93 protein-coding genes and 4 pseudogenes (1 of these 97 only partly in view) are annotated in these 107,534 nt (G+C 72.5%); 54 read left to right on the top strand and 43 right to left on the bottom strand.

What is annotated here, in order from left to right; genetic code table 11:
- Positions 1–22 precede the first annotated feature (22 nt).
- The 3 genes from B042_RS0107100 to B042_RS24285 form a co-directional block, all read right to left on the bottom strand.
- Positions 23–658: an ABC transporter ATP-binding protein gene (locus B042_RS0107100; protein WP_028647700.1), complete on the bottom strand. Its 636-nt coding sequence runs from the start codon at positions 656–658 to the stop codon at positions 23–25.
- 12 nt (positions 659–670) lie between these two features.
- Complete coding sequence (locus B042_RS0107095) at positions 671–2,722, bottom strand: hypothetical protein (RefSeq protein ID WP_028647699.1); 2,052 nt, start codon at positions 2,720–2,722, stop codon at positions 671–673.
- Between the two features lie 83 nt (positions 2,723–2,805).
- Positions 2,806–3,135, bottom strand: a complete 330-nt coding sequence (locus tag B042_RS24285; protein WP_051415519.1) for a lactococcin 972 family bacteriocin — start codon at positions 3,133–3,135, stop codon at positions 2,806–2,808.
- Positions 3,136–3,698: 563 nt separating this feature from the next.
- Between B042_RS24285 and B042_RS0107085 the strand changes: the two genes are divergently transcribed.
- The 4 genes from B042_RS0107085 (at position 3,699) to B042_RS0107070 (ending at position 7,802) form a co-directional block, all read left to right on the top strand.
- Positions 3,699–4,550, top strand: a complete 852-nt coding sequence (locus B042_RS0107085; protein WP_028647698.1) for an alpha/beta fold hydrolase — start codon at positions 3,699–3,701, stop codon at positions 4,548–4,550.
- Positions 4,551–4,716: 166 nt separating this feature from the next.
- The gene (locus B042_RS0107080; protein ID WP_028647697.1) at positions 4,717–5,853 is read left to right on the top strand and encodes a hypothetical protein; all 1,137 of its coding nucleotides are present in this window, start codon (positions 4,717–4,719) and stop codon (positions 5,851–5,853) included.
- Between the two features lie 118 nt (positions 5,854–5,971).
- On the top strand, positions 5,972–6,922 hold the full coding sequence (locus tag B042_RS0107075) for an NAD(P)/FAD-dependent oxidoreductase (protein ID WP_028647696.1): 951 nt from the start codon (positions 5,972–5,974) through the stop codon (positions 6,920–6,922).
- A gap of 229 nt (positions 6,923–7,151) precedes the next feature.
- The gene (locus B042_RS0107070) at positions 7,152–7,802 is read left to right on the top strand and encodes a TetR/AcrR family transcriptional regulator (protein WP_028647695.1); all 651 of its coding nucleotides are present in this window, start codon (positions 7,152–7,154) and stop codon (positions 7,800–7,802) included.
- Between the two features lie 13 nt (positions 7,803–7,815).
- Here the strand turns inward: B042_RS0107070 and B042_RS0107065 are convergent, their stop codons facing one another.
- Positions 7,816–8,775, bottom strand: a complete 960-nt coding sequence (locus B042_RS0107065) for an exonuclease domain-containing protein (protein ID WP_028647694.1) — start codon at positions 8,773–8,775, stop codon at positions 7,816–7,818.
- Between the two features lie 126 nt (positions 8,776–8,901).
- On the opposite strand from B042_RS0107065, the gene B042_RS0107060 reads away from it, so the two are divergent.
- The 4 genes from B042_RS0107060 (at position 8,902) to B042_RS22225 (ending at position 12,387) form a co-directional block, all read left to right on the top strand.
- Complete coding sequence (locus B042_RS0107060; protein WP_028647693.1) at positions 8,902–9,834, top strand: metal ABC transporter substrate-binding protein; 933 nt, start codon at positions 8,902–8,904, stop codon at positions 9,832–9,834.
- Between the two features lie 13 nt (positions 9,835–9,847).
- Positions 9,848–10,582: a metal ABC transporter ATP-binding protein gene (locus tag B042_RS0107055; RefSeq protein WP_028647692.1), complete on the top strand. Its 735-nt coding sequence runs from the start codon at positions 9,848–9,850 to the stop codon at positions 10,580–10,582.
- Positions 10,582–11,451: a metal ABC transporter permease gene (locus B042_RS0107050; RefSeq protein WP_028647691.1), complete on the top strand. Its 870-nt coding sequence runs from the start codon at positions 10,582–10,584 to the stop codon at positions 11,449–11,451. Before B042_RS0107055 ends, B042_RS0107050 begins: the two co-directional genes overlap by 1 nt.
- Positions 11,452–11,565: 114 nt before the next feature.
- Entirely contained in the window at positions 11,566–12,387 is an 822-nt protein-coding gene (locus B042_RS22225) for an ADP-ribosylglycohydrolase family protein (RefSeq protein WP_036554181.1), read from the top strand.
- A 38-nt stretch (positions 12,388–12,425) separates the two neighbouring features.
- On the opposite strand, the gene B042_RS0107040 is transcribed toward B042_RS22225, so the two are convergent.
- Positions 12,426–13,235, bottom strand: a complete 810-nt coding sequence (locus tag B042_RS0107040) for a thioesterase family protein (protein ID WP_028647690.1) — start codon at positions 13,233–13,235, stop codon at positions 12,426–12,428.
- Between the two features lie 140 nt (positions 13,236–13,375).
- Here B042_RS0107040 and B042_RS0107035 point away from each other — a divergent pair, with 140 nt between their 5' ends.
- The 4 genes from B042_RS0107035 to B042_RS0107020 all read left to right on the top strand — a co-directional run bounded on the left by B042_RS0107035 (position 13,376) and on the right by B042_RS0107020 (position 17,549).
- Entirely contained in the window at positions 13,376–14,035 is a 660-nt protein-coding gene (locus B042_RS0107035; protein ID WP_028647689.1) for a TipAS antibiotic-recognition domain-containing protein, read from the top strand.
- A 108-nt stretch (positions 14,036–14,143) separates the two neighbouring features.
- Entirely contained in the window at positions 14,144–14,473 is a 330-nt protein-coding gene (locus tag B042_RS0107030) for a helix-turn-helix transcriptional regulator (protein ID WP_028647688.1), read from the top strand.
- Positions 14,473–15,159, top strand: a complete 687-nt coding sequence (locus tag B042_RS0107025) for a cation transporter (protein WP_028647687.1) — start codon at positions 14,473–14,475, stop codon at positions 15,157–15,159. The genes B042_RS0107030 and B042_RS0107025 overlap by 1 nt, the downstream gene beginning before the upstream one ends.
- A gap of 299 nt (positions 15,160–15,458) precedes the next feature.
- Positions 15,459–17,549 carry a catalase gene (locus tag B042_RS0107020; protein ID WP_028647686.1) on the top strand — a complete coding sequence of 697 codons (2,091 nt, stop codon included), beginning with the start codon at positions 15,459–15,461 and terminating at the stop codon, positions 17,547–17,549.
- Positions 17,550–17,620: 71 nt separating this feature from the next.
- On the opposite strand, the pseudogene B042_RS22220 reads toward B042_RS0107020, so the two are convergent.
- Positions 17,621–18,476: pseudogene (locus B042_RS22220) on the bottom strand (SDR family oxidoreductase).
- A complete protein-coding gene (locus B042_RS22215; protein WP_051415518.1) occupies positions 18,469–19,368 on the bottom strand; it encodes a Rieske 2Fe-2S domain-containing protein in 900 nt (299 codons plus the stop codon). Before B042_RS22215 ends, B042_RS22220 begins: the two are co-directional and overlap by 8 nt.
- A 345-nt stretch (positions 19,369–19,713) precedes the next feature.
- On the opposite strand from B042_RS22215, the gene B042_RS0107005 reads away from it, so the two are divergent.
- From B042_RS0107005 to B042_RS0106995, 3 genes are all read left to right on the top strand, one after another.
- Positions 19,714–21,093, top strand: a complete 1,380-nt coding sequence (locus B042_RS0107005; RefSeq protein WP_028647685.1) for an MFS transporter — start codon at positions 19,714–19,716, stop codon at positions 21,091–21,093.
- Complete coding sequence (locus tag B042_RS0107000; RefSeq protein ID WP_028647684.1) at positions 21,090–23,183, top strand: molybdopterin oxidoreductase family protein; 2,094 nt, start codon at positions 21,090–21,092, stop codon at positions 23,181–23,183. Before B042_RS0107005 ends, B042_RS0107000 begins: the two co-directional genes overlap by 4 nt.
- A gap of 80 nt (positions 23,184–23,263) precedes the next feature.
- Complete coding sequence (locus B042_RS0106995) at positions 23,264–24,712, top strand: FAD-dependent oxidoreductase (RefSeq protein WP_369797679.1); 1,449 nt, start codon at positions 23,264–23,266, stop codon at positions 24,710–24,712.
- A gap of 98 nt (positions 24,713–24,810) precedes the next feature.
- On the opposite strand, the gene B042_RS22210 is transcribed toward B042_RS0106995, so the two are convergent.
- Positions 24,811–25,953: a calcium/sodium antiporter gene (locus B042_RS22210; protein WP_231493858.1), complete on the bottom strand. Its 1,143-nt coding sequence runs from the start codon at positions 25,951–25,953 to the stop codon at positions 24,811–24,813.
- A 160-nt stretch (positions 25,954–26,113) separates the two neighbouring features.
- Positions 26,114–26,407 (bottom strand): helix-turn-helix domain-containing protein, encoded by a 294-nt coding sequence (locus B042_RS22205; protein ID WP_051415517.1) that lies wholly within the window; start codon positions 26,405–26,407, stop codon positions 26,114–26,116.
- A 122-nt stretch (positions 26,408–26,529) separates the two neighbouring features.
- Here B042_RS22205 and nirB point away from each other — a divergent pair, with 122 nt between their 5' ends.
- The 10 genes from nirB to B042_RS0106935 all read left to right on the top strand — a co-directional run bounded on the left by nirB (position 26,530) and on the right by B042_RS0106935 (position 39,457).
- Positions 26,530–29,037, top strand: a complete 2,508-nt coding sequence (gene nirB, locus B042_RS0106980; RefSeq protein WP_028647682.1) for a nitrite reductase large subunit NirB — start codon at positions 26,530–26,532, stop codon at positions 29,035–29,037.
- The gene (gene nirD / locus B042_RS0106975) at positions 29,034–29,402 is read left to right on the top strand and encodes a nitrite reductase small subunit NirD (protein ID WP_028647681.1); all 369 of its coding nucleotides are present in this window, start codon (positions 29,034–29,036) and stop codon (positions 29,400–29,402) included. The genes nirB and nirD overlap by 4 nt, the downstream gene beginning before the upstream one ends.
- The gene (locus tag B042_RS0106970; protein WP_028647680.1) at positions 29,399–30,547 is read left to right on the top strand and encodes a uroporphyrinogen-III synthase; all 1,149 of its coding nucleotides are present in this window, start codon (positions 29,399–29,401) and stop codon (positions 30,545–30,547) included. The genes nirD and B042_RS0106970 overlap by 4 nt, the downstream gene beginning before the upstream one ends.
- Positions 30,544–31,236, top strand: a complete 693-nt coding sequence (locus tag B042_RS0106965; RefSeq protein ID WP_028647679.1) for a sirohydrochlorin chelatase — start codon at positions 30,544–30,546, stop codon at positions 31,234–31,236. Before B042_RS0106970 ends, B042_RS0106965 begins: the two co-directional genes overlap by 4 nt.
- A gap of 271 nt (positions 31,237–31,507) precedes the next feature.
- Positions 31,508–32,200 carry a septal ring lytic transglycosylase RlpA family protein gene (locus tag B042_RS26925; RefSeq protein WP_028647678.1) on the top strand — a complete coding sequence of 231 codons (693 nt, stop codon included), beginning with the start codon at positions 31,508–31,510 and terminating at the stop codon, positions 32,198–32,200.
- 137 nt (positions 32,201–32,337) lie between these two features.
- Positions 32,338–35,922 carry a TM0106 family RecB-like putative nuclease gene (locus tag B042_RS0106955; RefSeq protein ID WP_028647677.1) on the top strand — a complete coding sequence of 1,195 codons (3,585 nt, stop codon included), beginning with the start codon at positions 32,338–32,340 and terminating at the stop codon, positions 35,920–35,922.
- Between the two features lie 128 nt (positions 35,923–36,050).
- Positions 36,051–36,374, top strand: coding sequence for a hypothetical protein (locus B042_RS0106950; RefSeq protein WP_028647676.1), 324 nt, complete (start codon positions 36,051–36,053; stop codon positions 36,372–36,374).
- Positions 36,375–36,410: 36 nt separating this feature from the next.
- Positions 36,411–36,821, top strand: a complete 411-nt coding sequence (locus tag B042_RS22200) for a hypothetical protein (RefSeq protein ID WP_051415516.1) — start codon at positions 36,411–36,413, stop codon at positions 36,819–36,821.
- 4 nt (positions 36,822–36,825) lie between these two features.
- On the top strand, positions 36,826–37,995 hold the full coding sequence (locus tag B042_RS0106940; RefSeq protein ID WP_028647675.1) for a site-specific integrase: 1,170 nt from the start codon (positions 36,826–36,828) through the stop codon (positions 37,993–37,995).
- 154 nt (positions 37,996–38,149) lie between these two features.
- Complete coding sequence (locus B042_RS0106935; RefSeq protein WP_028647674.1) at positions 38,150–39,457, top strand: hypothetical protein; 1,308 nt, start codon at positions 38,150–38,152, stop codon at positions 39,455–39,457.
- A gap of 70 nt (positions 39,458–39,527) precedes the next feature.
- Here the strand turns inward: B042_RS0106935 and B042_RS0106930 are convergent, their stop codons facing one another.
- Positions 39,528–40,052 carry a hypothetical protein gene (locus tag B042_RS0106930; RefSeq protein WP_028647673.1) on the bottom strand — a complete coding sequence of 175 codons (525 nt, stop codon included), beginning with the start codon at positions 40,050–40,052 and terminating at the stop codon, positions 39,528–39,530.
- 244 nt (positions 40,053–40,296) lie between these two features.
- Here B042_RS0106930 and B042_RS0106925 point away from each other — a divergent pair, with 244 nt between their 5' ends.
- Positions 40,297–41,043: a class I SAM-dependent methyltransferase gene (locus B042_RS0106925; protein ID WP_028647672.1), complete on the top strand. Its 747-nt coding sequence runs from the start codon at positions 40,297–40,299 to the stop codon at positions 41,041–41,043.
- A 58-nt stretch (positions 41,044–41,101) separates the two neighbouring features.
- Here B042_RS0106925 and B042_RS0106920 read toward each other — a convergent pair whose 3' ends face one another.
- The 4 genes from B042_RS0106920 to B042_RS0106905 all read right to left on the bottom strand — a co-directional run bounded on the left by B042_RS0106920 (position 41,102) and on the right by B042_RS0106905 (position 44,407).
- The gene (locus tag B042_RS0106920; protein WP_028647671.1) at positions 41,102–41,869 is read right to left on the bottom strand and encodes an alpha/beta fold hydrolase; all 768 of its coding nucleotides are present in this window, start codon (positions 41,867–41,869) and stop codon (positions 41,102–41,104) included.
- Between the two features lie 10 nt (positions 41,870–41,879).
- Positions 41,880–42,692 (bottom strand): exodeoxyribonuclease III, encoded by an 813-nt coding sequence (locus B042_RS0106915; protein WP_231493857.1) that lies wholly within the window; start codon positions 42,690–42,692, stop codon positions 41,880–41,882.
- Positions 42,693–42,701: 9 nt separating this feature from the next.
- Positions 42,702–43,709, bottom strand: coding sequence for a tyrosine-type recombinase/integrase (locus B042_RS0106910; RefSeq protein WP_028647669.1), 1,008 nt, complete (start codon positions 43,707–43,709; stop codon positions 42,702–42,704).
- Between the two features lie 80 nt (positions 43,710–43,789).
- Positions 43,790–44,407 carry a TetR/AcrR family transcriptional regulator gene (locus B042_RS0106905; protein ID WP_028647668.1) on the bottom strand — a complete coding sequence of 206 codons (618 nt, stop codon included), beginning with the start codon at positions 44,405–44,407 and terminating at the stop codon, positions 43,790–43,792.
- A 238-nt stretch (positions 44,408–44,645) separates the two neighbouring features.
- Here B042_RS0106905 and B042_RS0106900 point away from each other — a divergent pair, with 238 nt between their 5' ends.
- Complete coding sequence (locus B042_RS0106900; RefSeq protein ID WP_028647667.1) at positions 44,646–45,296, top strand: peroxiredoxin-like family protein; 651 nt, start codon at positions 44,646–44,648, stop codon at positions 45,294–45,296.
- Positions 45,297–45,473: 177 nt separating this feature from the next.
- Here the strand turns inward: B042_RS0106900 and B042_RS0106895 are convergent, their stop codons facing one another.
- The 3 genes from B042_RS0106895 to B042_RS0106885 form a co-directional block, all read right to left on the bottom strand.
- Positions 45,474–46,544 carry an acetate/propionate family kinase gene (locus B042_RS0106895; protein WP_028647666.1) on the bottom strand — a complete coding sequence of 357 codons (1,071 nt, stop codon included), beginning with the start codon at positions 46,542–46,544 and terminating at the stop codon, positions 45,474–45,476.
- Positions 46,544–48,892 (bottom strand): phosphoketolase, encoded by a 2,349-nt coding sequence (locus B042_RS0106890; protein ID WP_028647665.1) that lies wholly within the window; start codon positions 48,890–48,892, stop codon positions 46,544–46,546. The genes B042_RS0106895 and B042_RS0106890 overlap by 1 nt, the downstream gene beginning before the upstream one ends.
- A 413-nt stretch (positions 48,893–49,305) precedes the next feature.
- Positions 49,306–49,944 carry a hypothetical protein gene (locus tag B042_RS0106885; RefSeq protein WP_051415515.1) on the bottom strand — a complete coding sequence of 213 codons (639 nt, stop codon included), beginning with the start codon at positions 49,942–49,944 and terminating at the stop codon, positions 49,306–49,308.
- 879 nt (positions 49,945–50,823) lie between these two features.
- Here B042_RS0106885 and urtA point away from each other — a divergent pair.
- From urtA to B042_RS0106855, 5 genes are all read left to right on the top strand, one after another.
- On the top strand, positions 50,824–52,038 hold the full coding sequence (gene urtA, locus B042_RS0106875; protein WP_028647663.1) for an urea ABC transporter substrate-binding protein: 1,215 nt from the start codon (positions 50,824–50,826) through the stop codon (positions 52,036–52,038).
- Positions 52,039–52,103: 65 nt separating this feature from the next.
- Positions 52,104–52,991 (top strand): urea ABC transporter permease subunit UrtB, encoded by an 888-nt coding sequence (gene urtB, locus B042_RS0106870; protein ID WP_028647662.1) that lies wholly within the window; start codon positions 52,104–52,106, stop codon positions 52,989–52,991.
- Positions 52,988–54,112, top strand: a complete 1,125-nt coding sequence (gene urtC / locus B042_RS0106865; RefSeq protein WP_028647661.1) for an urea ABC transporter permease subunit UrtC — start codon at positions 52,988–52,990, stop codon at positions 54,110–54,112. The genes urtB and urtC overlap by 4 nt, the downstream gene beginning before the upstream one ends.
- Positions 54,109–54,855, top strand: coding sequence for an urea ABC transporter ATP-binding protein UrtD (gene urtD / locus B042_RS0106860; protein ID WP_028647660.1), 747 nt, complete (start codon positions 54,109–54,111; stop codon positions 54,853–54,855). The genes urtC and urtD overlap by 4 nt, the downstream gene beginning before the upstream one ends.
- Positions 54,852–55,556, top strand: a complete 705-nt coding sequence (locus B042_RS0106855; RefSeq protein ID WP_028647659.1) for an ATP-binding cassette domain-containing protein — start codon at positions 54,852–54,854, stop codon at positions 55,554–55,556. The genes urtD and B042_RS0106855 overlap by 4 nt, the downstream gene beginning before the upstream one ends.
- Before the next feature lie 5 nt (positions 55,557–55,561).
- Here B042_RS0106855 and B042_RS0106850 read toward each other — a convergent pair whose 3' ends face one another.
- Entirely contained in the window at positions 55,562–56,572 is a 1,011-nt protein-coding gene (locus B042_RS0106850) for an acyltransferase domain-containing protein (protein ID WP_028647658.1), read from the bottom strand.
- 112 nt (positions 56,573–56,684) lie between these two features.
- Between B042_RS0106850 and B042_RS0106845 the strand changes: the two genes are divergently transcribed.
- On the top strand, positions 56,685–58,298 hold the full coding sequence (locus B042_RS0106845) for an AMP-binding protein (protein ID WP_028647657.1): 1,614 nt from the start codon (positions 56,685–56,687) through the stop codon (positions 58,296–58,298).
- A gap of 1 nt (position 58,299) precedes the next feature.
- Here B042_RS0106845 and B042_RS0106840 read toward each other — a convergent pair whose 3' ends face one another.
- Entirely contained in the window at positions 58,300–58,590 is a 291-nt protein-coding gene (locus B042_RS0106840; protein ID WP_028647656.1) for a 4a-hydroxytetrahydrobiopterin dehydratase, read from the bottom strand.
- A 530-nt stretch (positions 58,591–59,120) separates the two neighbouring features.
- Here B042_RS0106840 and B042_RS24790 point away from each other — a divergent pair.
- Positions 59,121–59,502 (top strand): annotated as a pseudogene (locus tag B042_RS24790) (ATP/GTP-binding protein); the annotation flags it as partial.
- 36 nt (positions 59,503–59,538) lie between these two features.
- Here B042_RS24790 and B042_RS0106835 read toward each other — a convergent pair.
- The 6 genes from B042_RS0106835 to B042_RS0106810 all read right to left on the bottom strand — a co-directional run bounded on the left by B042_RS0106835 (position 59,539) and on the right by B042_RS0106810 (position 65,062).
- Positions 59,539–60,312 carry a TSUP family transporter gene (locus tag B042_RS0106835; RefSeq protein WP_028647655.1) on the bottom strand — a complete coding sequence of 258 codons (774 nt, stop codon included), beginning with the start codon at positions 60,310–60,312 and terminating at the stop codon, positions 59,539–59,541.
- 97 nt (positions 60,313–60,409) lie between these two features.
- Positions 60,410–61,369, bottom strand: coding sequence for a ring-cleaving dioxygenase (locus B042_RS0106830; RefSeq protein ID WP_028647654.1), 960 nt, complete (start codon positions 61,367–61,369; stop codon positions 60,410–60,412).
- 143 nt (positions 61,370–61,512) lie between these two features.
- Positions 61,513–62,301, bottom strand: a complete 789-nt coding sequence (locus B042_RS22195) for an ABC transporter ATP-binding protein (RefSeq protein ID WP_036554172.1) — start codon at positions 62,299–62,301, stop codon at positions 61,513–61,515.
- A gap of 28 nt (positions 62,302–62,329) precedes the next feature.
- Entirely contained in the window at positions 62,330–63,115 is a 786-nt protein-coding gene (locus tag B042_RS0106820; protein ID WP_028647653.1) for an ABC transporter permease, read from the bottom strand.
- Between the two features lie 71 nt (positions 63,116–63,186).
- Complete coding sequence (locus tag B042_RS0106815) at positions 63,187–64,029, bottom strand: ABC transporter permease (RefSeq protein WP_028647652.1); 843 nt, start codon at positions 64,027–64,029, stop codon at positions 63,187–63,189.
- Between the two features lie 67 nt (positions 64,030–64,096).
- The gene (locus B042_RS0106810) at positions 64,097–65,062 is read right to left on the bottom strand and encodes an ABC transporter substrate-binding protein (RefSeq protein ID WP_028647651.1); all 966 of its coding nucleotides are present in this window, start codon (positions 65,060–65,062) and stop codon (positions 64,097–64,099) included.
- Positions 65,063–65,489: 427 nt separating this feature from the next.
- Between B042_RS0106810 and B042_RS22190 the strand changes: the two genes are divergently transcribed.
- The gene (locus tag B042_RS22190) at positions 65,490–66,464 is read left to right on the top strand and encodes a sucrase ferredoxin (protein ID WP_051415514.1); all 975 of its coding nucleotides are present in this window, start codon (positions 65,490–65,492) and stop codon (positions 66,462–66,464) included.
- Here B042_RS22190 and B042_RS25575 read toward each other — a convergent pair.
- The 3 genes from B042_RS25575 to B042_RS0106790 all read right to left on the bottom strand — a co-directional run bounded on the left by B042_RS25575 (position 66,443) and on the right by B042_RS0106790 (position 69,662).
- Positions 66,443–67,252 (bottom strand): MerR family transcriptional regulator, encoded by an 810-nt coding sequence (locus tag B042_RS25575; protein ID WP_155988921.1) that lies wholly within the window; start codon positions 67,250–67,252, stop codon positions 66,443–66,445. The two genes, B042_RS22190 and B042_RS25575, sit on opposite strands and share 22 nt — an antisense overlap.
- Positions 67,249–67,740, bottom strand: coding sequence for a GyrI-like domain-containing protein (locus B042_RS25570; protein ID WP_028647649.1), 492 nt, complete (start codon positions 67,738–67,740; stop codon positions 67,249–67,251). Before B042_RS25570 ends, B042_RS25575 begins: the two co-directional genes overlap by 4 nt.
- Positions 67,741–67,838: 98 nt before the next feature.
- Complete coding sequence (locus B042_RS0106790; RefSeq protein WP_231493856.1) at positions 67,839–69,662, bottom strand: serine/threonine-protein kinase; 1,824 nt, start codon at positions 69,660–69,662, stop codon at positions 67,839–67,841.
- 200 nt (positions 69,663–69,862) lie between these two features.
- On the opposite strand from B042_RS0106790, the gene B042_RS22185 reads away from it, so the two are divergent.
- Together B042_RS22185 and B042_RS0106780 are read left to right on the top strand one after the other, a co-directional pair.
- On the top strand, positions 69,863–70,990 hold the full coding sequence (locus tag B042_RS22185) for an endo-1,4-beta-xylanase (RefSeq protein WP_036554169.1): 1,128 nt from the start codon (positions 69,863–69,865) through the stop codon (positions 70,988–70,990).
- Between the two features lie 111 nt (positions 70,991–71,101).
- On the top strand, positions 71,102–71,971 hold the full coding sequence (locus B042_RS0106780; RefSeq protein WP_369797678.1) for an aminoglycoside phosphotransferase family protein: 870 nt from the start codon (positions 71,102–71,104) through the stop codon (positions 71,969–71,971).
- Here B042_RS0106780 and B042_RS0106775 read toward each other — a convergent pair.
- Positions 71,961–72,641: a pentapeptide repeat-containing protein gene (locus B042_RS0106775; protein WP_028647646.1), complete on the bottom strand. Its 681-nt coding sequence runs from the start codon at positions 72,639–72,641 to the stop codon at positions 71,961–71,963. The two genes, B042_RS0106780 and B042_RS0106775, sit on opposite strands and share 11 nt — an antisense overlap.
- A 49-nt stretch (positions 72,642–72,690) precedes the next feature.
- Positions 72,691–74,238 carry a PucR family transcriptional regulator gene (locus B042_RS0106770; protein WP_028647645.1) on the bottom strand — a complete coding sequence of 516 codons (1,548 nt, stop codon included), beginning with the start codon at positions 74,236–74,238 and terminating at the stop codon, positions 72,691–72,693.
- A gap of 238 nt (positions 74,239–74,476) precedes the next feature.
- Between B042_RS0106770 and B042_RS0106765 the strand changes: the two genes are divergently transcribed.
- From B042_RS0106765 to B042_RS0106740, 6 genes are all read left to right on the top strand, one after another.
- Positions 74,477–75,337 (top strand): xanthine dehydrogenase family protein subunit M, encoded by an 861-nt coding sequence (locus B042_RS0106765; protein ID WP_028647644.1) that lies wholly within the window; start codon positions 74,477–74,479, stop codon positions 75,335–75,337.
- The gene (locus tag B042_RS0106760; protein ID WP_028647643.1) at positions 75,337–75,852 is read left to right on the top strand and encodes a (2Fe-2S)-binding protein; all 516 of its coding nucleotides are present in this window, start codon (positions 75,337–75,339) and stop codon (positions 75,850–75,852) included. Before B042_RS0106765 ends, B042_RS0106760 begins: the two co-directional genes overlap by 1 nt.
- The gene (locus B042_RS0106755; RefSeq protein WP_028647642.1) at positions 75,849–77,204 is read left to right on the top strand and encodes an 8-oxoguanine deaminase; all 1,356 of its coding nucleotides are present in this window, start codon (positions 75,849–75,851) and stop codon (positions 77,202–77,204) included. Before B042_RS0106760 ends, B042_RS0106755 begins: the two co-directional genes overlap by 4 nt.
- Positions 77,201–79,615: a xanthine dehydrogenase family protein molybdopterin-binding subunit gene (locus tag B042_RS0106750; protein WP_028647641.1), complete on the top strand. Its 2,415-nt coding sequence runs from the start codon at positions 77,201–77,203 to the stop codon at positions 79,613–79,615. Before B042_RS0106755 ends, B042_RS0106750 begins: the two co-directional genes overlap by 4 nt.
- A 178-nt stretch (positions 79,616–79,793) precedes the next feature.
- Positions 79,794–81,509 (top strand): serine/threonine-protein kinase, encoded by a 1,716-nt coding sequence (locus B042_RS24280; protein ID WP_051415513.1) that lies wholly within the window; start codon positions 79,794–79,796, stop codon positions 81,507–81,509.
- 257 nt (positions 81,510–81,766) lie between these two features.
- The gene (locus tag B042_RS0106740; RefSeq protein WP_028647640.1) at positions 81,767–82,300 is read left to right on the top strand and encodes an NUDIX domain-containing protein; all 534 of its coding nucleotides are present in this window, start codon (positions 81,767–81,769) and stop codon (positions 82,298–82,300) included.
- Positions 82,301–82,469: 169 nt separating this feature from the next.
- On the opposite strand, the gene B042_RS0106735 is transcribed toward B042_RS0106740, so the two are convergent.
- The 3 genes from B042_RS0106735 to B042_RS0106725 form a co-directional block, all read right to left on the bottom strand.
- Positions 82,470–82,811: a DUF5713 family protein gene (locus B042_RS0106735; RefSeq protein ID WP_028647639.1), complete on the bottom strand. Its 342-nt coding sequence runs from the start codon at positions 82,809–82,811 to the stop codon at positions 82,470–82,472.
- A 178-nt stretch (positions 82,812–82,989) separates the two neighbouring features.
- Positions 82,990–83,181 (bottom strand): hypothetical protein, encoded by a 192-nt coding sequence (locus B042_RS0106730; RefSeq protein WP_028647638.1) that lies wholly within the window; start codon positions 83,179–83,181, stop codon positions 82,990–82,992.
- 142 nt (positions 83,182–83,323) lie between these two features.
- Positions 83,324–84,937, bottom strand: coding sequence for an MFS transporter (locus tag B042_RS0106725; RefSeq protein WP_028647637.1), 1,614 nt, complete (start codon positions 84,935–84,937; stop codon positions 83,324–83,326).
- 433 nt (positions 84,938–85,370) lie between these two features.
- On the opposite strand from B042_RS0106725, the gene B042_RS0106720 reads away from it, so the two are divergent.
- The 5 genes from B042_RS0106720 to B042_RS0106700 all read left to right on the top strand — a co-directional run bounded on the left by B042_RS0106720 (position 85,371) and on the right by B042_RS0106700 (position 92,690).
- A complete protein-coding gene (locus B042_RS0106720) occupies positions 85,371–85,967 on the top strand; it encodes a helix-turn-helix transcriptional regulator (RefSeq protein ID WP_028647636.1) in 597 nt (198 codons plus the stop codon).
- Between the two features lie 126 nt (positions 85,968–86,093).
- Complete coding sequence (locus tag B042_RS0106715) at positions 86,094–86,960, top strand: trans-aconitate 2-methyltransferase (RefSeq protein WP_028647635.1); 867 nt, start codon at positions 86,094–86,096, stop codon at positions 86,958–86,960.
- Between the two features lie 879 nt (positions 86,961–87,839).
- Positions 87,840–88,979, top strand: coding sequence for a hypothetical protein (locus B042_RS22175; protein WP_155988919.1), 1,140 nt, complete (start codon positions 87,840–87,842; stop codon positions 88,977–88,979).
- A 94-nt stretch (positions 88,980–89,073) separates the two neighbouring features.
- A complete protein-coding gene (locus tag B042_RS0106705; protein WP_028647634.1) occupies positions 89,074–91,704 on the top strand; it encodes a molybdopterin-dependent oxidoreductase in 2,631 nt (876 codons plus the stop codon).
- Positions 91,701–92,690: a xanthine dehydrogenase family protein subunit M gene (locus tag B042_RS0106700; RefSeq protein ID WP_028647633.1), complete on the top strand. Its 990-nt coding sequence runs from the start codon at positions 91,701–91,703 to the stop codon at positions 92,688–92,690. Before B042_RS0106705 ends, B042_RS0106700 begins: the two co-directional genes overlap by 4 nt.
- A 52-nt stretch (positions 92,691–92,742) precedes the next feature.
- On the opposite strand, the gene B042_RS26410 is transcribed toward B042_RS0106700, so the two are convergent.
- The 6 genes from B042_RS26410 to ddaH all read right to left on the bottom strand — a co-directional run bounded on the left by B042_RS26410 (position 92,743) and on the right by ddaH (position 99,333).
- Positions 92,743–92,946, bottom strand: a complete 204-nt coding sequence (locus B042_RS26410) for a hypothetical protein (RefSeq protein WP_028647632.1) — start codon at positions 92,944–92,946, stop codon at positions 92,743–92,745.
- A 214-nt stretch (positions 92,947–93,160) separates the two neighbouring features.
- Positions 93,161–94,144: a D-alanine--D-alanine ligase gene (locus B042_RS0106690; protein WP_231493855.1), complete on the bottom strand. Its 984-nt coding sequence runs from the start codon at positions 94,142–94,144 to the stop codon at positions 93,161–93,163.
- 28 nt (positions 94,145–94,172) lie between these two features.
- Positions 94,173–95,495: a PLP-dependent aminotransferase family protein gene (locus B042_RS0106685; protein ID WP_028647630.1), complete on the bottom strand. Its 1,323-nt coding sequence runs from the start codon at positions 95,493–95,495 to the stop codon at positions 94,173–94,175.
- A gap of 643 nt (positions 95,496–96,138) precedes the next feature.
- On the bottom strand, positions 96,139–97,464 hold the full coding sequence (locus B042_RS0106680; RefSeq protein WP_028647629.1) for a GAF domain-containing protein: 1,326 nt from the start codon (positions 97,462–97,464) through the stop codon (positions 96,139–96,141).
- A gap of 229 nt (positions 97,465–97,693) precedes the next feature.
- Positions 97,694–98,329, bottom strand: coding sequence for a TetR/AcrR family transcriptional regulator (locus B042_RS0106675; protein ID WP_197024190.1), 636 nt, complete (start codon positions 98,327–98,329; stop codon positions 97,694–97,696).
- A gap of 188 nt (positions 98,330–98,517) precedes the next feature.
- On the bottom strand, positions 98,518–99,333 hold the full coding sequence (gene ddaH, locus B042_RS0106670) for a dimethylargininase (RefSeq protein ID WP_028647627.1): 816 nt from the start codon (positions 99,331–99,333) through the stop codon (positions 98,518–98,520).
- A 195-nt stretch (positions 99,334–99,528) separates the two neighbouring features.
- On the opposite strand from ddaH, the pseudogene B042_RS22170 reads away from it, so the two are divergent.
- Positions 99,529–100,278, top strand: a pseudogene (locus tag B042_RS22170) (alcohol dehydrogenase catalytic domain-containing protein).
- Positions 100,279–100,283: 5 nt separating this feature from the next.
- On the opposite strand, the gene B042_RS0106655 reads toward B042_RS22170, so the two are convergent.
- Positions 100,284–100,517 (bottom strand): hypothetical protein, encoded by a 234-nt coding sequence (locus tag B042_RS0106655; protein WP_028647625.1) that lies wholly within the window; start codon positions 100,515–100,517, stop codon positions 100,284–100,286.
- A 664-nt stretch (positions 100,518–101,181) separates the two neighbouring features.
- Here B042_RS0106655 and B042_RS0106650 point away from each other — a divergent pair.
- Together B042_RS0106650 and B042_RS27015 are read left to right on the top strand one after the other, a co-directional pair.
- Positions 101,182–102,846 carry an FAD-binding dehydrogenase gene (locus B042_RS0106650; protein ID WP_028647624.1) on the top strand — a complete coding sequence of 555 codons (1,665 nt, stop codon included), beginning with the start codon at positions 101,182–101,184 and terminating at the stop codon, positions 102,844–102,846.
- A 72-nt stretch (positions 102,847–102,918) separates the two neighbouring features.
- Positions 102,919–102,966: pseudogene (locus tag B042_RS27015) on the top strand (hypothetical protein); the annotation flags it as partial.
- A gap of 197 nt (positions 102,967–103,163) precedes the next feature.
- On the opposite strand, the gene B042_RS26400 reads toward B042_RS27015, so the two are convergent.
- Positions 103,164–103,385 carry a hypothetical protein gene (locus B042_RS26400; RefSeq protein WP_028647623.1) on the bottom strand — a complete coding sequence of 74 codons (222 nt, stop codon included), beginning with the start codon at positions 103,383–103,385 and terminating at the stop codon, positions 103,164–103,166.
- 7 nt (positions 103,386–103,392) lie between these two features.
- Positions 103,393–104,274 (bottom strand): SPFH domain-containing protein, encoded by an 882-nt coding sequence (locus tag B042_RS0106640; RefSeq protein ID WP_028647622.1) that lies wholly within the window; start codon positions 104,272–104,274, stop codon positions 103,393–103,395.
- A 108-nt stretch (positions 104,275–104,382) separates the two neighbouring features.
- Between B042_RS0106640 and B042_RS0106635 the strand changes: the two genes are divergently transcribed.
- On the top strand, positions 104,383–104,880 hold the full coding sequence (locus B042_RS0106635) for a PH domain-containing protein (protein ID WP_028647621.1): 498 nt from the start codon (positions 104,383–104,385) through the stop codon (positions 104,878–104,880).
- Complete coding sequence (locus tag B042_RS22165) at positions 104,877–106,619, top strand: PH domain-containing protein (RefSeq protein ID WP_036554162.1); 1,743 nt, start codon at positions 104,877–104,879, stop codon at positions 106,617–106,619. Before B042_RS0106635 ends, B042_RS22165 begins: the two co-directional genes overlap by 4 nt.
- A gap of 11 nt (positions 106,620–106,630) precedes the next feature.
- On the opposite strand, the gene B042_RS0106625 is transcribed toward B042_RS22165, so the two are convergent.
- A complete protein-coding gene (locus B042_RS0106625; RefSeq protein ID WP_028647620.1) occupies positions 106,631–106,978 on the bottom strand; it encodes an STAS domain-containing protein in 348 nt (115 codons plus the stop codon).
- 356 nt (positions 106,979–107,334) lie between these two features.
- Here B042_RS0106625 and B042_RS0106620 point away from each other — a divergent pair, with 356 nt between their 5' ends.
- On the top strand, positions 107,335–107,534 hold the start of the coding sequence (locus tag B042_RS0106620) for an NUDIX hydrolase family protein (protein WP_028647619.1). It continues 337 nt past the right edge of the window; only the first 200 of its 537 coding nucleotides appear in the window; the start codon lies at positions 107,335–107,337; the stop codon falls past the right edge of the window.

The following is a 107,534-nucleotide window of genomic DNA, read 5'->3' as shown; positions in this document are numbered from 1 at the left end:
CCGGGCAGGGTCCCGCCCGGGGTCAGGCCCGTTCGGTGGCCGGTTGCCGGGTGGAGACGTCGAGGACGGTGTCGCAGGCCTCGCGCACGGCGCTGTTGTGGGTGGCGATGACCACCGAACACCCTTCGGCGGCCATGGCGCGCAGGGTGTCGACCACCATCTGGCCGTTGCCCTCGTCCAGGGCGCCGGTGGGCTCGTCGGCCAGCACCAGGGACGGTTGCTTGACCAGCAGGCGGGCCAGGGCCACCCGCTGCTGTTCGCCGCCCGAGAGGTGGTGCACCCGCTCACGGGAGCGGCCGGCCAGCCCCACCCGCTCCAGGGCCTCGGCCTGGGCGGGCCGGTCGCGGCGGGCCACGTCCAGGTTCTCGCGCACCGTGGCGTTCTCCATCAGCGCGTAGTTCTGGAAGAGGTAGCCCAGGTGGTCGCGGCGGAAGCGGCGCCGCCCGCCGGCCCGCAGGCGGGTGAGGTCGCGTCCGCCGTGGCTGATGCTGCCGCCGGTGGGGGCCTCCAGCAGGCCCAGGCAGTTGAGCAGGGTGGTCTTGCCCGCCCCGGAGGGGCCGGTCAGGGCGAGCATCCGCCCGGGGGGCAGGTCGAGGTCCAGGCCCCGCCACAGGGTGCGGGCGCCGAAGGACTTGGACAGGTCGCGGACGGTGATCACGGCAGATCCCTTTCAGGCCTGGGCGGCGCCCTCACGGACGATACGGCGGTGGAAGTGTGCGAGTACGACGGTGACGATGACGGCCATGGCCGCAGCGATGCTACAGGAGACCGCCAGGGCCCTGTAGGCCCCCAGCACGTCGAACCCGAACACCGCTCCGGCGGGGTCGGCGAACGCGTGCAGGGTGGCGGCCAGGTCCGCGGCCGCCCAGCCGACGAGCACGCTCGCCAGCGCCGCCTCCACCGAGAGCATCAGCCGGTGCGTGGCCGCGAACGACCATCCGCTGATGTGGCGGGCGAAGACGTGCTGGGAGCGCGCACGCGCGTAGACCAGGCACGCGGCGGTGCTGGTCATGACGAGGACGGCTGCGGCCACGGCCAGGGTGACCGCGTTGATGCGCAGTTCCGTGGTGGCCTGCCGGTTGGCGGTGGCCATCGAGGTGGAGACGGATTCGACGGCGGTGACGTGGAACGACAGGCCGCGTTCGGCGACGGCGTGTTCGGCGACGCGGCGGTCCAGGAACAGCAGGCCCCCGCTCCTGGCGCTGATGGCGTACCACTCCTCCTCCAGCAGGCCGTTGGGGACGGCCAGGACGACCGGATCCTCCACGGTCGGGCGCAGGTTCGCGGTCAGGGGGTCGTAGGTGCCGTAGGTGAAGAAGGTGCGGCCCGGCGGGTAGCCGATGACGGGAACCCGTTCCGGCGCCGGGTCCGGGGAACGGAACCCGACCCAGGCGGTGGCCCCCTCGGCCAGTTCCCGTGCGGTGTGTGTGCTGGGGGAGGGGGTGAACACCCTCGGTACCCCGCCGCGGCCGTCGACGTCGGCGAGGACGCCTTCGCGTTCCAGGTAGGTCTCGTTGACGACCAGCACCGCCGAGCGGGCGCTGTGCCGGCCTTCGGGGAGGAGGGTCTCCAGGGGCTCCTGGAGCACTAGGACGGTGCGGCCCTGTGCGTCGGCCCGGCGCAGCCAGGGGCCGAGGAGGTCGCGGTCGGTCTCCACGAGTGCTCCGTAGTCGCCGGTGCCGCCGATGTAGAGCCGGGCCGCTCCCTGGACGCGGGTGATGTCGTCGGCGCCCACGGTATGGGCGTGCACCCTCTCCAGGGCGGTGACGGTGGCCGTGGCCGCGGCCACGGCCAGGACCAGCGCGCTCAGGCGCACGGTGTACACGGCGGCGGCCACGCCGCGGATCGGCATGTGTCCTTTGAGTGCGGTGGTCAGCGGGCTCCGGTGCAGGAGTCCCAGGGCCAGAGCGTGAGCGGCCAGGGCCACCAGGGCCAGCGCCGCCAGGATCCACGCTGACACCGCGGCCAGGCGCTGGTACTGGGCGAGCCCGTTGTAGAGCAGCAGGGCGAGAGCCGCGCAGGCGGTGAGGCAGGGCAGCAGCAGGGCCCACCACCGGCCGATCGCCGCCAGGTCCTTGCCGAGGATCCGCGGGTAGGAGTGGCCCGCCAGGCGTGCGACCGCGTAGGAGCGGGCGTTGAGCAGGACTCCGGCGCCGGCCGAGGTGGCCACCAGAACCGCGGTGACCGCGGCCGTCAGTGCGGTCTCGCCCCGCAACAGGTGGTCTGTCCACGGGAGCGGGGCGGGTGCCCTGCCGGCGGCGGTCTCCAGGCCCAGCTCCCTGAGTGCCTGTTGTACGTGTTCGGCCTCCTGGGGCGAGCCCATTCCGGCGAAACCGGTACGCAGGTCCTCGGTCTGCCATTCCTGCCAGGGGCGGACCTCGATGAGGGGTTGCGCGCTGAATCCGGGGTAGCCTTCGAGCAGCCATGTGTGTAGTGGGTGGGAGGGATCGAACGAGGTGGCGTAATAGGTGCGGCGCCCGTTGATGTCGTCTCTGTCGATCTCCACCGCCGCGATCGAAAGGCTGTTTTCCCTGGCGGTTTCCTCCAGCGCTTGGGATACCTCGACCCAACTCACGGAATTGCTGTCGTGTTCGATTCTGACGTAATGGCTTCCCATGGGTGGGGTGTCGAACCTCTGGTGCATGGCGAACACCACGAGGAACCCCAGCAGGAGCGCCATGGTGATGGCGGTGGCGTGGGCGAAGACGATGATCCTGTGCATGGTCCCGGAGAAGGTGGCGGAGGGCCCTGCCGGGCACGGCCCTCCTGGCTGTGTTCAGGCGGACCTCGCGGGAGGCGTGGGCCTCAGCACGAGGCCTCGTCGTTCCAGTAGGCCTGTTCGAGGTAGTCGCCGGTGTTGAGCAGGCCGGCCCTGGCCCACGACTTGGGGCCGCGTACGTCCCGGTCGGCGGCCACCACCGTTCCGACCTGCCTGACGGTGCGCTGGACGGTCGCCGAGTGGCACTCGGTGGGGTGGTAGTAGCGGGAGTGGGCGTAGTTGCTCTCGGTTCCGTAGCGCCAGGTGCCGCCGCCCACGTAGCGGGTGGTCAGTGCGGCGGCCGCGGTCGTCGTGGCGCCGATGGCGATGGCGGTGAGCAGGAGGGCGGAGAGGATGCGCTTGAAGGTGGCGGACACTGTTGCTCCGTTCGCGTTCAAAGGACTGTCCGGAATTGAGGGGGACGGCCGGCACTCCTTCCGCGGGAATCCGCGGCGGCGGTCGACTTTCCTCGTTCCTTCTCGGCACAAAGAAAACTAACAGTGCCCGCACGGGATCGGCAATGGCCAGGTCGCCTCTGTGGACAAGAAAAGGTATTTCATATTCCCTTGGAAATTAGATAAAATCGGTCAATCCGGATTTTTCGTCGGCATGCGGATCACCGAAAAACGGAAAACCATCGTCCCCGAACCCCGCTCCTCTCGGCGCGGCCGGCCACCGCCCCGAACCACGGCCTGGAGCCGGACGCGAACGACCTCGGTCCCCCGCCGCGGGGCGGCCGACGGCACGCGGCCGAAAGTCCGCAGCGCCGACCGGGGGCCGGAAGCCAATCCCGCCGGGAACCGAACCCGGACGCGCTTCCGTGCGTCTCTACCTCGTACCGGGGCCGCAGGCGACGAGGGGCCGCCTGCGGCCCCGCACACTCCGCCCGGTATCGACCGAACCGAGACAGTTCGTGCGACAGGCAATAGCATCGTGTGCCGTGGCACCTCTGACGACGAACGCCGCGGGCAGCGATCGCCCGAACACCGCACCCGTACGCGGAATCAACGTCGGCTACAGCGACCGCGGCACCGGATACCCCCTGCTGATGATCCACGGCCACCCCTTCGACCGCACCATGTGGACCCCCCAGACGGAGTTCATGTCCGCACACGGATACCGGGTCATCGCCCCCGACCTGCGCGGCTACGGCACGAGCACCGTCGTTCCCGGAACCACCACGCTGGAGGTCTTCGCCCGCGACCTGGCCGCCCTGCTCGACCACGCGGGCGCGGACACCGTGGGCGTGGTGGGCCTGTCCATGGGCGGCCAGGTCGCCCTGGAGCTGTACCGGCTCTTCCCCGACCGCGTCGACTCCCTGGTCCTGGCCGCCACCGACCCCCACCCCGAGGCCGAGCGCCGCCGCCTGGAGCGCCGCCGCCTGGCCGCCCTGCTCAGGGCCGAGGGCATGGCAGGCTACGCCGACCGGATGCTCGTGGGCATGATGAGCGCCGACAACGTCCGCCGCAGCCCCGACACGGCCCGGCACGTGCACACCATGATGCGCGGCACCGACCCCGAGGGGGCCGCCGCGGCCCTGCTGGGCCGCGCCCTGCGTCCCGACTACGTGCCCCTGCTCAAACGGGTGTCCTGCCCGACCCTGCTCGTGGCCGGACAGCACGACACCCTCACTTCCCCCGGGCTCACCGAGGCGATGCACGTGCTGGTGCCCGACTCGGTCGTGGAGATCATCGAGGGCGCCGCCCACCTGCCCAACCTGGAACGGCCCCAGGCCTTCAACCGGGCGGTGCACCGCTTCCTGCGCGACCGCACCTGTTCCTCGGAACGCTGACTCCCACAACACTCACACCAAGCAAAACAAGGACATATCGCAGCAAGAAGCCCCTCTTGTTCGGCGCGGCGGCCATGACAGGGGGCCACCATGGGAACCACCATGGCCCAGAGGCCGACCCTTGAGAAGGAGGTGGGCGGAGCGGGGGCACACCGCTCCGCGGATCATGGACCTTGGCTTTCTGCGACCTCTCTACGAAAGCGACGCCCCGATCGCCTCGGTGCACCTGGACACCAGCCGCGAGTCCAGGGACGCCGACAAGAAGATCGAACTGCGCTGGCGCCACCTGCGCGCCACACTGGACGCACTCGGTGCCGACCAGGCCACGCTCAACGCCCTGGAGACAGCCATCGTGGAGCACAACTCCCGCTCCTTCGGCACGCACGGACAGGCCCTGTTCGCCTCCCAGGGCGAACTCATCTCCGCCTACACGCTCACCGAGCCCCCGGACCAGGACCGCGCTACCTGGCTGCCGGTGCCCGACGCCCTGCCCGTGGCCATCGACCGCGGCCGCCACCTGCCCTACGTCGTGGTGGCGCTGGACCGCGTCAACGCCCACATCACCGCCTACCCCGCCTACCCCGCCGAAGGCCCCGCCTCCGAGCAGGACCTGACCGGTGCCTCCCTGCGGGGCCTGGACGTCACCAGCCGCGGCGGCCCCGGCAACCTCGGCGGCTACAACGGACGCTTCCCCGGCAAGCACGTCGCCCAGGAACTGTGGCGCGAGAACACCGCCAAGGTCGCCCACCACGTCCGCGAGGCCGTCGCCGACGTCGCCGCCGACGTCGTGTTCGTCGGCGGCGACGACGAGGCCATCGCCTACCTGCGCGACAACCTCGGCGAGCGCAGGACCGAACTGCCGATCGTGGTCCTGCCCGGCGGACGCGGTGGAACCGACGCCGAGGAACGCCTGCACCAGGCCGCCGCTGAGGCCCTGCACCAGTTCGTCACCAGCGACCAGGAGCGCGTGGCCGCCGACTTCCGGAGCAAGCTCGCCCACGAGCAGGCCGTGGCCGGAACCGAGCCGACCCTGCCCATGCTCTCGGAGGCTCGCGTGCGCACCCTGCTCATGGGGGCCGAACGCGACGCCGAGCCCCACTTGTGGGGCTCACGTACCGAGCCCGTCCTGGTCGCTGCCCAGCGCACCGACTTGGACCGCCCCGAGGCCGCCTTCCGCGCCCCGGCCAGCGCGCTCATGCTGCGCTCGGCGGTCATGACCGACTCCGACTTCACCGAACTGCTCGAGGACGGCGAGCCCACCACCGACAGCGGCGCCATCCTGCGCTTCGCCGACCCCTCCTGAGAAACATCGCCCCGGTGCGCCGCCCCGGCAACACTGTTGCCGTATGGGCAAGAATCCGTGCGCGGGGGAGGGTCCGCGGCTAGCGTGCGGGCCGAACCCACGAGGAAGGTGATGCACGGTGAGTACACGTCACGGGGTGGACGTCGCGGTCATCGGAGGCGGAGCGGCCGGGCTGAGCGCGGCCGTCACACTGGCACGGTCCCTGCGATCGGTGGTCGTCGTGGACGGCGGCGAGCCGCGCAACGCACCCGCAGCGGGAGCACACAACGTCCTGGGCCATGAGGGGATCGCCCCGCGCGACCTGCTCACGGCCGGCCGCGCGGAGGCGGACCGCTACGGAGCGCGCTTCCACGACGGCCGCGCCGTGGCCGCCCGGCACTGCGAGGGCGCCTTCGAGGTGGACCTGGACGACGGAGGAACCCTGCGGGCACGGCGGATCCTGCTGGCCACGGGCCTGGTCGACGAACTGCCCGACGTCCCCGGGGTCCGGGACCTGTGGGGCACCGACGTACTGCACTGCCCCTACTGCCACGGCTGGGAGGTGCGCGGCCGGCGCATCGGTGTCTTGGGCACCAGTGAGCTCAGCCTCCACCAGGCGCTGATGTTCCGCCAGCTCAGCGAACACGTCACGCTCTTCACCCACACCATGGGCAGCCCCGAGGACCAGGCGTGGGAGCAGATGGCGGCGCTGGACGTCCAGGTCGTGGAGGGCCCCGTGCGGATGCTGAGCACCGAGGGCGGGCGCCTCCGAGCCGTCGTCTTGGCCGAGGGGCACGCGTTCCCCGTGGACGCGGTGGCCGTCGCCCCCCGCTTCACCGCCCGCACGGACCTGTACGAACAGCTCGGCGGAGCAGCGGCCGACCACCCGATGGGCTCGTTCATCGCCACGGGTCCGATGGGCCGCACGGACGTGGAGGGGGTCTGGGCAGCGGGCAACGCCGCCGACCTGTCGGCGATGGTCTCCGTCTCGACCGGGGCCGGGGTGGCCGCCGCCGCGGCGATCAACGCCGACCTGGTCGCCCAGGACGCCCGGGCCGCTGTCCGTGCCCGGCGCGCCGCCGCGTCCTGAGCCCGCCCGCACCCGCCCAGCGCCTGGCGGTTCCGGGCGGGTGCGGCCGAACGCGCACAGCCGCTCGGCGACCGGTGCTCCCCCCGCCCCGTAGCAACCGTCCGGGAGCGGGGCTTCCCTCCCGCTCCTCCCCGCGCGGAGCCGCGCACGACGACCCTTGAAAGTTTTTGCAGTAGAACTCCACCAAGGTATCTGTAGTGCCACTCCAGTCAAGCCGTAGGATGCGGGCATGGACGCACACACCGTCGACGGACGCACCGCCCGGTCCCGGGCCACCCGCGCCCGGGTGGCCACCGCCGCCGCACGGCTGTTCACCGAACGCGGCTACGCCGCCACCAGCATCCAGAGCATCGCGGCCGAGGCCGGGGTGGCCGCCCAGACCGTCTACTACGCCTTCGGTACCAAGTCGGCGGTCCTCAAGCACGCCTTGGACCACGCCGTGGCGGGGGACGCCGCACCCGTGGCGACGCTGGATCGGCCCTGGGTGCGCCGGGCCCTGGAGGCGCCCGACGCCCGCGGTCAGATCCGGCTGCACACCGTCGGCACCGCCTCGGTGATGGAGCGCCTCTCTCCCCTGTCGGAGGTCCTGCGGGGCGCGGCCGACTCCGACGACGAGCTGCGCGCGCTGTGGCACGCCAGCGTCGACCAGCGCCGGACCGTGCAGCGCACCTTCACCGAACGGCTCCGCGAACGCGGGGCGCTCCGGCCGGAGCTGTCGGCCGACGAGGCCGCCGACACCTGCCTGGCCCTGCTCAGCCCGGAGGTGTTCATCCTCTACACCCGCCACTGCGGCTGGAGCGTGCGGCGCTGGCGCACCTGGGCCGAGCAGGGCCTGACGCGGCACCTGACCGAGTTGTCCACCGCGCCGGAGCAGGGGTGAACGGCTCCGGCGCTCAGCCGCGGCCCAGGCCCAGGCGGACCAGCAGTTCGGCCTCGGTGATGATGTCGATGCGCTGCCCGCGCTCGCGGTAGGCCTGCGCCCGCAGGTGCTTGGCCGTCTTTCCCGGGCCGCTGTGGGCTCCCACCACGAGCACGTCGGTCGTCCTCGTGACGTTCTTGGCGGGCCGCCCGCCCGCTTCGGCCACGCGCCGCCACACCTGTGGCTTGTCCATGGCGGCCAGGTCCCCGGACACGCACACGACCCTGCCGAACAGGGGGCCGCGGGGGTCGGCCTCGGGGCAGGGATCGGGCAGCACGGCGCGGGCGTGGCTCTGCCAGCGCTCGAAGTCCCCGGCCGGGGCGAGGGGTGCGGCCGTCACCGGTGCGGGCGCGGTCGGGGCCGCCGCCTCCAGGCGTGCCACCGGTGTCCCGGTGGCACGGGCCAGCTCCTCCAGGCAACCGGTGCCGTGGCGGCCCAGGGCCGCGACCACGATGCGGGCGCACGCCTCGGCGTCGTGGTCGGCACGGTGGTGGTGGCGCATCCGGTGCCCGATGTGGGAGCACACCGTCGGCAGGCGGTGGTCGCCCAGTTCCGGCCAGGTACGGCGCGCCAACGCGAGCGTGCACACGTACTCCAGCTCCGGCCGCCCCGCACCCGTGTGAGCGCACGCACTGCGCACCACCCCCATGTCGAAGGCGGCGTTGTGCGCCACCAGCACACCGCCGTCGACGAAGTCCAGGACGCTGTGCCACACCTGCTCCCAGCCAGGGGCGCCGGTGACGTCGGCGGCGGTGATCCCGTGGACCGCGGTGTTGCGGGCGGAGAAGCGCGAGACCGGTTCGGGCGGGCGGATCAGCGTGGAGAAGCGCTCCACCGGCGCGCCGTCGGCCACGCGCACGAGCCCGACCGCGCAGGCGCTGCCCCGGTCCTGGTTGGCGGTCTCGAAGTCGATCGCGGTCCAGGTGCGCGGCACCGAGCACCTCCTGTGCGTCGTTCGCGGACGGGAACCCGTCGCAGACTACCGCTCCGCGAACGCCCGGACGTCCGGTTCCCCGCAAACGGACCTCAAGTTAGGGGTACATGTGATAAAAAGTTAGGCATGTCGAACTTCAGAGGTAACCACTCCTCACATGCCGGTCCGGTGGTGCTGGGATCCGCCGCCCTCGCCCTCACCGCCTGCGCCACTTCCGCCGCCCCCGCGGCCGACGATGACCGCCCCCTGGTCCTGACCACCTTCACCGTCATCGCCGACATGGTCCGCAACGTCGCCGACGACCGCGTCCAGGTCGCCTCCATCACCCGCCCCGGTGCCGACATCCACCTCTACGAACCCACCCCCGACGACCTCGTCCGCGGCCAGGACGCCGACCTCATCATCGAGAACGGCATGGGCCTGGAGGCCTGGTTCCGCCAGTTCACCGAACGCCTGGACGCCCCCACCGCACGCATCAGCGACGGCATCGACCCCCTGCCCATCACCTCCGGCGACTACGAGGGCGAGCCCAACCCCCACGCCTGGATGTCACCCGACAACGCCCTGGTCTACGTCGACAACATCCGCGACGCCCTCACCGAACTCGACCCCGAGGGCCGCGACGCCTACGCGCAGGCCGCCGCCGACTACCGGGAGCGGATCGAGGAGGTCGGCACCTACCTCGACACCCGCCTGGCCGACGTCCCCGACACCAGCCGCGCCCTGGTCACCTGCGAGGGTGCCTTCTCCTACCTGGCGCGCGACGCCGACCTGACCGAGATGTACCTGTGGCCGGTCAACTCCGAGGGCGAGGCCACCCCCCAGCAGACCGCCGCCGTCACCGAGTTCGTCCGCGACAACGAGGTGCCCGCCCTCTTCTGCGAGTCCACCGTCAACGACTCCACCCAGCGCTCGGTGGCCCGCGAGAGCGGTGCCCGGATGGGCCAGACCCTCTACGTCGACTCCCTCTCCGACCCCGACGGCCCCGTCCCCACCTACCTCGACCTGATCCGACACGACGCCGAAGCCATCGTCGACGGCCTCACCGGCACCCCCTGACAAGGAGTCGCCCATGACACCCGCCATCGAGGTCACCGACGCCACCGTCCGCTACGGCGACGTCCTCGCCCTGGACGGCGTCAGCCTCACCGTCCCCCGGGGCCGGGTCTGCGGCCTGCTCGGCACCAACGGCTCGGGCAAGTCCACCCTGTTCAAGACCGTCCTGGGCCTAGTGCGCACCGACCGCGGCCGCGTCCACGTCCTGGGCCGCACCAGCGCCGCCGCCCGCCGCGCCGGCCTCATCGGCTACGTCCCCCAGTCCGAACAGGTCGACTGGGCCTTCCCCGTACGCGTGCACGACGTCGTCATGATGGGCCGCTACGGCCGCATGGGGCCACGCCGCCGCCCCCGTCCCGACGACCGCCGCGCCGTCGAGGCCGCCCTGGAGCGCACCGGCCTGGCCGAACTGGCCGAACGCCGTATCGGCGCCCTCTCCGGCGGCCAGCGCAAACGCGCCTTCGTCGCCCGCGCCCTAGCCCAGGAGGCCGACGTCCTGCTGCTCGACGAACCCTTCGCCGGCGTCGACCGCCGCTCGGAGGAGACCATCGTCGACCTGTTGCGCTCCCTGCCCGCCGAGGACACCACCCTGCTGGTGTCCACCCACGACCTTGCCCAGGTCCCCCGCCTGTGCGACGACGCGCTCCTCCTGCAGCGGCGCGTCCTGGCCCACGGCACCCCCGCCCACGTCCTGCGCCCCGAGGTCCTCATGGAGGCCTTCGGAGTCCGCACCGCGCCGGAAGCCGCCTGATGGACACCCTCACCGTGCTCGCCCAGTGGTTCGCCCAGCCCCTGCAGTTCGAGTTCATGCGGCGCGCCCTGCTCGTGGCCGTCGTCGCCGGCGTGGCCTGCGCCGTCCTCTCCTGCTGGCTCACCCTGGTCGGCTGGTCCCTCATGGGCGACGCCGTCTCCCACGCCGTCCTGCCCGGCGTGGTCCTGTCCTACCTGTTCGGGCTGCCCTTCGCCGTCGGAGCCCTGGTCTTCGGCTCCGGGTCGGTCGCCCTCATCGGCACCGTCAACCGCACCTCACGCGTCAAAGAGGACGCCGTCATCGGCGTGGTGTTCACCGCCATGTTCGCCCTCGGCCTCGTCCTGGTCTCCCGCGTCCCCAGCCAGACCGACCTGTCCCACATCCTCTTCGGCAACGTCCTGGGCGTCTCCGACACCGACATCCTCCAGATCCTCGTCCTGGCGGCGGCCGTGCTCGCCGTGGCCTGGTACAAGCACCGCGATCTCACCCTGTACGCCTTCGACCCCGTCCACGCCCACGCCCTGGGCATCAGCCCGCGCCTGATGGAGACCCTCCTGCTGGGGATGCTCTCGGTCACCGTCGTCGTCGCCCTCCAGGCGGTCGGCATCATCCTGGTCGTGGCCATGGTCATCATCCCCGGCGCCACCGCCTACCTGCTCACCGACAGGTTCGAGCGCATGCTCGCCCTGGCCGCCGCCGTGGCCGCGGCCGCCGCGGTGGCCGGTGTCTACGCCAGCTTCCACCTCAACGTCTCCACCGGCGGGTCCATCGTGCTCGCCCAGGCGTCGGCGTTCGCCCTCGCCTACCTGTTCTCCCCCCGCCAGGGAGTGCTCTGGCGGAGACGGCGCCCGGCCCGCACCGTCCGCTGAGCCCGCCGCGTCCGTGACGGCGACCGATCCCGCCGCCGGGCGGTACTACCCTTGTGTCCTTCGCACTCCACGCCCTGCCCCGCGTGCTCATCCGAGGCAAGGAAAGGGGACCGGGTGAAGGAACGGATCGAACAGGCGGTGCGCAGTCTGCGCGGCCTCGCCCTAGGCGAGGCCTACGGGCGTCGGCGCTCTCGCACCGGCGACGGGGAGCGGGGGGCCGACGCCGGGCCCCGGCCGCAGGAGGGGTCCTGGCCCTGGGGCGACGGCACCGCGACGGCGCTGTCGGTACTCTCCTGTCTGGCCGAACACGGCCGCACCGACCAAGAGCACCTGGCCGCCGACCTCGCCGCTGACGGCCAGGACGGCGAGGAGCCCCACAGCAGCGGGGCAGCGGTGCGCGTCGCCCCGCTGGGCGCCTACTTCGCCGACGACCTCGGCCGGGTCCCCGCCGAGGCCGCCCGCTGCGCGGTGGTCACCCACACCCGCCCCGAGGCCGTGGCCGGTGCGGTCGCCGTCGCGCTGGCCGCCGCCCTGGCCGCGGCCGGAGGCGACCGCACCGCGCCCGGCCGCCCGTCCTTCCTCGACCAGGTCTCCGAGCGGCTCGAACCCTCCGAGGTGCGCTCGGGGCTGCGTCGCGCCGCGCGCCTGCCCGCCAGCACCGCGCCCGAGCAGGCCGCCCGGGCGCTGGGCGGGGGCGCGGACCTGTCGGCGCCCGGCACCGTCCCCTTCGCCCTGTGGTGCGCCGCCGAGGGCCTGGACGACACGGGGGGTACGCTGCGCCGCGCGGTGGCCGGGACGCGGTTCCCCGACGCTGCCAGTGCGATCGCCGGGGGAGTGGCTGCGGCCCGCTCCGGCGTCGCGGGCGTCCCGCAGGGCTGGCGGCAGGCGTGTGCGGACCTGCCCGCCTGGGTCGAGGCCCTGTCCCCGGCCCGGTAGGGCGCGGGGAGCGGACCGCGGCAGGGGCCACGGTCCGCCTACAGCAGGATCGCCAGTTGACGGGCCTGGGCCACCAGTACGCCCGTGCTGTCCCAGATCTCCATGTCCTCCTCGTGGAACCCGCCGTCCACGTGCCGCGTGAAGGCCCGGCAGGCCAGCCACCCCGGAGCGGGTCGGGCCCGCACGTGTGTGGTCAGCTCCACGGTCACGGTGTTGTACGCCCCGATCTGGGTGACCGCGGGGACAGCGAAGTCCGCCATCGCGGGCAGGGCGTGTACGTCGGCCTGGCGGCCGTCAGCGAAGCGCATCCAAAACTCCATCTGCGGATCGCCGTCGGTGCGCCCGTCCAGGAAGGCGGGGCGCTCCGAGTAGCGGTACTCGACCCGCAGTCCGATGGTGTTGGGCCCCACGTCGGCGAACTCCCGCACGTGTGCGCACTCCTGCGGGTCGGGCAGCCCTGGCGGCCCCTGCGTGTGCAGCCGCGGCCCCTGGGCGGGGGAGAGGTCGCCGTAGGTGGCGGTGGCGCGCACGACCTCCTTGCCGCCCTGGGACAGGGACGCCTGGCCGGTAGCGGTGCGGCGGCCCTCGCGGACGGTCTCGGTGCGGATCTCGGCCGGTCCCGGGGCGGCCGGCCGCAGGTAGAACGCCGACACCACCAGCGGGTCGGGCTGGCTGAGGCTCTGGCGCAGGGCGTTCAGCGCGGTGGCGAGCACGTACCCGCCGTTGGGGTGGGTGGTGAACGTGGTCCAGCCATCGGTGAGCACGGCTGTGAAGACGCCGTCGGTGTCCTTCTCGACGCGGGTGTCGCGGTCGAACTCGAAGCCGGCGGCGGTGGGGTCAAGGCTCATGAATGTATATTACCGACCGGTCAGAATGTCAGGCGTCCCACGACGCCCGAACGGCCCGCCTTGACCCCGACGCCGCGTCAGCCCCTAGCGTCGTACCCGCGCAGCCGCGGGCGGCCGGACCGGGGGAGGGGAAGGCACCGATGGGGCACGCCGCGGGCGAGGCCGCCCGCCTGAGCGGCCAGACCGTGCACGCCCTCCACCACTACGACCGCATCGGCCTGCTCACACCGGCCGGGCGCACCCCCTCCGGCTACCGCGACTGCAGCGACACCGACCTGGAGCGCCAGCACCGCCTGGCCACCGAACGCATCGACCGCCTGCGCACCGTCGCACGCGCCCTGGAACACCTCTTGGAGGCCGACACCGTGGAACTGGACCTGACCGCCGCCCAGCGACTCGAACTCTTCGGCGACTTCGACGTGGACACCCACACCGAACAGGCCAGACGCCGCTGGGGGTCCACCCCCGCATGGGAGCAGTCCTGCCGCCGCACCGGATCCCGCACCGCCCAGGACTGGCAGCGCATCAAGGACGAGTCCGACCGGATCTACCGTGCCCTGGCCCATGCCATGGACGGGGGCGCACCCCCCGACGGCCCCGTCGCCACGGACCTGGCCCAGGCCCACCGCGACCACATCACCCGCTGGTTCTACGACTGCGCGCCCGAGGTCCACCGGGGGCTGGGCCGGATGTACGTGGAGGACCCGCGTTTCACCGCCGCACTGGACACCTACGGCCGTGGGCTGTCCGCCTACCTGTGCGCGGCCTTCGCCGCCAACGCCGACCGCCGCGAGCCCTGAACCGCCTCTCCCGGCACCGCACGGCGGTGGTCCGCGCCGCACGGGTACGGTGCGGACCACCAAAGATCCATGTTTTCGTGAATTCACGAGAACGTGTACTCTAGTGGCATGCTCGCCCTCGCCACCGGAATCGACGCGCTGGCCCGCTTCGGCCGCGCCCTGGCCGACCCCCTGCGCTGCCGCATCCTGCTCGCCCTGCGGGAAAGCCCCGCACACCCCGCCGACCTCGCCGAGCAGCTGGACGTCAGCCGTACCCGCCTGTCCAACCACCTGGCCTGCCTGCGCGACTGCGGCCTGGTCGTCGCCGTCCCCGTGGGCCGCCGCTCCCGCTACGAACTCGCCGATCCCCGCCTGGCCCACGCCCTGGACGACCTGCGCGCCGCCGTCCTGGCCGTGAACACCGACCAGGCCTGCACCGACGACCAGAGAACGTGCTGATGACCGCCCCACCACCCACCGACCAGCGCCGCGCGGCCCTGACCCGACGCATCCGCCTCCTGGTCGCCGCCACCATCGCCTACAACCTCGTCGAAGCCGTCGTCGCCCTGTCCGCCGGCGCCCTCGCCTCTTCCACCGCCCTCATCGGATTCGGCCTGGACTCCCTCATCGAGGTGTCCTCGGCCGCCGCCGTGGCCTGGCAGTTCTCCGCACGCCGACCCGAGGTACGCCAGGCCCGCGAACGCCGGGCGCTGCGCGTCATCGCCGTGTCGTTCTTCGCACTGGCCGCCTACGTCACCTTCGACGCCCTGCACACCCTCCTCCTCGGCGGCACCGAGGCCGCCCCCTCAGCCGTGGGCATCGCCGTCGCCGCGCTGTCGGTGGTGATCATGCCCGCGCTGTCCCTGGCCCAGCGCCGCACCGGGACCGCACTCGGCTCGGCCTCGGCGGTGGCCGACTCCAAGCAGACCCTGCTGTGCGCCTACCTGTCCGCGGCCCTGCTCGTGGGCCTGCTCGCCAACGCACTGCTCGGATGGGCGTGGGCCGACCCGGCCGCCGCCCTGTTCATCGCGGCCCTGGCCCTCAGGGAGGGCCGCCGGGCCTGGAAGGGCGAGGGCTGCTGCGCCCCGACCGGAATCGCCCTGGCCGTCACCCCCGGCACCGACGCGTGCTCCTGCCGCCACTGACCCGCGCGGCCCCGCGCCCTCATCAACCGGTACACCGAGGACCAGCGCCGACACGTATCGTCCTTCGATGAGGTCCTTGACCTGGCACGCGCTCCACCCCGCCGCGCTGAGGGAACGGGGGCGCCGCGGGAGGGCAGGCCGCTCGCCCGCGGCCAAAGACCAGGGCGAACGCCGCCGGGGGCCGATCAGGGCCAGAGCGGGTCAATTCTCGGTGCACCAGGTTTGCAGTCGTTCCCAAGCGGTCAGTGTGAACACCGAGAGTCATCAAACCTTGCTTTCCGTGATTCGGAGGCTCACCCATGACCGACGACAAAGAACAGGACGCCAAGAACCGGCTCCTGGAAGCATCCCGGACCGACTCGGCGGGCCCCCTCACCACCGATACCGGTGTCCGTGTCGAGGACACCGACAACGCGTTGAGCGTCGGCGAGCGCGGTCCGACCCTGCTGGAGGACTTCCACGCCCGGGAGAAGATCACCCACTTCGACCACGAGCGCATCCCGGAGAGGGTCGTGCACGCCAGGGGTGCGGGCGCCTACGGCCACTTCACGCCCTACGAGGACCTGTCCGACGTGACGTCCGCGCACTTTCTGAGCGGCCCCGACGTCACCACACCGGTCTTCGTCCGCTTCTCCACCGTGGCGGGCTCCCGCGGGTCGGCGGACACAGTGCGCGACGTCCGGGGCTTCGCGGTCAAGTTCTACACCACGCAGGGCAACTACGACCTGGTCGGCAACAACATGCCGGTCTTCTTCATCCAGGACGGCATCAAGTTCCCGGACTTCGTGCACGCGGTCAAACCGGAGCCCCACAACGAGATCCCGCAGGCCCAGTCCGCCCACGACACCCTGTGGGACTTCGTGGGCCTGCAACCGGAGACCACCCACATGATGATGTGGCTGATGTCCGACCGCGCGATCCCGCGCAGCTACCGGACCATGCAGGGCTTCGGAGTCCACACCTTCCGGTTCGTCAACGCCCAGGGCCGGGGCACCTTCGTCAAGTTCCACTGGACGCCCCTGCTCGGCACGCACTCGCTGGTCTGGGACGAGGCCCAGCGCATCCAGGGCAAGGACCCCGACTACAACCGCCGCGACCTGTGGGAGGCCATCGAACGCGGCCAGTACCCCGAATGGGAGCTGGGTGTGCAACTGGTGCCCGAGGAGGACGAGCACCGCTTCGCCTTCGATCTGCTGGACGCCACGAAGATTATCCCCGAAGAGGAAGTCCCGGTCAGGCCGATCGGAAGACTGGTCCTGAACCGCAACCCGGACAACTTCTTCGCCGAGACCGAGCAGGTCGCCTTCCACACGGCCAACGTGGTCCCGGGCATCGACTTCACCAACGACCCCCTGCTCCAAGCCCGCAACTTCTCCTATCTGGACACGCAGTTGCTGCGCCTGGGCGGCTCCAACTTCCAGCAAATACCGGTCAACCGACCAGTGGCGCAGGTGAGCAACAACCAGCGCGACGGGTTCGCCCAGCACCGAGTGCACCGCGGGCGGACCTCGTACTTCCCGAACTCCCTGGGCGGCGGCTGCCCGGCCCTGGCCGACGAGAGCGTCTACCGGCACTACACGGAGAAGTTGGAAGGCCGCAAGGTCCGGCAGCGTGCGGAGAGCTTCAAGGACCACTACTCCCAGGCGCGGCTGTTCCTCAACAGCCTCTCCCACTGGGAGCGGGACCACCTCGTCGCCGCCTTCCGCTTCGAACTCGGCAAGTGCGAGGAGCTCGGGGTGCGCCGACGCGTGGTCGCCAACCTGGTCAACGTCGACTACGCCCTTGCCGCTGACGTCGCCGAGGGCATAGGGGTGGAACCGCCCCAGGAACCCGAGACCGCCACCGGTCCCGCCCCCGCCTCACCCGCTCTCAGCCAGGCCAACACCGCCTTCGGCGCCCTGACCGGACGCCAGGTCGCGGTCCTGGTCGCTCACGGGGTGGACAGCACGGCCGCCGAGGCGCTGCGCGACTCCCTCACGGCCAGGGGGGCTGTCGTGGAGATGCTCGCGCCACTGGACGGGGAGGTACGTACCCGCGACGGCGCAACCCTGCAGGTAGACCGCGCCCACACCACCGTGTCCTCGGTGCTCTACGACGCCGTGGCGGTTCCGGGCGGCGAGGTCGAGGCGCTCACCGTGGACGGCGCGGCCCGGCACTTCGTCCTGGAGGCGTACAAGCACCACAAAGCGATCGCTGCGATCGGTGCCGGAGCCGCACTGCTCAACGGCCCCGGGGTGCCCGAGTCGCTGTCGCGCCCCGTCCAGGGAACGGACAGCACCCACGGCGTGGTGCGGTCGCCCGACGCCGACCACGAACTCACCGAGGAGTTCGCCCGGCTGATCGGCCTGCACCGCCACTGGGACCGGCCCACCGACGGCGTCGGCGCCTGATACCCGCCCCTCCCACACACGGGAGGGGCTCCGGCGGCGGCGCACGGACACCACGCGCCGCCGTCCGCGTTTCAGCTCGGCTGGATCTCCCCGCCGGTCGGGGCGAGGGTCTCACCCGTGTAGTAGGACGAGAGGCGCCCGCTCGCGAAGAACACGTACGAAGGGGCGATCTCGTCTGGATCGGCGGCCCGGCCCATGGGCGCCTGCGCACCGAAGCCCTCGGTACCGCGCTCGCCCAGCGTTGCGGGGATCAGCGGCGTCCACACCGGCCCCGGGGCCACACAGTTCACTCGGATGCCCCGCCCCCGCAGGGCCTTGGACAGTGACAGGGACAGGTTCATGACCGCGGACTTGCTCGCCGCGTAGTCGATCAGCGAGTCATTTGCCCCGCAGACCGTTGACCGAGCCGGTGATGATGATGGCTCCCCCCTCGGACATGTACGGGAGCGCCTCGCGGATCGTCCAGAACACCCCCATCACGTTGACGTCGAACGTCCGGCGCAGAACCTCCGTGCTCAGGTCCGTGAAGTCGTCGACCGGGCTCTGGGTGGCAGCGTGCTCCACCAGCACATCGATGCCGCCCAACTCCTCGGCGGCCCGGCGCACCAGCTCAGAGCAGTGGGACTCATCGGCCACATCGCCCCGGACCGCAACCGCGCGGCGTCCCTCCCTCTCCACCAGGCCAACCGTGTGCCGGGCCTCCTCGTCCTCACTCAGGTAACCGAAGACCACGTCCGCACCCTCCTTGGCGAACGCCACCGCCACGGCACGGCCGATCCCGGAGTCGCCCCCCGTGATCAGCGCCCGGCTGCCCCGCAGCAGCTCCCCGCCTTCGTATCCGCGCATCTCGTCACGGGGCTGAGGCTCCATGGGGCCGGTCCGTCCGGGGTGGTCCTGGCTCTGGGCCGGCGGCTGTCTGTCACCCATCTCCCTCTCCCCCCGCTCGCCCTCCGTCTCCGCGGCGCGGAGGGACCCCCCTGAGCCGGACCCGGACGCGACCGCCGACCACCGCTGCCTCCAGGCTCTCCAGCGCCGCCGTTGCGGGCCCGTGGACGACCGAACCGTCGTCGACACGGAACTCACTGCCGTGCCACGGGCACCGCAGGCACCCGTGCGCCAGGGTGCCCTCCGCCAGCGGCGCGCCCCTATGGGGGCACGTCCCGATCAGGGCGCGCACGGTCGCACCCGACCGCACGACCACGATCGGCGTACCGTTCACCCACGCCTGCCCCAACTCGCCGTCGGCGAAGCCGTCGAGGGCGCCGAGGTCGCTCCACTGCGCCGGTATGCGGTCGAGCAGGTGGTCCGCGTGGTTGGCGCCCACCGCCCGGTAGTAGGCGAGGTGGCCGCCGAGGGATCCACCCTCACCGACCGCGCCGAGGCCTGCCAGGGCCAGGGCGAGGCCCCACCCGTCCCGGCCGCGAGTACGCGCCAGCGAGGAGGCCCCGAAAAGCAGCATCCCGCAGCCATTGGCCGCGGCGTGGACCACGCCGACGCGCTTGTGCCGCCTGTGCTCGCTGGACAGGTCGACCAGTCCGCTGAACGCGGCCGGCAGCGAGCTCAGCAGCCCGACGTTGATCAGGGCGTGCGCTCCGGCCCGGTGGTCACCGGGCAACAGGTCCAACAGTGTCGCCGACAGCCACGCGCCCAGGGGCAGATGTACCGCGAGCGGATGCACCGGATGCCCGAGGTGGACACCGTTCACCAGGTCCCGCACGGGTCCGTCGGGTACCGTGTCGGCCAGCTCCTGGAGCCGGTCCGCCGCCGGATCGAGTCGTTCCTCGCGCTCGATCGTGCGTACGCGTTCTCCGAGTCTCATGGCAGGGCCACTACCCACAGCCCTCGCCATCATGCGGGCCCAGCCCATCTCACACCGTTTGTGAACTGGGATTTTATCCCGGCAAGCCGCCTTCGGGCAGAGCGGTGCCGACCATCGGCCCCCACCGCCCCGAAGGCTCTGGCCAGGAGTGGTGCGGGTGACCGCGGCCAACACCGCATCCGTACCGTGCGCACTCCAAAACACGCCGTGAGGGCGGGGTTCTCACCGCCTCGATGACCGTCGGGTGAGACGACTGTTTCTCGCGTGTTACGGCCGGACACCTCCAGGCAACGCGCCCTTCCTACCTTCGGTTTCGTCAACACCACCGAGTAGGAAGGGCCGGCCGTGACCCCCGAAGCCGGAACACGCACGGGCAAGCACTGGATCAGCGACTGGGATCCGGAGAACGACAGGTTCTGGAACACCACCGGCCGACCCATCGCCAAGCGCAACCTGTGGGCGTCCATCTTCTCCGAGCACATCGGCTTCTCCGTCTGGAGCTTCTGGTCGGTGCTCGCCCTGTTCATGACGCCCGACGCCGGATTCGACTGGGCGCCCGAGCAGAAGTTCCTGCTCGTGTCGATCGTCTCCCTCGTCGGTGCCGTCCTGCGCATCCCCTACACCCTGGCCGTGCCCATGTTCGGCGGGCGCAACTGGACGATCATCTCCTCGATCACCCTGCTCGTGCCCACCCTGCTGGCCGTCTACCTCATCCAGCACCCCGAGACGCCCTACTGGGTGTTCGTGGCCCTGGCCGCCACCGCGGGCGTAGGCGGAGGCAACTTCTCCTCCTCCATGGCCAACATCAACTTCTTCTTCCCCGAGAAGGAGAAGGGCTGGGCCCTGGGCATGAACGCCGGCGGCGGCAACATCGGCGTCGCCACCGTCCAGCTCGTCGGCCTAGCCATCATCGCCGTCTTCACCGTCGAAGGCGGAGCGCTCGTCCCACTGTTCTACGTGCCCTTCATCCTGCTGGCCATCTGGGTGGCCTCTCGCGGCATGCACAACCTCACCAGCGCCAAGCCCGACATCAGCGCCCAACTGGCCGCCACCAAGGACCGCCACTTCTGGATGATGTCGGTGCTCTACATCGGCACGTTCGGCTCCTTCATCGGCTTCGGCTTCGCCTTCGGCCTGCTGCTGCAGAACCAGTTCGGCCTCCAGCCGCTCCAGGCCGCCATGGTCACCTTCCTCGGCCCGGCCATCGGCTCCCTCATCCGCCCCATCGGCGGCAAGATGGCCGACCGCTTCGGCGGCGCCCGCGTCACCCTGCTCAACTTCCTGGCCATGGTCGCCGGCACCGGAGTCGTCATCTTCTCCATCAACGCCGACCACCTCGCCCTGTTCGTCTCCGCGTTCATCGTGGTGTTCGTCCTCACCGGTGTCGGCAACGGCTCCACCTACAAGATGATCCCCTCCATCTACGCCGCCAAGGCCCAGAACGCCATCGCCGAAGGCGCGCCCCGCGAGGACACCCTGGCCTTCAACAAGCGCGTCTCCAGCTCCATGCTCGGCCTCATCGGCGCCATGGGAGCCCTGGGCGGCGTCGGCATCAACCTCGTCTTCCGCGAGTCCTTCGCCTCCACCGGCTCCGCCGCACCCGGCTTCATCGCCTTCCTGATGTACTACCTGGTGTGCGCCGCCCTGACCTACCTCGTCTACATGCGCACCCCTGCCCTGACCGCCACCGCCCAGGCCACCACCACGGAGACGGCTGCACGATGACCCAGGCCCCGAGCACCCGGACCCACTGCCCCTACTGCGCCCTGCAGTGCGCCATGCACCTGCAGCCGGCAGACGACGGCACCCTCACCGCCCGCCCGGCCGACTTCCCCACCAACCGGGGAGGCCTGTGCCGCAAGGGGTGGACCTCCGCCGAGGTGCTCACCGTCCCCGACCGCCTCACCAGGCCCCTGATGCGCAAAGACCGCAACGCGGACCTGGTCGAGGTGGACTGGAACACCGCCCTGGACCACATCGCCGAACGCCTGCTCACCCTCCGGGCGGAGTCGGGTCCCGACACGGTGTCGGTGTTCGGCAGCGGCGGCCTCACCAACGAGAAGTCCTACGCCCTGGGCAAGTTCGCCCGCCTGGCACTGGGCACCTCCCAGATCGACTACAACGGCCGCTTCTGCATGTCCTCGGCCGCCGCCGGCAGCGTCAAGGCCTTCGGCCTGGACCGGGGCATGCCCTTCCCCCTCACCGACGTCGGCACCTGCGAGGTCGTCCTGCTGGCCGGCGCCAACCCCGCCGAGACCATGCCCCCGATGATGGGCCACCTGTCCGCACCCACCCTCATCGTCATCGACCCCCGCCGCTCCGCCACCGCCCAGGCCGCCCTCGCAGGCGGCGGCATGCACCTGGCCCCCCGACCCGGCACCGACCTCGCCTTGGCCCTGGGCCTGCTGCACGCCGCCCACATCGGCGGCCACACCGACCGCGACTACGTCGCCGCCCGCACCACCGGCTTCGACCACACCTGGGAACACGCCGCCGCCTGGTGGCCCGAACGCACCGAGCAGGTCACCGGCGTCCCCGCCACCCAGATCCGCGCCGCCGCCGACCTGCTCGGCCAGGCCGCGGCCCACCGCTCCGCCTACATCCTCACCGGCCGCGGCACCGAACAGCACTCCAAGGGCACCGACACCGTCTCCGCCTGGATCAACCTCGCCCTGGCCCTGGGCCTGCCCGGCCGCCAGGGCAGCGGATACGGCTGCATCACCGGCCAGGGCAACGGCCAGGGCGGCCGCGAACACGGCCAGAAGGCCGACCAGCTCCCCGGCTACCGCAAGATCGACGATCCCGCCGCCCGCGCCCACGTCGCCGGCGTGTGGGGCGTGGACCCCGACACCCTGCCCGGCCCCGGACGCTCCGCCTTCGAACTCCTCGACGCCCTCGGCGACGGCGGCGGGCCCCGCGCCATGCTCCTGTTCGGCTCCAACCCCGTCGTCTCCGCACCCGACACCGACCGCGTCCGCGCCCGCATCGCCTCCCTGGACTTCCTCGTCGCCGCCGACTTCGTCCTGTCCGAGACCGCCGCCATGGCCGACGTCGTCCTGCCCACCGCCCAGTGGGCCGAGGAATCGGGCACCATGACCAACCTCGAAGGGCGCATCCTGCGCCGCAGCCGCGCCACAGCGCCCCCCGCAGGCGTGCGCACCGACCTGGAGATCCTCTCCGCGCTGGCCACCCGCCTGGGACAGCCCGCCCAACGCTTCCCCACCGACCCCGACACCGTCCTGGCCGAACTCGGCCGCGCCTCCTCCGGCGGCGTCGCCGACTACTCCGGCGCCACCCCCCAGCGCCTCGACGACGGCGAAGCCCTCTACTGGCCCGTACGCGCCGACTCCGCCCCCACCCCCCGCCTGTTCCTGGACTCCTTCGCCCACCCAGACGGGCGCGCCCGCTTCCACAGCGTCGAACACCGCCCCCCGGCCGAGGACACCGACCCCGACTACCCGCTCCTGGCCACCACCGGACGCCTCATGGGCCACTACCAGTCCGGCGCCCAAACCCGCCGCGTCGACGAACTCACCGCCGCCGAACCCGACGCCTACGTCGAGGTCCACCCCGACACCGCCGCCCGCGCCGGACTCACCCACGGCCAGTGGGCCCGCCTCACCTCCCGCCGCGGCCACACCCGCGCCCGCGTCAGGCTCACCCCCACCGCCCGCCTGGACACCGTCTTCGTCCCCTTCCACTACGCGGGCGAACAGAGCGCCAACAACCTCACCAACCCCGCACTGGACCCCACCAGCCGCATGCCCGAGTTCAAGGTCGCCGCCGTGCGCCTGGAACCCGACCCCGCACCCTGAACACCCACCGCAACCGACCGCCGCCCGGCCGACGCCGCCCGGGACACCCCATCCCACACCAGGAGGCACAGTTGAACACCATGACCAGCGCACCCGCGCGCCAGATCGTGGTCGTCGGCAACGGCATGGTCGGCGCCCGCTTCGCCGGGGAGGCCGCACGCCTGGACCCCGCGGGCGAACGCGCCCACATCACCGTCGTCGGCCAGGAGAGCGAACCCGCCTACAACCGCGTCCTGCTCTCAGGCATCGTCGCCGACGACTACACACCCGACCAGATCCGCCTGCCCGTGCCCGACACACCCGGCGTCACCATCCGCACCGGCACCGCCGCCACCGCCATCGACACCCAACAGCACACCCTGGCCCTGGACGACGGCACCCACCTGACCTACGACGAACTCGTCCTGGCCACCGGCGCCCGCGCATCCTTCCCCCCCATCACCGGCGTCGCCCACCCCGACGGCACCCCCGGAGAGGGCGTCACCGCCCTGCGCGACCTCGCCGACTGCCAGCGCCTGCTGTCCCTGGTGCGCCCCGGCGCCCCCGTCGTCGTCCTGGGCGGCGGCGTCCTGGGCCTGGAAGCTGCCCGCGGACTCACCAGCCGCGGTGCCCGCGTCTCCGTCGTGGAGTCCTCGCCCTGGATCATGCGCCGCCAGATCGACAAGCCCGCCGCCAAGATCCTGGGCCGCCTCTACGGGGAGCTGGGCGTGACCGTCCACTCCTGGAGGGTCGCCTCCCGCTGGATCCCCGGCACCGGCCTGGAACTGGACGACGGCCGCATCCTGCCCGGCGACGTCCTCGTCGTCACCGCCGGCGTGCGCGGCAACATCGAACTGGCCCAGAGCGCCGGCATCGAGACCGACCACGGCATCGTCATCGACGACCACCTGTCCACCTCCGACCCGCGCGTCCACGCCATCGGCGACTGCGCCCAGCACCCCGGCGGCGGCGCCGGACTGGTCCAGCCCGGATGGGAACAGGCCGCCGTCCTGGCCAAGCGCCTCATCGGCACCGACCCCAGCGCCGCCTACCGCGGCAGCACACCCGTCACCCGCCTCAAGGCCGAAGGCATCGAACTCACCTCCTTCGGCACCGTCCACGAAGACGACGACCACCCCGACCTGGACACCGTCACCGTCAGCGACCCCCACGGCGGCCGCTACGCCAAACTCGTGGTCCGCGACGAACGCGTCGTCGGCGCCGTCCTGCTGGGCTTCCCCGAGGCCGCCGCCACCGTCTCCCAACTCCACGACACCGGCGCGCCCGTGCCCGCCGACCGCCTCGCCCTCGTCCAGGGCCTGCCCACCGCCGCACCCCAGGACGACCCCGCCGACAGCGGAGAAAGCCTCGTGTGCCGCTGCAACGCCGTCACCCGCACCGACATCGAACAGGCCTGGCTGGACGGCGCCCGCGACCGCGAGGCCGTCGCCTGCTCCACCCGCGCCACCACCGGCTGCGGCGGATGCGTGCGCGACGTCAACGCCCTGCTCGCCGACCTGAACTCGGCCAACCCCGCGCCCACCGGCTGACCGGCACCGCCGCCGCGCTCTCCCCAGAAAGGGGGCGGGGCCGCCTCCCACGGCGCAGCCCTACCCCAGGCCAGGCGGGCCTTGGCCGCCCCGCCCCCTCAGTCCTTGTTCACCGCCACAGGCGAGGAGAACTCGGACCGGTCTCCTCCCCGCTGCCGGGTCGTCCACTCGTACACGGCCACCGACACCAGCCACAGCACAGTGATCGGGAGGACGAACCACAGCATCGCTGCACTGTAGGGCAGCAGCGCCGCGTGGTCGGTGGCCTCCAGCACCAGGTAGGCGATGTAGGCGGCGTAGAACCCCACCAGCAGGGCGCCCTCCCAGCGCGCCACACCCAGCCGGGTCAGGGAGAGCGGCAGCAGCACCAGCGCCACCGCCACCATGATCGGCAGGTCGAAGCGCAGCGCCTCGGGTGCCACCGCGATCCCCGAGGGGGCCACCACCGCCGTCAGCCCGAGCACCGCACCGATGTTGAACAGGTTGCTGCCCACGACGTTGCCCACCGCCATGTCGCGCTCACCCCGCACCACCGCCACCACACACGTCACCAGTTCCGGCAGGGACGTACCGATGGCGACCACGGTCAGCCCGATGAGCAGGTCGCTCACTCCCAGCGCCGCGGCGATCTCGCTGGCCCCGTACACCAACAGCCGCGCGCCGACCACCAACAGGGCCGTGCCCAGCAGCACCAGCCCCACATCCACCAGGACCCGCCGCGCCCGCCCCCCGGAGCGCGCCGTCCCGGGACCGCCGTCGGCCCCACCGACGCCCTCCTCCTCGGGGGCGGCAGCGGCGCGCCGACGGGAGACCACCACCGTGACCGTGATGTAGACCACCAGGGCCGCGACCAGCACCGCGCCGTCCAGGCGCCCCACCGTGCCGTCCAGCGCCATCACCAGCACCACCACCGACAGCAGTACCATCACCGGGATGTCGGTGCGCACCACCTGGGAGCGCACCAGCAGCGGCACGAACAGCGCCGCCGCCCCCAGGACGAACAGGACGTTGGCGATGTTGCTGCCCACAACGTTGCCCACGGCCAGACCCGGATAGCCCGACAGCGCGGCACCGGTGCTGACGGCCAGCTCCGGCGCCGACGTGGTGAAGGACACCACGGTCAACCCCACGACCAGGGAGGACATGCCCAGGCTCCGGGCCAGGGAGCCGGCCCCCCGGACGAGCGACTCCCCTCCGACGATCAACAGTACGAACCCCGCCAACAAGGCGAGAAACACCACAGCGTCCACAGGAGCCTTTCCGTTCCTACCGCATCCGCGCTCGACATACCCAACGGTAGGGGTTTCTCCCCCCGAGGGAGGCCCCGATGCCCCGATTCGCAGGGGCTCCGCGCCCACGGGGGCGGGCACCGGGCGGGGGAGCGGCAACCCGCTCACACCGTCAGCAGGCCTCCAGCCGGTCCGTACTCACGGTGTAACTGCACCCGTCGAAGTCCGCGGTGAGCCTGAGCCCGCCTCCGAGCGCACCCACATAGCGCGCGATCGCCTCGACGGTGAACACCTCGCCCTGTTCGATCTGGCTGACACGCCCCTTGGCCGCACCCATCCTCCCGGCGACATCAGCCCGGGTCAGACCACGCTCCTCGCGGATCCGGACGAGCCGCTGCGCGTCGACCCCGGCCAGCAGCTCCCGACGCCCGCCCCAGCAACCCGCGCCACCCGACCGATCACACATCTCTCACCTGCGGTGACAGCACAACGAAACGCGGCCGTCACAATCGCCTGACGCGCGGGTAACACCCTCCCGGTTGCCTGAAAAACAGACACCGGCCCGCACCCGTCAGGAGCCCGCACCCCATGGAAGAACTCGTCGTCATCGGCAACGGCATGGTCGGCCACCGACTCCTGGAGGCCCTCCGCGACCGCGACACCGACCACCAGTGGCACACCACCATCGTCGGCGAGGAACCCCGCACCGCCTACGACCGCGTCGCCCTGTCCTCCTACTTCGACGGCGCCACCGCCGCCGACCTCTCCCTGGGCGAGCAGACCGGCGACCACCTCGACGTGCACGTGTCCGAACGCGCCAGCGCCATCGACCGCACCGCGCGCACCGTCACCACCGACAGCGGCCGCACCCTGCCCTACGACCGCCTCGTCCTGGCCACCGGGTCCACCCCCTTCGTCCCGCCCATCCCCGGCCACGACCTGCCCGGCTGCCACGTCTACCGCACCATCGAAGACCTCGACGCCATCACCGCCTCCGCCAAGGACGCCGCCACCGGCGTCGTCATCGGCGGCGGACTGCTGGGCCTGGAAGCGGCCAACGCCCTGCGCCTGCTCGGCCTCAACGCCCACGTCGTCGAACTCGCCCCCCACCTCATGCCCGCCCAGATCGACGAAGGTGCCGGCGCCCTGCTCAAGAACCTGGTCAGCGACCTGGGCGTCACCGTCCACACCGGCGCCGCCACCACCGCCATCGAAGCGGGCCCCGACGGCCGCGCCACCCGCCTGCTCCTGGACAACGGCACCCGCCTGGACGCCGACATGGTCGTCTTCTCCGTCGGCATCCGCCCCCGTGACGACCTCGCCCGCTCCAGCGGCCTCGCCCTGGGCCAACGCGGCGGCATCGCCATCGACAACACCTGCACCACCAGCGACCCCCGCATCTACGCCATCGGCGAGGCCGCCAACCACAACGGCACCGTCTACGGCCTCATCGCCCCCGGCAACGCCATGGCCGAGGTCGTCGCCGACCGCCTCCTGGGCGGCAGAGCCACCTTCACCGGAGCCGACACCTCCACCAAGCTCAAGCTCCTGGGCGTGGACGTGGCCAGCTTCGGCGACGCCCACGGCCGCACCGAAGGCGCCCTCGACGTCGTCGTCAACGACGCCGCCAGCGGCCGCTACGCCAAGCTCGTCATCTCCGACGACGCCGCCACCCTCCTGGGCGGCGTTCTCGTCGGCGACGCCTCCGCCTACGCCACTCTGCGCCCCCTGGTCGGCTCCCCCCTGCCCGGCGACCCCCTCACCCTCATCACCCCCGACGGCGGCCCCGCCCTGGGCGCCGACGCCCTGCCCGAGGACGCCCAGGTCTGCTCCTGCAACGCCGTCACCAAGGGCACCATCTGCTCAGCCATCGACGGGGGCCACCACGACGTGCCCGCCCTCAAGGCCTGCACCAAGGCCGGCACCAGTTGCGGCTCGTGCGTGCCCATGCTCAAGCAACTCCTGGACCAGGCCGGAATCGAACAGTCCAAGGCCCTGTGCGAACACTTCCCCCAGGCACGCGCCGAACTCGTCGAGATCATCCGGGCCACCAACACCACGACCTTCTCCGCCCTCATCGAGGCCTACGGCACCGGCCACGGCTGCGACATCTGCAAGCCCGCCGTCGCCTCTATCCTCGCCTCCCTGGGCAACGGCCACATCCTCGACGGCGAACAGGCCACCCTCCAGGACACCAACGACCGCTACCTCGCCAACATGCAGCGCAACGGCACCTACTCCGTCGTGCCCCGCATCCCCGGCGGCGAGATCACCCCCGACAAGCTCATCGTCATCGGCGAAGTCGCCCGCGACTTCAACCTCTACACCAAGATCACCGGCGGCCAACGCATCGACCTCTTCGGCGCCCGCCTCGAACAACTGCCCGCCATCTGGGCCCGCCTCGTCCACGCCGGCTTCGAATCCGGCCACGCCTACGGCAAGTCCCTGCGCACCGTCAAGTCCTGCGTGGGCACCACCTGGTGCCGCTACGGCGTCCAGGACTCCGTCGGCCTGGCCATCCGCCTCGAAGAGCGCTACCGCGGCCTGCGCTCACCCCACAAACTCAAGTCCGCCGTCTCCGGATGCGCCCGCGAATGCGCCGAGGCACGCGGCAAGGACTTCGGCGTCATCGCCACCGACAACGGCTGGAACCTCTACGTCGGCGGCAACGGCGGCTTCACCCCCCGCCACGCCGAACTCCTCGCCTCGGACCTGGACGAGGAAACCCTCATCCGCTACATCGACCGGTTCCTGATGTTCTACATCCGCACCGCCGACCGCCTCCAGCGCACCGCACCCTGGATCGAAGCCCTCGAAGGCGGCCTCGACCACCTCCACGACGTCGTCGTCAACGACTCCCTCGGCATCGGCGAAGAGCTCGAACAGGCCATGGAGCGCCACGTCGCCAGCTACAGCGACGAATGGGCCGACGTCCTCACCGACCCCGACAAGCTCTCCCGCTTCGTCTCCTTCGCCAACGCCCCCGACACGCCCGACCCCACCATCACCTTCACCACCGAACGCGACCAGCCCATCCCCGGCACACCCCTCGACCTCGGCATGCCCGCCACCCGACCCCAGGAGGCCAACCGATGACCACCGCCACAGCCACCGACACCTGGATCAACGCCTGCCCCGCCCCGCGCCTGGCACCCGCCGACGGCGTCGCCGTCCTACTGCCCGACGGCCGCCAGGCCGCCCTCTTCCGCACCCGCGACGACGAACTGTACGCGGTCGACAACATCGACCCCTTCACCCACGCGGCCGTCCTCTCACGCGGTATCGTCGGCGACCGCGCCGGAGAACCCACCATCGCCTCACCCATGCTCAAGAACGTCTTCTCCCTGCGCACCGGACAGAGCCTGGACGACCCCGACACCCGCCTGACCACCTGGCCCGTACGCACCACCGGCGACACCATCCAGATCCGCACCCGCGCCAGCGAAGAGGAAACACCGTGACCAGCAGTGTGCCGACCGCACCCGCACCGCCCACCACCGCGCCCCTGGCCGGGTTCACCATCGCCGTCACCGCCGCCCGCCGCGCCGACGAACTCACCGCACTGCTGCGCCGCAAAGGCGCCGAGGTCGTCGCCGCACCCGCACTGCGCATCGTCCCCCTCAGCGACGACCAGCGCCTGGCCGCGGTCTCCACCGAACTCACCCGCCGACCCGCCGACGTCGTCATCGCCACCACCGGCATCGGCTTCCGCGGCTGGATCGAGGCCTGCGAGACCTGGGGCATGGCCGAACCCCTCCTGGCCTCCATGCGCGGCTCCCGCGTCCTGGCCCGCGGCCCCAAGGCCAAGGGCGCCATCCGCGCCGCCGGCCTCAACGAGGAGTGGTCGCCCCCTTCCGAATCCTCCGCCGAAGTCCTCGACTACCTCCTCGACAAAGGCGTTGAAGGACTGCGCGTGGCCATCCAGCTCCACGGCGAACCCCTGCCCGACTTCACCGCCGCACTGCGCCTGGCCGGAGCCGAGGTCGTCGAGGTCCCCGTCTACCGCTGGACCCAACCAGCCGACACCGCCCCCCTGGACCGCCTCATCGACACCATCACCGGCGGCGGCGTCGACGCCGTCACCTTTACCAGCGCACCCGCCGCCGCCGGGCTCCTCCAGCGCGCCCACACCCTCGAACAGCACGGCACCCTGGTCAACGCCCTGCGCGGCAACGTCCTGGCCATGTGCGTGGGCCCGGTCACCGCCCGCCCCCTCATGGCCCACGACATCCCCACCGTGTGGCCCCAACGCGCCCGCATCGGAGCCCAGGTCCGCAAACTCGCCGAAGAGCTTCCCGCCCGCTTCCCCACGCTCCACGTCGCCGGACACCGCCTGCGCCTGCGCGGACACGCCGTCCTCGTCGACGGCGCCGTCCACGCCCTCTCACCCACCCTCATGCGCCTCATGCGCGAACTCGCCCGCCGCCCCGGCCAGGTCCGCGACCGCACCCACCTGCTCACCTGCCTGGGCGAGGACGCCGACGCCCACGCCGTGGAGACCGCCGTGGCCCGCCTGCGCACCGCCCTGGGCGACGCCAAGATCATCCAGACCGTCGTCAAGCGCGGCTACCGCCTGGCCCTGGACACCGACGAGTGCAGCCGATGAACCGACACCCCGCCCTCATCCTGGCCGTGCACGGCACCCGCCGCCCCCACGGCACCGCCATCGCCCACTCCCTGGCCCTGCGCGTCGCCGAGATCACCCGCCAGCCCACCCACCTGGCCTTCGCCGACGTCCTCACCCCCACCGTCGGCGACGTCGCGGCCGCCACCCCCGGCCCCCTCGTGGTCGTCCCCGCCTTCCTGGCCAGCGGCTACCACGTGCGCACCGACCTCCCCGAACAGCTCGCCCACGCAGGGCGCGCCGACGCCGTCCTCACCCCCGCCCTGGGCCACCACCCCGCCCTCACCGACGCAGCCGTGCGCCGCCTCACCCAGGCCGGGTACCGCCCCGGCGACGCCGTCGTCCTGGCCTGCGCCGGCACCTCCGACCCCCGGGCCAAGGCCGAGCTGCACACCGCGGCACGCGCCCTGGCCACCCGCCTGGGCACCCCCGTCACCTGCAGCTACATCGCCACCGGCACCCCCACCGTCGCCGACCAGGTCCAGCGCCTGCGCGCCCAGGGCCACCAGCGCGTGGCCATCGCCTCCTGGCTGCTCGCCCCCGGCCTGTTCCACGACCGCCTCGCCCGCTGCGGAGCCGACGTCGTGGCCGCCCCCCTGTGCCCCGACCCGGGCATCGCCCACGCCGTGGCCGAGCGCTACCGCCGGGCCGCCATCCCCCAGCCGGTCTGAGCGCGCCGGTCGGCGGGGCGGGGGAGAGGCCCCGTCCCGCCGACCGGCGCAAGAAGTTCCACAAACCTCCCCTTTCGGGTACCGTTACCTGAGCGTGACCCCTTAGGCTCAGCGGCCACACCCCGCGCGAGCACACACCCGACGCCGGCGGTCACGGCCGAGCCCTCGCCCCACCCGGGGCCCGCACCACGAACGCGCCCTGCCGCGCCACCCGCAGGAGCGCCCACAGCATCGGCCGCACACCCCGTCGCCACCTTCTGCGAGGACCACCGTGGGCCCACACACCGACACACACCACACCGCCGCACAACCGCCAGCCGAACCCCGCCCCGCCCCCGGGCCCCGCCAGACCGCCACGCGCAAACGCAGAAGACGCACCGCCGCCATCACCGCCACCGCAGCGGGCGCCGCCCTCCTACTCGGCGGCACCGCCACCGCCGCCGTCGTCCTCACCGACCCCGGACAGGCCACCAGCGCCACCCTGGTCCCCGAGGCCGACCCCGACCCCCTCACCAGCGCCGCCTCGCCCGACACCGACACCGCCCAACAAGCACGGCAGGCCACCGAACAGGCCCACCAGAGCGCCAGCGCCCAAGGCCCCGCACTGCCTCCCGCCGAACCCGACCCAGCCCCCGCCGCCGACGGCGGGGGAGAGGACCTCCAGCCCACCGGCCAAGACGGCACCTGCCAGGCCTCCCACTACGGCGCCGAACTCGCCGGCTCGGCCACCGCCAACGGCGAGACCTTCGACCCCAGCGACCTGACCGCCGCCCACAAGACCCTGCCCTTCAACACCATGGTCCAGGTCACCAACACCGGCACCGGCGCCTCCGTCACCGTACGCATCAACGACCGCGGCCCCTTCATCAGCGGACGCTGCCTCGACCTGTCCACCACCGCCTTCGAACAGATCTTCCCCATCTCCGCCGGGGTGGGCACCGTCGACTGGCAGGTCGTCGGCTGACCGGACCCGCCACCGCAGTGCGGCGCCCCGCCTTTGGGAGAAGAGGCGGGGCGCCGCACTGCGTCCACACCCCCGCACCGGTCGCCCCGACGTGGCACAATCCCTCCCACCACACCACCACCAGGAGGGCCTGCGCGTTGTTTCGCACCACCACCGGCTGGGTCGTCTCACCCAGCGACCTCGTCGACACCCTGGAGTGCGACCACCGCAGCGCCCTCAAAGCTGCCCTGGCCACCCACACCCCCGGAGCCCCCGCACCCCAGGACATCGACCCCCTCATCGCCCAGCACGGCCACGACCACGAACACACCGAACTCGACCGCCTCACCTCGTTGCTGGGCCCCGACCTAGTCCACATCAGCCCACCCGAACCCGACGACGCCTCCCTGACCCAAGCCGCCAAAGCCACCACCGCCGCCATGGACGCTGGCGCCCCCGCCATCTACCAGGGCTGCTTCCACCACCCCCTCACTGACACCGTCGCCTTCCACGGCCGCGCCGACTTCCTCATCCGCTCCGACCTCGACCCCGACACCGGACGGCCCCGCCCCGACCACGAGGGCCCCCACACCTACGAACCCTGGGACACCAAACTCGCCCACCGCCCCGGCCCCGGCGCCGTCGTCCAACTCACCGCCTACGCCCACGCCACCGGCCACGCCACCGGCCGCACCCCCGCACACATGCACCTGCTCACCGGCGACGGCCGCACCCACACCCTGCCCACCCACGACTTCCTCCCCGTCCTGGACCGCCTCACCCAGCGCCTCACCACCCGCCTGGCCCGCCCCCCGGCGCTGCCCACCCCCGCCTGGGGCCAGCCCCGACCCGCCTGCGAGGGCTGCGGCTACGCCGCCTGGTGCGGCCAAGGGCGCACCGCCGCCCGCCACCTGTCCCTGGTCGCCGGCCTGCGCACCGACCAGGCCGCCAAACTCACCACCGCCGGAGTGCACACCATCGACGCCCTGGCCGCAGCCCGCGACGACCAGCGCCCCGCCACCCTGCCCCAGCGCACCTTCGACCAACTGCGCGCCCAAGCCGCCCTCCAGGTCCGCCAGGACACCACCCGCACCCCCGCCGACCCCCAGGGCACCGTCACCGCCGAAGTGTTCGCCCCCGACGGCCTGGCGAGCCTGCCCGCCCCCAGCCCCGGCGACCTCTTCTTCGACATGGAGGGCTACCCCTACCACTCACGCGACGACAGCCGCGGCCTGGAATACCTCTTCGGCGCCACCACCGAGGACGAACACGGCCACGAGACCTTCCACGCCTTCTGGGCCCACGACCGCGCCCAGGAGAAACAGGCCCTGGAGGACTTCGTCGACTTCGCATGCCGCCGCATCGACACTGACGAGAACGCCCACCTCTACCACTACGCCTCATACGAGGCCGACCGCCTCAAACACCTCAGCTCCGCATACGCCACCCGCGAGGAAGAGGTCAACCGCCTCCTGCGCGAGAACCGCCTCATCGACCTGTACACCGTCGTCCGCAAGAGCCTGCGCGTCTCCCAGCGCTCCTACTCCATCAAATACCTCGAACCCCTCTACCTGCCCGCCACCCGCAGCGGCGGCGTCACCACCGCCACCTCCTCCATCGACGCCTACGCCGCCTACCAGGCCGCCCACCGCCGCGGCGACCACCGCACCGCCACCCGCATCCTGGACGACATCGCCGCCTACAACCGCGACGACTGCCACTCCACCGCCCGCCTGCGCGACTGGCTCGAAGAGCACCGCACCCGCCAGGGCATCACCGGCCGTCCCCCGACCCAGATCGAACTCACCGAGGACGACGCCGAACGCGCCCGCACCCGCGCCGAGAAACAGGCCCGCCTGGACGCCCTCACCCGCCCCCTGCTCTCCGACGTCCCCGCCGCCCCGGCCGACCGCGACGACGACGCCCGCACACGCGCCACACTCGCCGCCCTTGTGGGCTACTACCAGCGCGAGAACCTCCCGCCCTGGCGCGAGCACTACCGCCGCACCAGCGCACCCCTGACCGACCTGGAGACCGACACCGACTGCGCCGTCCCCTGGCACGTCCGCACGGGGGAGTGGATCCCACCCGCCGGCCGCCAGCGCAAGGCCCGCCGTGAGATCACCATGCGCCTGGACACCGCCCGCCCCCACCCCTTCACCCCCGGCCAAGACGTCCACCTGCTCTACCCCGCCGCCCCCGGGCAGAACGCCACCACCACCCAGGCCACCATCACCGACACCGACGCCGACACCCTCACCCTCACCGAGACCGGCGACCCCGACACCACCACCTCCCGGCCCCCCACCGCCGTGCTACCCGGCGCCCCCGTCAACCCCCGCCCCAAGGACGGCGCCCTCGAACTCACCGCGCGCGCCGCCGTGGACACCCTCCCCGACTGGCCCCACCACCCCGGCCTGGACCTCCTGCGCCGCACCCCGCCCCGCCTCACCCACGGCGGCCCCCTCCCCACAGCCGCCGACCACGGCGGCGACCCCATCGCCGCCGCCCTGGCCGCAGCCGACGCCCTCGACCACTCCTACCTCGCCGTCCAGGGCCCGCCCGGCGCCGGCAAGACCTACCTGGCCGCCCAACTCATCACCCACCTGGCCCGTCAGGGCCGCACCATCGGCGTCTGCTCCACCAGCCACAAAGCCGTCGAGAACCTCATGCACGCCGCCCTGGACACCGCCACCGCCGCCCACGTCGACCTGCCCGCCGCCAAACGCGCCAAGAACACCAAGAAGGACACCACCGAACCCGCACCGCCCTGGGACCAGCCCGCCACCCCCCAGGCCCTGGCCCGCTGGCGCACCCAGCACACCGCCCAAGGCCACCCCACACTCATCGGCGGCACCGCCTGGGCCATGACCAACGCCGCCATGGTCGCCGACCCCCTCGACGTCCTCATCATCGACGAAGCCGGACAGTTCGCCCTCGCCGACACCCTCGCCGTCTCCGCAGCCGCCCACAACCTCGTCCTGCTCGGCGACCCCCGCCAACTGCCGCAGGTCGTCCAGGGCACCCACGGCGAAGGCGCCGACGCCTCAGCCCTTCAACACCTCATGGGCACCGCACCCCTCATCGACCCCGCACGCGGCTACTTCCTCGACCAGACCCGCCGCATGCACCCCGACGTCTGCCAGGCCGTCTCCGACCTGTCCTACCAAGGACGCCTGCACGCCCACCCCACCACCGCCCAGCGCACCCTCACCGGCACCCCACCCGGCATCTACACCCACCCCGTCACCCACACCGGCCGCACCACCCACAGCCCCGAAGAGACCGACGCCGTCGTCGCCCTTGCCCGCACCCTCACCACCCACCGCCTCACCGACGGCCCCGACCACGCCCCGCGCCCCCTCACCGGCGCCGACATCCTCGTCGTCGCCCCCTACAACCTCCAAGTACGCGCCCTACGCCGAGCCCTGGCCCACGCCGCCCGCACCACCCCCGCGTTGGAGGGCGTCCGCGTGGGCACCGTCGACCGCTTCCAGGGCCAAGAGGCCGCCGCAGTCATCTGCTCCATGACCGCCTCCAACGCCGCCGACACCACCCGCGGCCCCGCCTTCGTCCTGGACCGCAACCGCCTCAACGTCGCCCTCTCCCGCGCCCGCCTCCTGGCCGTCCTCACCTACTCGCCCGACCTGCTCGCCACCACACCCCGCACCGTCGACGAACTGCGCCTGCTCGCCGGCTTCACCCGCCTGACCGCCGGCGCCCGACCCTGGCCCCACACCTGACCCCCGGCCGGTCCCACCCACCGGCACCGGTGGAGTACGTTTTAACCAATTAACCAACGCGCCCCGGCCGCGGGCGCACCCACCCGACCCCGGACCGCCACACGCTCCGAAAGGCACCAACGGCCCCCGTGTCTGACCGTCCTCCCGCACCCAGCGGCGGCCACAACACCCGCCACCCCACCGGCATCCGCGTCGTCCTGGCCCTGCTGGCCCTGGCCGCACTCGCCCTGGGACCCACCGGCTACCTCATGGGACTGCGCGCCGTCGACCACGACGGCTCGGCCGCCGAATGGTTCACCCTCGCCTTCGCCGCCGCCGTCGGCCTGCCCTTCCTCGCCGCCGCCGTCGCCACCGTCGCCGGAGACCGCCGCGGCGCCCTGTGGTCCCTGACCCTCCTGGCCTGGCCCGTGGTGTTCGTGTCGGCCCTGCACCTGACCGGCTGGGGCCGGTAACCTGCCCACCACCGCCCCAGGCCAGGAGGACCACCCGTGCCCGACCACCCCCCCTCCCGCGCCGAGGAGGCAGCCCCGACCCGCCCGCGCCGCACCCCCCTCGTCATCAAGGACCCGCCCGACCGGCGCCTGACCGCACTGTGGATCCTCCTGGGCCTGACCTGGCTCGTCGGCACCCCCGCCAGCCTGGCCGCCCTACTGTTCCACACCATGGACGCCGCCCTCGACACAGCCGACTCCCTCACCGCGCTACGCACCTCCCTGGCCGCCCTGCTCCTGACCGGCCTGGCCCTGCCCGCCTGCGCCGCCGCCACCGCCGCCCTCCTCCGCCGCCCGGTCCCCGCCCTGCTCTTCACCACCGCCCTGGCCCTGACCGCCACCCCCCTCCTGCTCACTGTCGCCCCCGCCGAACTGTGGGCCGCCCTGACCACCGACCTCACCCCCTGAACCCGTGCACACCCCAGAGACCACCGACCTGCCCGCCCCCGTCCTCCAACGCCTGGAGGACACCGGCGCCACCGCCCTCATCGACATCCGCACCCTGCACCAGGTCCGCGAACGCTTCGACACCGAACAGGCCCACACCCTAGGCCGCTACCTGGCCGGCGCCCAGTCGCCCAACACCCTGCGCGCCTACCGCACCGACTGGACCACCTTCACCGCCTGGTGCCTGACCCAGAACCGCCGCTCCCTGCCCGCCGACCCCGTCGACGTCGCCGTCTACCTCGCCACCTGCGCCGCCGCACGCACCCCCGACGACACCGGCTGGGCCCTGGCACCGGCCACCCTGGAACGCCGCAGCGCCGCCATCGCTGCCGTCCACGCCGCCCACGGCCTGCCCGCCCCCACCCGCGCCGACGTCGTACGCATGACCCTGCGCGGCATCCGCCGTACCCGCAAGGCCCGCCCCGCACGCAAGAACCCCGTCGACCTGCCCACCCTCGAAGCCCTCCTGGCCGTACGCCCCCCCGACACCCACCCCACCCGCCCCGCACGCCGACGCGACACGGTCCTGCTCCTGACCGGCTTCGCCGGCGCTCTGCGCCGCACCGAACTGGCCGCCCTCACCCTGGACGACCTGCGGATACACACCGACACCACCACCGGCGCCCCCGCCCTGCTCGTCCGCATCACCCACTCCAAGACCGACCAGGACGGCCGCCACGCACCCACCGTCGCCCTGCCGCGGGGACGCCACCGCGCCACCTGCCCCGTGTGCGCCCTCGCCGACTGGACCGACCAGCTCACCCACACCGCCCACGACCAGCCGCCCACGACCGCCCACCGCTGCCAGGACCTGGACGCCGTCCCCCTCGCCGACGGCACCGGCCGCCCCCTGCTGCCCACCATCGACCGCCACGGCCGCGTCTCCACCCGCCCCATGTCCGGACGCGCCGTCGGCGAAGTCGTCAAACGCTACGCCCGCCGCGCCGGCCTGGACCCCGACGCCTTCGGCGGCCACTCCCTGCGCGCCGGCTTCGCCACCCAGGCCGCCCTGTCCGGAGCCACCGACCGCGAGATCATGCGCCAGGGCCGCTGGACCAACCCGCGCACCGTCCACGACTACATCCGCACCGCCAACCCCCTCGACGACAACGCCGTCACCCGCCTGGGCCTGTGAGGGGCCAAGCACTCACAGCGGGCCACGCCGCGACCACACCCGCATATCAGATCGCCAACGAAACCTCCGATCGAACGCAAAAAAGTACGTTAACGTTCGATCCACCGCTGACCAGTACATTAGGTTTGTTCGTGTCGAGAAAGGGGACGGTCTCATGGTCGACGAGTTTCGCGCCGCATTCCAGGAGCTGATTGACGCCTCCGTCGCCACCGACCCCCAACACTTCCCCCCGGCGGTACGCAAGGTCTACACCCTCGCCGCGCAGATCCCCGTGGACGAACGCGAACTCGCCCTCGAAGCCCTCAGCCCCCTCATCTCCGGCAACCACGCCGCCCCCGGCATCCTCGCCGACCTCTCCGTCATCGCCGGCGCCCTCGTCGAAATGGGCACCGACCCCGGCCCCACCGGCGTCGAGATCCTCCACCGCCTGCGCTCCATGGGCCGCGGCGCCATCGTCTTCGCCCGCGCCTGGGAACACACCGGCCCCGACGCACCCCCCGACCCCGACAGCGTCACCGCCCAGGCCGAGGAACGCGTCGCCGCCGACCTGGGCACCGACGCCCCCGGAGCCACCATGTGCTGGTGGACCATCCGCCGCCACGGCCTGGCCGCGCGCACCATGCTCGGCCACACCAGCGTGCGCAGCCACATCAGACGCGACCCCGCCCTGCACGCCGAACTCGTCGCCATCGCCAACCAGCTCAGCGCCCACCTGCCCGAATTCGACGACATCCGCGCCCTGCTGCGCATGGCCGAGGCCACCAACGCCCTGGTCCTGGACCGCGCCTCGCGCCGTGCCTTCCGCGTCCTCTTCGACGGCATCGGCGACAACTTCCAACTCCACACCCTGCTCGCCGACGCCCTCATCGGCCCCGACGGCCAGGGCCTGGAGGGAGACCCCCCCGACCCGCGCTGGAGCGCCGCCTACCGCGACGGCGACGTCCACCCCCAGGCCCGCACCGTCCGCGGATGGTGGAACCTGGTCGCCCACGACGGCACGTGGGTGTGGAACGAGGGCATGCCCGCCGAGATCCCCTCACTGGAGGGCGAACGCGTCCTCATCCTCGACGAACAGCCCTACCCCCGCTCCTGGAACGCCGGACGCCGCCACAGCCACGTGCACGGCTGGCTGGAGGTGGAATCGGAACTTCCCGGCGAGGAGGCCGCCCAGTGGTGGCGGCGCATCGCCCCTTCCGAACCCGCCCTCCCCTTCCAGGACCCCACCCCGCTGCCCGAACCCGTCGCCTGGACCGCCGCGCCCGAACCGGCCGCACCCGTACCGCTGCCCGAGCCCGAAGCGGCCCCCGAACCGCACCCCGTCCCCGAACCGGACACCACCCTCATCCCCGCGGTGCCCGCCGAGGACGAACCCGGTCGGCACCACCCCCACGGCTCAACGTTCCTGCCGCCCATGCCCAAGGACGTCTCCCGCAGCTCCTCCTGGGGCCCCACCTGGCGCTGAACCCGCACCCAGCACGCGGCCGCCGCACCCCACGGGTACGGCGGCCCACAGACGAGGCAGCGAGCGGGACCTATCCGACCGCGTGCCGCCCTCCCGGCACGGAGGACGCGCCCGTGGAACGGCGGCCCTCGCCGTCGCCCTCCTCGTAGAGGCCCTCGAAGTACTCCTCCGTGGTCACCTCCTCGTCCTCCTCCTCACCCCGCCAGCGCGCACCCGAGAACACCGGTGCCACCAGCACCACCACCAGCGGGACGAACACCCCCAGCGGAAGCAGCTCCAGAGCCCCCTCCACACCGGGAAGCGACTCCGGCAGGCGCTCCAACAGGTCCGCCCGCACCAGCGACAGCGCACTGATCCCGCCCACCACCAGGGCCGAGACCAGCGCCGCCATCGGCGTCAGCCGCGAGGGGACCACCAACAGAGCCACCACCAGCCCCACACCGGCCAGGCCCACCAGCGCCACCGGAGCGGACCCCTCCCACACCGGCGCACCGGAGGCGTACACGCCTTTGAGGCGGGGGAGGACCCACCCGCAGGCGAGCACCAGCACAGGGCCCAGAATCAGACCGAATAGGAAGCCGACAACATGTCGCACGGGGGTGCTCCTCTCAACGGTTGGGTGCACCCTAGCGTCAAAAAGCCGCAACAGCACGCAAATCCACCCGATGCGCCCACCGCGTCACCGCACGCCACCTCCCGCGGCCCCGGCCACTCACCGGCAGCACCCCCACAACACACCCGAACCACCACCAAAACCCCACCGCCAGCACATAAAGTCGCAACACTGCTACGTTCTGCACCCACAACACGCACACACCACCCACGTGGGGACAGCAGACATGACCACCACCCTCGACCACATTCTCGACCTCTACCGCACCCACCGCGACGCCCTCGCCCGCCTACGCCAGGCCCAACGCCACCACCACCGCACCGCCGACCCCGCCATGACCCCCCAACTCGACGACATCGAAGCCGAGATCACCTACCTCCTCATCCGCCACCACACCCCCCGCAACGTCGTCGAGATCGGCACCTACTACGGCTGGTCCACCACCTGGATCCTCTCTGCCCTGCGCGACAACGGCACCGGACACCTCCACTCCTTCGACATCGTCGACCACGCCCCCCGCCACGTCCCCCACGACCTGGCCGCCACCCGCTGGACCTTCACCAAAGGCGACGTGCGCACCAACACCCACCTGCTGCCCTCACCCACCGACTACCTGTTCATCGACGCCGCCCACAACGGCCGCTTCGCCCGCTGGTACACCCGCGACCTCCTGCCCACACTCGCCCCCCGCACCCCCGTCAGCGTCCACGACGTCTTCCACCAGCGCCGCACCCTGCCCTTCACCGAAGGCGCCGTCGTCCTCAACTGGCTCACCGCCCACACCACCGACTACTTCACCGCCTCCGCCGCTCGCGCACCCCACCACCACCAGGCCATCACCGACCTCAAAAAGGAACTCGGCCTGCACACCCCCGTACACACCCCCGGGCGCAACCCCATGATCTACTTCCACACCCCCCAGCCCACCCCGAACCGCACCACCACCGCCCCCCACACCACCCGCACCGTCTGACCCCGCACAACACCAAGGGCGGTGCCACGCACCGCCCCCTATACCGAACCGCCCACCACTACCCGTCCCCGCCCTCCACCAGCGCACCACCACCCGAACCCAACCCGCGCCGCGCCTCACGCACCGACACCACATCAGCCGCATCCGCCAAGATCGCCGCGAAGTTCTCCGGTTGATCCAAACTCACCATGTGCCCCGCCCTCGGCACATTCACCAACCGCCCGTCCGCGCACGCCTCGAAGAACTGCTTCTCATGGATCCGAAAATGGTCCCGAGAACCGTTGATCAACCACACCGGCCCCGGATACGCCCGCAACGCCGCCAACGCGTCCAGCTCCGAGATCTCATCGATCACCGACGTCGCCGCCTCCACGGCCAGGCCCCCGTCCAACACCGCCTCCGCCGCACCCTCACGCAGCATCAACCGGTGAAACCGCTCATTGACCGCCGCACCCTTGTCCGGCAACCGATCCATCAGCACCGACGGAATCCGGTACACCTGCGCCAACGACTGCGCCGGCTTGGCCGTACAACTGGCCGCCACCAGACCCGCCACCCGCCCCGGCGCCGCCCCAGCCGCCGCGATCGAGACGAACCCCCCCAGACTCAACCCCACCAACAGGGCACGGCCCCCCACCCCGTCGATCGCGGCCAGCACCGCATCCACCGCCGAACCCACCGAGAACGCCTCACCCCGACGCGACCCGTGCCCCGGCAGATCCAGCGCCACCGCCGTCCGCCCCTGAGCGCGCAACGCCTCCACCTGCGGACGCCACATACTGCCCGACACGCGCAGCCCGTGCACCAACACGACCGGAACACCCATCACAGACCCCTCACCCCCCGAACCGCACCGTCACCGGAGCATGATCCGACCACCGCTCACCATGAGCGGCCGCCCGCTCTACCCGGGCCGACACCGCACGGGCCGCCAACCCCGGCGTCGCCACCTGGTAGTCGATCCGCCAACCCGTGTCATTGTCGAACGCACGCCCACGATAGGACCACCACGTGTACGGCCCCTCCCGATCGGGAAACAGCGAACGAACGACGTCCACATATCCCGCCTCACCGAACACCCGCGACAACCACGCACGCTCCTGCGGCAGAAAACCCGAACTCCTCCGGTTCCCACGCCAGTTCCGCAGGTCCGCCTCCCGATGCGCAATGTTCCAGTCACCGCACACCACCAGCTCACGCCCCCGCGCCTCCACCTGCCCCCGGCGCTGCACCAGATACGGCAGGAAAGCGTCCATGAACCGCTCCTTCTCCTCCTGGCGCGGCGTCCCCACCTCACCCGAGGGCAGATACAGGCTCGCCACCGTCACCGCCCCCAGATCCACCTCCACATACCGGCCCGCCTCGGCGAACTCCGCCGCACCGAACCCCACCCGCACCGCGTCGGGCTCCGCACGCGAATACACCGCCACCCCCGCACGGCCCTTCGCCGCCGCCGGAGCCAGCACCACATGCCACCCCGCAGGAGCCACCACCTCCTGAGACAACTGCTCCCGCTCCGCCCGCGTCTCCTGAAGACACACCACATCCGCGCTCGTGGACCCCAGCCACGACACGAACCCCGGATCCTTGCGCGCGGCGGCACGCAAACCGTTCACATTGACCGTCGACACCACGAAACCATCACTCACCCGCCCAGCCTAGCCAGCGCCCTCCGCCCCCGGAGCCCTCTCACCTCCACCCGCCAACCGCCGCACCACCCCATAGGTACGGTTCACCCCCGCCGCCTCCCGCTGCGCCCGCGCCGTCACCTCGATATAGGCCTGCGACGAGGCCACCGACGCGTGCCCCAGCAAGCGCATGATCTCACTCACCGACGCCCCGTCCTCAGCCAACCGCGTCGCGAACGTGTGCCGCAGCGCGTGCACCAACGTCCCCCGCACCACCCGGTCGTGCACCCCCGCGTGCCGATAGCACTGGCGCACCAGATACTGCAACCCGCCCCGGCGCAGCCCCTGCCCACGCCGGTCCACCCACAACGGATCCTCGCCCCGCACCGCACCGAACCGCTCCCGCCGCGACACCAGATACGCCTCCAACAGCGCCTCCAACGGCACCTCGATCGGCAGAACCCGCTCCCCGCCGCCCTTGCCCACCACACGGATCCGCCGCTCCCCGGGCCGGCCCCCCACCGAATCCACCCGCAGCGCCAACATCTCCGCCGAACGCATCCCCGTCAGCAGCGCCAGCGCCAACACCGCCAGGTCCCGCTCCGGCCACGGATCACGCCCCCGACGCGCCCCCCGCGCCAACGCCTCCAACAACCGCTCCGGCGTGTCCTCGCCCATCAACGGCTTGGGTCCCGAGGGCCGCACCCGCGGCCGCGGCACCGCAGGCATCGGATTGCCCCCCACCACACCCTCCGACACCCAGAACCCGAAGAACCCGTTCCACGTCGACCACGCACGCACCACACTCGACGCCGCCCGATCCGCCGCGAACTCCGCGAACGCCGCCCGGAGCACCGACGCGTCCAACACCCCCACCGCCACCTCCTGCACACCGCACCCGAGCACCCGCGCCACACACTCCAGCACCCCGCGCAGATCCCGCCGGTAGGCAGCCACCGTGTGCGCGGAGGGCTTGGCCGCCCCCCGCGCCACCAGATAGCGCTCCACCGCCTCCAACGCCACCAGTTCAGCACCCATGCCCACAGCATCCCCGAAACCCCGACCCGTCCCTACCACCGGGGCAGCGGGGCAGGGCCGCGCACGAAAAACAGCGCCCCTCAGCGACCGGACTCCGATGGGGCCGCCGACCGGGCGGTGATCGGCTCCAGGGCCGCCTCCACGGCCCGGTGCAGCGTCTCGGCGGCAGCGCCCGCCCGCGAACGCAGGTTGACGCCGTAGGCGAGCAGCACCAGCACGTCGGCGTAGGCGCCGGGGTCGACCCCGGCAGCGAGCTGGCCCTGCTCCTCGGCCGCGGCCAAGGCTGTGTGCATCGCCTCCCACAGCTCCTGGTGATGCCGTTCCAGGACGGCGCGGACCCCGGGCTCGGAGCTCTCGGCACCCAGGTGCGCGTTGGAGACCATGCACCCCCAGCGGGCGTACTCACCCGAGCAGCGCGCTTGGACCAGTCCGGAGAAGAACTCGGCCACGCTCGACAGCCCGCAGCCCTCCCCGGTGAGAGAGCGCAGCATCGGCTGGGACCGCAGTTCGAGATAGCGGTGCAGGGCCGCGAGATAGAGCTCCTGCTTGCCGCCGAACGTCGCGTACAGACTGGACCGGTTCAGCCCGGTCGCGGCCACCACGTCCTGGATCCCGGTCGCATCCGCTCCCCGGCGCCAGAACAGGTGCGCCACGGTCTCCAGAACGGCGTCGGGATCGAAGTGCTTGACGTCCGGCACGGCTCGCCCCCCGTCAACTTGATGCGGACTCCACGGTAATTCGCACCCGCCGCGGCACCACAAGCCGACGAACGGCACGCGCGGGACACGAGGGTTCCGGTCCCGGGCTCATGGCAGTGTAGTCGCCCCTCCCGCTCTTCGCTCCGCACGGCTTGGCACGGGCCCGCCTCATACCCTATCTTGGAATGAGCGTTCCAAGATAGGGGGCGCGAACACCACCGGGAAGGAACCCAACACCATGACCACCCTCAACACCGAACTGCGCAACTTCTACGAAGCACGACAGCAGGACATCCCCGCCGAAATCCGCGAGATCATGCACAGAGCCAACCGAGAACTCGCCGACTCGGGCCAAGCAGACCACGCGCTGGCAGTCGGAGCCCAGGCCCCACCCTTCAGCCTTCCCTCCGCCACCGGACACACCGTCTCCCTGACCAGCCTCCTGGCCGAGGGGCCGGTCGTCCTGACCTTCTACCGCGGCGCCTGGTGCCCCTACTGCAACATGGCCCTACGCTCCCTCCAGCAGCACCACGACGCCATCACCGCACGCGGCGCCCACCTCGTGGCCGTCTCCCCGCAAATCCCCGACGAGTCCCTCACCCTCACCGAGAAACACGACCTGGCCTTCGACGTCCTCAGCGACATCGGCTCCGACACCGCCAGGCAGTACGGGCTGGCCTTCGACCTTCCCGACGACCTCGCGGCCGTCTACGACAAGTTCGGCTTCGACCTCCAGCGCGTCAACGACGGCCACCCCCGGACCCTGCCCCTGCCCGCCACCTACGTCATCGACAGGAACGGCACCGTCCGCTGGGCCTTCACCGACACCGACTACACCACCCGCGCCGAACCGACCGACATCATCGCCGCCCTCGACACCCTCCACTAGCGAGCACCCGCACGGGCTGAGCGATGCCGAGCACGAAGCGCCGTTCACCACGGACCGGCCGGCCACGGGTATCCAAAGAAGCGGCACACCCACCCCGAGGACTGCGGGGCCCGAGCAAGACCGGGCCCCGCAGTCCTCCCCACCACCCAGAGCCCAGCCGCCCCCGGACACACCCCCTCACCCGCCCAGAGCCTCCCGCACCCCCCGAACGACCTCCACGTCCTCACGCGCACGCACCACCAACGTGCGCACCCGCGCACCCGCCGCACTCACCTCACACTCACCCTCCACCTGCGCGTTGACCCTCCCGTCCACGCCCACACCCAGAAAACCCAACCCCTCCGCGGCCAGCGCCCGCACCCGCGCCGACCCCTCACCCACACCCCCGGTGAACACCAGCACCTCCAACCCGCCCAGCGCCGCCGCCATCGCCGCCACCTGCGCCCGCAACCGGTGCACGTACACCCCCAGCGCCAGCCCGGCCCCACCGTCACCGGACGCCTCGCGCTCCACCACCCGCCGCATGTCCGCCGTCCCCGCCAGCGCCACCAGACCCGACGCGTGCTCCAACTCCCACCCCACCCGCTCGGCCGACATCCCGCAGTGCTCGACCAGCCACACCACCATCCCCGGATCCACACTGCCCGACCGGGTCGCCATCACCAGACCCTCCACCGGCGTGAACCCCATCGTGGTATCCACACACCGCCCCCCGAGCACCGCCGCCAGCGACGCACCCGCCCCCAGATGCGCCACCACCACACGCCCACCGCCCACCCACTCCGCCGCCCGACGCGAAGCGTAGGCGTGCGAGAGCCCGTGGAACCCGTACCGGCGCACCCCCCACCGCTCCGGAACCGCGTACGTGGCCGCCTCCCGCGGCAGCGTCGCATGGAAGGCCGTGTCGAAACACGCCACCGCCGGCACCCCCGGCAGCAGCCGCCCCACCGACGCGATCCCCGCCAGCGCCGCCTCCTGGTGCAGCGGCGCCAACCCCACCAGAGACTCCAGGTACTCCACCACCCCGCCGTCCACCACCGCGGGACGAACCAGGTCAGGGCCCCCGTGCACCACCCGGTGGCCCACCGCGTCCACCTCCGGCAGAGACGCCAGCGCCCCCTCCACCGCCGCCTCGTCCCACCCACCGGCCCGAACCGGCACCGACCGCTCCCACACCACGGCCTCGCGCCCCTCGACCACACTCAGCTTCACACTGCTCGACCCCGCGTTGACCACCAGAACCCGCATCAGTACGGCCACACCCACTCCCGCACCCCCTCGGGGTCCTGGCCGTACTCGCGCGTATGGGCCCGCGCCCGCAGACGCGCGTCCACCATCCGCTGGCGCACGTGCCCCGCGCTGCGCGCCAGCGCCTCCACCCGGTCGATCACGTCGATCACCAGGTGGTACCGGTCCAGGTCGTTGAGCATCACCATGTCGAAGGGCGTCGTCGTGGTGCCCTCCTCCTTGTACCCCCGCACGTGCAGGTTCGCGTGGCCCCGCCGCCGGTAGGCCAGCCGGTGCACCAGCCACGGGTACCCGTGGAAGGCGAAGACCACCGGCCGGTCCGTGGTGAACAACGCCTCGTACTCGGCATCGCTCAACCCGTGCGGGTGCTCACTGGCCGGCTGCAACCGCATCAGGTCCACCACATTCACCACCCGCACCCGCAGACTCGGAAACAACTCCCGCAGCAAAGCCGCGGCCGCCACCGTCTCCAGCGTCGGCACGTCACCCGCACACGCCAGCACCACGTCCGGATCGCCGCCGCCCTCGGTACTGGCCCACTCCCAGATCCCGAGCCCGCGCGTGCAGTGCGCCACCGCCTCCTCCATCGACAGGTAGTCCAGCGACGGCTGCTTGCCCGCCACCACCACGTTCACGTAGTCACGCGAGCGCAGGCAGTGGTCGGCCACCGACAGCAGCGTGTTCGCGTCCGGCGGCAGGTACACCCGCACCAGCTCCGCCGGCTTGTTCATCACCACATCCAAAAACCCCGGATCCTGGTGCGTGAACCCGTTGTGGTCCTGACGCCACACATGCGACGTCAACAAGTAGTTCAACGACGCGATCGGCCGCCGCCACGGCAGCGCCCGCGAAGCCTTCAACCACTTAGCGTGCTGGTTGAACATCGCGTCCACGATGTGCACGAACGCCTCGTAGCAACTGAACAGACCGTGCCGCCCCGTCAGCAGATACCCCTCCAGCCAGCCCTGGCACAGGTGCTCACTGAGCACCTCCATCACCTGCCCGTGCCGCCCCAAGTGCTCATCGGTGCCCTCCAACCCCTCCTGCCACACCCGATCGGTGGCCTCGAACACCGCCGCCAACCGGTTCGAGGCCGTCTCGTCCGGCCCCACCAGACGGAACGACCCCTCGTTGGCCCGCGCCACATCCCGCAGAAAACCCCCCAGCACCCGGGTCGGCTCACTGACACCCGTACCGGGACCGCCCACCTTCACGGCGTAGTCGCGAAAGTCCGGCAGCACCAGGTCCCGCACCAGCAGACCGCCGTTGGCGTGCGGCGACGCACTCATCCGCCGACCGGCCCCCGGCACCGCCGACCGCACCACCGCCACCGGTGCCCCGTCTCCGCCGAACAGCTCCCCGGGCCGGTAGGAACGCATCCACCGCTCCAGCATCCGCAGATGGGCGGCCTCGGTGCGCACCCCCGCCAACGGCACCTGGTGCGCGCGCCACGTCCCCTCCACCGGAACACCGTCCACCTCGCGCGGGCCCGTCCACCCCTTGGGGGAGCGCAGCACCACCAGCGGCCACACCGGGCGCCGCGAAGCCCGGCCCGAGCGTGCCGCCCCCTGGATGTCGGCGATCATGCCCATCGCCTCGTCCAGCACCCGCGCCATCCGCCCGTGCATGACCGCAGGATCGTCCCCCGACACCGTCAGCGGCCGGTACCCCAGCCCCTCGAAGAACAGCTCCAGCTCCCGCTCGGGGATGCGCGCCAGCACCGTCGGGTTGGAGATCTTGTACCCGTTCAGGTGCAGGATCGGCAGCACCGCGCCGTCGCGCACCGGGTCCAGGAACGAGGTGGCGTGCCAGCTCGCCGCCAGCGGCCCCGTCTCCGCCTCCCCGTCGCCCACCACACACGCCACCACCAGCTCCGGGTTGTCCAGAGCCGCGCCGTGCGCGTGCGCCAGCGAGTACCCCAGCTCGCCGCCCTCGTGGATCGATCCAGGCGTCTCCGGGGCCGCATGGCTGGGCACGCCGCCGGGGAAGGAGAACTGGCGGAACAGCCGCCGCATCCCCGCCTCGTCCTGGGACACCTGCCGGTACACCTCGCTGTAGGTGCCCTCCAGCCAGGCGTTGGCCACCGCCGCCGGACCGCCGTGGCCGGGCCCCATCACGTACATCATCTCCGTGCCGCGCTCCCGGATGACCCGGTTGAGGTGGGCGTAGCAGAAGTTCAGCCCCGGACAGGTGCCCCAGTGCCCCAGCAGCCGGGGCTTGACGTGTTCGGGGAGCAGCTCCGTACGCAGCAGCGGGTTGTCCATCAGGTAGATCTGCCCGACCGACAGGTAGTTCGCCGCCCGCCAGTAGGCGTCGACGCGTTCGAGTTCATCCTGTTCCAGGGCCATGGCGGCCCTCCTCCCCGATGGTTCGTCGTCCGTGCGGCGGCGCGGGGGCAGGACCGGGTGCTGCGCGGGGGAGGCCTCGCCAACGGCCACCGTAGCCGCCGGTCGGGGCGCGTTCCAGAGGACGTGCCGCGACCACGCAGCGACAAAGGATGACTGCTTTGAGCGACTTTCCCGTGCCTTCGTGTCCCGACCACCACCTGCGGACCACGCGGGCCGGGGGAGCGGGGCCCGGGAAGGGCGCGCGGGAGCCGGGGGAGCGGGGCCGGGGAGAACCGGCAACCACACCACGGCCCGGGACTGCCGAAACCACGGTGAGAGGACAGATAACCCGCTGGTAGCCCAGGCGTTCCCGTCGTCACACGTACAGGCCGCCCCGGGCGCCCGCCGAGGTCCGACGGGCTCCCGGGGCGTGCCTACCGTTCGCGCGGGTGGAGACGGAAGAGGTAGGCGGCGGCCGGGTGGGTATAGGCGGTGCCCCTGCCTGAGGCGTGGAGCTGTTCGCGGGTCGGATGGGGCGGGCGCTTGGGCCGCAGGTAGCGGTCGAGGCCGTCGGTGGTGAGGCGGTAGCGGCCGGAGCTGTGGTGCAGGACCGCGGCGAGCCGGTAGCGGGGGTCGAGGCGGGCGAGGCCAGCGTCGGCGTGGCTGTTGTTGGCCAGGAGCCAGCCCTCCGGGCGCAGGCAGCGGGTGGCGTGTTCGGAGACGGGGCCCGCATACAGGGAGATCACCAGATCCCACTCGGCCGCGGGCAGTTCCGCGAGGGTACGGGTGTAGTCGCCCGGCACGAACGCGATGCGGGGTTTCTCCGGGTAGCGCTTGTGCCGGGTGGCCAGGCTGAGGGCGCTGGGGCCCTGGAAGGCCTTGCGGGCGCGGGTGTCGGCGTCGAGGTAGGTAACGTCGGGCCAGATGTGGGAGGGGGCGAGATCGAGGTAGCTGCCGGGATACAGGACGCGGCGCGCCCCGGTGTGGGCGGCCACGGCCTGGTAGAGAGCGGCACGGGAACCGAAGTGGCCGCCGACGCGGTCGATGTAGTCGGTGAAGTCTCGTTCGGGCACGGAGTGTTCCCGTGGGGGTGTCGGGGCCGTCAGGCCAGGCGGGCGAAGTGGATGGTGTCGGCGGGACCGCAGCCGATGGCCACGGTGCCGTACTGGGCGGCGGTGTCGTCCACAGGATGCCTCCGGAGGGACTCGGCAAGATCGAATGACCGACGGTCATACTAAGTCCCCGACCCTCTTCCGCCGCGTCGTCGCCGCTCACCCACGCCGCGCTCCGTGCTCTCAGAAATGAGCAGTTCTGGGAGCACGGCCACCCTTGCGTCCACGCGGGCATCCAGTCCGGCCGCGCCCAGGGGGAGCAGTCCTGCTACCGGCTGGTGCGCCGGAGTCTTTGCCTGGGAAGAGCCACCCACGGATTGCTTGCTCCCTCGCCGGAGCTTCGGGATCCCTGCGCCACAACACGCACAAGACATCAAAGACCCACAAAATCATGCATAACATCATTTATGCATCAAACGGGGCAGCGGAAGCGAGGCCCCACACGGGGGGACCAAGCACAGAACCGCCCCGGACCAGGCACCCCGGCGCAGGCCAGCCGCGCGCACGACCACACCGCGGCACCGTCGGCGAAGCACAAGGCACCGAAGAACCACGGTCCCGCCGCAACCACCCGGCGTGACGGCAGTCGGAAGCCACGGCAACACGCGGCGACGTCCGGACCGGCCGCCGCCGACCCGCAAGCCCCTACCCCGCAGGCACTCCCACAAAGCCGATAATGCACATTATGTCAAGTAGAGCACTGCGCGGAGCCCACCGCACCGTTTTAACACCCGCACCGGATACCGGAATGTATACGAAACCCACCAACACACCCCACGAAACAGCCCCCCACCAGCCTCCTACAAGACCCCTTGACCCCCACCCCAGAGACGGACACACATGGCACGCACACGCCGAGGCGCCCTCACCGCGGCCACCACCGCACTCCTCCTGCTCACCACCGCCTGCGGCGGCGCCACCACAGACGGCACCGACGGCGACACCGTCACCGTCGGCATGCTCCACTCCCTGTCCGGCACCATGGCCATCAGCGAGGTCACCGTCCGCGACTCCGTCCAACTCGCCATCGACGAGATCAACGCCGACGGAGGCGTCCTCGGCCACCAGATCGAACCCGTCATCGAAGACGGCGCCTCCGACGAGGCCACCTTCGCCGAACGCGCCGAGAAACTCCTGCAGTCCGACGACGCCGTCACCGTCTTCGGCGGCTGGACCTCCGCCTCCCGCAAGGCCATGCTCCCCGTCTTCGAACGCAACAACGGCCTGCTCTGGTACCCCGTCCAATACGAAGGCCTCGAAGCCTCCGACAACATCGTCTACACCGGCGCCACCACCAACCAGCAGATCATCCCCGCCCTGGACTACCTGCGCGAACAGGGCCACACCAGCCTCTACCTCGTCGGCAGCGACTACGTCTTCCCCCGCACCGCCAACCAGATCATCAACGCCTACGCCCAAGCCCACGACATGGAGATCACCGCCGAGGAGTACACCCCCCTCGGCCACACCGAATACTCCACCATCACCAACGACATCGCCCGCACCGAACCCGACGCCGTCTTCAACACCCTCAACGGCGACTCCAACGTCAGCTTCTTCCAGCAGTTGCGCTCAGCCGGCGTCACCCCCGACGACACCCCCGTCCTGAGCGTCAGCATCGCCGAAGAAGAGGTCGAGGGCATCGGCGCCGACAACATCGCCGGCCACCTCACAGCCTGGAACTACTACCAGAGCACCCAGACCGACGCCAACACCGGTTTCGTCGAAGCCTTCACCGACACCTACGGCGCCGACCGCGTCACCTCCGACCCCATGCAGTCCGCCTACAACGCCGTCTACCTCTGGAAGGCCGCCGTCGAGGAAGCCGACAGCTTCGAGGTCGACGACGTCCGCGCCGCCCTCGACGGCATCACCATCGACGCCCCCGAAGGCACCATCACCCTCGACGGCGACACCCAGCACGTCATCAAGACCGCACGCATCGGACAGATCAACGACGACGGCCTCATCGACGAGATCTGGACCTCCCCCGAACCCATCACCCCCGACCCCTACCTGACCGGTTACGACTGGGCCGCCGACCTCACCGGCTGACCCCGCCCTCACCCCGGCGGCCGGGACAGGAGTCCCGGCCGCCCCACCCCCGGAAAGGAGCCGCGGTGGACGCCCTCATCACCCAACTCCCCGTCGGCCTGGCCATCGGCGCCGTCCTCCTGCTCGCCGCGCTCGGCCTCAACTTCACCTTCGGCCAAATGGGCGTCATCAACATGGCCCACGGCGAGTTCATCATGATCGGCGCCTACACCGCCTACGTCCTGCACGCCTGGATCGGCGTCAACCCCGCCTACTCCCTCATCGTCGCCCTCCCCGTCGCCTTCGCCGTCACCGGCACCCTGGGCTGGCTCCTCGAACTCGGCCTCATCCGCCACTTCTACGGACGCCCCCTCGACACCCTCCTGCTCACCTTCGGCATCGGCATGATCCTCCAACAGGCCGCCCGCGACACCTTCGGCGCACCCAACGTCGACGTACCCGCACCCCCCTGGCTCACCGAAGGCATCACCCTCGGCGACATCCGCATCCACTACGCACGCCTGTTCATCCTCACCCTGGCCCTGACCGCCGTCGCCGCCATCGCCTACTACCTCAACCGCTCCCGCCAGGGCCGCCAGATGCGCGCCGTCATCCACAACCGCGACCTCGCCGCCGTCACCGGCATCAACACCCGCAGAGTCGACGCCACCACCTTCTTCATCGGCTCCGGACTCGCCGGCATCGCCGGGGTCGCCCTCACCCTCACCGGCCCCACTGGCCCCACCCTAGGCACCAACTACATCGTCGACGCCTTCCTCGTCGTCGTCATCGGCGGCCTGGGCCAACTCCGCGGCACCGTCATCGCCGCCTTCGCCCTGGGCATGCTCAACGCCACCGTCGAAGCCTGGACCGACGCCTCCCTAGCCAAACTCATCGCCTTCACCGCCATCGTCGCCCTCCTCCAGGCCCGACCCCAAGGACTGTTCACCGTCAAGACAAGGGCGCTCACGTGACCACCACCGCCCCCGCACTCCTCACCCGCCTGCGCGGCCCCCTCACCTTCCTCGCCCTCATCGCCGCCGCACTCCTCCTCCTGCCCCTCCTGCTGGAACCCTTCCGCCTCAACCTCTTCGCCCAGTACCTGTGCTACGCCATCGTCGCCCTGGGCATCTCCCTGGCCTGGGGACGCGGCGGCATGCTCACCCTCGGCCACGGCGTCTTCTTCGGCCTGGGCGCCTACGCCATGGGCATGCACCTGACCCTGGCCAGCACCGCCGCCGACCCCCTCAACACCACCGGCCTCCCCCAGTTCATGGTCTGGTCCGGCCTCACCGAACTCCCCTGGTTCTGGAAGCCCTTCACCCACCCCGCCACCGCCATCGCCGCCGCCGTCCTCGTCCCCGGAGCCGCCGCCGCACTCCTGGGCTGGTCGGTGTTCCGCCAACGCGTACGCGGCGCCTACTTCGCCATCCTCAACCAGGCTCTGGCCGCCGCCTTCGTCATCTTCCTCATCGGCCAACAACACCTCACCGGCGGCACCAACGGACTCACCAACTTCCCCGTCTTCGCCGGACACAGCCTCTACTCCCCCACCGCCCAGACCACCCTCTACACCATCACCGTCCTCACACTCGCTGCCATCTACCTCCTCTTCCGCCACGTCAACAACAGCCGCTACGGCAAACTCCTCATCGCCATCCGCGACGCCGAAGACCGCGTCCGCTACCTCGGCTACAACCCCACCTGGGCCAAAACCCTCGCCTACGCCCTCTCCGCCATGGCCGCCGGCATCGGAGGAGCACTCTTCGTCCCCATCATGGGCATCATCTCCCCCTCCCTCATCGGCGTCATCCCCTCGATCATGATGGTCCTCGCCGTCGCCATCGGCGGACGCTACTCCCTCGCCGGAGCCGCCACCGGAGCCGTCCTCATCAACGCCGCCGAGACCACCTTCGCCGAAACCTTCGCCAGCGGCTGGATCTACCTCCAAGGCGCCCTGTTCGTCCTCGTCATCGCCCTGGCCCCCCACGGACTCGCCGGCCTGACCCGACAAGCCGCCACCGCACTCACCCGCCCACGCACCCGCACCACACCACCAGCGCCACAGGACACCACCACAGGAAGCCCCGCATGAGCCTGCTCACCATCGACACCCTCACCGTCACCTTCGGCGACTTCACCGCCCTCGACCACGTCGACCTCCATCTCGACGAAGGCCAACTCCTCTTCCTCATCGGCCCCAACGGCGCAGGCAAAACCACCCTCATCGACACCATCACCGGCCGCACACGCCCCACCCACGGAACCATCACCTTCAACGGCCACACCCTCAACAAACGCAGCGAACACCAGATCGTGCGCGCCGGAATCGGCCGCACCTTCCAGACCAGCGCCGTCTTCGAAGAACTCACCGTCGCCGACAACGTCGACCTCGCCGCCAGCGCCCGCCTCCGCCCCTGGCAACTCCTGCGACGCCGCCGCACCCTCCCACCCGACGTCATCCGCCACCTCGATCGCGTCGGCCTCACCGACCACGCCGACCGCCCCGCCGCCACCCTCTCCCACGGCCAACGCCAATGGCTCGAAATCGCCATGCTCCTGGCCCAGAACCCACGCCTGCTCCTGCTCGACGAACCCGTCGCCGGCATGAGCGCCGACGAACGCACCCGCACCGGCGCACTCCTCACCGAGATCGCCGCCGACCACACCATCATCGTCATCGAACACGACATGGACTTCCTGCGCCGCTACGCCGACCAGGTCACCGTCCTCCACGAAGGACGCATCCTCACCCACGGCGACGTCACCACCGTCCAGAACGACCCCCGCGTCCAAGAGGTCTACCTCGGCCGCACCCCACAGAAAGCCACCCCATGACCACACCCCACCTGACCCTCACCAACCTCAACGCCGGCTACGGCCGCGCCCAAGTCCTCTTCGACATCAACCTCACCATCACCACCGGCACCATCGCCTGCGTCATGGGACGCAACGGCGTCGGCAAAACCACCCTCCTCAACACCATCGCCGGACTCATCACCCCCACCCACGGCACCATCACCCACAACGGCACCGACATCACCACACAACCACCCCACACCCGCATCCACGGCGGCATCGCCTACGCCCCCCAAGGCCACGAGACCTTCGCCCCCCTCACCGTCGCCGAGAACCTCGCCCTCGCCCACCACGCCACCAAACGCGGCCCCACCCACCTCATCGACCACGCCCTCGACCGCTTCCCCCGCCTCACACCCCTCCTCAACCGCCGCGCCGGCCTCCTCTCCGGCGGCCAAGCACAACAACTCGCCATCGCCCGCGCCCTCGTGGCCCGCCCCACCCTGCTCATCCTCGACGAACCCACCGAAGGCATCCAACCCTCCATCGTCGAAGAGATCGAGACCGCCATCACCGACATCGCCGCCGAGGGCATCACCGTCCTGCTCGTGGAGCAGTACCTCGACGTCGCCCTACGCCTGGCCGACACCGTCACCGTCCTGGACGCCGGACGCATCATCCACAGCGGCAACCGCGCCGACCTCACCGACACCCAGGCCCACGCCCTCATGGCCATCTGACCCGACTACTCCAACGCCAACCAGCCCGTACGCACCGTCCACCCGCCCCCCGCCTCCAAACGCTCCACCACCGCACGCTCCAACCGCGTCCCCCGCGCCACAGCCGACACATCCACCCGCGGCAACCCGAACACAAACCGGAACACGTCCGCGTCCCCCGCACACCCCTCACCCACCAACGCGAACCGGCGCTGGAACCGCACGATGTTGGAGGAGCCCCCCAACACCTCGCCCCACCGCGGATCCAGCAGCCACGACGTACACGTGGCCACCACAGGATCGATCCCCAGGTGCGCCCGCGCGAACCCGCGCGCCCGCGCCAGCGTCCCCTCCACCCCCACAGGATCCAAACCCCCGGTGGGGACGTGCAGCCGCAGACACGGATCACCCACCGCCATCCCCGCCCCCAGGGCCCGCGCCTGCCCCGGCGCGTACCACTCCACCTCCCCCTGCTCCCCCAGCACGGCCGGCTCCACCTGCAAACCGCCCACCCGGAACAGCCGCCCCCGGAACTGCGTCGCCACCCACTCCGCCAACTCCAGACTCAAGCGGCCAAACATCCGCCGCGCCCGCGCCACCTGCACACCCACGTCCGCCAGCGTCGCCGCCGTCACCGACGGGTCGATCCCCCACTCGGCGTGCCGCTCGAACTGCGCCTCCACCATCGCCGCGAACGCCCACAACGACGCCACCCGCACCCGCGGATCCTCCGCCTCCACCAGCGACGGCCACGACCGCCACTCCCCCGCGGCCAGGCCGGCGTCCGCGCACAGCCGCCGGTACATGCACTCCACCAGGTGCCACAGCTCCAACGGCCACCGCCCGTCCGGCCACAGCTCCCCCACCTCGGCACGGTCCACCGGTTCCAGAGCGAACAGGTCCAGCACCCGCTCCGCCCGCTCCCCCACAGGGACGTCCAGCGCCCGCGCCGGCTCCGGCAGCGCCCCGGCCTCCTCCAGCCACGCGCACACGTCCCCGCCCAGACCAAACCTCTTCACCACAGCAGCACTGTCCATCGGCACATCATCACGCACCGCGCGCCTCCCCGACCAGTGAGGCCGACCTCACATCTGGGCATAGTGTTGACGTACACCGCCAACACAGCAAAACGACCGAGGACGACCACCGATGCCCGACCCGGCGCACCGCATACAGGACTGGCTCGCCACCTACGACACCCCCGCCACAGCCGTGGCCCACCTGCTGTGCGACCGCCACGCCCCCGACGCCGTGGCCGTCACCGAGATCGGGCCCACCCTCGAGGCCACCGTCCTCACCTTCGGCGAGCTCGCCGAGCGCTCCCGCGCCCTGGCCGCCGGGTTCGCCGACCTCGGCCTGGCCGCGGGCGACCGGATCGCCACCCTCATCCCCAAAGGCATCGACCTCACCGTCACCGCCGTCGCTGCCTGGCGCCTGGGCGCCGTCCTGGTCCCCCTCCTGCCCTCCTTCGCGCCCTCGGCCATCGCCCAGCGCCTCACTCAGTCACAGGCCCGCCTGGTGGTGTGCGACGCCCCCTACCGGGGCAAACTCGACCCGCCCGGCGGAGCCGCCGCGGACTGGAGTATCGCCACCGTCGGTGACGCTCCGCTCCGGGAGGGCGACCACACCCTGGACTCGCTGTCGCGCGGTGCCACCGGGCCCGTCGGGGAGGCGGCCGTCGGGGGCGCGGGCACGATGGCCCTGCTGTTCGTCTCCGGACCCCTGGGAGCCCCCCGCGGGGTGCCGGTCCCGGTGCGGGCCCTGGCCTCGATGCACGCCTACCACCACTACGGGCTGGGTGTGGACGACGAGGACGTGTACTGGAACACGGCCGACCCCGGTACCGCCTACGGCCTCTACCACGGTGTCATCTCACCGCTGCTGGCCGGGCACGGCTCCCTCGCGCTGCGTGCGGGGTTCTTTGATCCGGAGCTGACCCTGGACGTTCTGGGCCTGTACCAGGTCACCAACCTGGCCACTGACCCGACCACCTACCGGACGCTGCGGGCGGCCACGAAGACGCTGCCGCCGGAGGTGGTGGTCCAGCGTCTGACCAGTGCCGGGGAGCCTCTGGCCGCCGACGTGGTGGACTGGGTCTCCGACGTGTTCGGCGTCCCCGTGCGCGACCACTACGGGCAGACCGAGCTGGGCTGGTGTGTGGGGATCCCCAACGGAGAGGCGGGGGTGGTCGGGCGCGGGGACGCGGTCGGCGCGATCGGTCCGGCCCTGCCAGGGTGGGAGGTGCGGGTCCTGGAGGCGATCTCCGACGAGCCGGCCCCCGCGGGGGCCTACGGCCGGGTGGCCGTGGATCTGGAGCGCAGTCCACTGGCCTGGTTCGGCTCCTACTGGGAGGGGGCGGCGCCTGCGGAGGCACGGTTCACGCCCGAGGGCACCTACTACCTGACGGGTGACACCGGGACCATGGACCGCGAGGGGTGGCTGTACTTCTCCACGCGCGATGACGGGGCGATCCGCTCGCACGGGTACCGGATCGGCCCGGCGGAGGTGGAGGCGGTCCTGAACGAGCATCCGGCGGTGGCCGAGTGCGGGGTGTACGCGGTCCGTGACGACTCGGCCGGGCAAGGGGTGGGTGCCCGGGTGGTGCTGTCTCCGGGGTGGGAGGAGCATGCCGGGCTGGCCGAGGAGCTACAGGCTTGGGTGGGTGAGCGCTACGCGACCCATGCGGCACCGAGTGCGGTGGATTTCGTGGCTGAGCTGCCGCGATCGGCCTCGGGCAAGATGCGGCGGGCCCGGTTGGTGTGACTCAGGCGGTGGGGACGAGTTCGTCGATGCGCGCGGCCAGGGCCATGTCCTTGTCGGTGAGGGCTCCGACGGCGTGGGTGCACAGGGACAGGTGCAGCGTGTTGTAGCGGATGTCGATGTCGGGGTGGTGGCCTGCCTGCTCTGCCGCCTGGGCGATCTGGTCGACCAGGGCGATGGCGGCGGGGAAGTCGGGCAGGCGTACCGTTCGGCGGATGGCGGGGGTCCCGGGGGCGAGTTCCCAGTCGGTGAGGCGGTCCAGGCCTTCGCGGATCTGGTCGTCGGTGAGTTCCATGGTCCTCTCCCCTGGTCGATGGGGTCATTGCGTGGTGCTCGGCGGCCGAACGGTTGCGGTTGCGGGCCCTCGGGCACCGTACCGTTCCACAGCACCGATTTCACGCTGCCACAAGGCCTCTGTGTGTTCGGTGCGGCGTAGCCGCGCGATTGTTTTGGTTGTGTTCGTAGAACGAAACAGCCACCTTTATATTGTAGATTTTTATATGTGACAGACGATCTGACCTGCTCTGAACTGCACATATAGCGATTCTTTGCCTGGTGGGACTGCCTCTGATGTTGCACATCGACCTGTGGGACGGTTCACTCTCTGATACTTCGGGCGTTCCCCCGTCTCGCGGACACTCCCGCACGCGCTCCCCCTCCCCCAGGAAGCGGAACATGCTCGACTGGAAACGCCGATCACTGCGCGCGAGGATGATCGGACTCCTCCCGGTGCCCAGCACGGCCCTGCTGGTTCTGTGGGCCATAGCCGCCAGCCTCCCGCTGACCGACTTCCGGGACCTGCGTGCGTCAGCCGCGCTGACCGAGAAGGTCACCACGACGGTGGCCCTGGACTTCGGCCGGATCACGCTGGACGAGTCGACGGGGGGTGTACCTGTTCGGGACACCGGGGCAGCGACGGTTCTCCTTCATGTGGGAGGAGTTGACCGAGGGGGCGCTGGGTGCGGTGGTGCTGGCGGACACGCGGCGTCTGACGGACTCCTTCGACGCGATCGACTTCTTCGAGGGGCGGCGGGGGCCGTTCGTGGTGGCGGTGAACCGCTTCGACGGCCAACGCACGCACCATGCCAAGGACGTGCGGGTGGCGTTGGATGTGGAGGATTCGGTGCCGCTGCTGTTGTGTGACGCGCGCAGCCGGGACTCGGCCAAGGAGATCGAGTTGGTGCTGCGGTTGGAGCTGTCGGAGGCGTGGGGGGCTTCCGGTCGGCCGTCGCGGGAGTGCGGCTCACGCGGAACCCAGGACGTCCCATCCCATGCGCGCGAGGAGGGCGAGGACGACCACGAGCAGGACGGCTCGGACGAATCCGGCGCCGCGGTCCAGGGCCATGCGGGCGCCGACCTGGGCGCCGATGACGGTACAGGTGCCCAGAGCCAGCCCCAGGAACCAGTCGATGTGGCCGCCGACGGCGAAGACGGTGAGGGCGCCGAGGTTGGTGCAGGCGTTGACGATCTTGGCTGAGGCGGAGGCGGAAACGAAGTCCATGCCCAGGACGGCGGTGAGGGCGATGATGAGGAAGACGCCGGTTCCGGGGCCGATGAGGCCGTCGTAGAAGCTGATGGCGGCTCCGGCCAGGGTGATGGCGGCCAGGACGCGGGCTGGGGTGCGCAGGTGGGGGTGGGGCGTGGTGCCCATGCTGGGGCGCAGGGTCACCAGGAGGGCGACTCCGGCGAGGACGGCCATGATGACGGGTGTGAGGACGTCGGCGGTCAGGGCGGTGGCCAGGGCGGCGCCCAGGGCGGAGCCGAGCAGGGCCAGGAGTGCGGTGGGCACGACGATGGCGCGGTCGATCTTGACCTTGCGGGCGTAGGCGAGGGCGGCGGAGGCGGTGCCGAAGACCGAGCCGAGTTTGTTGGTGCCCAGGAGGGTGGCCAGGGGTGTGGCGGGGTTGGTGATGAGCAGTGCGGGGAGCAGGAGGAGCCCTCCCCCGCCGACAACGGCGTCGACCCACCCGGCGGCGAAGGCCACGAGGAGGAGCAGTCCGAGGATGTCGAGGTCCACGGTCAGCCCTGGCCGGGCCGCAAAGGGGGGATGATGGGGTGTCGGTGCATAGTGTTCGAGTGTAGATGAGGCGGTGTGCGGCTTTCGCGGGGGTCGCTCAGCGCGGCTCGTCGGCCAGGTCGAGCGGAGGCAGGTGCCGGAGGATCTCCTCGCGACGGGGGCGTATCCACGGCGGCAGGCGCAGGGCCCGGCCCAGTTCCAGGAGCGGCTCGTCCACGTCGAAGCCGGGGCCGTCGGTGGCGATCTCCAGCAGTGCGCCGCCGGGCTCGTCGAAGTAGATCGAGGTGAAGTAGGAGCGGTCGCGGATCTCGGTGACGTCCACGCCGTCGGCCTCCAGGGTGCGGCGCCAGGCGTCCTGGACGGGGGTGTCGGGGGCGCGGTAGGCGACGTGGTGGACGGTGCCGGCGGCGACGGTGCCCCTCTCGGCCCTGGGGTCGGCCAGGATGTCGACGATGGTGCCGGTGCCGGCGGTGGCGGGTCCCGTGCGCAGGCGCAGGCGGTCGGCGGTCTCGCTCTCCAGGCGGAAGCCGAGGCGGTCGCCGAGCATGGCGGCGGTGGTCTCGGCGTCGTTCTCGGTCAGGGTGACGGAGCGGATGCCGCGGACGGCGTGCTGGGCGGGGACCGCTCCCCCGTCCCAGGGGTCGGTGTCGTGGTGGTCGGGGCTGGCGGCGAGTTCGATGGCCAGTCCGTCGGGGTCGTGCAGGGACAGGACGTCCTCCCCGCCGCGTTCGGCGGGGCGGGTGGCGGCCACACCCAGGGAGGCGAGGTGCTCGGCCCACCAGCCCAGGGAGCCCTCGGGGACGGAGAGGGTCGTGGTGGTGGCCTGTCCGGCGCCGCGGCGGCCGCGGGCGGCTCCGGGCCAGGAGAAGAAGGTGAGGACGGTGCCGGGGTTGCCGGCGCGGTCGCCGTAGTACAGGTGGTAGGTGTCGGTCCGGTCGAAGTTGACGGTGCGCTTGACCAGGCGCAGCCCCAGGACGGTGCGGTAGAAGTCGGCGTTGGCGCGGGGGTCGTCGGCGATGGCGGTTACGTGGTGGAGGCCCGAGGGGCGCACGTCCATGGTTCCTGCTCTCCGTCACGACCGGAAGGACTCATACTAGAAAGTATCTTCATAGTAAACTATCTGTGCGGGTGGGGGCCCGGTGAACATGGCCGAGGTGAACCGGTCGGCGAGCAGGGTCACGGTGGGTGTCTCCTTCTGGTCTAGTGGGCGGCGGCCGGGGCGGCGCTGTTCTTGGCCTGCTGGATCTGGGCGTAGACGCGGGCGCGCAGTTCGGTGAAGCGCTCGTCCTGGCGGGTGGTGAGCTGGTCGCGTTCGGCGGGCAGGTCGACGGTGATGTCGTCCTGGACCACGGTGGGCGAGGAGGACAGGACCAGGACGCGTTCGCCGAGGTAGACGGCCTCGTCGATGTCGTGGGTGACGAACAGGACCGTAACGCCCAGGCGCTGCCAGATGTTTCGGATGAGGTCTTCGAGGTCGGCGCGGGTCTGGGCGTCGACGGCGGCGAAGGGCTCGTCCATGAGCAGGACTTTGGGCTCGTAGGCGACGGCGCGGGCGATGGCCACGCGCTGCTGCATGCCGCCGGAGAGCTGCCAGGGGTAGGAGTCGGCGAACGCGGTGAGTCCGACCGCCTCCAGGGACTGGGCGACGAGTTCCCGGCGGCGCTCCTTGGGGAGCTTCTTCTCCTTGAGCGGCAGTTCGACGTTGGCGCGCACGCTCATCCAGGCGAAGAGGCTGCGGCCGTACTCCTGGAAGACGACGGCCATGTCGGGCGGTGGTGCGGTGACGCTGTCGCCGGCGAGTTCGACGGTGCCGCTGGTGGGCGGCATGAGTCCGGCGATGCACTTGAGCAGGGTGGTCTTGCCGCAGCCGGAGGGGCCGACGAGGCAGACGAGTTCGCCTTCGGCGAGTTCGAAGGTGAGGTCGCGGACGGCCTCGACGGCGCTGGCTCCCCCGTTGTAGATCTTCTGAAGTGCGGTGACCTTGAGCATGGTGGTCGTGTTCTCCTTGGTGGTTGGCTTACTCTCCGCGGTTGGCGGCGCGCAGGCCGCGGTACCAGCGAAGGACGCGTCCCTCGACGAGTCCGAAGACGGCGGTCAGGGCGAAGCCGACGAGTCCGAGCAGGACCATGCCGGCCCACATCTCGGGGATGGCGAAGGTGCGCTGGAACTGGACGATGGCGAAGCCCAGGCCGCTGGAGCTGGCGAACATCTCGCTGATGACCATGAGGATGATGGCCAGGGCCAGGGCCAGGCGCAGGCCGGCCATGATCTGGGGGCTGGCCGAGCGCAGGACGAGCACGCGCAGGCGGGTGGTGGTGCGCAGTCCGTAGCAGCGGGCGGTGTCGGCCAGGACGGGGTCGACGGCGCGCACGCCCTCGACGGTGTTGAGCAGGACGGGCCACACGCAGCCGGAGACGATGACCAGGATCTTCATGGAGTCGTCGATGCCCACGAGGAGGATCATCAGAGGGATCAGGACAGGTGGCGGGATGGCGCGCAGGAACTCCAGGACGGGTTCGAGGGTGGCGCGCACGCCCTTGGACACGCCCAGGACGACGCCCAGGCAGACGCCGGTGACGGCGGCGATGGTGAAGCCGGTCAGCAGGCGGATGAGGCTGGGGATGACGTCGACGAGCAGGCGTTCGGAGAACCAGAGTTCGGCGAAGGCGTCGGCGATGAGGCCGGGCGTGGGCGTGTAGTAGCTGCCGGAGGTGGCGGTGGAGTAGGCGTAGAGGCCGATGAGGACCGCGGGCAGCAGCAGGACGTGGGCGGTGCGCAGCAGGATCCGGGCCGCGAGCGGCATGGGACGCCGTGGCTTGGGCGGGTGGGCCGGTGCCTGGACGGCGGGGCGCTCGGTGGTGTGGGTGGGCTGGCTCATGCGGTGGCCTCCCCGCGGACGGACGTGTGCCAGCGCAGGACGCGCCGCTCCAGGACGCGCACGCCCATGTTGATGAGCACGCCCAGGATGCCGGTGGCGACGATGAGGGCGTAGACGTAGGCGACGGCGTTGCTGGACTGGGCGATGGCGATCTCCTGGCCGATGCCGGGAGTGCCGATGATGAGCTGGGCGGTGATGGACAGGATGAGGGCGACGGCCGCGGCCAGGCGCAGGCCGGTCATGAGGTAGGGCAGGGTCGTGGGCCACACGACGTACCTGATGCGGGCCAGGCGGCCCAGCCCGTAGGAGCGGGCGGTCTGTTCGGCGACGGGGTCGACGTCGGCGACGCCGTAGAGCACCTGGATGTAGATGAGCCAGAAGCAGGCGTAGACGACCAGGAGCAGCGTGGAGCGGATGTCGGTGCCGTAGAGCAGGACGGCCAGCGGGATCAGGGCCACCGAGGGGATGGGGCGCAGGAAGTCGACCGTGGAGGTGGTGAAGGCGCGCACGCGGGGCAGGGCGCCCAGGGTGAAGCCCAGGACCACGGCGGCGGCGAAGGCGATGGCCAGGCCCAGGGCCCACCCGTGGAGGGTGTCGCCGACGGCGGCCCAGAAGCCGGGTGTGGTGGCGCGCTGGGCGAGGACGCCCAGGACCTCGGTGGCGGGCGGCAGGTAGCGGTCGGAGACCAGGCCCAGGCGCGGCACGGCCTCCCACAGCGTGAGGAAGGCGGCGATGCCCGCGGCTCCGAGGAGGGCACGGCCCAGGCCGGAGCGGGTGCGGCCGCGCGGGGCGGGCGCACCGGGCGGGGGTCCCGCGTCGGTGGTGTCTGTCTTGGTCATCTGCTTCAGCGTGTCCTGGTCGGGTGGGGCGCGGGCGCGCGGGGCGCCCGCGCCGCGGTGGCGGGTGCTAGCGGATCAGGGTGTCCAGGTCGGCCTCGGCGTCGATGAGTCCGTCCTCGAGCATGAGGTCGGCCAGCGCCTGGACGGAGTCGCGGTCGATCTCGGCGGGGAAGCGGGGCAGGACGAGCTCGTCGACGACGCTCTGGTCGATCTCGGTGTAGGTGGTGAGGACCTCGCGGACCGCGTCGGGGTTGTCCTCGGCGTAGGTCAGGGACTCCTGCAGGGCGGCGGTGAGGGAGTCGAAGAGTTCGGGGTCCTCGGCCAGGCGCTGCTCGGAGGTGAAGTAGGCGGCCACGCTCAGGTCGGGGTCGGTGTCGACGAAGTTGGAGGTGATCTGCTGTCCTCCGGCCTGGCGGATGACCGTGCCGAAGGGCTCCACTGCCCAGACGGCGTCGACCTGGCCGGTCTCCAGGGCTGCGGGCATGTCGGGGAAGGGCAGTTCGATGAAGTCGATGTCGGCGGGGTCGCCGCCGGCCACGCGCACGGAGTTGCGCACGGTGGTGTCGCCGATGTTGCTGAGGGTGTTGATGGCGACGGTGGTGCCCTCCAGGTCGGCGGCGCTCTCGATGTCGCTGCCCTCGGCGACGAAGACGCCGCCGAAGTCAGCGCCCTGCTCACCGGTGCTGGTGGCGCCGTTGGTGAGGGTGGCAAGGGGCAGGCCCTGCTCGCGGGCGACGATGAGGGAGACCACGTTGGAGAAGCCCAGGTCGAACTCGCCGCTGACCACGCCGGGGACGATGGCGGCACCGCCGGCGCTGGTCTCCAGGGCCAGGTCGATGCCGTGCTCCTCGAAGATGCCCTCCTGGACGCCGAGGTAGACGGGGGCGACGTCGACGATGGGGATGACTCCGGCGGTGAGCTGGGTGAGCTCGTCGCCCCCCTCGGAGGAAGGCGGGTCCTGGCTTCCTCCTCCGCAGGCGGTGGTGGCCAGGAGGGCGGTACCCGCGGCCAGGGCGAGCAGACGGTGACGCATGGGGCGCTCCAGGGAGGTGGTTCCGAGGTGGGAGGGTGCCGCCGAATCATGGTGTGCGATTGACGAACACTTGTTCATTTAGCGAACGCTCGTGAATCTAGGTGATGCAGCTCACGGGGTCAAGTGCGCGGCCGTGCACGTGTCCGTGGTGTTGCGGATGCGTTATGGCCCCCTCCCCTTCACCGGAAAGGCGGCGGCCCGGGACTCCGGAGCGAAACCCCGCCGCGCCGATCCGCAGCGGCCGGAGGGGAGGGGCGACCCCGGGCGATGACCGAGATCACACGCACCCGGGTGCCGCGTGGCCGGAGGACCCTCGTGACGCACACCGCAGGAGACTGATAGGTTAGGCTAACCTTTACCCTCTTGGCCGTGCTCTGCGGCCGGGGTGCACCCGCTCCACGCCCGCGTCCGGATTGGACCCCCGCCCGTGCGTCTTCCCACCGCGCCCGACGGCAGCCGCGGCTGCGCCGCCCTGGCCCGCTACGCCGACGAGCCGATGAGCGGTACGGCCGGACAGAGCCGGGGATGGCTGCTGATCGAACACGAGGGGCCCTGGCGCTACCCCGCCCTCACCAGCCCCGGCCTGGCCCCGGAGACGGTGTCCCTTCTATCCGAGCGCCTCGCGGGCCGCGCCGTCAAGACGCAGCTCATCAAACGGCCCGGCCGCAGGCGCAGCGCCCGGGGGCCGCTGCGCGCCTACTTCGCCCACGTCAGCCGCACCTCCCCCTGGGTGCGCGCGGTGGAGTTCGAGGACCCGGCCCAACTGCTGGAGCACGACCTCACCGCGGTGGAGCGGCCCGAGCCGCCCACCTTCGGCACCCGCGTCGACCACACCCTGTACCTGGTATGCACCCACGCCAAGCGCGACCCGTGCTGCGCGATGCTGGGCCGGCCGGTGGCCGACGCGCTGAGAGGCGGAGCGGCGGAGGTGTGGGAGACCACCCACGTGGGCGGCGACCGGTTCGCGGCCAACCTGGTGGCCCTCCCCCACGGTGCCTACTTCGGCCGCCTGGACCCCGACTCGGCCGTGCGCACGGTGGCAGCCCTCGAACGCGGCGAAGTGCTCCCCGACCACTTCCGCGGCCGGTGCACCGACTCCCCCGCCGGCCAGGCGGCCGAGGCGGCGCTGCGCTCGCGGCTGGGGGCCGTGGCCGTGGACGCGCTCACCCACCTGGACGAGCAGGACGGGGGCGAGAGCGTGCGGGTGACGCTGGGCCACGGCGGCGGCCTGTACACGGTCTCGGTGGCCCGCACCGAGGGGCCCGAGTGCGCGACCACGTGCACGAACGTCTCGCGGCCGGTGCACCACCGCGTCACGGAGATCTCCGAGGTGCGCGGCGGCGCGGCCCGCGGCCCCGGCCGTTGGGCGGACCCGGCGCGTCAGTCCAGGTCTCGGACGTAGCGCTGCGCGACCTGGCACCGGAAGGGGTCACCGTCGAGGTAGATCTCGCGCGGCGACCCGGACGGGCGGCGCCCGGCGCGTGCGGCGGCGCCGCGGACCGCGTCGAAGGAGCGCAGGATCGTGGGGAACTGCACCTCGCCGTAGGGCACGTCGACGAACAGCTCCGATCCGGCGGGCTCGACCCCGTCGGCGTGCGACGCGTCGGTGACGGGCACGCACACCTCGACCGGCCCGTCGGACTCCCAGCCCACCTCGCCGTGGTAGACGACGACCAGGGGCCGCGACCGGTCCGCGGCCGCACCGGCACTCTGGGAGAGCCCGGCCGCGGCGCGCTCGATGTGCGAGGGCAGGTCCGCCACGGTCGTGCGCACGGTCCGCGAGACGAAGGGCTGCGCCGCCACGTCGCGGCCCGACACCGTCGGCGCGTCCCCCTCGGGGGACGGGCGGCCGTCGGAGAGGCCGCCCGCCAGACCGTCGAGCAGCGCGACCGCGCGCTGGTGCGCACGGACCACGTCGGCCCGGTAGGCGTCCAGGAGTGCGCGCCGCTCGTCACCGGCGGCCTCCAGGACCGCGCCGATGCGCTCCAGCGGCATGCCCACCCGGCGCAGCAGCGCGATCGTGCGGGCACGCTCGGCCTGGGACCGGCGGTAGTAGCGATAGCCGGTGTAGGCGTCGACGGTGTCGGGCACGAGCAGGCCGCGCCGCTCGTACAGGCGCAGCGCCTTCGGGGAGAGCCACGTGAGTCGGCTGAACTCGCCGATCGGCAGCGGGGCGTCGGGCACGCTCATCGCAGCAGGTAGGCGACCTCGACCTCCCACTTGGCGCGGTCGGGTTCGGTCTGCGGATCGGTGAGGAACTGCTCGGTGCGCGCCTGCCAGTGGATGCCGTCGGCCCGCTCCTCGACCGCCGGTTCCAGGCCCTGCACGCCCGCCCACTCCCACATGTCGCGGTGGGTCCGCGCCAGGGCGTCCGGGCCGCCGGGCGGGCGCGCGACGAGATAGCGCCCGGCCGGGATCGCGCCGGTGCCGAACCCGTCGCCGATCTCCATACGCTCGGCTACGGGGACGCAGACGGTGATGTCCATCGGGTCCTGGGCGGTGCGCAGGCGGTGGTAGCGGTAGATCGGCCCGCCCCGCGGCACGCCGCCCGCCTGGGCCAGGGCCGCGTAGATCCGCGGGACCCAGGCGTTCACGCGGTCCCAGTGCGCGAGTTCGGCCGTCATCGGGACGCCGACCCAGGGGCGCTCGCCCCGCTCCTCGACGGTGCATTCCGCCATGGTCTCCTCCTTCGGCCGCCACCCGCCTCCCGGGTGGTCTTCCCCCAGCGGACACCTTCACCCAGGGGGAAGGTCAAGGCTGGCCGCCGCCCGTCGTCTCAGGACCAGAAGCCGAAGGTGGCGAGCAGGCCGTTGGTGGCCGCGATCGCACCGAGGGCGAGCACCGAGCCGGTGACGAAGGAGGTGCGCAGCGAGCGGACCAGGAACTCGCCGGAGACGAGGTTGTTGAACAGGAAGTAGCCGAGCATGGTGGCGTGCCAGAAGGAGTCCCAGTTCAGCGCCTCGAAGTGGTAGGGCTCGCCCGTCCACAGGCCGGTGTCGGTGGTCAGCCACGACCACCCCAGCGCGGCGCCGTAGCCGAGGGGGATCTGCACCAGCGGCAGGACCATCAGCGGGAGCAGTTTGACGAACCCCCACACGCCGGGCTGGTGGGCCATCCTGGCCTCGCTCTGGGCGCGCTGGGCGGCCTGCTGCTCGGCTCGCATGCGCTCGCGGTGGACGCGCTCGGCCTCCTGCTGGCGCCGGTCCTCCTGGCGGCGGCGCTGCTGCTCCTCGTGGCGCAGGCGCTGCTCCTCCTGGCGTCTGAGCTGTTCCTCGTGCTGGCGGCGCTGGTCCTCCTCGCGCTGCTGGGCCATGCGGCGCTCGGCCAGGGCGCGCTCCTCGGCCTCCTGGTAGCCGCGGGGGTCGGCGGCGCGCGGACCGCCGTACAGGTCGGCGTAGGGGTCCTCCTGGCGGAGGGGCACCCCGGGGGGTTCCGGAGCGTGCGGGTGGGCCGTGGCGGGTCCGTAGCGGGCGGTGGGCGGGCTCTGCGCCCCTGTCCCGGGGAAGGCCGGGCCTCCCGTAGCGGGGCCGGGGATGGGGCCCTGGCCGTGGGCGGCGGCGGGCGGGGGTTCGGTGGGCATGCGCCGGGTGCGGGGGGACCCGCCGTCGCCGGGTGCGACGCGGGTGGCCCGGTCGCCGAACGCGCGCGTGCCGGGCCCGGCGTTTCCGAGCACCTCGGTGCGCTGGTCGGCGCTCTCGTGGGCCTCTCCGGCGGAGGCCGCCAGGGCCTGGTCGACGCGGGTGACCTGGTCCCGCACGCCCGCCATCACCGCGGGCGGCAGCCACGACGTGCCGCCGTGGACGTCGCCGAGGTAGTCGAGGATCTCGCCGGGGCCGGGCCGTCCGGAGGGCTTCTTGGACAGGCAGGCGGCGACCAGGTGGCGCAGCGACTCCGGTACGGCGTCCAGGTCCGGTTCCCGGCTGATGATGCGCATGACCATGGTGGGCATGGCGCCCTCACCGAAGGGCCCGGTGCCGGTCGCGGCGAAGGCGAGGACGGCGCCGTAGGCGAACAGGTCGCTGGCGGGGGTGAGGGCCTCGCCCTGGACCTGTTCGGGGCTCATGAAGCCGGGGGTGCCGATGACCGACTGGGTGGCGGCGGTGCCGTCGGTGGCGCGGGCGATGCCGAAGTCGATGACGCGGGGGCCGTCCTCGGCCAGCAGCACGTTGCCGGGTTTGAGGTCGCGGTGGATGAGGCCCACCCGGTGGATCTCGGCGAGCGCCTCGGCCAGTCCGGCGGCGAGGACGCGGACACTGGCCTCGGGGAGGGGGCCGTGGTTCTGGACGGCCTCGTCCAGGGCGAGGGAGGGGACGTAGGAGGTGACCAGCCAGGGCACCTCGTCGTCGGGTCCGGCGTCGATGACGGGGGCGGTGAAGGCACCACTGACCTGGCGTGCGGCGGTGACCTCGCGGGCGAAGCGGGCCCGGAAGGAGGGGTCGGCGGCCATGTGGGGGTGGATGCGCTTGACGGCCACGGCGCGGCCGGCGGCCGAGCGGCCGAGGTAGACCTGGCCCATCCCGCCGGCGCCCAGGCGGTTGATCAGCCGGTAGCGGCCGACCCGCTGCGGATCGCTGCTGTCCAAGGCGCCCAATGTCCTCATACCTCCGATGGCGTCGGTCCTCGCCCCAGCGATCGTAGTGCACCGCCGCACGCGGGGTCCGGCCCGGCGTAGACGACCGGGAGGGCCCGCGGGTTCCCGGTCGGCCGCCTGTGGCCATTGCCGCAGTTCGCGTGCGCCGCCGGGGCCCTGGGGCCTAGGGTCGTCTACGTCAGGCGGGCTCGTATCGGAGGGGGACGGGAATGAGTCACAGGGCCCTGCGGGGGCGGTCCCCGGCGTCGGCGGGCGCCGTGGCCCTCGTCGTTCTGTGCGGGGCGGTGGCGCTGGTGGTGACGGCGGCGCTGGTCCTGGCGGTGCCCGGCCAGGAGCACACCGAGGGCGACCTGCCCGAACTGGCCTCCGCGCGGGGCGTGGACCTGGGGGTGGCCGTGGCCGTGGCCCCGCTGCGGGAGGACGCCGCCTACCGGGAGGTGGTGACCGGCAACTACACGTCGGTGAGCGCGGAGAACACCATGAAGTGGGACTCGGTGCAGCCCCGGCGCGGCGCCTTCGACTGGGGCGGCCCGGACACGGTGGTGGACTTCGCCGAGAGCAACGGGCTCAGGATGCGCGGGCACACGCTGCTGTGGCACAACCAGCAGCCCCAGTGGCTGTCGGAGGGCGCCTACGGGGCCGACGAGCTGCGCGAGATCGTGCGCTCGCACACCGACGCCCTGGTGGGCCGGTACGAGGGGCGGATCGGCGCCTGGGACGTGATCAACGAGCCGATGGCCGATGAGGGCGGCGCGATCCGAGACAACCTGTGGTACCGGGTCCTGGGTGAGAACTACATCGCCGAGGCGCTGTGGATGGCGCACGAGGCCGATCCGCGAGCGCGCCTGTACGTCAACGAGTTCGGTATCGAGGGCGGCGGCACGAAGGCGGACGCCTTCTACACGCTGATCGCGGACCTGATGGAGCGGGGGGTGCCGCTGCACGGGATCGGCTTCCAGAGCCACTTCATCGTCGGGCAGGTGCCCGAGGACTTGGCGGAGAACATGCGGCGCTACACCGATCTGGGGCTGGAGGTGGCCGTCACCGAGTTGGACGTGCGCATCCCCGAGCCGGTGACGGACGCCCGGTTGCAGGAGCAGGCCCGTGACTACCGGCGGGTGGTGGAGGCCTGCCTGGAGGTGGAGGGCTGCCAGGGGGTGACGGTGTGGGGTGTCGACGACGGCCACTCGTGGATCCCCGACTGGTTCCCCGGGTACACGGCCGCCACCCCCTTCGACGCCGACTACGACGCCAAGCCGGCGCGGGCCGCGATGGTGGAGGCGCTGGCCCGGCGGGCGCGTCAGGGCGGGGCGATACGCGGGGCCGCCGCCGTGTGAGCCGGCCCGCCCCCGCCGCGCGCGGTGCGGTCGGGGGCGGGGCCGTTCCCTGGTATGCGGGGGCCGTCAACGGCCCTTCTCGGGGGACATCACCGGTCGGGGAAGGAGCGGGTGTTGGACGGACGTGTTCCCGCCGTGGCCGTGCCCCGGGCCCTGGCCGAGAGCGCCAGCGGGTTCTTCGGCCCCGAGTGGGTGGCCGCCCTGCCGGGTCTGGTGGTACGCCGGTGCGAGGAGTGGGGGCTGCGGGTCACGGGCGCCCCCATGCACGGGCAGGTGGCGCTGGTGGTTCCGGTACGGCGCGGTGACGGTTCGGCGGCGGCGCTGAAGGTGCAGCCCGTGGACGGGGAGACCGCGGGCGAACCGGCGGCGCTGCGCGCCTGGGACGGCGGGGGCGCGGTACGGCTGCTGGAGGCCCTGGACCCCTCCCGCTCCCTGGTTGCTGCGGGGGTGCCCGAGGCGCTGGCCGCGATCGGCGCTCTGCTGGCGCGGCTGAACGCGGCCCCCGCTCCGGCGGGGATGCGCTCCCTGGCTCCGCTCGCCCTGGAGGGTGCGCAGCGGGCGAAGGCCCTGGCCGCCTCGCGGACGGGGCCGGACCGCCGCCTGCTGGCGGATCTGGCCTCCCGCGCGCGGGAGATGGCCGCCGATCCGGGCGACCGGCTACTGCACTGGGACCTGCACTACGGCAACGTGCTGGCACCGCTGCCGGACTCGGGTCGGGGCCGGTGGCTGGCGGGCGACCCGGGTTTCGAACTGCTGCCCGCGCTGCGCAACCGGTGGGCCGAGGCGGTGGCCACCGGTGACGCGGGCCATGCGGTGCGGCGCCGGTTCGACCTGCTGACCGAGGCCGCGTGTGTGGACCGCGACCGGGCGCGGGCGTGGACGCTGGTGCGGGTGATGCGGATGTGCGTGTGGGAGCTGGAGAGCGGTACCGGCCGCCTGCCGCAGGTGCCGGTGGCGGTCGCCGCGGCGCTCAGTCGGTGACGGTGATGCCCAGGGCGGCCAGGATCGTTCCGGCCTGGGCGGGGGTGATGACGGCCCCGCGCAGGTGCAGGGCCTCCTCCAGGGTGGGTTCGCCCAGGTCCGCGCCGCGCAGATCGGCACCGTCGAGCCTGACGGAGACCAGGGTGGCGCCGCGCAGCCGCGACTCGGTCCACACCGTCCCCCGCAGGTCGGCACCGGTCAGGTCTGCCTCGTCGGCGCGCAGGCCGTGCAGGGCCCGGCCGCGCAGGTCGATGCCCTGGCAGCGGGCGAGCATGAGGTTGCAGCTCTCGAAGGCGTAGCCGATCCCGCGCAGGCCGGTCAGGGCGGCGCCGGTCATGCGGCAGCCGCTGAAGGCGGCGTCGGTGAGCAGGGCCCCCTTCCAGCGGGTGTTGGCCAGGTCCAGGCGCTCGAAGCGGGTCTCGCAGCAGGACGCGCCCGCAAAGGAGGCGTCGGCGGCGCTGCCGCCGCAGAAGCGGGCCCCGTCCAGGACGGCGCCGTCGAGCCGGGCGCCGTCCAGGCGGCAGTCGGTGAAGACCGACTCGTACAGGTCCGCCCCGCGCAGGTCGGCCCCGGTGAGGTCGCAGCGCACGAAGGTGTGCGGTCCGGTGGGCGGGGCGGCCCCGCGCAGGTCGGCGTCGACGGTCTCGCTGCTGGTGTGCGCCTCGCTCATAGCGCGCACCCTAGCGGCCGGGGACGACGGTCAGGGCCCTCCGGGGCCCTCAGCCGCGGACCCTGAGGGCGAGGAACAGGTCGACGCGGTCCTCCAGACTGCTCAGGTCGCGGCCGGTGAGCTCCTCCACGCGGCCGATCCGGTAGCGCAGGGTGTTGACGTGGACGTGCATGGCGGCGGCGCAGCGCTGCCAGGATCCCGAGTGGGCCAGGAACCGCTCCAGGGTGGCGACCAGGTCGGAGCGGTGGTCGCGGTCGTAGGCGAGCAGCGGGCCCAGGAGCCGGTCGCGGTAGGAGGCCCGCACCTCCTCGGGGACGGAGGCGAGCAGCAGTTCGTGGGAGTCGGTCTCCGACGCGGCGATGACCCTGGAGCGGCCGCCGCGCAGCTCGGCCAGGCGGCGGGCGTGCCGCGCCTCGGTGAGGGCACCGCGCAGGTCGGCCGCGCCCCGCACCGGTGAGCTGACCCCCAGGGCCAGGCGGTGGTCGGCCAGGCCGCCCTCCAGGATGCGGGCGCGGTGGACGAGCGCGTCGCGGACGCCGTCCCCGGCGGTGTCGCCCCCGGGGACGGGGACCAGGGCCAGGGGGTCGTCGCCGCCGGCGACGACCGCTCCGGTGTGGTCGGCGACCAGTTCGGCGAGTACCCGTCCCAGGAGTGCGCCATCGCGGGGGGCGGGCAGCAGGACGGCCTTGACGGCGGCGTGGCGGTGCTCGCGGAAGCGGCCTCCGACAGCGGATCCGTCGAGCAGGGCAGCGGCCTCGTCCGCGCGCCGGGCGTCCAGGAGCCGCTCCAGCCCCTCCAGGTGGCGGGCGGCGCTCTCGGTGCGCTCCTCGGCGCGGCTGCGCGCCAGGGCGGTGAGGGAGAGCAGTTCGGCGAGGGTCTCTTCGTCCTCCTCCGCAGGGGCGGCACACACCAGCAGCCAGGAGGCCAGGGGGTGGTAGTCCCTGGTGCGGACGGGGTGGACGGTGATGGCGGGGCCCTCCTCGGACAGGCGGGCGGTGTCGGGCGCGGCGGGCCGGGCCAGGGCCCGGGCTGCGAGGCGCTCGGCGGCGGGCGGGGGCAGCGGAGCCCCGGTGGCAGCGACGTGGCGGCCGGTACAGGAGAGCACCCAGGCGGTGGTCGAGGCCTGGCGGGCGGCGTCGGCGAACGCCTCGGGGAAGTCGGCTCCGGCGGCGACCTCGGCCACGGCGCGGCGCAGCCCCTCGCGGGAGCGCGACAGGGCCGCCAACCGCTCCTGGAGCAGGACGCGCTGGGCCTCCTCGGTGACCGAGCCGAAGGAGGTCTCGGTGGGGACCTCCACGAGGGGGAGGCCGTGGGCGCGGCAGGCGGCGACCAGGTCCTCGGGGACCTCGCCTAGGGCGGTGCCCGCGCCGAGCGCGACGGCTCCGGCTCCGGCGACGGAGGCGACGAAGGCGGCGGAGTCCTCGGGGCGGGTGCGCCACATCATGCCGGTGAGGACGAACTCCCCGCCGCGCAGGTAGCGGGCGGGTTCGAGCAGGTCGGTGGTGTAGACCCACCGCACGGTGCGGTGGGCGTGCTCGGCTCCGGTCAGGAACCGCAAGCGCAGACGCTCGACGGCGATGAGCTCGCTGATCCGCATGGGCGTTCCCTCTGTGGCTGGTGGGTCAAGGGCCGCCGCCCGGGGGCGGCGAACGGGCGTGCTTGGAGGAACCTCCAACAATAGCGGTGCGCGGCGCGCCGACTTCGGCGCATCCGGTGCTGGCCTCCCGGGCCCGGCGGGTGCTGTACTGCAAGGGCGAGCACTGCAACCACGGCAGACGTCGTCGCTTCCGACGCGCGCACCGACTGCGGCGACCGGCGAGACGAGCGAGGACACTGTGGAATTCCTGAGTCCCTCCACACTGGAGGAGGCGCTCCAGGCCAGGAGCGCCCACCCCGGCGGGGTGCCGATCGCGGGCGGCACCGACGTCATGGTCGAGCTGAACTTCGACCGGCACCGCCCCGAGGCCCTGATCGACCTGTCGAGGGTGCCGGAACTGGCCGAGTACGGCCCCGACGGGGGGTACACCCGTCTGGGGGCCACCGTGCCCTACACCGCGATCGTGGAGCACCTGGCCGGACGCGCCCCGGCGCTGGCCCGGGCCGCCCGCGCGGTGGCCTCCCCGCAGATCCGCAACCGCGGCACGGTCGGGGGCAACCTCGCCAGTGCCTCGCCCGCGGGCGACGCCCACCCGCCGCTGCTGGCGACCGGCGCGGTGGTGGAGGTGGCCTCGGCTGCGGGACGGCGGCGCGTACCGGTGCGCGAGTTCTACACCTCCTTGCGCACCACGGCGCTGCGACAGGACGAACTGGTCACCGCGGTGCTGCTGCCCGAGCCGAAGGGGCCCCAGCAGTTCGCCAAGATCGGCACCCGCAACGCGATGGTCATCTCGGTGGCGGCGTTCTCGCTGGCCCTGGATGCCGAGCGGCGCACCGTGGGCACCGGCCTGGGGTCGGTGGCACCCACGCCGGTGCGCGCCGAGCGGGCCGAGGAGTTCCTGGCCGCCGAGTTGGACTGGGAGGGCGCCACTGCGCCGACGGAGGCTGTGGTGCGCCGTTTCGGCGAACTCGTGGCCGCCGCGGCCAGCCCCATCGACGACCAGCGGGGCAGCGCCGCCTACCGCAGGCACGCGCTGGCGGTCATGGCGCGGCGCGCCCTGGCCTGGTCGGTGACCGACTACAGGAAGGGGGCCACGTGATGCGCGTGAGCTTCAACGTCAACGGGGCGGACGTGACCGCCGAGGACGTGTGGCCGGGCGAGAGCCTGCTGTACGTGCTGCGGGAGCGGCTGGGCCTGCCGGGCAGCAAGAACGCCTGTGAGCAGGGCGAGTGCGGTTCGTGCACGGTCTACTTCGACGGTGTGACGGCGTGCGCGTGCATGATCGCCGCCGGCCAGGCCCAAGGCCGCCGGGTGCGCACCGTGGAGGGCCTGTCCCAGGGCTCGGAGCGGGGCGGGCCGCGGCGGCTGGACGACGTGCAGGAGGCGTTCGTGGCGGCCGGCGCGGTCCAGTGCGGGTTCTGCACGCCGGGCCTGGTGGTACAGGCCCACGACCTGGTCGAGCGCACGGTGGGCCGCGGCGGCCCGGTGCCCGGGGACGCCGAGATCCGCGAGGCGCTGGCCGGGAACCTGTGCCGCTGCACCGGCTACGGGATGATCGTCGACGCGGTGCGCCTGGCCGCCGAGCGCCGCGCCGCCTCCGGGAGCGGCGCGTGAGCGGGGCGGTGGTCGTCGAGGGAGCGCACGTGGTGACGGTGTCGGGCACCGAGCACCCGGGCGGGCACGTGGTGGCCGAGGGCGGGCGCATCACCGCGGTGGGCCCGGGGCCCGCGCCATACGTGCCGGGGGCCGAACACGTGGACGGCCGCGGCTGCCTGGCCACCCCTGGCCTGGTCAACACCCACCACCACCTCTACCAGTGGGCCACGCAGGGCCTGTTCGCCGACGGCACGCTCTTCGAGTGGCTGGTGGGCTCCTACCGGATCTGGCACCGCCTGGACGCGCAGGTGGTGGCCGACACCACCGCCGCGGGGCTGGCCCACCTGGCGCTGTCGGGGTGCACCACCGCCTCCGACCACCACTACATCTTCCCCGCGGGGCGGGGCGACATCGTGGCGGCCGAGGTGGCCGCCGCCGGCGAGGTGGGGCTGCGCCTGGACCTGGCACGCGGTTCGATGGACCGGGGCCAGAGCGCGGGCGGTCTGCCCCCCGACGAGGTCGTGGAGACCCTCCAGGGGGCGCTGGAGGGCACCGGGGCGGCCATCGACGCCCACCACGACCCGGCACCGGAGTCGATGGTGCGGGTGGCGGTGGCGCCGTGCTCGCCGTTCTCGGTGAGCCGCGACCTGATGGTGGAGTCTGCGGCCCTGGCACGCGCCAAGGGGGTGCGGCTGCACACCCACCTGGCGGAGACCCTCGACGAGCAGGAGCAGTGCCGGGACGAGTTCGGGTGCTCCCCCGTGGAGTACGCCGAACGGTTGGGCTGGCTGGGCCCGGACGTGTGGCTGGCGCACGGCGTGCACCTGTCGGACGCCGAGATCGCGCGGATCGCGGCCACCGGCACCGGCGTCGCGCACTGCCCCAGCTCCAACGCGCGCCTGGGCGCGGGCATCTGCCGGACCACCGAACTGCTGGAGGCGGGCGTGCCCGTGGGCCTGGGCGTGGACGGCCCGGCCTCCAGCGAGCTGACGCCGCTGGCCGGGGAGATGCGCCAGGCGCTGCTGATGGCGCGGGCCCGCCGGGGGCCGCGGGCGCTGAGCGCCCGCGGGGCGCTGGAGATGGCCACGCTGGGCGGGGCGCGTGTGCTGGGCCGCGACGGCGAACTGGGGGCGCTGACGGTGGGACGGCTCGCCGACATCGCCCTGTGGCGCGTGGACGGCTTCGGCCACGACGTGATCGACGACCCGGTGGTGGCGCTGGTCTTTGGCCCCACTCCCCCGCTGGAGCGGCTCATGGTCGGCGGAAGGACCGTGGTCGACCGGGGGAGCCTCACCACCCTGGCGGCCGGGGAGGCCGTCGCGCGCGGCCGGGCCGCGCACCGTTCCCTCGTGAAGGAGGCGCGCCTGTGACGGCGACGACCGCCCGTACCCTGACGGGCCTGTCCAGCACCACCGCCGACGGGGTGGGCGCCAGCCCGCGCCGCCCCGACGGGACGCTCAAGGCCACCGGGGAGTTCGCCTACTCCTCGGACCTGTGGATGGAGGACATGCTGTGGGGGGCGACCCTGCGCAGCCCCCACCCGCACGCCAGGATCCTGGGGATCGACATCACCGGGGCGCTGAAGGTGCCCGGGGTGGAGGCGGTGCTCACCCACGAGGACGTGCCCGGCGCCAAGCGCTACGGCCTGGAGTACCGGGACCAGCCGGTGCTGGCCTACGGCAAGGTGCGCTACAAGGGCGAGCCCGTGGCGGTGGTGGCGGCCGACCACCCGGAGACGGCGCGCCGCGCCATGGAGCGGATCAGGGTCGACTACGAGGTGCTGGAGCCGGTGGGCGACGCGCGCCGCGCCGCCCACGACCCCCACTGCCCGCTGGTGCACGACGAGGGCGGCCTGCCGGTGCGGGAGGACTACCGCCAGAGCGGCAACCGGGTGCGCCACCAGCCCATCCGCACCGGCGGTTTCACCGGGGCCGCGGGCGACACCGACCGGGAACGGCGGGTCCTGGAGGAGCTGCGGGAGCAGGCCGACGCCGTCGTGGCCGCCGAGTACGAGGTGGGCATGCAGGACCAGGCGTTCCTGGGCCCGGAGTCGGGGATGGCGGTGCCGGCCGAGGACGGCGGGGTGGACCTGTACATCGCCACCCAGTGGCTGCACGTGGACCAGCGCCAGATCGCCCCGGCGCTGGGGCTGCCCGAGGACAAGGTACGGCTGACCCTGGCGGGGGTGGGCGGGGCGTTCGGCGCCCGCGAGGACCTGTCGATGCAGATCCACGCGTGCATGCTGGCACTGCACACCGGCAAGCCGGTCAAGTTCGTCTACAACCGCGAGGAGTCCTTCCACGGGCACGTGCACCGGCACCCGGCCCTGATGCGCTTCGAGCACGGGGCGCGGGCCGACGGCACGCTGCTGTACGCGACGCTGGAGATCATCGTGGACGGCGGCGCCTACGCCTCGGCCACGCCCGCGGTGGTGGGGGTGGCCTCCTCGCTGGGGATCGGCCCCTACGAGGTGCCGAACGTGCTCGTGGACGCCTACGGGGTGTACACCACCAACCCGCCGTGCGGGGCGATGCGGGGCTTCGGCGCGGTGCAGGCGTGCTTCGGCTACGAGTCGCAGATGGACAGGCTGGCCGAGAAGCTGGGGCTGGACCCGGTGGAGCTGCGGATCCGCAACGCCATGGCGCAGGGTTCGCGGATCATCACCGGCCAGGAGGTCGACGCGCCGCTGCCGATGGCGGAGATGCTGCGGCGGGCCCGCGCTCTGCCGATGCCGTCCGAGCGTTTGGAGCGGGCCGACCCGCGCACCCTGCCGGGCGGGGTGTCCGGGACCACGCGCGGCGAGGGCGTGGTGCGCGGTGTGGGCTACGGGGTGGGGTTGAAGAACCTGTGCTTCTCGGAGGGGTTCGACGACTACTCCACGGCCCGCGTGCGGCTGGAGGCGGTGGCCGGTGAGCCGGTGGCGCTGGTGCACACGGCCGCGGCTGAGGTGGGGCAGGGGCTGGTCACCGTCAAGGGCCAGATCGTGCGCACCGAACTGGGTGTGGAGACGGTGGTCGTCCACCCCGCAGACACCCGGGTGGGTTCGGCGGGCTCCTCCTCGGCGTCGCGTCAGTCGTACATGACGGGCGGGGCGGTGCGCCAGGCGTGCGCGGCGGTGCGCGCGGCGGTGTTCGCGCTGGCCCGCGGGCGCGGCGCGGTGCCCGAGGGCACGGCCGACGCGGACCTGTCGCTGACGGGCGGGAACCTGGTCTCGGCCTCGGCGGGCGTGTTGGCGGCGCTGGCCGACCTGCTGGCCGACGGCACGGTGGTGGAGGAGACCCGCGAGTTCCACCACCGTCCCACGGAGATGCTCGACCCCACGCGCGGCCAGGGCGCCTCCCATGTCCAGTTCGGGATGTGCGTGCACCGGGCGGTGGTGGACGTGGACACGGAGCTGGGACTGGTGAGGGTGGTGGCGCTGGACGCGGTGCAGGACGTGGGCAGGGTGCTGCACCCCCAGCAGTTGGCCGGGCAGATCCAGGGCGGTTCGACGCAGGGGCTGGGGCTGGCGCTGATGGAGGAGATCCAGGTCCGCGACGGGGAGATCGTCAACCCCTCGTTCACCGACTACCTGATCCCCACCATCCTGGACACCCCTCCGATGCGCATCGACGTGCTGGAGCGCCCCGATCCGCACGCCCCCTACGGCCTGCGGGGTGCGGGTGAGCCGCCGACGCTGTCGTCGACGCCGGCGGTGGTGGCGGCGGTGCGCGATGCCACGGGGCGGGCGCTGGCGCGGGTCCCGGTCCGGCCGGAGGACATCCTGGGCATCGAGCGGTGAGACGGGTGCGAGCGGTGTGGCCCCCGGGGCGCGTGTCGGGGGCCACACCGCCGACGCAGCAGGAAAAGTAATCGGACTGAGACCAGCGGTTCGGCGTCGCCTCGCGGCCCGGCGGCGTCACAGTGGGGGAAAGGACCGCCGCAGGAGCGGTCGACGCCTTCGACGCTTGGGCACGACCATGACCACTCCGCTGTCCCCTTCGGATCCCACACGTATCGGCCCCTACACGATCACCGCACGCATCAGCGGCGGCGGTCAGGGGATGGTCTACCTCGGCGAGACCGAGGAGGGCTCCCCCGCCGCCGTCAAGGTCCTGTCCTCGGACTGGGGCGAGGACGCGCGCCAGCGGGCGCGGTTCGCCCAGGAGTTGGAGGCGGCGCGCCGGGTGGCGCCCTTCTGTACGGCCGCGGTGCTGGACGCCGACATGGACGCGGACGTGCCCTACATCGCCAGTGAGTACGTTCCCGGGCCGACGCTGCTGGCGGCGGTGCGCGAGGAGGGGCCGCGTGAGGGCGCGGCCCTGGACCGGCTGGCGATCGCCACGGTGACGGCGCTGACCGCGGTGCACGGGGCGGGTGTGGTGCACCGCGACTTCAAGCCCGGCAACGTCATCCTGGGCCCGGACGGGCCGCGGGTGATCGACTTCGGTATCGCGCGCGTGGACGACGCCACCCGCCACACCACCGGGATCGTGGGGACCCCGGCGTACATGTCGCCGGAGCAGGTGCACGGCGCGGCGGTGGGTCCGGCCAGCGACCTGTTCGCATGGGCGTCGGTGATGGTGTTCGCGGCCACGGGCAGCCGCGCCTTCCCCGGTGAGTCCACGATGGAGGTCGTCTCCCAGGTGGTGGAGGCCGAGCCGAACCTGACGGGGGTGCCCGAGCGGCTCCTGCCGGTGCTGGAGCGGTGCCTGGCCAAGGACCCGGCGGCGCGGCCCTCGGCGGCGGAGGTGCTGGCGGCGCTGCTGGGCCACAGCACGGGCCCGGCTCCGGTGGAGGCCACCACCGTGATGGAGCAGGCGTCCACGGCCGTGGACGACGGTACCGCGGTGATCAGCCCGGTGGCCGCGGGGTGGGGCGCGTCGGCCGTCGCCGGGACCGCCCTGCTCCCGGCCGAGGACGGCGGCCGGGAGGCTGCGCGGGCCCAGGAGGCGTGGGAGCGGACGGAGCAGTTCCTGTACGGCGGCGGTCCGGGCGAGGCCGCGGGCGCTGGCGGGGGCGCGCCGGGTTCGGTGGCGCGGACCGGGGCTGGTCCGCTGCCGTCCACGGCCGGGGTCGGGAAGGCCGCCGCTCCCCCGGCGGGGCCGCCTGCGGGGGTGCCGCCCGTGGCGGGTGGCGGCGGCCCGGCGGACACGGCGGGCGTCCGAAAGGGCTACGGCACCGTCGGGCGGCACAGCGGGCGCCGGTCCCGCGGCGGTCCGCTGGCGGGTGCTGGGGCACTGGTGGTCTTGGCCGCGCTGGCGATGGTGCTGCTGTGGAACTACGGCGACGGTCTGATCGGGGTGGTCCCCACCGGAAACGGCTCCACGCCGGAGGGCGTGCCCGTGGACGCCTCCAGCGGCGCGGTGACCGACCCGGCCACGGAGGAGCCGACCGGGGACGGGGAGCACGACGAGGTGCACGAGACGTCCTCGGAGGGTCCTTGGACCGACTGCGAGGCCCACCCGGAGGCGCCGGGGTGCGCGCCCACCGAGGACCCCGGGTGCGATCCCCACCACGAGGACTGCGGTACGGAGTCCCCGTGGCCGACGGAGGACCCCACCCCCACCGAGGACCCCACGGAGGAGCCGACCGAGGACCCCTCACCGGGTGTGGAGGTCAACCCCACCTTCGTCATCCCGCCGGATTTCCCGCTTGAGCCGATCGACCCGGTCTGGCCCGAACCCGGGGTTTAGGTGCGGGATCGTGGGTGGCGGGTGCGGAGTGGGATCTCGGACCCGCCACCTTTATGTTGTAGATCTTCCAGGTGCGGGGCGGCGGCCACCAGTGGGCCGTGTGCCGGGGGCCCGGCGGTGCGGCCGTCACGGGCGGGGAGCCCCCGAGGCCGCGGGGCCCGGGGGGCACCTGCCGGTGTGGTCCGGTGCCGCCTCCGGCTGAGCTGGGGGCGCACCTGTGGTCGGATGGTGCCGACACCGACCCGGGGGAGAAAACGATGCGCTGGACTGTCCACTCCGAGAAGCCGCTGTACACCGACCGCTGGCTGGACGTGCGGATGGCGGACGTGGAGATCTCCGGGGGCCGCCGCCTGGACCACCGGCTGATCCGCGCCTCCCCCGCTGCGGGTGCCGTGGTGCTCAACGGCTCCGACGAGGTTCTGCTGGAGTGGCGGCACCGGTTCATCACCGACACGTGGGCCTACGAGATCCCGATGGGCGGGGTCGAGTCCGGGGAGTCGCCGGAGGAGGCGGCGGCGCGCGAGGTGGAGGAGGAGACGGGGTGGCGGCCGGGGCCGCTGCGCCCGCTGCTGTGCCTCCACCCGTCCCCGGGGATCAGCGACAGCGAGCACCATGTCTTCTTCGCGGATTCGGCCGAGCGCGTCGGCGACCCGGCGGAGGACTGGGAGGCGGAGCGGATCGAGTGGGTGCCGCTCGCGGACGTGCCGAAGCTGGTCGCCGAGCGCGGGATCGTCAGCGGCACGTCGCTGGCGGCGCTGCTGCGGGTGTACGGGGTGGGCCGCCCGGTGTGAGCCCCGGCAGGAGGGGCGTGCCCGCGCTCTGGCCGGGCGGCGTCACCACGGCTGCCGGCCTCGGTCCCCGGGTAGGCGGGGATTCGGTGCTTCGCCGAGGTTCACTCCACGGCGGGATCGAGCGCCGGGGCTCGCCCTGCGGCGAACCCCGCGTAGGTCAAAGGCCGGCTCACCACTCCCGGGACGCGATCAACTCCTCCGCGTCGGCGTCCGCGAAGCCGTAGGCCGACGCGACGAACCAGAAGTCGCCGGCGATCTCATCGCGGGCGACCGTCTCGATCTCACTGTCGGCCGCGTGGAACTCCGCCTCCAGCCGGTTGAACTCCTCCGTCGCGGCCCGGGTGAGGGTGTACAGGGCGGCCAGGTCGGACGGCCGGTCGGTCTCGATGCGCTCGCACAGGCGCATCAGGATCACCCGGCCCCTGTCGACGACGTGGTCGGGGTAGTAGTCGTCGCGGTAGAGCTGCCGCAGAAACGCGTACTGTGCCACCTGCTCGTTCGTAATCACCATGGCTCGTCCCTCTTCTCCTGGCCGCACCGGTCCACCGATGATGCCGCACGCCGCCGACAGGGCGCGGGGATCTCCGGGCGGGCACCGCCGATCGGTCCGGCGGACAGGACGGCCGCCGGGGTCCGAGGTCAGCCGGGAGCCGTCACCCGGCAGGGCCGACTCGTCCGCCGAGACCCACTCACAGGAGCGGTGGGCGCGCGGGCGTGAGCCCCGCCCGCTGAGGGAGGAAGCTGCTCCCGGCGCTACCGTCCCCGGCGTCCAGGCGCAGTACCACGCCGCCAGTTCCGCCCGCGACGTCGGCCAGGATCACGTAGTCGCTCGCGGAGACGGCCCCGCTGAAGCTGTCCGTGGCCGGGCCGACGGTATTCACGGGTGCTGCCCCCGTGTGTTCGGGGGGCGGGGTTGCGCTCACCAGGTCACGGGCCCGTCGGGCACTCCACGGTGGCGCGGAGTGCCCGACGGCTGCCTGCCGTGCGTGCGGCGGGCTCCGTTCGCGGGGTGTTGCTGTGATGTCAGCGGGCGGCGGCGCTCTCCGCGTCGCCGGCCTCCGGGAGCGCCTCCTCTTCGGTCACCGTGGGGGTGGTGTTCTTCGGTCCGCGCAGGACGACGTAGACGAGCAGTGCGACCATGACGGCGACACCGGCCCACATGGACTGCTGCCAGCCCTCGACGAAGGACTGCTGCGCGGCGTGGATCAGGTCCTGGGCACCGCTGCCGGCCTCGGGTGCGACCTCGACGGCGTTGGCGATGCCTTCGCGGGCGGTGTCCGCGGCCTGTCGCGGAACGCCGTCGAGCTTGTCGTCCATGGCACTGCGGTAGCCGCCTGCCAGGAGCGCGCCGAGCATGGCGACGCCCAGAGCGGTGCCCAACTCGCGGGTGACGTCGTTGAGGGCCGAGGCCGCGCCCTGCTTGGCGCGGGGCAGGGAGCTGGTGATGGCCTCGGTCGAGGGCGTCATGGACAGGCCCATGCCGATACCCATGGCGAGCATGCCGACCAGGATGGAGGGGTAGCCGCCCTCGACGGAGACGAACAGCGCCATCAGCGCGAGGCCGAGGGCGGACAGGGCGATGCCCACGGCCATGGTGGAGCGGGCCCCGATCCTGGCGACCGCCTTCGGGGCCAGGACGGACGCCATCATCATCATGACGGCCATGGGCATCATCGCCACGGTGGACAGCAGGCCCGACCAGCCCAGGACGGCTTGGAAGAAGGGGAAGAGGACGACGGCGACGCCAGCCTGGACGCCGAAGACGACGAGCAGCGTGATGGAGCCGCCGGCCAGGCCCCGCTCACGGAAGAGGCGTACATCCAGCAGGGAGGCGTCGCCGCGGTGCAGTTCCCAGGCCACGAAGGCGAGTGCGGCGATGACACCGACGGCCAGGCTGATCAGGGTGACCGGATCGGTCCAGCCGCGCTCGGGGCCCTCCTGCAGCACGAAGATCAGGCCGGTCACGGCGATGGCGGACGCCAGGGCGCCGATGGTGTCGAACGTATGGGCGGAGCGTTCACGGGAGTTGGGCACCGACTTCAGTGTCATGGCCAGCGCGGTGGCGCCCAGGACCACGGGCAGGACGAACAGCCACCGCCAGTCGGCGACGTCCACGAGGAGCGCGGAGAGGAACATGCCCAGGATGCCGCCGCCTCCGGCGATTCCGGTCCATACACCGACCGCCTTGCCGCGCTGTTCCGCGGGGAAGGTGGAGGTGATGACGGCCAGCGTGACCGGCATGATCATCGCGGCACCGATTCCGGCGGCCACACGGGCGGCGATCATGACTCCGGCGGAGGGGGCGAGTCCGGCGACGGCGCCGGCGACTCCGAAGACGATCAGCCCGGTGGTCAGCATGGGCTTGCGGCCCAGGCGGTCACCGATCGCGCCGAGCGGCAGCAGCAGCGCGGCCAGGGCGAGGGTGTAGACGTTGATGATCCACAGGACGGTGGCCTGCGAGGCGCCGAATTCGACGGCCATGTGGGTCTGGGCGACGTTCAGCCCGGAGACCGAGGCGATGACAGCCATCAGGGCCATCGAGACGGTGATCAGGATCGCGCGCAACTGACGCGCGTCCGGTGCACCCGTGCCGCTGGGCGGCGCGTCTGCCGCCCGAGGAGACTGGTTCGTACTCATGGTTTCCTTCCCGAAATGGGTCTACGGGGTCGGCGCCGGAACAGGGCCGGTCGCCAGGTCGGTCAGAGGGGGTTTCGCGGAGGGGGCCCGCTCACTGCGCGGATCGCCGGGGCCCGGCCCCGCGCGGGTGTTCAGCCGTGGCGCTCGGGCGTCAACCGCTGCACTCCTGCGCGGCGGAAAACACGGCACCGGTATCCGCGGTGACCAGCCGGGCGTTGGCGTGGGCACCGGCCGCAGCGGATCCACCGCCCCGGGCGGTGGATCGGTGTCGTTGCCCGACACACACGCCCACGGTCCCGGCAGGCGGTGTGTCGCTCTCGCTGTGGGGAGCCCGCGCAGACATGTCGCGCCCTTTCGTCGTAGCGGGCCCCGTGCTGGGCCATCCGTATTCGACGTTAGACCCGACTTGCATCAAGGGCATACTGTGTTGCCTATGAAGCAAGAAGATGGGCAGCTGGACAGCCTCGTACGCAAACGGATCCGGGCCCTGCGGGTCGCACAGGGCTGGTCACTGGAGGAACTGGCCACCCGGGCCAACCTCAGCCAGTCCTCGCTGAGCCGTATCGAGAACGGCCAGCGCCGCCTCGCACTGGACCAGCTCGTCACCCTCGCCCGAGCCCTGGACACCACGCTGGACCAGCTCGTGGAGAACGACGCCGACGAGGTCGTCATCAGTCCGATGATCGACGGAACGCACGGCCTGATGCGCTGGCCGATCAAGGGCGACCCGGGGATGAGCGTGATGCGCCAGCGGATGACCGATCCGCCACCCGACAACCCGGCCCGCATGCGCGCCCACCCCGGCCGCGAATGGCTCGTCGTGCTGTCTGGCACCGCCGTCCTCATGCTCGGCCACCGGCGCTTTCGCGTCGAGACCAATCAGGCGGCCGAGTTCCCCACCATGATGCCGCACGCCATCGGAGCCGAGGGCGGGCCGTGCGAGATCATGGGGATCTTCGACCGCGACGCTCGCCGCGGCCACCAGAGGGACTCTGCCAACGGCACGGAAGCCGACCGCGGAGGCCCCTGACCGGCACCGCCTGGAAAGCCTCTGCGCCATGGGGGATCTTGCGCGCCGGGCAGCATCCCCACAGACCTTCTTGCCCCTCAGGCAAATAGTCGTGCCGCATGCGCATATCGCGCTTACGGTGGTGCCATGACCCGAAATCACCAGCACACCCCCCGTCCGTGCCAAGGCGGACACCACGAGCACAGCGACAGCGGGCAGGCGGAGATCCTCGAACTGGATGCCGAGGTGCTCGCCGAGCACACAGCGGCCATTACCGGCTGGCTGCCGCTGACCGGAGAGCCGCGGCAGATCGTGGACCTGGGCTGCGGCACCGGCGCCGGCGCCTTCGCACTCCTCGACCGCTTCCCCCACGCGTACGTCACCGCCGTCGACTCTTCGGCCGGCCATCTCCAGATCCTGCGAGAGAAGGCGCGCGCCCGCGGTGTCGAGGAACACGTACGGACCGTGCAGGCCGACCTCGACGGCGCACGGTGGCCCGACCTCGGCGCACCGGACCTGGTGTGGGCCTCAGCGGCGATGCACCACATGGCCGACCCGGACCGCGCTCTGCGGAGCGTCCACGAACTGCTCGCCCCTGGGGGGCTGTTCGCCGTTGTCGAGCTCGCGGGCTTCCCCCGCTTCCTGCCCGCCGACGCCCCCGAGAACCGGCCCGGCCTCGAAGAACGCGCCCATGCCGCGATCGACAGCTTCCACGCCGAGCGCGTTCCGCACCGCGGCGCCGACTGGGGCCCGATGCTGACCGCCGCCGGCTTCGCCGTCGAGGGCGAGCGCACACTCGCCGTCGCCGTCGAGGGCGAGCGCAGCGAGGCCGTCGGCCGGTACGCACTGAGCAGCCTCCAGCGCATCCGCGGCGCAGCCGCCCCCGCCCTCAGCCCCGAGGACCTCACCGCACTCGACGAGCTCCTCGACAGCGACAGCCCCCGCAGCCTGCTGCGCCACGAGGAGCTCGCCCTACGCACCGAGCGCACCGTCTGGGCCGCCCGCCGTACCTGAACCCGGCCGCCCCGGCTCTCCTGCCGGGGCGGCGCAGGGACCGAATCGCTTGACCCATCGACAACGCAGGACCTCCGGAGCGAACGGCAACGCCAAGATCACCGCCCCGGCCCACGCACCCTTCCGGGCGTCCCCGGCGCGTGGCGCACCACCGAAGCCGGAGATCTGACCGTGAAGGCCAAGGCCGACGACGGCGTGTGGGCGGCCGACAGCCCGGTCGACGGAACAAGCACCGTCCCCCTCGGCAGCCAGGACAGTTCTCGAAGGGAGCCGCCCCTCCCCGCGCGGTCGAGGTGTCCGGGGCCACGGCACGTCGCCCGTGCGCGTGTCCACCCGGAGGCGGTGGTACCGCTCCTCTCCGCCCGCGGCCCCACCCGTGGTCGACGGTCGCGGCCGTCCGGAGACAGGCCCAGGAGACAGCGGTCGTTCCAGCCGTAGTCACTCACCGCCGGGCCCTCCTCCGGCCAGGCGGCACGTAAGACCGACACCCCGTCCCGCCCTTCGACGACGTCGAGCAACACGGCCTCGTAGCGGTACGCCGGGGCGGGGTGGTCGCGGCCGCGGCCGCAGGAGACGCATCGCCGTGAACCCATGCCCGTTTCGGGGATATTCGGAGTATTGCGAAGAATGACGTAAAGGCTTTTCAGAGGGTTTGTCTCGATCCTTTGTACGCGCGCATTCCGCTAAACTGGCCACACGAAAAACAAGCCCGACCGGTGCTACCAACACCGAGCCGGGCTCTGACCGAAAGACCTGTCCAACCCAGGAAGAACGGCTATGCCGAATACTATCGTTCGGCGCACCCGGAACGCACACCGGCCCGCGCCGGTGGCCGGGCACGCCCCCTCCCCCGGACCCCGCAAACGCCCCCAGGGCGTCATGAAAGGGATCGGTTTCATCACCGACCTGTGGCTCACCGATGCCCTGAAGTCGGGTTTCTTCACCAGTTCGCGCGCCTGCATCGTGGCCACGGTCATCGCCGACGCGGCCGACGCCGACGGCCGCTGGTGCTTCCTGCACATCGACACGATCGCGGCCCGCACCTGCGGCGTCCTCAGCCCCTCCACGGTCACCCGCGCCATCGCCGACCTGGTCACGACCGGCCTGGTGCGCCGCCTGCCCCGGGAGCAGGTGCGCGCGTTCTTCGCCGAGGACCTCGCCGCCGGGCGCCGCTGGAGCGACCGCCTGCCCGAGGTACTGGAGCTGCTCATCCCCGCGCGGGCATTCCCCGAACCCGCGCTGGAAGAGGTCAACGCCGTGCGCCGCGAGCTGGGCGAGGAGCCGATCACCGAGGCCAACCGTCCCTACCGGCCGGTAGGGACGCCACGTCAACCTGGGGCAGCCCCACGTCAGACCGCCACCGACGCCGCGTCAGATCGAGCCCCATACCCCTCCCCTGCAGACCCCCGCCCGAAGACCCCCGCTCCGACCTCCGTCCGGAGGCGCCCGGCCGCCGGGGACCTCGCAGGGGCGGTGCGGGGCTGGGAGGGCGCGGGTCGGCCCTTCCCGGCGCTGCGCGCACGCCTGGAATCAGCCGAGTCGGTGCGGGCGTGGCACCGCCGCGCCCTCGGGGCCGGGGCTTCCCCGCCGCGAACGCGCGCCTCCCGCCCCTTCGGCGGGCTCTCCCTCGACGCGGCGGCGGGGCCGGCCAAGGGCATCCCGGACGCGTTCGCCCTCGGGTTCGACGTGGATGCCCGGGGCAGGGCCCCGCGCACCTGCCCGGACCACCCGGGCCTGTACAACACGCCGGGCGAGTCGTGTGTGGCGTGCGGGCGCCGGTGCCGCACGGTGCCCGGCGAGGCCATGGACGAGCCCCGTCCCGTCGCCCCGCCGGGGGAACCCGTGTCCGAGCCCCGGATCCCCAAGTGCGGCGACGAGCGCTGCGTCGGTGACCCGGATTCGGAGCGGTACCGGATGGTCATCGGCTTCGACGCGTCCAGCGGCCGGTTCACCGTGCGCCCCTGCCCCGCATGCGGCACGCGTTCCAGTGCCGAAAGGCAGCCCACCTTTACATCGTAGATTCTCCTGCAGGCTCCACAGGGCGCGTTGACACCTCCCCCGACCCCACCTAAGTTGTCAGTGTCAACTTCAATCTTCCGTCAGGAGAGGTCCCATGGACCTGGAAGTCAACGGCTCCCCCTCGGCGGCACCCGCCGAAGGGGAGGAGACCGCTGCCGCGTACATCCGCGACCGCCTCGGCCTGACCGGCACCAAGACCGCCTGCGGCACCGGGGTGTGCGGCGCCTGCACGGTCCTGGTCGACGGCTCCCCCACCGTCTCCTGTCTGCTGCCCGCCGACCGGCTCGCCGGACGCTCGGTCACCACGGTGGAGGGCCTGGGCGGTTCCCACCCCGTCCAGCGCGCCTTCGCCGCCCACGACGGCCTCCAGTGCGGCTACTGCACCCCCGGGTTCGTCGTGGAGGCCGCCGCCTTCACCGACGCCTGGCGCGCCGAGCACGGCGACGTCCGGCCCGACCGCGAGGCGATCGCCGACGCGCTGGCCGGACACCTGTGCCGCTGCGGCGCCTACGAGGGGATCTTCGCCGCCGTGGCCGCCGCGTGCGCGGGCGACTTCGACGGCGATCCCGGGCAGGACCCGCCGCGCGCCGACGCCCCCGACAAGGTCACCGGCCGCGCCCGGTTCACCGTCGACCACACGCCGCGGGGCTGCTGGGAGGGGGTGATCGTGCGCTCCACCGTCGCCCACGCCCGGGTGCGCTCGATCGACGCGGGCGGGGCGCGCACGCAGGCGGAGCCGGGCACCGCTCCGGTGCTGGTCGACCTGCTGGGAAGCGACCGCACCGTGCGCTACGCGGGCCAGCCGATCGCCGCCGTGGCCGCGCCGACCGCCGCGCGGGCACGGGCCGCCGCCGAGGCGGTGCGGGTGGACTACGAGGTGCTGCCCGCGGCCCTGGACCCGGCCACCGCGCTGGAGCCGGACGCCCCGGTGCTCTACCCGACCAGGGCCGAGCGCAGGGCCGCGCCCACCTACGCCGAGGGCGTGGCACTGCCCTCGGCGTGGAACGGCAACCTGCGGGGCCCGTTCACGCTCGGCTGGCGCGGCGGCACCGCCGTGAGACGGCTGCGCGCCGCCGAACGCTCCGGCGACCCCCGCCTGGTCACCCGGGAGTACACCACCTCCGCGCAACTGCACACCGCTCTGGAGCCGCACGCGTGCGTCGCCGACTGGGACGACGGTCACCTGACCCTGCACGTGTCCACCCAGGCGGTCAGCGAGACGGCCGACACGGTGGCCGGGCGGTGGGGCCTACCCCGCGAGCGGGTACGCGTAGTCACCGAGTACGTGGGCGGCGGGTTCGGCGCCAAGGGGATCCTGTCGACCGAGACCGTGGCCGCGGTGGAGCTGTCCCGGATCGCGGGGGCACCGGTGCGTGTGGCGCTCACCCGCGCCGAGGAGCTGACCGACGCCGGCTACCGGCCGGCCACCCGCACCCGGGTGGCGCTGCTCGCCGACCAACGCGGCGACCTGGCGGCGATGAGCGTGGACTCCCACGGCTACGGGGGTGTGTCCCACGGGTCGATGACGGCCGTGCTCGCGGCGCTGATGTACGGGCGCACCCCGCGCCGGACCCGCGACTACGACGTGGTCACCCACCACCCGCCCGGCTCGCCGTTCCGCGCTCCGGGCGGCCCGCCGATGGCCTTCGCCCTGGAACAGGCGGTGGACGAGATGGCCGAGCGCCTGGGCGAGGACCCCTTGAGCCTGCGGCGGCGCTGGGACGGCAACACCAGGCGCGCGGCCCTGTACGAGAAGGTGGCCGCCCTGCCGCTGTGGACCGCCCGCCCGCGCGGCGAGCGCACCGGCCGCTTCCGCCGGGGCGTGGGACTGGCGGCGAGCAACTGGCTGTTCATCGTCAGCCCGCGCTCCCAGGTGGAGCTGGTGGTCGAAAACGGCGTGATCGTGGTGCGCTCGGCCACCCAGGACATCGGCACCGGCATCCGCACGGTCCTGCGCGACGTGGTCGCCGAACGGCTGGGCACACCCGCGGACGCGCTGCGTGTGGAGATCGGGGACAGTGCGTCGGTGCACGGGGCCGGGGCCACCGGCAGCCGCAGCACCAACTCGATGGGCCCGGCGGCGGCCGAGGCGGCCGACGCCCTGCGCGTGGCGCTGCGCGAGCGCTCGGACCGGGTCCCGGCAGAGGGCCCCGTCCCCGAGGTGGGGCTGAAGGAGGCGCTGGCCGCCGCCGAGGGCGTGCGGGTGGTGGGCGGACGGCCCCTGGACCGCTGGGAGCGGATGTCCTCGCTGCTGGCGGGCGGCGGGGACATGGCGATGGGCCGGGGGCTCATCGGCGGCGTCCACGTCATGGAGGTGGAGGTCGACACCCTGCTGGGGCGGGTCCGCCCGAGGCGCTGCTGGGCGGGGATCGCCGCCGGGCGGATCTACGCCGAGCGGCTCGCCCGCAACCAGTGCGAGGGCGCGGTGGTCCAGGGCGTGGGCTACGCCCTGTTCGAGGGGCGGCGCGACGACCCCGCCACGGGCGCGGTGCTGACCGCCAACATGGAGGACTACCGGATCCCCGGCCCGGGGGACGTGCCCGAGACCGAGGTGTACTTCCACGAGGAGGGGTTCGAGCACGTGCCGGGGGGCGGTGTGGGGCTGGGCGAGGTCTCCACCGTCGGGGTGGCCGCCGCACTGGCCAACGCCGTCCACGACGCCACGGGGTGGCGCCCCACCGACCTGCCGATCCGCCCGGACCGACTGCTGGAGGGCCTGCGATGACCGTGACGCGACCGAGTGACCTGGACGGTGCCCTGGCCGGGCTGGCCGAGGGGGGCGCGCTGGCGCGCGCCGGGGGCACCGACCTGACGGCCTGTGTGGCCGAGGGGGTGCTGCCCGGCGGACCGGTGGTGGACCTGACGGGGGTCGCCGGAATGTCCGGGACCGACCGGCGGGACGACGGTTCGGTGCGGGTGGGTGCGCTCACCACCGTCACCGAGCTGGCCGAGGGGCCCCTCCTGGCCGGGTCCTATCCGGCTCTGGCGCGCACGGCGAGGGGCCTGGCCACACCGCAGGTGCGGGGCACCGCCACTCTGGGCGGCAACCTGTTGCAGCGCAACCGGTGCTGGTACCTGCGCAACCCGGCCTTCGACTGCCACCAGAGCGGCGGCTCCTCGTGTCCGGCCCGGACCGGGGACCACCTGTACGGGGTGGTGGTGGACCAGGGGCCGTGCGTGGCACCGCATCCGTCGTCACTGGCCGCCGCGCTGGCGGCCTACGACGCCTCGATCGAGGTGGCCGGCCGCGGATCGTCCCGGTCCGTGCCGGTGGCAGAGTTGTACGACGGCACCGACCCCACCCGCGACCACGTGCTGGACCCGGCGGAGGTGGTGGTGTCGGTGGCGCTGCCCGCGCCGGTACCCGGTGAGCGGGGTGCCTACCTGCGGGCCACGGGGCGTTCTCGGGCCGAGTGGCCGCTGGTGGAGGTGGTGGTACGCCTGGCCTGCGAGGACAGGGGCTCGGGGCCGGTCGCCTCGGCCGCGGTGGCGGTGGGCGGTGTGGCGCGGACGCCGCTGCGGCTGCCGGGCGTGGAGGACGCGCTGGCGGGCTCAGTGCCGGGCGGCGGGCTCTCCCCCGCCGTGGTGGCGGCCCTGGAAGGGCTGGCGGACCTGTGCTCGCCGCTGCCGGGGACCCGGTACAAGGTGGCGCTGCTGTCCTCGACCGTCCGGGCGGGGCTGCTGCGGGCGCTGGGGGCCGAGGAGGGGTGAGCCCGGGGCGGGCGGAGGGGCCCCTCCGCCCGCCCCGGTTCCCACTGCCGACTCAGCCGCAGGGCAGGACCTGGACGGGGACGGCGTTGCCGGAGAGCGGGTCGACCCGGGCGGGGTCGGCGGCGAAGGCCTCGGGCCAGTCGACCTCGCGCCGACGGCCGCCCCCGCGGACCGTGGGGCGGCGCAGCCGGTCGGGGTCGTTGTCCAGGGCGGGCAGTGTGGCACCCTCGGGGCAGACGAACCCGGCGCTGAACACGTCCTCGCGATCGCCGCGGGCCGCCGTGCGCCTGCCGCCGTCGACGGTCGGGGGCGGGCCGCGGGCGGCTTCGCAGAGGGGGCAGGCGCGCAGTGCCGTTTCCCGGGCCCCACTCGCATACCGAACGGTCGGTTTGATGGGACCCCGCGTCCGACCCGCCTCCGTGCACAGCGGCACCCTGTCGGTGCCCGGGCACCGACAGGGCGGTTGCGTCTCAGCAGCCGCGGGTGAAGGCCTGGTGGGCGAGTTCGCGGCAGATGAGCGCGAAGTCCAGCCCGGCGGCGGTCGCGGCCATGGGGAAGGTGGAGGTCTCGGTCAGACCCGGGGTCACGTTGGCCTCCAGGAAGACGACCCGGCCGTCCTCGGCGACGATGAGGTCGGTGCGCGAGAGGTCGCGCAGCCCCAGCACCCGGTGGGCGGTCAGGGCGGCCCCGGTGGCCCGGGCCAGGACCTCCTCGTCCAGGCGGGCCGGGCAGAAGAACTCCGTGCGCCCGGCGGTGTAACGCGCCGCGTAGTCGTAGACGCCGCCGTCGGGCACGATCTCCACGGGCGGCAGCGCGACGGGGCCGGCTCCAGTGTCCAGGACGCCCACGGCCAGTTCGGTACCGCGCACCCGCTCCTCGATGAGCGCGGAGTCGCTGTAGCCCAGGCAGGACATCAGGGCCGACGACAGCTCGGGCATCGAGGTGACGGGGGTGGCGCCGAACGCCGAGCCGCCCCGGTCGGGCTTGACGAACAGGGGCAGGCCCAGGCGGTCGACGGTCCGCTCCAGCAGTGCCGGGGCACCCAGATCGTGGAAGGCCGACTTGGGCAGGGTGGTGCCGCGCGGGACGGCCACGCCCTCGGCGGCCAGCAGCGCCTTGGCGGTGGGCTTGGCGTAGGTGAGGCGGCAGGCGTCGGGGCGGGCGCCCACGTAGGGCACCCCCACCAGTTCCAGGACCTCGCGGATCGCGCCGTCCTCGCCGGCCGCGCCGTGCAGGGCGGGGAAGACCACCTGGGGCGGGTCCTCGGCCAGGCGCTCCAGCAGGGCGGAGTCGACGTCGGCGACCTGGACCTCCACGTCCATGCGGCGCAGCGCCTCGGCGACGCTGCGTCCGGACTGGACGCTGACCTCGTGTTCGGGGGACAGTCCCCCGGCCAGGACGAGAACCCGGTCAAGGTCTGCCACGGCGCGGACCTCCTTCTGTGCTGCGTTCATGGTGTCGGCTTCCCTGACGGGCGGGGTGTCAGGACAGGTCGGGGGCGGGGGCCTGGCTGCCCGCTGTGGGCGGGACCAGAGTGGAGCCGAACGTATCACGCAGGTCGAGTTCGTTCTCGACGACGCCGGACAGGCGCCGCACGCCCTCGCGGATCTCCTCGGGGGCGGGGAAGCAGAAGCTCAGCCGCATGTCGGAGCGGCCGCGGTCGTCGGCGTAGAAGCCGGTACCGGGGACATAGGCAACGCGCTCGGCGAGCGCGCGGGGCTGCATGGCCTTGACGTCGATGCCCTCGGGCATGGTGGCCCACACGAAGAAGCCGCCCTGGGGCCGGGTCCAGGTGCACCCCTGGGGCATCATCGCCTCCAGGGCGCTGAGCATGGCGTCGCGGCGCTCGCCGTACATGGCGTTGAAGACCTTGATCTGCTCGCGCCAGGGGAAGGTCTTCAGGTACCGGCGGACGACGAGCTGGTTGAACATGGAGTGGCTGAGCATCGCCGACTCGGCGGCCAGGACGAGTTTGGCGCGTACGGGCGCCGGGGCCAGGGCCCAGCCGATGCGCAGGCCCGGGGACAGGGTCTTGGACAGCGAGCCGAGGTAGATGACGTTGCCGGAGCCCTGCGAGTACAGGGTGGCCTCGGCCTCGCCCTCGTAGCGCAGCAGCCCGTAGGGGTTGTCCTCGACGATGAGCACGTCGTGGCGCTCGCAGACCTCGATCACGCGGGCGCGCCGCTGCCCGCTCATGGTGATGCCGCCGGGGTTGTGGAAGTTGGGGACGGTGTAGAAGAACTTGACGCGGCGGCCCTCGCGCGCGGCGCGGGTGAGCGCCTCGTCGAGCTCCTCGGGCACCACGCCCTGCTCGTCCATGCTCACGTGCCGGATGTCGGCCTGGAAGGCGGCGAAGGTGTTGATGGCGGTGACGTAGGTGGGGCCCTCGCACAGGACGACGTCGCCCGGGTCGACGAAGACCCGGGTGATGAGGTCGAGCGCCTGCTGGGAGCCGACGGTGACGATGACGTCGTCGGGGCTGGCGTCGACCCCCTCCTGCGTCATGTAGTCGCACAAGAGTTCGCGCAGGGCGGGGTCGCCCTGCGCGGAACCGTACTGGAGGGCGGTGGGGCCCTCCTCGGCGACGACGTCGCGGATGAGTTCGCTGATCTGGTCGAGCGGGAGCGCGCCGACGTTGGGCATGCCCCCCGCCAGGGAGACGACCTCGGGCCGGGAGGCCACGGCGAACAGTGCCCGGACCTCGGAGGCGACCATGCCCTGTGCTCGGTGTGCGTAGCGGCCGACGTAGGGGTCGATACGCGAGCCCTGTTGGCCGGGCTGCTGCTCTCGGTGGTCAGCGGACACGGTCCACCTCCGGGTGAAGGACGGTCTGTCGGGCGGTGCACGGTGCGAAGGAAGCGGACCCGTCGCGGTCCCGGGTTCGACGCCGTGCACGACCTCCTGGTTCACAGGGGAGCGGCGGTGCGGTGCCGGGACGTCCCTCTGCGGGGTCGGCCGGACCGTGGGCGAACACGGTTCGGTAAATGGAGTGAGTGTAGCCGAGTGCGGTGGGAGCCGTACAGCCGTTCCGTGTCTGCGTGCTGTTCACCACGCCCGTACGGGCCGCCGCGTCCGTCACCCCCCGTGCGCGGCCCGGTCCGGAGGGGATACCCGCGAGGGTGCCCGCACCCCACCCGTGATGGCGGAAGCAGCACGGATTCTTTCCCCCTCAGTGCCCGGAGCGCACGGCGGTGCGCCCCGGGGGCGGACCCCGGGGCGCACCGCGGGCCGGCGGCCGCAGAGAGCTCCCCCGCTCTGGACCGCCCGGGCCCGGCTGCGCGCTCTCCCCTCCCTCGGTTCCCCTCTTGACGCCGAGAGTTCATGAGCGCGACCATCGCCGAAGCGTCGGCACCGGGCCCTCTCCCGATCCGGTGCCGCCCCCCGCTCCGGCCTGCCGGGCCGTGCACGAGCAGTCCACACCATGGGACCGGAGACGGCAACGGTTGCACTAGGTTGCGCACAGGTCACCGAGGGAGAGGGGGTCGGTGTGCTCGGGAACCCGCGTGCGCAGCGCCCGCACTCCGGGGGCGAGGGAGGCGGGCAGGAGGTTGGCGGCCTCCCTCGGCCACTCGACACCCACCCGGACCTCGCCGCTGAACCGGTAGGGGCGGTTGCACAGGACCCCGCCCAGGTGTTTGCGCAGGCGGGAGAGTTCGGCGCGCACCGTCACCGCGCTGCCCGCCGTTCCGAAGACGTCCTGGGACAGCTCCGCCGCCGTGCGCCCCTCCCTGGCTGCGGCCAGGAGCAGGAGGAGTTCGGCGTGGCGGGGGGTGAGCCGGTGCGACCACTCCCCCGTGGGCCCCGAGACCCTGACCACGGGCTCAGCTGCACGGGACAGGTCCAGGGTGAGGCTGGTGGCGCCTCCGTCCTCGCCCGGGGAGCGCAGCCGCACGAGCCAGCCGCCGGGCAGGGGCTCCAGCACGCACCGGCCCAGTTCCGGGATCCAGACGGTGCCGGGTTCGGCTCTCTCCGGTAGTGCGACACGGCGCACGGACCCGGTCCGCACCGCGGCGGCCGTCCACCCGGCGGAGTCCACGACCAGGGAGGGCTCTCCCAGCTTCGCCAGCAGGGGGGCCGCCACCGAGCGCAGCCGCTCCAGGTGGACGTGGTGCACGCTCTGCAGGTGCGCTTCGGCGAGGCGGGCGACGGCCGAGACCAGGGCCAGGGTGGAGGGGTGGATGGTGGAGACCGGTCCGGTGGCGTCGATGGCGCCGAGCAGACGGCCGTCACGGGGGTCGCGGATGGGTGCGCAGGCGCAGGTGAGGGGGTGCAGGCTCCGCAGGTAGTGCTCGGCCGAGTACACCTGGACCGGCCGCCCCACGGCCAGGGCGGTGCCGATGGCGTTGGTGCCGGTGCTGCGCTCGTTCCAGAAGGCGCCCTCCACGAGCCCGACGCGGTCGCAGATCTGCCGCGGGCGCCGCGCGCCCTCCCGCCACAGCACTTGGCCCGCCGTGTCGGTGACGACCATGATGTGCTCGGCCTGTTCAGCCACCGGCAGCAGCGAGTGGCGGATGAGGGGGAGCACCTCGGCCAGGGGGGAGGACGCCCTGCGCCGGTACAGCTCGTCGGGGGCGACCACGCGGGGGGCGGGGAGGCGGTCGGGGTCGATTCCGCTGCGCCGTGTCCGCTGCCAGGAGTCCTCGATGACCGGGCGCGGCGGGACGGGCGCCGATCGGCCGCTGAGCGACGCCTCGTGGATGCGGCGCAGCAGCCTGGCATGCTCTCGGGCGTTGGCCCCGGCAGCGAGGGCCGTGTCCAGGGAGGAAAACGACATGTGAACCCCAGTGTTCATGTGCGTTGCGGAGTGCACCAGTGTCCAGCGTCCCGCCCCGCTTCCGGATGCGGAACAGGGAAAGGCGCACGGTTCAGACGTCGATTGGGGTCAATGCCGCCGTTGTGTTCGCTTCACTGCCACGAGGCCGCCGGAAAACACCGGCCCTCGTTCCGTTCTACCGCGCACCTCGGCAGTGCGCCACGGCGCTCCCGGCGCGCGGTGGGAGCGGTCAGCCGGCGGCCACCGTCTTCCGGGAGCGCAGGTGGGAGCGGGTGAGTTCGGTGACGATCCCGGCGGTGGACTCGGGGCTCTCCTCCGGGTGCTCCAGGAGCCAGTCCGTGTAGGCGTCGGCAGTGCTGACCGCGATGCGCGCCAGCAGCCGGGCGTCCTTGTCCTCCAGGCGGCATCCGGCTCCGCCCTCGGCACGGGTGTACTCGGCGACCAGGCCGGCGACCTCGGCGATCACCCGCTCGCGGGCGCGGTCGGCCTCGCGGGCGAGCGAGCCGGTCTGGGCCGAGGCGCGGCGGTAGAGCACCGTCCAACTGTCGCGGTTGGCGGTGACGAAGACGAAGAAGGCCCGCATGCCCCGGAGGAGGGGGTCCTCCTCGGCGGGGGCCGCGGGGTCGCGGACCGCGCCGCGGATCGCGCCGACGAGCCGGTCGGTCTCGCGGCGCACGCACGCGACGAAGACGCCCTCCTTCGAACCCAGGTAGTGGTACACGGTGGGTTTGGAGCTCCCGGCGGCCTCGGCGATCTCCTCCACCCGCACGGAGTGGTAGTCCCCCCTGGAGAAGGCCGCGACGGCGGCGTCGATCATCTGCTGCTCCCGGACATGGCGCGGGAGCCGACGGTGTTTGGTCTTCACTTTTCCCAGCCTATGACCGCTACAAGACCCGCCTATCAGGACGAAAGCCCCGAAGTGGACGGACGAACCGGGCCTGAGCTGTGACCACCTGTGGGTTCACCCTGACTCAACGTGTCATTTCCCACATCCATGCCACTACGGAGCCGGATTATCGAACACGGATTCGCCTGAAATATGGCCGGGTCCGATCACAACCCGCGCAGTTCCAGAGTGCAGCACTTGGCCCCTCCCCCTGCCTTGCGCAGCTCGTCCAGCTCCACGGGGTGCACCCTGTAGCCGAGTCCCCGCAGCCGGCGGGCGAGCGCGGTGGCCTCCGCGGCGATCACGACGTCGCGACCGTCGCTCACCGCGTTGAGGCCGAGCACCGCGGCGTCCTCCTCCGTGGCCAGGAGGGCGTCGGGGTACAGGGAGCGCAGGACCCTGCGGCTGCCCTCGGAGAAGGCGCCGGGGTAGTAGGCCACCCGGCTCCCCGAGAGCGCGAACAGCGCGGTGTCCAGGTGGTAGAAGCGCGGGTCGGTCAACTGGAGTGTGACCACGGGGCGGCCCAGGAAGCGCTCCGCCTCCTGGTGGGCGGCGGCCTCGGTCCGGAAGCCCGTGGCGGCCAGCACCACGTCGTCGAGGACGGTGAAGTCGCCCTCGCCCTCGTTGACGTACTTGGGCTCGTGCGTCTCGACCGGCCCCCGGGCACGGAACCAGTCGAGGTAGGCGGGCCCCTCGGGGGTGCGTTCGGCGCTGGCGAACCGCGCCCCGTAGACCCGTCCGTCCACGGCCAGGGCGCCGTTGGCCGCGAAGACCATGTCGGGCAGGCCCTCGATGGGTTCGATCAGGCTCACCCGGTGGCCCAGCTCCAGGTAGAGGGCGCGCAGGTTCTCCCACTGGGCGATCGCCCGGCCGCGGTCGACGCCCGCGCCGGGGTCCATCCAGGGGTTGATGGCGTACTCGACGGCGAAGTGGGTGGGCCGGCACATCAGGTAGTGCCGCCGCCCGGGTACGTGTGGCGCCATGGGACCTCCCGCTCGGGTGCCCCGTACGCGGCGCGGACCCGCGCACGGAGGTGAGTGCAAGGGAGATACCCAGGTCAGGCCGTTTCCAAGAGGAGGAATCAAAAAGCGTGCCGGTGAGGGCGACCAAGACGCCCCTATTCCGACCGACCAGACGGTATTGCTAGTGTCACCACAGCCCGTGATTGGAGATCCCGCATGAGTACGACCGTCAAGGCCGCCGTCTTCGCCGAGACTGGCACCCCCTCAGATCCGTGACCTGGTACTGCCCGACCCCGGCCCCGGTCAGGTACGCGTGCGCATCGCCGCGGCCGGGGTGTGCCACTCCGACCTCTCCCTGTCCGACGGCACCCTGGCCCAGCCCTGGCCCGCCGTCCTCGGCCACGAGGGCGCCGGAACCGTCGAGGCCGTCGGCGAGGGCGTCACCTCGGTCTCCCCGGGCCGACAGGTGGTCCTCAACTGGGCGCCGCCCTGCCGGAACTGCTGGTTCTGCGAGCAGGGCGAGCCGCACCTGTGCCAGCACGCCATGGACGGCGCCGCGGCCACCTACGCCCAGTTGACCGACGGCACACCCGTCTACCCGGGTCTGAGCACCGGCGCCTTCGCCGAGGCCACCATCGTCCCCGAGCGCGCCCTGGTGCCGCTGCCCGAGGGGATCGACCCCGCCGCGGCGGGCAGATCACCGTGGTGGGGGTCGGCGCGATGGACGACGAGGTGCGGTTCAACGCCCTGGAGCTGTTCCACCAGGGGCGCACGATCCGCGGCTGCGTGTACGGCTCCAGTGACTCGGCACGGGACGTGCCGGTCCTGGCGGACCTGGCGCGCAAGGGAGAACTCGACCTGGCGACGATGATCACCGACGAGATCTCCCTTGAGGGCGTGCCCGATGCCTTCGAGCGGATGCGCCGGGGCAGGGGAGGCCGGTCGCTGGTGCGCTTCGACCCCTGAGGTCCTCAGGGGTGCTCGGCCCGCCGCAGCAGGTCAGTCGCCCCCGTCCGCGGATCGCGTCGCGGCAGGGACACGGGCTGGAGGCCGACGGCCGTGATGCACGACCAGAGCAGCAGGGGCAGGACCGGCAGGCCTCCCACGAAGAGGTGTCCGGAGGCGGCCAGGGCCGGGATGACCGCGGTCCGGTCCGCCGCTTCCCTGCCCAGGGCGAGCGCCGGAACGGCCTCCGGCGCCACCACGCACCCCAGCACCGCCCAGAGCGGAAAACCGAGGTCGGCCGTGAGTAAGCAGCCGTTCGGCCAGGGCCGGGCGCTGGATGCGCGGCACGGAGGACGGGACCAGAACCGCCACGATCATCTGCACGAGCACCGGGAGGCCCGCGCCGACGGGCCGGGCCGCTCCGGGGAGGAGGAGCGCCACAGGCCGTTGCGGGAGGGCTGCCCCCAGGCCGGCCTGGGCCGGTGTGAACCCGGTGGCGGTGAACCCGGTGGCGGCGACCACGGGGGCCAGCGCCGCCCCGGCCGACAGCAGCCCGTTCACGAGGCGAAGCGCGTTGAGGCGGGCCGGGGGCGTGGGCCCCCGGGCCCCGGCGGGGAGAGCCACTGCCCGTGTTCACGCGCCGCATGGCGAGCGGGAAGAGCCGGGTGCAGGCGGTCGCGGCGCGGCCGACCACCGTCGCTACCGAACCGGGGGCGACGGCCGGGGGAGAAGACGTCTGCGGGAGCCTTTCCAGCAGATCTCATGGCCATTTATGAGCAATCCGTGGTTTTCCTCCCGAATGGCGCATTTCCCATCACCGACTGACAAACGATGTGTCACGGAGCACGAAGGCCTCTTGCCGTGCCGTGCCGGAGGGAGCACAGTCGTCGTCATGGCGCACGGCGACAGAGGGGAAGCAACCGGATGAGCAAGGCAGACGACGAGGCCGACGTGATCGTGGTCGGAGCGGGCCTGGCGGGCCTGGCCGCCACCGCCGAACTGGCCGACGCCGGGAAGAGGGTCCTCCTGTTGGACCAGGAGTCCGAGGCGTCGCTGGGCGGACAGGCGTTCTGGTCGTTCGGCGGGCTCTTCCTCGTCGGCTCCCCCGAACAGCGCCGCATGGGTGTGCGGGACTCGGCAGAACTGGCCCTCCAGGACTGGATGGGCACGGCCGGGTTCGACCGCCCCGAGGACGCCTGGCCGCGCAGGTGGGCCGAGGCCTACGTCGACTTCGCCGCCGGGGAGAAGCGCTCCTGGCTGCGCGCCCAGGGTCTGCGGTTCTTCCCGATCGTGGGCTGGGCCGAGCGCGGCGGGCACCTGGCCGGCGGGCACGGCAACTCGGTGCCCCGCTTCCACATCACCTGGGGCACCGGGCCGGGCGTCCTCGCCCCCTTCGAACGCCGCGTGCGCGAGGCGGCCGAGCGCGGCCTGGTCTCGCTGCGCTTGCGCCACCGCGTCGACGAACTGGTGCTGCTGGGCGGCGCCGCGACCGGGGTCCGGGGCACGGTCCTGGCCCCCGACGGCGCCCTGCGCGGCCAGGCCAGCAACCGGGACTCCGCGGGCGAGTTCGAACTGTCCGCACAGGCGGTCATCGTGACCTCCGGCGGGATCGGCGGCAACCACGACCTGGTGCGCGAGAACTGGCCCCGGCGGCTGGGCACGGCACCGAAGAGGATGCTCTCGGGCGTGCCCGAACACGTGGACGGGCGCATGCTCGGCATCACGGAGAAGGCGGGCGGGCACGTCATCAACCCCGACCGGATGTGGCACTACACCGAGGGCATCGAGAACTGGAACCCCCTCTGGGCCCGGCACGGCATCCGCATCCTTCCGGGGCCCTCGTCGCTGTGGCTGGACGCCACCGGCAGACGCATGCCCGCGCCCTGCTTCCCCGGGTTCGACACCATGGGCACCCTGGAGCACATCATGTGCAGCGGCCACGAGTACACGTGGTTCGTGCTCTCACAGAAGATCATCGAGAAGGAGTTCACGCTGTCGGGGTCGGAGCAGAACCCGGACCTGACCGGCAAGGACCTCAAACTCCTCCTCAAACGGGTACTGCCCGGCGCCACCGGTCCGGTGGAGGCGTTCAAGGACAAGGGTGTGGACTTCGTCGTCGCCGACAAGCTGCCCGACCTCATCGCCGGGATGCGGGAGCTGGCGGGCGACGGGGTGCTCGACGCCGACACCGTCACCGGCGAGGTGGTGGCCCGCGACCGGGAGATGGACCACCCCTTCACCAAGGACCTCCAGGTGACCGCGGTCCACGGTGCCCGCCGGTACCGGGGCGACAAGCTGATCCGGGTGGCCTCCCCGCACAGGATCCTCGACCCGAAGGCGGGGCCGCTCATCGCGGTGCGGCTGAACATCCTCACCCGCAAGACGCTCGGCGGCCTGCACACCGACCTGGACGCGCGGGTGCTGCGCGAGGACGGCAGCCCGCTGCCGGGCCTGTACGCGGCCGGGGAGGTCGCCGGGTTCGGCGGCGGCGGCATGCACGGCTACCGGGCGCTGGAGGGCACCTTCCTGGGCGGCTGCCTCTTCTCCGGCCGCACCGCCGGACGGGCGGCGGCCGCCGCCGTGCTGTAGGCGGCCCGGCCCGGGGCAGCGCGAGACCGCGCCCCGGGCCCATGCCCGCTGGTCCGCCCGCCGCTGCTCGCGGTGGAGGTGGCCTCCCCCGGGAGCTCCCTGCGCGACCACCGCACGAAGCGGCAGGAGCACGCGAAGCTCGGCATCCCCTCGTACTGGATCATCACGCCGGACCGGGGACGCCCCGCCTCATCGAGCTGCGGCTGTCCGGCGGCGAGTACCGGTAGGTGTCCAGCACCTCGGGTGAGCACCTGTTCGAGGCGGAGCTGCCCTTCCCGGTGCGGATCGTGCCGCTGTGGCTGGTCGCCCCCGGCCCGTCAGCCCTCGGTCTCCTCGGGTCTGCACCGGGTCTTGGCCGGGCTGCCCCGGCGGGGGAGGTCGCGGGCGTCCGTCGGCATCCGTCCCGCGTCGCCGAGCGCGCGGCGCAGGAGGAACTCGATCTGGGCGTTGGTACTGCGCAGCTCCTGCCCGGCCCACCGCGCGATGGCGTCGTGGACCGCGGGGTCGAGCCGCAGCAGCACTTTCTTTCGCTCTGGCACGGTCACCTCAGCCGGGTGACTGGCACAGGGTGCCTGTGTTGACGACGGGGCTGGTGGGGCGGTCGGAGCACAGCACCACGGGCAGGTTGCTGACCATGGCGGCCTTGCGCTCCCCGTCCAGTTCCACCACGTTCTCCTCCGGCAGGCGCTCCAAGGCGCGGTCGACCATGCCCACGGCACCCTCCGCGATCTCCTGGCGGGCGGCGGTCACGGCTCCGGCCTGCTGGCGCTGGAGCACGGCCTGGGCGATCCCGGGTGCGTAGGCCAGGCGGGTGAAGCGGGTCTCGACGACGGTGACGCCCGCGGCGTCCACGCGCTCGCCGACCTCCTTGGACCACTGCTGGGTGATGGGTTCGGCGTCGTCGCGCAGGGAGGGAACGGCGCCGTCGTCGTAGGAGTCATAGGGGTGGCGTCCGGCGATGCGGCGTCCGGCGGCCTCGGTCTGAGCGGAGACGAATTGCAGACAGTCGTCCACCTCGAAGGTGGCACGGGCGGAGTCCTCGACCTGCCAGGCGACGGCGGCGGTCTCGACGGGACTGCCGGAGGCGTCGTTGGTCTTCGTCACGGAGGTCTCGTGGTTGCGGATGCGGGTGGAGATGCGGTTGCGCCGGGCGAGGGGGCCGACCCAGCGCAGGCCGTCGGCTCGGATGGTGCCGACATAGCGACCGAAGAGCCGGACGACCCGCGCCTCGTTGGGGGCGGCCCCCGTCAGGCCGGAGGCGATCCCGGCTCCGGCCAGGACGGAGAGCGCGCCGCAGGCCACGAGGGAGCCGTGCAGGTCCAGGGCCGCGGTCAGGACCACGGTGAGGGCCCGTCCGTCGCGGCTGGGGGCCTGGTCTTGGCGGTGCTGCGGGGTGGGGCGGGGGACTGCTGGTTCCGGTCCGCTCACGGCCGTCCTCCTCGGGTGCTGGGCCTGATGACGCCAAGAATAGCATTGTGATATCACTTTATTGACCGGCCCTCCCCCGGGCCCGATCGAGAGGAGTCCGTGGACACCATGAGCACCGACGCTCCACGCCTGCGCCCGCCCCGGCACCGTGTCGACCGCCGGGCCGTCGCGTGGTGGACCACCCGCACGCTCGCGGTCACCGTGGTCCTCACGGCCGTGCCCGTGGTCCCCGCCGTGGTTTGGGAACCGGTCCGTCTCTGGTTCCTGGTCGCCGCGGCGGCCATCGGCGGCCTCGGTCTGCTGATCACCGTCGTGATGCCGCAGTGGCGCTACCGCGTCCACCGGTGGGAGGTCACCGACACGGCGGTCTACACCGCCAGCGGCTGGTTCTGGCAGGAGTGGCGCGTGGCCCCGATGTCGCGCATCCAGACCGTGGACACCGCGCGCGGCCCCCTCCAGCGCGCGTTCGGGCTCTCCAGCGTCACGGTGACCACCGCCTCGGCGGCCGGTCCCATCGAGATCACCGGCCTGGACCACGAGGCGGCCACGGAGGTGGCCGACCAGTTGACCGACATCACCCAGGCGACCCCGGGAGACGCCACATGACCTCCCCCAACGAGCACACCCCCGCCGAGCCGGTCGAGCCCGCCGAGGCGCCCGCGAACCCCGGCCACGAGGACACCCCCTGGGAGCGGCTGCACCCGCTCACCGTGTGGGCCGGCGCCGCCGCCACCGGCCTCGTCCTGGGCGTCGGGGCGGTCGTGGGCACCGTCGTCCTGCTCGTCACCGGCGCCTCCCTCTGGGCCCTGGTCCCCGTACCGGCGACGGTCGCCTTCGTCGCGCTGTTCGCCTGGATCGACCTGCTGCGCCTGCGCGCCACCCGCTACCGGGTGACCGCCGAGCGCATGGAACTGCGGTCGGGGATCATCTCCAAGTCCTACAAGTCCATCCCGCGCGAGCGGGTGCGCAGTGTGGACGTCAACGCCCAGATCCACCTGCGCCTGTTCGGCCTGTGCATGGTGACGGTCGGCACCGGGGAGAAGATCGGTTCGGGGGCCGACCAGATCCAGCTCATGTTCATCAGCGCCGGACAGGGCGAGCGGCTGCGCCGCGACCTGCTGAACCGGGGCCCCGCGCCCGCCGAGGCGCGGGACGAGATGCCGGAGGGCACGGACGGCACGGCCCCCGACGAGGTCGAACTCGCCCGCCTCTCCCCCGCCTGGTTCGCCTACGCCCCCGCCACCGGCGCGACCGTCGGTGTCGGCCTGGGTGCGATCGCCACCCTGCTGGGCATCAACGCCCAGACACAGGGGTCGGTGTGGCGGTGGACCTCGGACTGGCTGGGGCTGCCCTCCAGCCAGGAGATGGCCTCCTACGCGGCCTCACGGCTGCTCCTGGTCCTGCCCCTGTCGCTGCTGGGCCTGCTGGTGTCCGGTGTGGTGGTGCTGACGGCCGTGGCGGTGGAGACCTGGTGGAACTACCGCCTCACCCGCGAGGCGGACGGGACGGTGCGGTTGCGCCGGGGCCTGCTGACCAGCGTGTCGCTGTCGGTGGAGGGGCGGCGCCTCAACGGCGTCTCCTTCTACGAGCCGTTCGTGCTGCGCTCGGTGGGCGGGGCGTGCGTGCGGGCCGTGGCGACCGGGCTGTCGGGCGCCGACGAGAAGAAGACCAGCGCCAAGAGCCGTCTGTCCCCGCACATGCCCACCGGGCGGGCGCGCTCCCTGGCCGCCGCGCTGATGCGCGAGGAAGGCTCCCCCCTGGACACGCCGCTGGCCCGCCACCCGCGGTCCGCGCTGCGGCGGCGCCGCACCCGGGCCGTGTTCGTCTCGCTGCTGTGCGCCGCGGTGGCGGCCGCGCTGATGTGGGCGCACACCCTGGCCCAGCGCGCGTGGTGGGAGATCGTCCACGAGGTGGAGGCCGAGATCGTGCCGGTCCCGATGGCGGCGCAGACCGTCGAATCGGCGCCCGTGTGGGTGTGGGGTGTCCTGGCGGTGCTCTTCGCCGTGCTCGCGTTCTGGTACGCCCAGGGCTCCTACCGTGCCCTGGGCCACGGCGTGCACCCGCGCTACCTGGTGGTGCGCCGGGGCATGGCGGGGCGCGACACGGTGGCCCTGGAGCGGTCGGCCGTGATCGGCTGGCGGATCAGCCGCTCCCCGTTCCAGCGCAGGCTGGGCCTGGCCGACGTGGCGGCGACCACGGCGGCCGGCGAAGGGATGTACGCCGCTGCGGACGTGGGGCTGAGCCAGGGCCTGGCCTGGGCCGACGAGGCGGTTCCCGGCCTGCTGGCCCCCTTCCTGGTTCATGGGGACGGGGAAGGGGCCGAACCCGGCGAGGCACGCCCCTGAGCGCGGCCAGGTCAGGAGCCGCCGGGGATGGGGTCTCCGTCCACCCGCAGTCCGCTGGTGTGGGTGAGCGCCATCTCCACCATCGGGTAGATCTCGAACACGCCGCCCATCCCGAGCGCGTCGAGCACGCGCTCGGCGATGGGCGCGGGCTCGGCCAGGACCACGTGGCGCCCCTCGGCGGTCAGTGTCCGGTAGACCGAGAACAGGGCGCGCACACCGCTGGCGTCGAAGAAGTGGAGTCCGGACATGTCCACCACGAGGCAGGCGCAGCGCGAGTGCTGCGCCGCGCCCAGGAGCCGGTCGCGCATGAGGTCGGCGGTGGCGAGGTCAACCTCCCCGTGCACGGGGACGACCGTCACACCCGTACAGGAAAAGCGTTCCCGGGCGGAGAACCGGTCTTGTCGCACCACAAGGGGCCACCTCTCACCAGAAGTAACGTGTCCACTACGCAACCGCGTAGGAGATCGTAACCTGTACGGCCCGGTCCTGTACGGCTTTTCGTGGGAAAACCGCGCGAGATCCGTGTGACGGGGCTCTCGGACACACCCGACAGCCCGACCGCGCCGTGCTTTCCCGCGGCCGGTGCGATAGAAGCGGTACTGCAACCCGCGCCCCGCCCGGCGGGACCCACCGGTCCGGCCCCGGGACACCGAGAGAGCGAAGGGAGGGAGCGGCGCCCGCGCCCGGTCCGCCGTGGCGCCGCGCCACGCACCCCATGACCGAGACCGCAGACACCCAGACCGGCTGGTTCTCCTCCGAGGAGTTGGAGAGCATCCGCGGCCGGATGCCCGTGCTCTACGTCCAGGCCGTCCCCGTGCGCGTGGACGCCTCGGGGAAGGTGACCCACATCGGGCTGCTCATGCGGGCCGCGCCGGACGGCAGCTTCAGCCGCTCGGTCGTCTCCGGCCGCGTGCT

The sequence above is a fragment of the Nocardiopsis sp. CNT312 genome, assembly GCF_000515115.1.
GTDB lineage: Bacteria > Actinomycetota > Actinomycetes > Streptosporangiales > Streptosporangiaceae > Nocardiopsis.
Note: the sequence above shows the minus strand (reverse complement) of the source record. Positions and strands in the feature narration are given on the sequence as shown.

Coding starts and splice junctions, on each gene's coding strand:
- B042_RS0107095 (WP_028647699.1), bottom strand. CDS start 2,722: ATGCACAGGATCATCGTCTTCGCCCACGCCACCGCCATCACCATGGCG.
- B042_RS0107080 (WP_028647697.1), top strand. CDS start 4,717: ATGGACCTTGGCTTTCTGCGACCTCTCTACGAAAGCGACGCCCCGATC.
- B042_RS0107070 (WP_028647695.1), top strand. CDS start 7,152: ATGGACGCACACACCGTCGACGGACGCACCGCCCGGTCCCGGGCCACC.
- B042_RS0107060 (WP_028647693.1), top strand. CDS start 8,902: ATGTCGAACTTCAGAGGTAACCACTCCTCACATGCCGGTCCGGTGGTG.
- B042_RS0107055 (WP_028647692.1), top strand. CDS start 9,848: ATGACACCCGCCATCGAGGTCACCGACGCCACCGTCCGCTACGGCGAC.
- B042_RS0107050 (WP_028647691.1), top strand. CDS start 10,582: ATGGACACCCTCACCGTGCTCGCCCAGTGGTTCGCCCAGCCCCTGCAG.
- B042_RS0107040 (WP_028647690.1), bottom strand. CDS start 13,235: ATGAGCCTTGACCCCACCGCCGCCGGCTTCGAGTTCGACCGCGACACC.
- B042_RS0107035 (WP_028647689.1), top strand. CDS start 13,376: ATGGGGCACGCCGCGGGCGAGGCCGCCCGCCTGAGCGGCCAGACCGTG.
- B042_RS0107030 (WP_028647688.1), top strand. CDS start 14,144: ATGCTCGCCCTCGCCACCGGAATCGACGCGCTGGCCCGCTTCGGCCGC.
- B042_RS0107025 (WP_028647687.1), top strand. CDS start 14,473: ATGACCGCCCCACCACCCACCGACCAGCGCCGCGCGGCCCTGACCCGA.
- B042_RS0107020 (WP_028647686.1), top strand. CDS start 15,459: ATGACCGACGACAAAGAACAGGACGCCAAGAACCGGCTCCTGGAAGCA.
- B042_RS22215 (WP_051415518.1), bottom strand. CDS start 19,368: ATGAGACTCGGAGAACGCGTACGCACGATCGAGCGCGAGGAACGACTC.
- B042_RS0107000 (WP_028647684.1), top strand. CDS start 21,090: ATGACCCAGGCCCCGAGCACCCGGACCCACTGCCCCTACTGCGCCCTG.
- B042_RS0106995 (WP_369797679.1), top strand. CDS start 23,264: ATGACCAGCGCACCCGCGCGCCAGATCGTGGTCGTCGGCAACGGCATG.
- B042_RS22205 (WP_051415517.1), bottom strand. CDS start 26,407: ATGTGTGATCGGTCGGGTGGCGCGGGTTGCTGGGGCGGGCGTCGGGAG.
- nirB (WP_028647682.1), top strand. CDS start 26,530: ATGGAAGAACTCGTCGTCATCGGCAACGGCATGGTCGGCCACCGACTC.
- nirD (WP_028647681.1), top strand. CDS start 29,034: ATGACCACCGCCACAGCCACCGACACCTGGATCAACGCCTGCCCCGCC.
- B042_RS0106965 (WP_028647679.1), top strand. CDS start 30,544: ATGAACCGACACCCCGCCCTCATCCTGGCCGTGCACGGCACCCGCCGC.
- B042_RS0106935 (WP_028647674.1), top strand. CDS start 38,150: ATGGTCGACGAGTTTCGCGCCGCATTCCAGGAGCTGATTGACGCCTCC.
- B042_RS0106925 (WP_028647672.1), top strand. CDS start 40,297: ATGACCACCACCCTCGACCACATTCTCGACCTCTACCGCACCCACCGC.
- B042_RS0106920 (WP_028647671.1), bottom strand. CDS start 41,869: ATGGGTGTTCCGGTCGTGTTGGTGCACGGGCTGCGCGTGTCGGGCAGT.
- B042_RS0106910 (WP_028647669.1), bottom strand. CDS start 43,709: ATGGGTGCTGAACTGGTGGCGTTGGAGGCGGTGGAGCGCTATCTGGTG.
- B042_RS0106900 (WP_028647667.1), top strand. CDS start 44,646: ATGACCACCCTCAACACCGAACTGCGCAACTTCTACGAAGCACGACAG.
- B042_RS0106895 (WP_028647666.1), bottom strand. CDS start 46,544: ATGCGGGTTCTGGTGGTCAACGCGGGGTCGAGCAGTGTGAAGCTGAGT.
- B042_RS0106890 (WP_028647665.1), bottom strand. CDS start 48,892: ATGGCCCTGGAACAGGATGAACTCGAACGCGTCGACGCCTACTGGCGG.
- urtA (WP_028647663.1), top strand. CDS start 50,824: ATGGCACGCACACGCCGAGGCGCCCTCACCGCGGCCACCACCGCACTC.
- urtD (WP_028647660.1), top strand. CDS start 54,109: ATGAGCCTGCTCACCATCGACACCCTCACCGTCACCTTCGGCGACTTC.
- B042_RS0106855 (WP_028647659.1), top strand. CDS start 54,852: ATGACCACACCCCACCTGACCCTCACCAACCTCAACGCCGGCTACGGC.
- B042_RS0106850 (WP_028647658.1), bottom strand. CDS start 56,572: ATGGACAGTGCTGCTGTGGTGAAGAGGTTTGGTCTGGGCGGGGACGTG.
- B042_RS0106845 (WP_028647657.1), top strand. CDS start 56,685: ATGCCCGACCCGGCGCACCGCATACAGGACTGGCTCGCCACCTACGAC.
- B042_RS0106840 (WP_028647656.1), bottom strand. CDS start 58,590: ATGGAACTCACCGACGACCAGATCCGCGAAGGCCTGGACCGCCTCACC.
- B042_RS0106830 (WP_028647654.1), bottom strand. CDS start 61,369: ATGGACGTGCGCCCCTCGGGCCTCCACCACGTAACCGCCATCGCCGAC.
- B042_RS22195 (WP_036554172.1), bottom strand. CDS start 62,301: ATGCTCAAGGTCACCGCACTTCAGAAGATCTACAACGGGGGAGCCAGC.
- B042_RS0106820 (WP_028647653.1), bottom strand. CDS start 63,115: ATGCCGCTCGCGGCCCGGATCCTGCTGCGCACCGCCCACGTCCTGCTG.
- B042_RS0106815 (WP_028647652.1), bottom strand. CDS start 64,029: ATGACCAAGACAGACACCACCGACGCGGGACCCCCGCCCGGTGCGCCC.
- B042_RS0106810 (WP_028647651.1), bottom strand. CDS start 65,062: ATGCGTCACCGTCTGCTCGCCCTGGCCGCGGGTACCGCCCTCCTGGCC.
- B042_RS25575 (WP_155988921.1), bottom strand. CDS start 67,252: ATGAGCGTGCCCGACGCCCCGCTGCCGATCGGCGAGTTCAGCCGACTC.
- B042_RS25570 (WP_028647649.1), bottom strand. CDS start 67,740: ATGGCGGAATGCACCGTCGAGGAGCGGGGCGAGCGCCCCTGGGTCGGC.
- B042_RS0106790 (WP_231493856.1), bottom strand. CDS start 69,662: ATGAGGACATTGGGCGCCTTGGACAGCAGCGATCCGCAGCGGGTCGGC.
- B042_RS22185 (WP_036554169.1), top strand. CDS start 69,863: ATGAGTCACAGGGCCCTGCGGGGGCGGTCCCCGGCGTCGGCGGGCGCC.
- B042_RS0106775 (WP_028647646.1), bottom strand. CDS start 72,641: ATGAGCGAGGCGCACACCAGCAGCGAGACCGTCGACGCCGACCTGCGC.
- B042_RS0106770 (WP_028647645.1), bottom strand. CDS start 74,238: ATGCGGATCAGCGAGCTCATCGCCGTCGAGCGTCTGCGCTTGCGGTTC.
- B042_RS0106760 (WP_028647643.1), top strand. CDS start 75,337: ATGCGCGTGAGCTTCAACGTCAACGGGGCGGACGTGACCGCCGAGGAC.
- B042_RS24280 (WP_051415513.1), top strand. CDS start 79,794: ATGACCACTCCGCTGTCCCCTTCGGATCCCACACGTATCGGCCCCTAC.
- B042_RS0106740 (WP_028647640.1), top strand. CDS start 81,767: ATGCGCTGGACTGTCCACTCCGAGAAGCCGCTGTACACCGACCGCTGG.
- B042_RS0106735 (WP_028647639.1), bottom strand. CDS start 82,811: ATGGTGATTACGAACGAGCAGGTGGCACAGTACGCGTTTCTGCGGCAG.
- B042_RS0106725 (WP_028647637.1), bottom strand. CDS start 84,937: ATGAGTACGAACCAGTCTCCTCGGGCGGCAGACGCGCCGCCCAGCGGC.
- B042_RS0106720 (WP_028647636.1), top strand. CDS start 85,371: ATGAAGCAAGAAGATGGGCAGCTGGACAGCCTCGTACGCAAACGGATC.
- B042_RS0106715 (WP_028647635.1), top strand. CDS start 86,094: ATGACCCGAAATCACCAGCACACCCCCCGTCCGTGCCAAGGCGGACAC.
- B042_RS22175 (WP_155988919.1), top strand. CDS start 87,840: ATGAAAGGGATCGGTTTCATCACCGACCTGTGGCTCACCGATGCCCTG.
- B042_RS0106705 (WP_028647634.1), top strand. CDS start 89,074: ATGGACCTGGAAGTCAACGGCTCCCCCTCGGCGGCACCCGCCGAAGGG.
- B042_RS0106700 (WP_028647633.1), top strand. CDS start 91,701: ATGACCGTGACGCGACCGAGTGACCTGGACGGTGCCCTGGCCGGGCTG.
- B042_RS0106690 (WP_231493855.1), bottom strand. CDS start 94,144: ATGAACGCAGCACAGAAGGAGGTCCGCGCCGTGGCAGACCTTGACCGG.
- B042_RS0106680 (WP_028647629.1), bottom strand. CDS start 97,464: ATGTCGTTTTCCTCCCTGGACACGGCCCTCGCTGCCGGGGCCAACGCC.
- ddaH (WP_028647627.1), bottom strand. CDS start 99,333: ATGGCGCCACACGTACCCGGGCGGCGGCACTACCTGATGTGCCGGCCC.
- B042_RS0106650 (WP_028647624.1), top strand. CDS start 101,182: ATGAGCAAGGCAGACGACGAGGCCGACGTGATCGTGGTCGGAGCGGGC.
- B042_RS0106635 (WP_028647621.1), top strand. CDS start 104,383: ATGAGCACCGACGCTCCACGCCTGCGCCCGCCCCGGCACCGTGTCGAC.
- B042_RS22165 (WP_036554162.1), top strand. CDS start 104,877: ATGACCTCCCCCAACGAGCACACCCCCGCCGAGCCGGTCGAGCCCGCC.